Annotated in this window: 67 protein-coding genes and 2 pseudogenes; 28 read left to right on the top strand and 41 right to left on the bottom strand. The window is 70.8% G+C overall.

Annotated elements, in window-relative coordinates; genetic code table 11:
- Window positions 1-43: 43 nt before the first annotated feature.
- The 5 genes from ACFXAE_RS20620 to ACFXAE_RS20600 are packed head-to-tail and all read right to left on the bottom strand — an operon-like array spanning window position 44 to window position 7,455.
- Window positions 44-2,950, bottom strand: a complete 2,907-nt coding sequence (locus ACFXAE_RS20620; protein ID WP_384716644.1) for a hypothetical protein — start codon at window positions 2,948-2,950, stop codon at window positions 44-46.
- On the bottom strand, window positions 2,947-4,071 hold the full coding sequence (locus tag ACFXAE_RS20615; protein WP_384716641.1) for an AAA family ATPase: 1,125 nt from the start codon (window positions 4,069-4,071) through the stop codon (window positions 2,947-2,949). The genes ACFXAE_RS20620 and ACFXAE_RS20615 overlap by 4 nt, the downstream gene beginning before the upstream one ends.
- A gap of 50 nt (window positions 4,072-4,121) precedes the next feature.
- Window positions 4,122-5,546 carry a VWA domain-containing protein gene (locus ACFXAE_RS20610; RefSeq protein WP_384716638.1) on the bottom strand — a complete coding sequence of 475 codons (1,425 nt, stop codon included), beginning with the start codon at window positions 5,544-5,546 and terminating at the stop codon, window positions 4,122-4,124.
- The gene (locus tag ACFXAE_RS20605; protein WP_384716635.1) at window positions 5,543-6,937 is read right to left on the bottom strand and encodes a hypothetical protein; all 1,395 of its coding nucleotides are present in this window, start codon (window positions 6,935-6,937) and stop codon (window positions 5,543-5,545) included. The genes ACFXAE_RS20610 and ACFXAE_RS20605 overlap by 4 nt, the downstream gene beginning before the upstream one ends.
- Window positions 6,937-7,455: a hypothetical protein gene (locus ACFXAE_RS20600; protein ID WP_384716632.1), complete on the bottom strand. Its 519-nt coding sequence runs from the start codon at window positions 7,453-7,455 to the stop codon at window positions 6,937-6,939. The genes ACFXAE_RS20605 and ACFXAE_RS20600 overlap by 1 nt, the downstream gene beginning before the upstream one ends.
- Before the next feature lie 180 nt (window positions 7,456-7,635).
- Between ACFXAE_RS20600 and ACFXAE_RS20595 the strand changes: the two genes are divergently transcribed.
- The 3 genes from ACFXAE_RS20595 to ACFXAE_RS20585 all read left to right on the top strand — a co-directional run bounded on the left by ACFXAE_RS20595 (window position 7,636) and on the right by ACFXAE_RS20585 (window position 11,306).
- Window positions 7,636-9,294, top strand: coding sequence for an N-6 DNA methylase (locus ACFXAE_RS20595; protein ID WP_384716629.1), 1,659 nt, complete (start codon window positions 7,636-7,638; stop codon window positions 9,292-9,294).
- 109 nt (window positions 9,295-9,403) lie between these two features.
- On the top strand, window positions 9,404-9,802 hold the full coding sequence (locus ACFXAE_RS20590) for a hypothetical protein (protein WP_384716626.1): 399 nt from the start codon (window positions 9,404-9,406) through the stop codon (window positions 9,800-9,802).
- A gap of 454 nt (window positions 9,803-10,256) precedes the next feature.
- Window positions 10,257-11,306, top strand: coding sequence for an alpha/beta hydrolase (locus tag ACFXAE_RS20585; RefSeq protein ID WP_384716623.1), 1,050 nt, complete (start codon window positions 10,257-10,259; stop codon window positions 11,304-11,306).
- Window positions 11,307-11,420: 114 nt separating this feature from the next.
- On the opposite strand, the gene ACFXAE_RS20580 is transcribed toward ACFXAE_RS20585, so the two are convergent.
- A complete protein-coding gene (locus tag ACFXAE_RS20580) occupies window positions 11,421-11,843 on the bottom strand; it encodes a hypothetical protein (RefSeq protein WP_384716620.1) in 423 nt (140 codons plus the stop codon).
- Between the two features lie 289 nt (window positions 11,844-12,132).
- A complete protein-coding gene (locus ACFXAE_RS20575; protein WP_384716617.1) occupies window positions 12,133-12,867 on the bottom strand; it encodes a TioE family transcriptional regulator in 735 nt (244 codons plus the stop codon).
- A 58-nt stretch (window positions 12,868-12,925) separates the two neighbouring features.
- On the opposite strand from ACFXAE_RS20575, the gene ACFXAE_RS20570 reads away from it, so the two are divergent.
- The gene (locus ACFXAE_RS20570) at window positions 12,926-14,131 is read left to right on the top strand and encodes an erythromycin esterase family protein (RefSeq protein WP_384716614.1); all 1,206 of its coding nucleotides are present in this window, start codon (window positions 12,926-12,928) and stop codon (window positions 14,129-14,131) included.
- A gap of 197 nt (window positions 14,132-14,328) precedes the next feature.
- Here the strand turns inward: ACFXAE_RS20570 and ACFXAE_RS20565 are convergent, their stop codons facing one another.
- The 4 genes and pseudogenes from ACFXAE_RS20565 to ACFXAE_RS20550 form a co-directional block, all read right to left on the bottom strand.
- Window positions 14,329-14,916, bottom strand: a complete 588-nt coding sequence (locus ACFXAE_RS20565; protein ID WP_384716611.1) for a hypothetical protein — start codon at window positions 14,914-14,916, stop codon at window positions 14,329-14,331.
- Window positions 14,917-14,927: 11 nt separating this feature from the next.
- Complete coding sequence (locus tag ACFXAE_RS20560; RefSeq protein WP_384716608.1) at window positions 14,928-15,398, bottom strand: AHH domain-containing protein; 471 nt, start codon at window positions 15,396-15,398, stop codon at window positions 14,928-14,930.
- Window positions 15,382-16,266 (bottom strand): annotated as a pseudogene (locus tag ACFXAE_RS20555) (type IV secretion protein Rhs); the annotation flags it as partial. The gene ACFXAE_RS20560 and the pseudogene ACFXAE_RS20555, both read right to left, overlap by 17 nt.
- Window positions 16,267-16,281: 15 nt before the next feature.
- Window positions 16,282-17,115: a DUF6531 domain-containing protein gene (locus tag ACFXAE_RS20550; protein ID WP_384716605.1), complete on the bottom strand. Its 834-nt coding sequence runs from the start codon at window positions 17,113-17,115 to the stop codon at window positions 16,282-16,284.
- A 417-nt stretch (window positions 17,116-17,532) separates the two neighbouring features.
- Here ACFXAE_RS20550 and ACFXAE_RS20545 point away from each other — a divergent pair, with 417 nt between their 5' ends.
- The gene (locus tag ACFXAE_RS20545) at window positions 17,533-17,721 is read left to right on the top strand and encodes a DUF397 domain-containing protein (RefSeq protein WP_384716602.1); all 189 of its coding nucleotides are present in this window, start codon (window positions 17,533-17,535) and stop codon (window positions 17,719-17,721) included.
- Window positions 17,722-17,776: 55 nt separating this feature from the next.
- On the opposite strand, the gene ACFXAE_RS20540 is transcribed toward ACFXAE_RS20545, so the two are convergent.
- The 3 genes from ACFXAE_RS20540 to ACFXAE_RS20530 all read right to left on the bottom strand — a co-directional run bounded on the left by ACFXAE_RS20540 (window position 17,777) and on the right by ACFXAE_RS20530 (window position 23,546).
- Window positions 17,777-18,361, bottom strand: a complete 585-nt coding sequence (locus tag ACFXAE_RS20540; protein ID WP_384716599.1) for a hypothetical protein — start codon at window positions 18,359-18,361, stop codon at window positions 17,777-17,779.
- On the bottom strand, window positions 18,358-19,830 hold the full coding sequence (locus tag ACFXAE_RS20535; RefSeq protein ID WP_384716596.1) for a hypothetical protein: 1,473 nt from the start codon (window positions 19,828-19,830) through the stop codon (window positions 18,358-18,360). Before ACFXAE_RS20535 ends, ACFXAE_RS20540 begins: the two co-directional genes overlap by 4 nt.
- A gap of 938 nt (window positions 19,831-20,768) precedes the next feature.
- On the bottom strand, window positions 20,769-23,546 hold the full coding sequence (locus ACFXAE_RS20530; protein WP_384716593.1) for a glycosyl hydrolase: 2,778 nt from the start codon (window positions 23,544-23,546) through the stop codon (window positions 20,769-20,771).
- A gap of 288 nt (window positions 23,547-23,834) precedes the next feature.
- On the opposite strand from ACFXAE_RS20530, the gene ACFXAE_RS20525 reads away from it, so the two are divergent.
- The 5 genes from ACFXAE_RS20525 (at window position 23,835) to ACFXAE_RS20505 (ending at window position 31,685) form a co-directional block, all read left to right on the top strand.
- Window positions 23,835-24,326, top strand: a complete 492-nt coding sequence (locus tag ACFXAE_RS20525; protein WP_384716590.1) for a hypothetical protein — start codon at window positions 23,835-23,837, stop codon at window positions 24,324-24,326.
- Window positions 24,327-25,096: 770 nt separating this feature from the next.
- Window positions 25,097-26,008, top strand: a complete 912-nt coding sequence (locus tag ACFXAE_RS20520) for a hypothetical protein (RefSeq protein WP_384716587.1) — start codon at window positions 25,097-25,099, stop codon at window positions 26,006-26,008.
- A gap of 111 nt (window positions 26,009-26,119) precedes the next feature.
- Complete coding sequence (locus tag ACFXAE_RS20515) at window positions 26,120-26,569, top strand: peptidase inhibitor family I36 protein (protein ID WP_384716584.1); 450 nt, start codon at window positions 26,120-26,122, stop codon at window positions 26,567-26,569.
- A 164-nt stretch (window positions 26,570-26,733) separates the two neighbouring features.
- On the top strand, window positions 26,734-30,639 hold the full coding sequence (locus tag ACFXAE_RS20510; protein WP_384716581.1) for a helix-turn-helix domain-containing protein: 3,906 nt from the start codon (window positions 26,734-26,736) through the stop codon (window positions 30,637-30,639).
- Between the two features lie 158 nt (window positions 30,640-30,797).
- Window positions 30,798-31,685, top strand: coding sequence for an NlpC/P60 family protein (locus ACFXAE_RS20505; protein ID WP_384716578.1), 888 nt, complete (start codon window positions 30,798-30,800; stop codon window positions 31,683-31,685).
- A gap of 296 nt (window positions 31,686-31,981) precedes the next feature.
- Here the strand turns inward: ACFXAE_RS20505 and ACFXAE_RS20500 are convergent, their stop codons facing one another.
- From ACFXAE_RS20500 to ACFXAE_RS20475, 6 genes are all read right to left on the bottom strand, one after another.
- Window positions 31,982-33,292: a hypothetical protein gene (locus ACFXAE_RS20500; protein ID WP_384716575.1), complete on the bottom strand. Its 1,311-nt coding sequence runs from the start codon at window positions 33,290-33,292 to the stop codon at window positions 31,982-31,984.
- A gap of 74 nt (window positions 33,293-33,366) precedes the next feature.
- On the bottom strand, window positions 33,367-35,241 hold the full coding sequence (locus ACFXAE_RS20495; protein ID WP_384716572.1) for an ATP-dependent endonuclease: 1,875 nt from the start codon (window positions 35,239-35,241) through the stop codon (window positions 33,367-33,369).
- A gap of 299 nt (window positions 35,242-35,540) precedes the next feature.
- Window positions 35,541-37,700 carry a UvrD-helicase domain-containing protein gene (locus tag ACFXAE_RS20490; RefSeq protein WP_384716569.1) on the bottom strand — a complete coding sequence of 720 codons (2,160 nt, stop codon included), beginning with the start codon at window positions 37,698-37,700 and terminating at the stop codon, window positions 35,541-35,543.
- Window positions 37,701-37,773: 73 nt separating this feature from the next.
- Window positions 37,774-40,062 carry an AIPR family protein gene (locus ACFXAE_RS20485; RefSeq protein WP_384716566.1) on the bottom strand — a complete coding sequence of 763 codons (2,289 nt, stop codon included), beginning with the start codon at window positions 40,060-40,062 and terminating at the stop codon, window positions 37,774-37,776.
- Window positions 40,063-40,067: 5 nt separating this feature from the next.
- Window positions 40,068-41,660: a protein kinase gene (locus tag ACFXAE_RS20480; RefSeq protein WP_384716563.1), complete on the bottom strand. Its 1,593-nt coding sequence runs from the start codon at window positions 41,658-41,660 to the stop codon at window positions 40,068-40,070.
- 104 nt (window positions 41,661-41,764) lie between these two features.
- On the bottom strand, window positions 41,765-42,208 hold the full coding sequence (locus tag ACFXAE_RS20475) for an ATP-binding protein (RefSeq protein WP_384716560.1): 444 nt from the start codon (window positions 42,206-42,208) through the stop codon (window positions 41,765-41,767).
- A gap of 120 nt (window positions 42,209-42,328) precedes the next feature.
- Here ACFXAE_RS20475 and ACFXAE_RS20470 point away from each other — a divergent pair, with 120 nt between their 5' ends.
- Both ACFXAE_RS20470 and ACFXAE_RS20465 read left to right on the top strand, forming a co-directional pair.
- Window positions 42,329-43,183 carry a helix-turn-helix domain-containing protein gene (locus ACFXAE_RS20470; protein ID WP_384716557.1) on the top strand — a complete coding sequence of 285 codons (855 nt, stop codon included), beginning with the start codon at window positions 42,329-42,331 and terminating at the stop codon, window positions 43,181-43,183.
- Window positions 43,180-43,383, top strand: a complete 204-nt coding sequence (locus tag ACFXAE_RS20465; RefSeq protein WP_384716554.1) for a DUF397 domain-containing protein — start codon at window positions 43,180-43,182, stop codon at window positions 43,381-43,383. The genes ACFXAE_RS20470 and ACFXAE_RS20465 overlap by 4 nt, the downstream gene beginning before the upstream one ends.
- A 43-nt stretch (window positions 43,384-43,426) precedes the next feature.
- Here ACFXAE_RS20465 and ACFXAE_RS20460 read toward each other — a convergent pair whose 3' ends face one another.
- The 4 genes from ACFXAE_RS20460 to ACFXAE_RS20445 form a co-directional block, all read right to left on the bottom strand.
- Window positions 43,427-46,609 carry a type I restriction endonuclease subunit R gene (locus ACFXAE_RS20460; RefSeq protein WP_384716551.1) on the bottom strand — a complete coding sequence of 1,061 codons (3,183 nt, stop codon included), beginning with the start codon at window positions 46,607-46,609 and terminating at the stop codon, window positions 43,427-43,429.
- Entirely contained in the window at window positions 46,606-47,883 is a 1,278-nt protein-coding gene (locus ACFXAE_RS20455; protein WP_384716548.1) for a restriction endonuclease subunit S, read from the bottom strand. Before ACFXAE_RS20455 ends, ACFXAE_RS20460 begins: the two co-directional genes overlap by 4 nt.
- A complete protein-coding gene (locus ACFXAE_RS20450; RefSeq protein WP_384716545.1) occupies window positions 47,880-49,871 on the bottom strand; it encodes an N-6 DNA methylase in 1,992 nt (663 codons plus the stop codon). The genes ACFXAE_RS20455 and ACFXAE_RS20450 overlap by 4 nt, the downstream gene beginning before the upstream one ends.
- Window positions 49,872-49,978: 107 nt before the next feature.
- On the bottom strand, window positions 49,979-52,165 hold the full coding sequence (locus ACFXAE_RS20445) for an N-6 DNA methylase (RefSeq protein WP_384716542.1): 2,187 nt from the start codon (window positions 52,163-52,165) through the stop codon (window positions 49,979-49,981).
- Between the two features lie 150 nt (window positions 52,166-52,315).
- On the opposite strand from ACFXAE_RS20445, the gene ACFXAE_RS20440 reads away from it, so the two are divergent.
- The 5 genes from ACFXAE_RS20440 (at window position 52,316) to ACFXAE_RS20420 (ending at window position 58,825) form a co-directional block, all read left to right on the top strand.
- The gene (locus ACFXAE_RS20440) at window positions 52,316-53,539 is read left to right on the top strand and encodes a DNA sulfur modification protein DndB (protein WP_384716539.1); all 1,224 of its coding nucleotides are present in this window, start codon (window positions 52,316-52,318) and stop codon (window positions 53,537-53,539) included.
- A gap of 71 nt (window positions 53,540-53,610) precedes the next feature.
- Window positions 53,611-54,198 (top strand): hypothetical protein, encoded by a 588-nt coding sequence (locus ACFXAE_RS20435; protein WP_384716536.1) that lies wholly within the window; start codon window positions 53,611-53,613, stop codon window positions 54,196-54,198.
- Between the two features lie 130 nt (window positions 54,199-54,328).
- A complete protein-coding gene (locus ACFXAE_RS20430) occupies window positions 54,329-56,029 on the top strand; it encodes a hypothetical protein (RefSeq protein ID WP_384716653.1) in 1,701 nt (566 codons plus the stop codon).
- Between the two features lie 49 nt (window positions 56,030-56,078).
- Complete coding sequence (locus ACFXAE_RS20425) at window positions 56,079-56,726, top strand: hypothetical protein (protein WP_384716533.1); 648 nt, start codon at window positions 56,079-56,081, stop codon at window positions 56,724-56,726.
- Window positions 56,723-58,825: an Hsp70 family protein gene (locus ACFXAE_RS20420; protein WP_384716530.1), complete on the top strand. Its 2,103-nt coding sequence runs from the start codon at window positions 56,723-56,725 to the stop codon at window positions 58,823-58,825. The genes ACFXAE_RS20425 and ACFXAE_RS20420 overlap by 4 nt, the downstream gene beginning before the upstream one ends.
- 52 nt (window positions 58,826-58,877) lie before the next feature.
- On the opposite strand, the gene ACFXAE_RS20415 is transcribed toward ACFXAE_RS20420, so the two are convergent.
- Together ACFXAE_RS20415 and ACFXAE_RS20410 are read right to left on the bottom strand one after the other, a co-directional pair.
- Window positions 58,878-59,099, bottom strand: coding sequence for a hypothetical protein (locus ACFXAE_RS20415; RefSeq protein WP_384716527.1), 222 nt, complete (start codon window positions 59,097-59,099; stop codon window positions 58,878-58,880).
- Window positions 59,096-59,431 (bottom strand): hypothetical protein, encoded by a 336-nt coding sequence (locus tag ACFXAE_RS20410; protein WP_384716525.1) that lies wholly within the window; start codon window positions 59,429-59,431, stop codon window positions 59,096-59,098. The genes ACFXAE_RS20415 and ACFXAE_RS20410 overlap by 4 nt, the downstream gene beginning before the upstream one ends.
- 92 nt (window positions 59,432-59,523) lie before the next feature.
- Here ACFXAE_RS20410 and ACFXAE_RS20405 point away from each other — a divergent pair, with 92 nt between their 5' ends.
- On the top strand, window positions 59,524-59,964 hold the full coding sequence (locus tag ACFXAE_RS20405) for a hypothetical protein (protein WP_384716522.1): 441 nt from the start codon (window positions 59,524-59,526) through the stop codon (window positions 59,962-59,964).
- Here ACFXAE_RS20405 and ACFXAE_RS20400 read toward each other — a convergent pair.
- Together ACFXAE_RS20400 and ACFXAE_RS20395 are read right to left on the bottom strand one after the other, a co-directional pair.
- A complete protein-coding gene (locus ACFXAE_RS20400) occupies window positions 59,955-60,578 on the bottom strand; it encodes an HD domain-containing protein (RefSeq protein WP_384716519.1) in 624 nt (207 codons plus the stop codon). The two genes, ACFXAE_RS20405 and ACFXAE_RS20400, sit on opposite strands and share 10 nt — an antisense overlap.
- Window positions 60,579-60,606: 28 nt before the next feature.
- The gene (locus ACFXAE_RS20395; RefSeq protein ID WP_384716650.1) at window positions 60,607-63,474 is read right to left on the bottom strand and encodes an ABC transporter substrate-binding protein; all 2,868 of its coding nucleotides are present in this window, start codon (window positions 63,472-63,474) and stop codon (window positions 60,607-60,609) included.
- Between the two features lie 311 nt (window positions 63,475-63,785).
- Between ACFXAE_RS20395 and ACFXAE_RS20390 the strand changes: the two genes are divergently transcribed.
- Window positions 63,786-64,325 carry a hypothetical protein gene (locus ACFXAE_RS20390; protein WP_384716516.1) on the top strand — a complete coding sequence of 180 codons (540 nt, stop codon included), beginning with the start codon at window positions 63,786-63,788 and terminating at the stop codon, window positions 64,323-64,325.
- Window positions 64,326-64,581: 256 nt separating this feature from the next.
- Here ACFXAE_RS20390 and ACFXAE_RS20385 read toward each other — a convergent pair whose 3' ends face one another.
- Complete coding sequence (locus tag ACFXAE_RS20385) at window positions 64,582-65,346, bottom strand: CDP-alcohol phosphatidyltransferase family protein (RefSeq protein WP_384716513.1); 765 nt, start codon at window positions 65,344-65,346, stop codon at window positions 64,582-64,584.
- Between the two features lie 108 nt (window positions 65,347-65,454).
- Between ACFXAE_RS20385 and ACFXAE_RS20380 the strand changes: the two genes are divergently transcribed.
- The 5 genes and pseudogenes from ACFXAE_RS20380 to ACFXAE_RS20360 all read left to right on the top strand — a co-directional run.
- Window positions 65,455-66,432, top strand: coding sequence for a zinc-binding alcohol dehydrogenase (locus ACFXAE_RS20380; RefSeq protein WP_384716510.1), 978 nt, complete (start codon window positions 65,455-65,457; stop codon window positions 66,430-66,432).
- 132 nt (window positions 66,433-66,564) lie between these two features.
- Window positions 66,565-66,963: a 6-pyruvoyl tetrahydropterin synthase family protein gene (locus ACFXAE_RS20375; RefSeq protein ID WP_384716507.1), complete on the top strand. Its 399-nt coding sequence runs from the start codon at window positions 66,565-66,567 to the stop codon at window positions 66,961-66,963.
- A complete protein-coding gene (locus tag ACFXAE_RS20370) occupies window positions 66,960-68,177 on the top strand; it encodes a glycosyltransferase family 4 protein (RefSeq protein ID WP_384716504.1) in 1,218 nt (405 codons plus the stop codon). The genes ACFXAE_RS20375 and ACFXAE_RS20370 overlap by 4 nt, the downstream gene beginning before the upstream one ends.
- A complete protein-coding gene (locus tag ACFXAE_RS20365; protein WP_384716502.1) occupies window positions 68,174-69,202 on the top strand; it encodes a trans-aconitate methyltransferase in 1,029 nt (342 codons plus the stop codon). Before ACFXAE_RS20370 ends, ACFXAE_RS20365 begins: the two co-directional genes overlap by 4 nt.
- Window positions 69,199-70,092, top strand: a pseudogene (locus tag ACFXAE_RS20360) (lysylphosphatidylglycerol synthase transmembrane domain-containing protein); the annotation flags it as partial. The gene ACFXAE_RS20365 and the pseudogene ACFXAE_RS20360, both read left to right, overlap by 4 nt.
- 146 nt (window positions 70,093-70,238) lie before the next feature.
- Here ACFXAE_RS20360 and ACFXAE_RS20355 read toward each other — a convergent pair.
- Window positions 70,239-71,060 carry a creatininase family protein gene (locus tag ACFXAE_RS20355; RefSeq protein ID WP_384716499.1) on the bottom strand — a complete coding sequence of 274 codons (822 nt, stop codon included), beginning with the start codon at window positions 71,058-71,060 and terminating at the stop codon, window positions 70,239-70,241.
- 41 nt (window positions 71,061-71,101) lie between these two features.
- On the opposite strand from ACFXAE_RS20355, the gene ribA reads away from it, so the two are divergent.
- Window positions 71,102-71,761 (top strand): GTP cyclohydrolase II, encoded by a 660-nt coding sequence (gene ribA, locus ACFXAE_RS20350; RefSeq protein WP_384716496.1) that lies wholly within the window; start codon window positions 71,102-71,104, stop codon window positions 71,759-71,761.
- A gap of 6 nt (window positions 71,762-71,767) precedes the next feature.
- On the opposite strand, the gene ACFXAE_RS20345 is transcribed toward ribA, so the two are convergent.
- Window positions 71,768-72,997: a serine hydrolase domain-containing protein gene (locus ACFXAE_RS20345; protein WP_384716493.1), complete on the bottom strand. Its 1,230-nt coding sequence runs from the start codon at window positions 72,995-72,997 to the stop codon at window positions 71,768-71,770.
- Window positions 72,998-73,054: 57 nt separating this feature from the next.
- On the opposite strand from ACFXAE_RS20345, the gene ACFXAE_RS20340 reads away from it, so the two are divergent.
- The gene (locus tag ACFXAE_RS20340; protein ID WP_384716490.1) at window positions 73,055-73,501 is read left to right on the top strand and encodes a PPOX class F420-dependent oxidoreductase; all 447 of its coding nucleotides are present in this window, start codon (window positions 73,055-73,057) and stop codon (window positions 73,499-73,501) included.
- A gap of 30 nt (window positions 73,502-73,531) precedes the next feature.
- On the opposite strand, the gene ACFXAE_RS20335 is transcribed toward ACFXAE_RS20340, so the two are convergent.
- The 3 genes from ACFXAE_RS20335 to ACFXAE_RS20325 form a co-directional block, all read right to left on the bottom strand.
- A complete protein-coding gene (locus ACFXAE_RS20335; protein ID WP_384716487.1) occupies window positions 73,532-75,919 on the bottom strand; it encodes an ATP-binding cassette domain-containing protein in 2,388 nt (795 codons plus the stop codon).
- A gap of 140 nt (window positions 75,920-76,059) precedes the next feature.
- Window positions 76,060-77,418 (bottom strand): MFS transporter, encoded by a 1,359-nt coding sequence (locus tag ACFXAE_RS20330; protein WP_384716483.1) that lies wholly within the window; start codon window positions 77,416-77,418, stop codon window positions 76,060-76,062.
- A gap of 199 nt (window positions 77,419-77,617) precedes the next feature.
- Window positions 77,618-78,283, bottom strand: coding sequence for a TetR family transcriptional regulator (locus ACFXAE_RS20325; protein WP_384716480.1), 666 nt, complete (start codon window positions 78,281-78,283; stop codon window positions 77,618-77,620).
- A gap of 145 nt (window positions 78,284-78,428) precedes the next feature.
- On the opposite strand from ACFXAE_RS20325, the gene ACFXAE_RS20320 reads away from it, so the two are divergent.
- Window positions 78,429-79,316: a shikimate dehydrogenase gene (locus ACFXAE_RS20320; RefSeq protein ID WP_384716478.1), complete on the top strand. Its 888-nt coding sequence runs from the start codon at window positions 78,429-78,431 to the stop codon at window positions 79,314-79,316.
- 50 nt (window positions 79,317-79,366) lie between these two features.
- On the top strand, window positions 79,367-81,157 hold the full coding sequence (locus ACFXAE_RS20315) for a bifunctional sugar phosphate isomerase/epimerase/4-hydroxyphenylpyruvate dioxygenase family protein (protein WP_384716475.1): 1,791 nt from the start codon (window positions 79,367-79,369) through the stop codon (window positions 81,155-81,157).
- A 15-nt stretch (window positions 81,158-81,172) separates the two neighbouring features.
- Here ACFXAE_RS20315 and ACFXAE_RS20310 read toward each other — a convergent pair whose 3' ends face one another.
- The 7 genes from ACFXAE_RS20310 to ACFXAE_RS20280 form a co-directional block, all read right to left on the bottom strand.
- Window positions 81,173-81,757 carry a histidine phosphatase family protein gene (locus tag ACFXAE_RS20310; RefSeq protein WP_384716647.1) on the bottom strand — a complete coding sequence of 195 codons (585 nt, stop codon included), beginning with the start codon at window positions 81,755-81,757 and terminating at the stop codon, window positions 81,173-81,175.
- 5 nt (window positions 81,758-81,762) lie between these two features.
- Window positions 81,763-82,647: a phosphogluconate dehydrogenase (NAD(+)-dependent, decarboxylating) gene (gene gnd, locus ACFXAE_RS20305; RefSeq protein ID WP_384716472.1), complete on the bottom strand. Its 885-nt coding sequence runs from the start codon at window positions 82,645-82,647 to the stop codon at window positions 81,763-81,765.
- 6 nt (window positions 82,648-82,653) lie between these two features.
- Window positions 82,654-84,297: a glucose-6-phosphate isomerase gene (pgi, locus tag ACFXAE_RS20300; protein WP_384716469.1), complete on the bottom strand. Its 1,644-nt coding sequence runs from the start codon at window positions 84,295-84,297 to the stop codon at window positions 82,654-82,656.
- Window positions 84,290-85,225: a glucose-6-phosphate dehydrogenase assembly protein OpcA gene (gene opcA / locus ACFXAE_RS20295; RefSeq protein WP_384716466.1), complete on the bottom strand. Its 936-nt coding sequence runs from the start codon at window positions 85,223-85,225 to the stop codon at window positions 84,290-84,292. Before opcA ends, pgi begins: the two co-directional genes overlap by 8 nt.
- Window positions 85,222-86,865, bottom strand: coding sequence for a glucose-6-phosphate dehydrogenase (gene zwf / locus ACFXAE_RS20290; RefSeq protein ID WP_384716463.1), 1,644 nt, complete (start codon window positions 86,863-86,865; stop codon window positions 85,222-85,224). Before zwf ends, opcA begins: the two co-directional genes overlap by 4 nt.
- Complete coding sequence (locus ACFXAE_RS20285; RefSeq protein ID WP_384716460.1) at window positions 86,862-87,116, bottom strand: hypothetical protein; 255 nt, start codon at window positions 87,114-87,116, stop codon at window positions 86,862-86,864. Before ACFXAE_RS20285 ends, zwf begins: the two co-directional genes overlap by 4 nt.
- A gap of 377 nt (window positions 87,117-87,493) precedes the next feature.
- The gene (locus ACFXAE_RS20280; RefSeq protein WP_384716457.1) at window positions 87,494-88,903 is read right to left on the bottom strand and encodes a glycoside hydrolase family 16 protein; all 1,410 of its coding nucleotides are present in this window, start codon (window positions 88,901-88,903) and stop codon (window positions 87,494-87,496) included.
- Between the last annotated feature and the right edge of the window lie 367 nt (window positions 88,904-89,270).

The raw sequence follows: 89,270 nt of genomic DNA, 5'->3' as shown, positions 1-89,270 counted from the left end.
GTCCGCCCCCCCACCCACGGGGGCTCGGCCCGCTCCTCCGCGGTCACCTGCCGGCGAGCAAAGCCGCCAGGGCCGTGGCCGTCGCAGGGTGACGACTCACCGGCGCGGCACCCGACGGGCCGGGACGAGCCGTGACGTCGGCCCACACCTCGTCACAGCCCAGCAGTCCCGCCACCGCGTCGCACGTCGCCGGATGCGCGGCCAGCAGCGCCGCACCCGACGGAGCGGGGACGTCGGACCGCGCCCAGCCTTCGTCGCAACCGAGCAGCTCCGCCACCGCGTCGCACGCCACCGGGTGCGCCGTGAGCAGGGCCGCGCCACGGCGGACAGCGGCCGCGGGCTTCGCGGCGAACGGATCCGTCTCCGGCGTCCGCCACGGCGGCACCCACGCGTCCAGCTCCGCCAGCCGGCCCGGGAAGATCCGCCCGGCCTCGCGGACCATCAGCGGGGCGAGGTCCGCCGCGCCCGAGCGCAGGGTGGTGATCAGCAGCGGCAGCCACGGCAGCAGCACCGTGTCCGGCAGCCGTCCGAACGCGTTCGACACCGCCTCCACGACCACGTCCGCCAGCCCCGGCACGGGCTCCAGCGCGTGCACGAAACCGCTCAGGTAGCGCGGGTAGGAGGGCACCACCAGCGGGTTGTCCAGCAACTCGTCGCACCGGGACCGCAGTTCGGCCCGGGACAGGGTGCCGAGCTGCACCTGCGCCGCCCACAGCAGGGCCGTCTTCGCCGGGTCGTCCGGGTGCGACTGGGCGACCGCGAGCTCCAGCTGGGTCCGGTCGCAGCCCAGCGACAGGGCGAGGCTCTCCATGGAGAACAGGAAGCCGAGCATCGCCGCGACCTGCCCCACCGTCGCGTCCTCGTCCCGGAACGCCGTCGGCAGCAGCGTGCAGTAGTGGGCGTAACCGGTCTTGACGAACGACTCGACCCACGCCGGCAGCACCGGCTCGCTGGTGCGGTAGTACGCCAGCAGCGCACGCACCCGGCGCAGCACCTCCGGCGCCCCGTCGACGCTGCGCTCGGCGGCGAGCAGCTTCAACGCGTGCGTGCCGAGCTCGTCGGCGAGCCGTCGGCCACCCAGGTACAGGAGCGTGTCCTCGACGGCCGCCAGCACGGTCGCCGTGGTCGCCCGCGGCCCGTACGCGTCGCGCCGCAGCCGCTGCTCCAGGACCTGTTCCAGGCTGACGCCCTCGTAGCCCAGCTCGATCAGGGCCCGCTGGTGCGTCCCGAGCGCCAGGTCCCACGACTCCTGGATCGACCGCTCACCGAGCCGCCGCTCACCCATGATCGGCCGTGCCGCCCCCTGCGGCAGCAGGCGCCGCAGCATCCACAGCACGTCGGAGCAGGCCCGCAGCTCCGGCCGGGACGCCATGTCCAGCAGCGCCCGGCGCACCCCGCGCTGCTCGAGCCTCAGCTCCAGCGGTGCGAGCCGGTCGTACACGTCACGGGCGAGCGGCGGCAGCGATGCGTACCCGACCTGCCCGATCCGGTCGCCGCCCATCATGATCTCGACGAGGCGCCGCACGTCCCGCCGCCCCGGGACGCGGTCCTTCTCGATGCAGGTGACCGCCGCGTCCTGGAAGTCGTACGGCGTCGGCTTGGCCCGGTCCCGCATGCCGGCGAGCAGGATCGACGTCTCGAAGACGGCGATGGCGTCGGCGGTGGAGGCGAGATAGCCGTTGCGCCGGGCCGCCCGCACGATCTCCACCGACCAGCCGAGCAGCTCGGCCTCGTCGAGCCCGTCGAGCACGGGCGGCCTGCGCAGGAAGCCGGACAGCCTGTCCGCGGCGGCATCGGACGGCGGAGCGGGGACGACGGCCGCCTTTCTGCCCGCGGACTTCTTCCTCCCGGCCTGCCCCTCCAGTACGTACGGCTGCACACGGGCCCGCTTCAGGCTTTTCGCCCACTCCGTCGCGGCGATCGACACCGACCCGGCGGCGAGGCCGAACTGCGCCTCGATCGCCGCGTGGCTGGACGGGATCAGCCCGTACTGCCAGGTGGTGGAGGTCCGCGGGGAGATCGTGAACGTGTCCGAACCACCGTGCACGCCGAACTCCTCGACGCGGCTGGCCGCGTGGAACGCCCCGCACACGTACAGGCAGTCCTCCGGGTCCGTGCCGGTCGCCGCCAGGTGCTCCCGCATCCGGGTCCACATGTACCGCTCGCGGTCCTCGTCCACCCGGACGCGGGACCCGTCGCCGGGGGCGAGCCTCCGGAACAGGCTGCCGATGAGGAACATGACCTGACGGTAGGTGTCGTGGTCGGCGGCGCCGTCGCCGAGCGGGACCTCGACGTACTGGTGCCACCACTCCGACCAGTGCCGCACCTTGCCGTGGCGCAGCAGGTGCTCCTCCAGCTCGGCGAAGCGCGGCCGCAGGTCGCCGATCTCGACGCCGACGGCCTCGCCGTGCAGCGCGGCCTCGGCCTCCTTCGGAGGTTCGGCCCCCTCCTGCTCCTGCTCGCCCCTCCTGTCCCACTGGAAGACGTGGTCCGCCGACCGGTCGACCAGGACCAGTTCCACACCCGGGGTGTCCAGGGCGTACGCGATCGCCTGGTACTCGGCGGACGCCTCCGTGACCGGGGCCACCACCGACAACGGGGCCCAGTCGGCGGGGAAGCCGTCGACGTCGCCGGCGAACGCCTGCACCGCCACCGGCAGCCGGCAGTTGCGCAGCTCGGTCAGGAGCGGTGCCATGTCCTCGCACAGCTCCAGGTACACCACCTTGGGCTGCTTCTCGCGCAGCCGGCGGGCCATGGCGAGCGCCGAGGCGGGGGAGTGGTGACAGACGGGGAAGATCTCCAGCGGCTCGCGCACCGCCCGGTCGACGTCGTCGACCATGCCGAGCAGGATGCCCTCCAGGGCGTCGGGACCGCCCGCGAACGCGACGGCGGCATCCTGGAGTTGGCCGCGCAGCCCGGCGAAGGCGCCGCTCTCCCGGTGCCCGCTCATGACAGGGTGGCGATCGCGTCGCGGCCGCCCTCGAGGAACTCGGGCCAGGAGCCGCCCTCCTCCTTGCTGCGCGGCTCGACGACACCGTGCAGGTACTTGTTGAGGATGGCCAGGTCCTCGGGCTCGCGCCGGGTGAGCGAGCCGACCAGCGAGGAGGCGAGGGCGCGGGCGGTCAGGGTGCGCTCGCCGAAGAAGTTGCTGTGCAGGACGGCGTCCTCCAGAACGCCGATCTGCTCGGCCGTCGACAGCGCGGACTCCAGCTTCTCGTCGTCGCTGCCGGCCGCCGCGGCGGAGGCACGCAGGTCGGCGAAGCTCCGCAGCAGCACGTCCAGCAGGGTCGGCGGCACGTCCAGGTCGATCGAGTGCCGGCGCAGCAGCTCCTCGGTGCGGAAGCGGACGATCTCCGCCTCGCTCTTCCTGTTCGTCACCACCGGGATGCGGACGAAGTTGAAGCGGCGCTTCAGCGCGGAGGAGAGGTCGTTGACGCCCCGGTCGCGGCTGTTGGCCGTGGCGATGATCGAGAAGCCGGGCTTGGCGAAGACGATGTTGTCGTCGCCGCCCCCGCTCTCCAGCTCCGGGACGGAGATGTACTTCTCGGAGAGGATCGAGATCAGCGCGTCCTGCACATCGCTCGTGGAACGGGTCAGCTCCTCGAAGCGGCCGATCGAGCCGGCCTCCATCGCGGTCATGATCGGCGAGGGGATCATCGACTCCCGCGACTGGCCCTTGGCGATGACCATCGACACGTTCCACGAGTACTTGATGTGGTCCTCGGTGGTGCCGGCCGTGCCCTGCACCACCAGCGTGGAGTTGCGGGAGATCGCCGCCGACAGCAGCTCCGCCAGCCAGCTCTTGCCCGTGCCGGGGTCACCGATGAGCAGCAGACCGCGGTCGGAGGCGAGGGTGACGATCGACCGCTCCACGAAGCTGCGGTCGCCGAACCACTTCTGCGACACCTCCCGGTCCAGCCCGTCGGCACGCTCGGAGCCCAGGATGAACAGACGGACCATTTTCGGGGACAGCCGCCACGAGAACGGCTTGGGGCCGTCGTCGATCGACTCCAGCCAGTCGAGCTCCTCGGCGTACTTGATCTCGGCAGGGGCGCGCAGCAGGTCGGACATGAGGGGAAGGCCTTTCCGTACGGTGATCACGGCGAGGGTGTGTTCGGTGATCAGGTGAGGAACGTCTTGAGTTCGTGCACGAGCTTCTTGATGTGGCCGGAGATCACCGGCGTGCCGAGGTCCTTGAACTTCTCCCGGAACCACGGGTTGACGCTGCCGCGCCCGGAGCTGGTCACCGAACCCACCGGGATGAACTTCGCCCCCGAGCGGTGGATGGCGGCCATGCTCTCGAACAGCTCGTCGGTGCGCCATTCGTAGAAGTCGGAGATCCACACCACGACGGTGTTGCGCGGCTCGGCGATCTTCGGCTGGGCGAGCGCCATGGCGACGGTGCCGTCGGTGCCGCCGCCGAGCTTGGTGCGCAGCAGCGTCTCGAACGGGTCGTGCGCCCAGGGCGTGAGGTCCAGCGCCTGCGTGTCGTACGCGATCAGATGGACGTCCACCTTCGGCAGTCCGGCGAAGATGGAGGCCAGGATGGTGCAGTTGACCATCGAGTCGACCATGGAGCCCGACTGGTCCACGACCACGATCAAGCGCTGCGGTGTCGTCCTGCGGCTGGTGTGCCGGTAGTAGAGCCGGTCGACGTAGAGCCGCTCCTCCTCCGGGTCCCAGTTGGTGAGGTTCTTCCAGATGGTGCGGTCGAGATCGAGGTTGCGGTAGACGCGCTTGGGCGGGACGGACCGGTCGAGTTCACCGACCGTGGCCTTCTCCACCTGGGTGCGCAGCACTTCGGTGACCTCGTCGACGTAACGCCGGATCAGCGCCTTGGCGTTGGCGAGGGCGACACCGGAGAGGTTGTTCTTGTCGCGCAGCAACTGCTCGATCAGCGACATGCTCGGCGTCAGCCGCGAGGCCAGCGCGGGATCGGCCAGCACCTCCCGCAGATGCATGCGCTTGACGAGGCCGGCCTCGATGGAGCCGAGCTCCGGTCCGATCTCGGGGATCAGACGGCTGAGGTCGGGCGTGGGGCCGCCGAAGCCGGTGCCGGTCGGGCTGACGCCCTGCCCGGCTCCCGCGCGGTTGCCGCCGCCGCGTCCGCCGCGCAGCTCACCGGGCCGGCAGCCCAGCGCCCGCTCCAGCCGGCCCGCGTCGGACTGCCAGCGCGCCAGCTGTTCGGCGGTGACGGTGCCCGAGCCGGGGGCGAAGACGTTCAGCAGCACCTTCGACGCGAGCGCCGCGCGCCGCACCTCGGTGGCCCGGTCACGCGCACCGTCCTCGTCCGGCCCGGGCGTCATCAGCCCGTCGAACTCGGCGGCCAGTTCCGGGTGCCGCTGCACCACGGAGTCGACGGACGCCCCCGGGTCGAGCAGCGCGGACGGCAGGCCGATGTCCTCGACGACGGCGAGACTCGCCGACTCCAGGGACGCCTGCTCCTCGGGGTCGAAGAGCCGGGCCAGCAGCCGCCAGTACAGCACCTGCCGCCGGTTCTCGTCGGGATCGGGCGCCGGGGCGCCTCCAACGGTCTGCTCGCTCATTTCCGCAGCAGCTTTCCGGCGCGCTCGCGCAGCACGGTCACGGCATCGGTGGCGGCCTTCTCGGCGCGCACGCCGGCCTTGTCGGTCGTCCCCCCGGCCCAGGCCCCGGCGTGCACGGCGACGCTCTTCCTCCGCACCGTCTTCTCCACGGCGAGCGGCTGGAGCAGGAACTCCCCGGCGTCCCAGCGCAGCAGCCCGACACACGCACCGGACGAGGCGACCACCTCGGGGGTGAGCGGACCGGCGGCCGGCACCCGGTCGGTGTCGACGGCGAGACGCTGCCCGGCGACCCGGAACGCCACCCCGCCCTCGTCCTCCTCCACGGTGTACCCCTCCAGCAGGACGGGCACGGTGATCCGGGCCGGGTGCCGGTCGAGCGGAGCGGTCGCGAAGGCGGTAGCGGCGGGCAGCGCCACCCGCGCGGTGGCGAAGGCCTCGGCGGGCTCACCCGTACGGGCCCGGGCGTCGTCCCAGATCAGATCGCCCTCACCGGTGACGGGCATCGCGTCGAGCTCCATGGCACGCCCCTCGCCCACGGCGGCCAGCAGGGACAGGTGCGGCCGGAGCAGCTGCCACAGCCCCGCCCCGACGACGGTGTCGGGCTTCGGCGCGGACACCGAGGCCCGCACCAGCCGCGGTGTGCCGCCGTCCGCCGGCTCGAACACCGCGTGCACCTGCGCCTGTACGGCGGTGGCGTGCTCCTGCACGTCGACACCGAGGGGCAGCAGACGCCCGGTCGCCTCGCCGACCGCGGGGGCGGACGCCGCGCCGGGCAGGGTCAGCAGCACGGCTCGCGACCACAGGTCGGCCCACCGGCGTACGGGAACGTGCTCCAGGGACGCACCGGGACAGGAGGCGGCGAGTTCGGCGGCGAAGCCGTCGAGCAGCGTGGCCAGGCGGCGCAGCGCCGGGTCGGGCAGCATGGCGGACACGACGGGCGCGGCACCGGCGATCAGCTCGTGGTCGATACCGTGCCAGCCGGCCCGCGCGAGATCGCACAGCCAACTACGCGCGGCGACATGCAGGTTGACCGCGTGTTCCGCCCCGTCGGCCGCAGCCGTGCCGCTCTCCCCGTCCCGCGCCCGCCCGACGGCCTCCTCGACCCGCAGGACGAGCGCGTCGTGCACGGAGCCGAGCAGGGCGGTGCGAGCGGCCGCGAGCGCCACGAAGTGATCCTCGCCGGCGGCTCCGGCGGCCGTCTTCTCGGCGGCCTCGGCGACCCGTGCCGCCAGCGGCGACCCGGCGACGGCAGCCGCGAGGGCGGCCAGCCCGCTCGCCCGGGCAGGCTGCGGACGCAGCAGACCGGCGACCAGCGCCTCGTCGAAACCGTCCACGGCCGCGAGGGCCTCGTCGAGTCCGTCGACGGCGTCGTTCAGCAGATCGGCACGCATCAGGCCACCGCCCTCGTCGTCGGGAACCACTGCATCTCGGGCAACGGAGCTGTGGTCGGGGCGAGTTCGAGATACGCGAGGTGCCGGAGGAACCGGCTGAACACCTGCGCCGCCGCCGAACTGTCCCCCTGCGCGGGCCGCGTGCGGCCCATGGCACTGAAGACGGTGTGAGCATCCGGGGCCTCGCCGGAGACCTCGGCCTTCAGATACCGCGCCACGCGCTCGACGCCGTACTGCAGCACGGCCTCATCGACGAGGGCGCGTATGTGATTGCAGAAACCCCCGCGCGCCCCGCCGCAGGGCCGGTTGTTGTTGGTGCTGCACGCGAACGCGTACGTCCCCGCCTCGACGGACGACACGTACACCCGCCCGATGTCCGACCCGCTGGACACCACCCCCTGCAACCGCCCGTCGGCCAGTTCCACGAACGGCACCTTCGCGAGCTTGCGCGGACGCGCGGACGGCACCACCCGTGCCGTGCTCGACTTCTCCCGGACCGACAACGCACCATCTCCCATGCATGCGAAAAGGGGACGTCAACGCCAGAGCGGCGCAACGGGATCAAGCTATCGGCAGCCACTGACAACGCCCTCGGCACGGGACGGGCACGGAGGCGGCGGGCGGGGCGATCGCCGTTGACGTCGTCAACGGTCATCTTTCATTGAAACGTGGCCGGGGTGCTGTGTACCGTGTTCGGTATGCCACAGACCCCGGCCACGCCGGCGAACCCATTGGTCACCGGTTCCGAGATCGCCCGTATCGCGGGTGTCACCCGTGCCGCCGTGTCGAACTGGCGGAGGCGGTACGACGACTTCCCCGCGCCGGCCGGCGGCGGCGCCAACAGCCCGCTCTTCGACCTGGCCGAGGTCCAGGCCTGGCTGGACAAGCAGAGCAAGGGACAGGACGTCACCGACGAGGTCCAGCTGTGGCAGGTGCTGCGGGGCGCCTACGGCGACGACATCCTCGGCGGGCTCGCTGACATCGCGCACGCCCTCGCCGCCCCGGGGGAGGAGGCGCCGGCCGCGCTGCCCGACCGGGCGGTCCGGCTCGCCCGTCACATGGCCGGCAGCGGTTCCGCCGCGGACGTGGTGAGCGGCCTCGCCGAGCGCTTCACGGAGTCCGTGCGGCGAGCGGGTTCGGACCAGGTGACCTCGCCCCGAGTGGTCCGGGCCGTCCGGCACTTCGCGGGTGACGTGGCGGCCGACGCGGTGCTGTTCGATCCGGCCTGCGGAATCGGTACTCTCCTGCTCGCCGTCGGCGCCGGACAGGGCGCCAGGCGATGCGGTCAGGAAGCGGACGCCCGCAGCGCACGCCTGGCGCAGTCGCGGGCCGACCTGGCGGAAGTCCCCCGTACCGAGATCAAACGGGGCGACTCCCTGCGCGCGGACCGGTGGCCCGATCTCAAGGCCGACCTGGTCGTCTGCGATCCGCCGGTCAGCGACACCGACTGGGGGCGGGAGGACCTCCTCCTCGACCCCCGCTGGGAGCTGGGCACCCCCTCCCGCGCGGAGGGCGAACTCGCCTGGCTCCAGCACGCCTACGCGCACACCGCGCCCGGTGGCCGTCTCATCATGGTCATGCCCGCCTCGGTGGCCTACCGCAAGGCCGGCCGCCGCATCCGGGCCGAGCTCGTCCGCCGGGGCATCCTCACCCAGGTCACCGCGCTGGCCCCGGGTACGGCCGCCGCCCACTCCCTCCCCGTGCACCTGTGGCATCTGCGACGCCCGCGGACCCCGGACGACGCGGCCACCGCCGTACGCATGGTCGACCTCACGTCGAACGACCCGGACGATCCCCTGGAGCCACGGTCCCAGCAGGTCACCGAGGTCCCCCAGATCGATCTGCTCGACGACCTGGTCGACCTCACCCCGAGCCGTCACGTCGAGGAGTCGCACCGCGACTACGTGACGGAGTACGACACCTTGCGCCAGGAGCTGACCGAACAGGTGCGACGCCTCGCCGAACTGCTCCCCGCCCTGGTCGCCGGTGAGGGCACCGGGGCCCTGGACGGTCCCAGCGTCGGCGTCGCCGACCTGGTCAGGGCCGGTCTTGTCGAGTACGCGGACCCGGAACCGGTCTCGGTCAGCGACCAGCTCGACACGGACTTCCTCCAGGGCTTCCTGCACAGCGCCGCCAACAGCCGCCGCTCCACCACCGCCAGCGGCACCTTCCGGCTCGACAACAAGGGCGCCCGCATCCCGCAGATGGACATCACCGCGCAGCGCGGCTACGGGGTGGCGTTCCACGCGCTGAGGGAGTTCGAGGAGCGGGCGCGGAGGGTGGCGGAACTCAGCCGGCAGATCGCGGCACTGGCGCGGGACGGCCTCGGCAACGGGGCGCTGAAACCCGGCGCCTGACGCCTTCGTGTCGAAAATGTGTACGCGCACGCCCCGGGTGTCTGGCACGATGAGACGCTGCATCGAAGTGTCTTCACGCGGGCCGAGCGTCCTGACCTAAGGGGATTCCATGGCGGACTGGATCTACATCCTCGATCCGCGCAGGGACACGCTGGACGGAGAGCCGTCCGGCAAGGAGACGATGCTCCGACTGGCCCAGGAGGAACCGGAGTTGGAGCTCTGGCTCAGCCGCCGCAACCGCATGGAGCCGGGCGACCGCCTCTGGTTCTTCTTCGCGCGGCCCGAGTCGGCGGTCGCCGCGGTGGCCGAGGCCGACGACAGACCCCGTCCCGACGACGAGGACCCCGACATCCCCTACATAATCCCCGTGACCCTGGTGACCGAGGCGACGAAGGCGCTGTACCGCGACCCGGTGAGCCGCGAGGAACTGGGCCTGGGCCAGGTGCGGTCGGTACAGAAGGTGAAGCCGGAGGCCCTGCCGGTACTGCTGGCGCGGGCGGGGCTGTAGCGCCGACGACGCTTCCGGTCCTCTCGGCGGCCGGCGAGGTGGAGCCGGAGGCGACAGTGGTCCTCGGCTTCGACGAACACCTGCTGACCCCAGTGGGCGGTGAGGCGGTTCGAGACCTCGACAAGCCGACGGCGGTCCTCGAGCGTGCACGCCGGCCAACGAGCCCGGCCCTGGCCGGCGATCTCGTTGCCCAGCCCACTGAACAACACGGCCCGCCAACGCCGCTCCTCCTCATCGGTCGGCGGCGTGGACGCGCCCTCCTCGGGAAGCGGCCGGACGTTGCAGAGGTCTCGTATCACCGTCGGGCTCTCTCGGTCCGTTCCGCGCGAGCTTACCGACGCGCCGGTGTCGTGCATCGTCACGGCCGTCCAGGGGAAGGCCGGTTGCGACGGTCTTCCGAGTCCGCCCGGTTGAACCGTTCACGCAGCGACGAACCGCATCTCAGGGAGCCGCCTTGTCAGCGACCACGACCGCCGTCCTGCCCCGCCGGTCCAGAGCCCTGCTCATCCTCGCCACGGTGCTTGTCACCCTCGCACCGATCGCACCCGCGCTGGCCGCCGCCCCGCCGGCGCCCACCGCCGGCGGGGAGACAGCCGAGGATCCCCGTTCCCCGAACCCACGCGGTGCCGAGGTCGTCGCGGTCACCCGGGTCGCCGAGCGGCAGGTCGACCTCTCGGTGAAGTCGGCGGCCCTGGGCGGCCGTACGGTCGAGGTCCGTCTCCTCACCCCCGACGGCTGGAACCCCGGCGACCGGAGCCGGCACTGGCCGACCCTGTGGCTCCTGCACGGCTGCTGCGGCGACTACACCTCGTGGACCGCCATGACCGACGTCGCCGAGACCGACAGCCTGCGCGACGCGCTCGTCGTCATGCCGGAGGCCGGCTGGAACGGCTGGTACAGCGACTGGTGGAACCACGGCGAGGGAGGCGACCCGGCGTGGGAGACCTTCCACACGGTGGAACTGCGCCACCTCCTCGAACGCGACTGGGGCGCCGGCCGGAACCGCGTCGTCGCCGGACTGTCGATGGGCGGCCAGGGCGCGCTGCTCTACGCCGCCCGGCACCCCGGCATGTTCAGGGCGACCGCCGCGTACTCCGGCTCAGCCCACCCACTCCTCGACGACGAGTCGGTCGACCGCATCATGGGGTTCTTCGCCGGCCAGGGCGGCGACCCGCTGCGGGTCTGGGGCGACCCGGTCGCGCAACGCCGCGTCTGGCAGGCCCACGACCCGTTCCACCTGGCCGAGCGGCTCAAGTCGATCCCCGTGTACCTGTCCTGCGGCGACGGCACCACCGGCCCCCTGGACGCACCCGGAAACACCAGCGCCCTCGAGGCCGACTTCAACCGCCAGAACCACGCCCTGGCCGCCGAACTGGAGCGCGTGGGCGCCAAGCACCTGACCACCCACTTCTACGGCCCGGGCACCCACGCCTGGGCGTACTGGGAACGCGAACTGCACGCCTCACTGCCGATGCTGCTGGGCGCCCTCGGCTTGGCGGGATGACGCCCGGGTCCGGGTGACCGGCGGCCGTGGTCGGGGCTGTGTCCAGGAGGCCGGGGGCCACGGCCCCGGCCGGGCTCCCGGTGGCACCAGGCACATGGCGTCCGCTCGAAGCGGTCATGAAGTGCCCTTCTTGTCGGTACGGAGTCGGACGACGGTCAGGACCACGGCACAGGCCAGGCAGAACAGCGCCAGGACCGGGAGCACGACCAGCACCGGGTTCACCCAAGCCGGGACCAGGTCGTACCCCGCGTGACACTTGTCGTGCAGCGGGAACCACCGCGTGTACTCCTCGAAGTTCACCCTGCGGTACGCCCGGTCGTAGGTCTGGCCCGCCTTGTGGCATGCCTCCTCCGGGTCCAGCGACGCCCCGGCGAGGGAGCCGACGAGGTGGCTGACACCGGCTCCCAGCAGGAGGAGCACCGCGCTCCAGGTGAACCATGCGGGACTGCGCCGCCACGTGCCGGAGAGCAGCGGGCGGCCCCAGAACCACAGGCCGACCAGGAAGGGCAGGAGAATCGGGATGAGAACGAGGGCCATGGGGTGAACTCCGCGGGTTCTTCCTGACCTACCGGACCGCGGCCTGCTCGCGGTGGACAGCCAGGCTTTCCTTATTATTTGACGGCCAGGCAGGTTCTCCAGGCCGATGAGGGCGGACCGACGGTCGGAGAAGCCCTGACAGGGCTGGGCCGGCTTCTTCGTGTCGCCGGGAACGAGGACGGAGTCCGCCGGCAGGGCGACGCCCGCGCCCGTGATGAGCGCCGGCCGAGCCGCGTCGAACCACCCGCGCCCACGTGGTACGAGTCGGACACCGGGACACCGAGGGTCTTCACGCGCGTGCGCGCAGGTACGCCTCCAGCTCTGCCGCCCCGGTCAGCATCGCGCGCGAGCGGGCGGACAGCCGATCCTGCCAGTCGCGCAGTGCGCCCTCCAGGGGCCCCAGCCCGCCCGCCGTCCGCACCTGCTGGATCAGGGGTGCGATCTGCTCCAGCAGGTAGCCGCCGCGCCTGAGTTGGTGCGCCAGCCGGGCGTCGCGTACGTCGGACTCGTCGTAGACCCGGTACCCGGTCACCGGATCTCGGCGCGGTCGTACGAGCCCGGCGTCCTCCCACTTGCGCAGCGTCGCCGGCCGAATCCCGAGCTCCCCGGCCAGTGACCCGATGAACATACGGCCGGGCCGGGGCGGCGAGGCGTCGTGTGCGGCACCCGTACGGCGGGAGAGGTCACGCAGGGCCCTCTCGACGGCCTGGAGTGTGCGCCGGTCGTCGAGCAATTGGGCATGGCTCTCGTCGATCAGGCGGAACGCCTCGTCGGCGGCGCCCCGGTTCACCGCCTGCATGATCGCCGTCGCCGTCGGGTGACTGTGCCCGGGCACCAGGGCGAGGAACGCGCGCAGGGCTCGTGCGTGCAGCGGGGTGTAGGTGCGATAGCCGGTCGCCGTGCGGTCGGCGGCGGGGAGGATGCCGGCCTCCTCGTAGTTCCTGACGGCCTGCGTGGACAGACCGTGCCGCCGCGCCAGGTCGATCGGCCTGAGCTTCTCACCGCTTTGAAGGTTCCGACCCATCTTGCGGACGATATCGCGCCCAAGTCTCCACCGAAAGTTCAACGATACCGTTGAAGGCATGGCAACCGACATCACGGACATCACCCATGCCGTCGAGGCCTCAGCCGTCATGAAGCTGTTTCCGGCCCGCCCGCGGCTCCTCGCCCTGGGCGAGCCCACCCACGGCGAGGACACTCTGCTCGACCTGCGCAACGAGCTCTTTCGGCAACTCGTCGAGCAGGAGGGCTACCGGACGATCGCGATCGAGAGCGACTGCGTGCGGGGCCTGCTCGTGGACGCCTACGTCACGTCGGGCACGGGCACCCTCGACGAGGCCATGGAGCGCGGGTTCAGCCACGAGTGGGGAGCGTTCCCGGGCAACCGTGAACTCGTCCGCTGGATGCGGGCGCACAACGAGGACCGACCCGAGTCGGAGCGGCTCCGCTTCGCCGGTTTCGACGGCCCGCTGGAGATCACCGGCGCCGCGAGCCCCCGGCAGTCCCTCACCGCGCTCCACGCCCACCTCGCGGCCCACATCGACGCGGACCTGCTGCCCTGCACCGCGGAAACCCTCGACCGCCTGCTCGGCGCCGACGAGCCGTGGACGAATCCGGCCGTCATGACGGACCCGTCCCGGTCCGTGGGCCGCTCGGCCGAGGCCAAGGAACTGCGGCTGCTCGCCGACGACCTGGTGGTGCTGCTCGACACACAGGCACCCCACCTGATCACCGCGACCTCGCGGGACGACCGGGACCGGGCGCGTCTGTACGGCCGTACCGCCACCGGCCTGCTGCGCTACCACCACTGGACGGCCGACACCTCACCGGCCCGCATGACCCGGCTGCTGGCCACCCGGGACGGAATGATGGCCGGCAACCTCCTCGCCCTCGCCGACCGGGGACCGGTACTCGTCCATGCCCACAACAGCCACCTCCAGCGGGACAGGAGCACGATGCGCATGTGGGACCACCCGCTGCTGGAGTGGTGGAGCGCCGGCGCGCTCGTGAGCGCTCGGCTCGGCGAGCAGTACGCCTTCCTGGCCACGGCCCTCGGCACGATCCGGCACCAGGGGGTGGACACCCCGCCCCCGGACACCCTCGAAGGACTCCTGTACACCCTTCCGGAGGGCCGCTGCGTCGTCGACGCCCCCCGACTGGCCGCCGCCCTCGCCGACACGCGCCCCGCTCCCCGAGTGTCCCCGTACTTCGGCTACGCCCCGCTCGACCCGGCCCACCTGACCCGGACCGACGGTGTGGTGTACGTCAGGGATGTCCCGCGGGGCTAGGGTCTTCGTGACACGGGGCTCAGAGGGGGAGTGACGGACGTGCTGCTGGGTCCGGGCCTGTCCGCGGTCTGTGCCGTCGGCGCGCTCATCGCCGCGGCGGGGGCCGTCGCGATGGCGCTCCCGGGCCGGCCCCAGCCCTGGGCGGCGCGTCTGCTGCGCCGTACGGCGGCAACGGCCGCGTGGGCTCGCGTATCCGGTCAGACACCCCACGGGTCGGGGTGCGGCGCGGCCGCCGGATCCGGGGACCACAGGAGGCGGCCGATGACATCGTCGCCGACGACGTCCTTCAGGAGGTCCAGCATCCAGCCGTTCCAGCAGACGGCGACGGGAAACTCCGGCACCCGGAACGCCGGCAGGTCGACCGGATACGCCTCAGGGCGGAAGACCATCTTCTTCATCTCCCCGGTGGCCTTCTTCGGCTGCGACGACCGGCGTGTGTCCAGGCAGTCGACCAGGGATTCCACGACGTAGAGGACGTAGTCGTCCGCCGCTGTCCCGGCGACCCGGACCGGCACCAGACGTCCTGCCTTCTCCAGCTGGTCACCCAGCCGACCGGCGAGACGACGGCTGAACACCGGTGCCCCCGGACAGTCGGAGGCGAACTCCGCCTCACGCCCTTTCCGGTCACCGGTCCACTCCGCACCGAACTCGGTGGGCCGCTCGGCCCGCTCTCCCTGGAACTGCCAGCGTTTGAGACCGATCAGTGAGTCGTCCAGACGAAGCGTCCGGAGGTTTCCCTCGCCCGGTGTGATGCGGTAAGCAGCCAGTGGAGTGGAAGAAGCCATGGGAGCCATCCTTACGCCGTCCAGTATGCGGTGCTCGGCACCTGGTGGGTGACACCGGCCAACTCGGTCTCGATCTGCCGTCCGATGCTGCGCAGCTCGCGACGGAGCACCGTGCGGATGGCGCGGTCGCCGTAACCGAGGGCCACCCGGTCCGCGACCACATTGTGCAGGTGAGCGTCGAGACGCCCCAGGAACCGGTCGGTGTGTGTGAAGTTGTGGGGTCTCGGGTGACCGAGCGGAATACCGTTCGCCGCGTCGTTGATGTCGACCTTGTACTGTGCCGGCAGTGCCCGCATGCGAGGGCCACCCGAGCGCCTGAACCCTGAAGGAACGATGTGCGCCGCCGTTGCCCGAGACGTCGTAGCGGAGCGCGAGGACGGCGTCGGGGCCCGTCGCCCGAACCAGGCGACCGGCTTCGTCGTGTGCGTACACAGTCGTCCGCCCGTCCACGGACTTCTCGATCTGGTTGCCGGCCAGGTCATAGGAGAACCGGACGCTCTGGCCCAGAGCGTTGGTGCGTTCCAGGAGCTGGCCCGCCGCGTCGTACCGGTAAGTGACGGTGCGTCCCTCGAAGTCGGACTCCGAGACGAGGTTGCCGGCCGCGTCGAAGGCGTAGTCCCAGGTCGGTCCATGCGGGTTGGTGACCTGGACGAGACGCAGCTCGGTGTCGTAGCGGAAGGTGTACCGCGCGCCGTCCGGCCTGGTGCGGGCGGTCAGCAGGTCGAATCCGCCGTACTCGAAGCGTGTGACCCGTTCCGCAGCATCGGTGTGAGTGAGCCGGTTGCCCTCACCGTCGTACGTCCAGGCCTCGGTGGCGCCGTCCGGACCGGTCCTGGAGAGGAGGAATCCCTCGACGGTCCAGGTCTGCCGGGTGGTCCCGCCCAGCGGGTCGACGATCTCGGTGGTGCGGCCGAAGGCGTCGTACGCCAGGCAGGTCCGCGCGCCGAGCGGATCGGTCACGCGGACCGGCTGCCCTGCGGCGTTGTTCTCGAACCGGGTCACCCCGCCCAGCGCGTCGGTCACCGAGGCGATGGCTCCCGTCCCGTCACGGGTGAAACGGGTGACCCGCTCGCCGGGCTCCGTCAAGGCCGTGCAATTGCCCAGCTCGTCCCATTCCTGACGCCGGACGGTGCCGTCGTGGTCCGCCAGCTCCACCGGTAGGCCGAGCTCGTTGTACCGGGCGGTCGAGCGAGCTCCGTCCGGCAACCGAACCGCGGTGAGACGTCCGGCCTCGTCCCACTCCATACGCAGGGTCCGCCCCAAAGCGTCCGTGCGGGACAGAAGTTGATCGCGGCGGTTCCACTCGTGGTGGATCGTGTGGCCGAGTTGGTTCGTCTCCGTGACCAGTTGGTAGGCGTCGTTGAACTAGTACCGGATGGTGTTCCCCGACGAGTCGACGGCGGTCGTCAGATGCGACTGATCGTCGTACTCGAAGGTGCAGTCGAGAATGCCCTCCACGCCACGTGCGGCGACGCACCGTCCGGCATCGTCGTACGCATAGCGGTACCAGGCCCCGTTGCGGTCCTCCCAGCCGACGATGCGATGTCCGGCGTCGTAGGAGAGCTTCAGGGGCACGCCGGAGGAGTTGTAGATCTCGGTGAGGTCCCCATGGGCGTCGTAACCGTACCGGACCAGGGTGGGCCGCTCAGGATGGCTGGCCAGGACGAGTTCCGTGATCCTGCCCTCCTGGCACCTCACCGCGATGTGATGGCCACCGTGGTGAGCTACTTCGACGGGCAGTCCGTTCTCGTACGCGAGCGTGATCGTGTTGCCGTTGCGATCATTGATCACGGACAGCGGCAACTCCGCTTGTACGCCGGCGGGCAGCGGCCGGAGGGTGAGAGTACGACCGGTCTCCGGCTGACGCAGGGTGAAGGCGCCGCCCGGCATGCCGTCCCAGCTCAGCGGCCAGTGGGGCCCCTCCACGGGGAGGACGGTGACCTCCGGATCGGGAACCGGGTAGTGAAGGATCATGCCGTCCGCAGCAACGAACCGCACGCCGCCCGCATCGAGTAGGAGCCGCTGGTCGAGTGTGGTGATCCAACTGGGTCCGAGAAGTCTGCCGCCCCGCACGCCGGTGCGGTGGCAGCGTTCCAGGAGGAGAGGCAGAACACCGTCGAGGAAGACATCGATCTCTTCCATGACCATCTGACCGGTGGCCATGTCGACCGGGTCGCCGCAGGTGAAGAACTTCTTCATCTGCCGGCCCAGGGCACGGGTGCTCTTGCCGATGGTCCGCGAGCGCGTCCCCGCACATCGCGTACGACTTCTCCAGCTTCCGCAGGTTCTTGGGAACCCCGGAGAACTCCTCCTTGAACACCTCGGCCGACTTGCCCGCCCACTCCGCCAGCGTCCCCTCACCGGCCATCCCCTTCACCAGGCGCAGCGCCTCGGAGACGTCGTCGGCGAAGTCGTGCAGGACCTTGGCCAGGGTGCGCACCCGCTGCGGATCGCCGGGGACCGGGTCCTTGTCCAGGTCAAGGACATGCCAATCACTCGGCCGATGACCCACCATGCCGCGACCCCCGTCACCCGCACATCGTCAACACCCGTATGCGCGTGTGAACCTACAGGGCACGACAGTTCGATGAAAGATCGGCATGATCCTCTCAGCCCATGAGGGTCTCGGCGATCTGCCGGCTGGTCTGCGAGGCGATGGGCAGGGCACAGGGCGACGACCGCGTGGAGGCCGCCGTTACCGAGCAGGCCATCCACCTACGGGACTTCAAGGACGTCCAGCGCCCGCCCTTCACGGTGGGGCGTGAAGGATGGACGCGCTTCGTGGGGTTTGTCACCGAGGTGTGACCTGTGTCCAGGTGGCTGCCCTGTCGCGGACACCGCCGGGACGTGACTTGTCGGCTCAGTTGGCCAGTGCGACGCGCTCGACGTAGGCGACCTTCACGGACGCGATGTCGGACAGTTCGCGCTTGTCGTCGAACTCGCTGTACTCGTTGAACTCGCTCTTGTCGGCGTCGGTCTTGCCGGCGGCCAGGTGGGTCGACCCGATGTAGGTCTGGCCGACGAAGTCGCCGTCCTCGTCGAAGGCGTTGACGATGACGGAGTAGTTGGCGGGTTCGTCCCCCTCGTTGGTGATCTTGTAGACGAACTCGTAGGTCTCGTCGGTGTCCGAGTCGCAGTCGTTGTAGGTGTACTCGTCGGTGTCGTCGCAGTCTTCGTACGCGTCGCTGTCATCGGTGACGAGCTTGCCGCCCGAGACCTCGACGTGGTCGATGGGGTCCCCCTCGTCGGCCAGCGCCCACCAGGCGACGCCGCCACCGGCGAGGAGCAACGCGACGACGGCGGCGACTATCAGGGCGCGCTTGGCCGGACGGCGTCCTGTCGCGGCTGCTGGGACAGGCATGGGGTAGGCCTGGGTGACGGTGGGCGGCGCCGCCGGGGGCGGCGGGGGCGTGGTGTCCGGTCTCTCGGGCGTGCTCTCGGTCATGTGGCTGCTCCATCTCGGGACGTGGGGTTCTTGCCGGCGTGGTCCTCTGCCTCAACAATGCGGCTACCGGTCCCCGCCAGGAAGAGCACTGCGGCAAGGACCGATACGACGCAGGCGGCCCCGAAGACGTCGGACTTCTCGTCCTCGAACATGCCGGCCGCGGTCAGGGCGAGGAACACTCCGGAGGTCTGCCAGCCGGTTCCGTCGGGCATCGGGCCCGCGGTTCGCGTGCGTATGCGGGGCAGCCACAGGCGCAGCAGCTCGGCGGTGGCCGCGAGGGCGACGAGGCGGGAGGCGATCATCATGGAGGGGTGGGCCGTGTTGTCTCCCAGTTCGCCTACGCCGACGACGGTTGTCAGGCAGAAGTAGAGAATCGGGACCAGCCAGCCAGGGCTTGCCCGGACGCCCGGAATCGGGTGGGGGTCGGTCCGGTCAGTGGCCTTGGTGAAACCGACCCGGGCTGTCGCACTCCCCGGAGTGCGGGGAGACGGGATGCCGGGGAGGGGCGACGCCTGGGGAATCGGGCGGAGCGCACGGTTCTGCGCGCGGCGGACGCGACGGCCGGCATCGCCGTACGTGTCCACGTGGGCCGACAGTTGGCTCTGGAGGTCGAGCAGTTTCTCGGCCATCGCGTCGAATTCCGCCCTGCGCACGGCGGCGAGCCGCGCGGCCTCTCCCGTGGCGGCGGTGAGCAGGTCGAGGGCTTCGGTGCGCAGTCGGACGGCTTCCGCGCGTGCTGTTTCGGCTGTCTGCGGGGCCTTGGCCAACTCCGCGCGCAGGCGGACGCGTTCTGCCTCGATGATCTCGACGATGCGGTGCCGCTCGTCCGGGGGCAGCTTGTGCGGGGCGCGGGCCTCCGCGCGGGTGAGGGCGGCCCGACGCCACTCCAGCAAGGGGCGGCCACGGTGTTCACCGATGCCGTTGATGTGGACCTTGCCGCCCTTGGTGCGGTGGATGTAGAGGACGTCGCCGCCCTTGCCGTTCGGTGCCTTCTCCCAGCTGACTTTGTGGAAGTCGGCGGCGGTTCTGATGCCCTGTGCTGCCAGGCTGCGGATGAGGCCGTTGCCGATGCCGCTCACCTCGCTGGCGGTGAGGTAGGTGCTGCTGAGCGCGCGCTCGATGGAGTGACGGCGCAGGAGCGCCAGAGCTTGCGTCTCCTGACGCTCGCGTTCTCCGTCCAGCGCGTTGAGCTGGTGGGTCAGTGAGGCTTCCTGGCGTGCCTGTTCCTCATGGATCCGGTGCAGCGCCTTGTCGTGGGTGGCCTCGACGCGGTTGTGGCGCCTTGCCTCGTGGTTCAGGCGTCGTTGGTCGGCGACCTCGAAGGCGCGGCGCTTGGAGAGGAGGCGGCGGAGGGCGCCGATCGACTCGATGAGCCGGCGGCGCTCCGCGCGCACGTCCGAGGGAGAAGGCGCGGCGGACGGAAGGGCGGGGGCCGACCCGTCCCTCCGCGGGGCGGTGTTGTCGATCAACGAGGAACTCTTTCAGGCAGCGGACAGACACGGGCCATGGCCGACGGCGGCTGCTCGGTCGTACTCGACGAGGCACTTACGCCCTGTGCGCGGTGACCGGGGAGCCTGCGAAGCCGGTTCATCGTGACAGAGGGGAAGCGGCAGCAGGCGATATCGTACACGAGAAGCGACAAAGTCAATAAGCGTTTACTCGTTGACGTCGTCAACGCATTAAATTTAGCATGAAGCGAGAGTAGTTGCGGGATGAATGAATGGCGCGGTGGTCCGGGACCGACGGCGGCTCGTCCGGTCTGCGCGCGGCGCTCGGTGGGCTGCCGGCGCGGCTGCGGCGTGCGGTCGTGGACGGCGCCGTGCCCGAGCACGTCTCCACCGGGGGCGTACGGGTGCTCGCGCTGGGGGTGCCGAGCGGGAACGGCTGCGTCACGAGCCGGCCCGGCTGGGGCCGCCCGTGCGGGAATTGCACATGCACACAGAAGGCGACCCTCGGGGCGGTGAAAAGGTTGCACGAAATGGTGGGGACAATGCGTTCCCCCGGCCCCGACGCGGCGCCCCGCAGTCTGCTGCCGCGGAAGACCGTCGCCCTGGCCGCACTGGCGGTCCAGGTGCACGACTGGGCCGTGCGCGTCCACTCCGCCTACCTGCCGCGGCCTTGCTGCGAGCCCCGGAGGGTACGCCGTCGGTCGGCCGGTGAACGGCCTGTCGACGGCCCGTGGGCCTCGGAGTTCCCCGGCTGGGCGGGAGTCGCCGACCGGGCCGGCCGGGGTGGGCTCGGACTCGATGCGGCTGACACGACCGAGCCGTTTCCGGATCGCGCACCTGGCCGGCCCTCAGGACGATTCCCCGTAGCGGGTGGCCATCGCGGCGGCGCGGTCCCGCCGCCTCTGCCGCCCGTGCCGGTCGAACCGGCACGGGCGGCAGGCGGACCGGCCTTCGCCGGTTCAGCTGTAGGGGATCACCAGCACGGACTTGTCCGTGCCCGTCCGGAGCTTCGAGGTGCCGTTGCCGATGGCGCTCCACACCTCGAGGCGTACGGTGCCGGCCTTGAGGTCGCCCGGTGTGCCCGTGGCCGCCTTGAGGCCGCGTGCCTGCGTGTACTCCTCCCATCCGGTGACCGGGTCGGTCGCGAAGTAGTGGTACGTCTCGGTCCGGTCGAAGCTGCCGTCACCGGTGAGGTCGTAGCTGATCCGGGCCTGCTGGCCCAGCCCGACCGCGGTGCCCGCGTCCACCTGGAGCCGGAAGGCCGTCTGTGCGCCCGGGGTGAGCGTGCCGTTGACGCCGCGCACCTCGTAGACGAGGGGCTGGTGCGGGGTGCCGTCGTGGTTGGCGCCGCCGGCGGAGGCGATGGTGTCGCTGCCCTCCGTGCCGCCGGTCGCCGTGGTCAGGGCGCCACCGCTGCGCAGCTGGAAGGTGTTGCCGGTCGGCGGCTCCGGGTCCGGGTCGGGTTCTCCCGAACCGGTTCCGGTGCCGGTCGCGGTGGAACGGGCCGGCACGGAGAGGGTCTTGCCGTCGGAGAAGGTGACGGTGCGGGCCGTCGCTCCGTGGTTGTGGGCCGCGTAGGTCCGGGTCGTTCCCTTGGTGAAGACGGCGGAGGCGGGGATGTCACCGGTCACGGTGGCGTCCGGGGCGCCGAGGGTGTCGAGGGTGCTGATCCAGTGGTAGGTGTGCGCCTTGGACTCGCCCTCCTCCGGGGTGTAGCCGGCGTGGCCCGCGTCCCATTTCGCCTTGGCCGCGGCAGGATCGGCGAACGACTCGAACTCCCACAGCAGGTCGCGCCATTCAACGGCCGGACCGCCGTTCTCCCGCTCCATCTCGGCGATGTTGCGCCGGATGGCGGCCTTCTCGCCGCCGAGGTGGAGCGATCCGCCGGTCACGGGCAGGACGTTGATGCCGTGGATCTCCTCGGGGTTGGCGGTCCACCAGGTGGCGTAGGCGGCGCCGCTGCCCCACACCATGCCGGCCGTGTCGTGACCGAACGAGGACGGGAAGACCTGCTCGTCGGCGTCGAACCAGTACTGGGCGATCGACTCCGACTCGGTGGTCAGCAGGAACGTGCCGAGGTCGCGCAGCGAGGTGTCGCCGGTGGCGGAGCCCCACAGAATGAGGGCGGTGCTGAGGTTGGTGGACTCGGAGGAGGACTCCTGGTTGTTGCCGGCGGCGAAGCCCTGGTGCCCGGAGGCCCAGCCGTGGCCCGCGTAGACGTCGAAGCCGCGCAGGAAGGGGTAAGCGCTGTCGGTACGGCTGGGGTTGGCGGTGTCCCGTACGAGGGTCTTCACCATGCCGCCCCAGGCGGACTCGGCGGCCCACGCCTGGTCGTACTGGGCGACGATCGCCGCCGCGTAGACGTAGTAGCCGTAGTGGAAGTGGTGGTCGTTCAGTTCGGTGTCGCTGCCGTAGGAGGCGGGATAGCCGGTGAGGGTCTTCCAGTCCTTGTCGTAGCTGAACTCGTTCGCGCCTCCCGCCGTGAACCAGTCCTGGAGCCTGCCCTTCATCAGGCCGAGCATCCGGTCGCGGACGGCGGTCTCGCCGATCTGGTCGGCCACCGGGACGAGTTGGGCGAGGCGGCCGAGCGCCTTGCCGGTCCAGTAGGTGTCCGAGGCCCCGGAGAAGGGGTCGGAGGCGTTCACGACCTCGTTCAGGTAGCCGCGCAGCCGGGCGGTGTCCACACCGCTCGACTTGGGCAGCGCGGGCAGCACCGCCGACGCCTTCTGGCTCGTGGTGAAGGAGGCCGACTCACGGACCTTCATGGTGCCGCGCGGCGAGACGTAGGTGTAGGAGGTGAGGGGGTCCGTGGTGTGCAGCCACTGGTGGCGGTAGAGGGCCTGGAGCGTGCCGCGCTCGGTGCCCTCCTTCGCCTCGGTGGTGAGCGTGTAGGTGGCACCGACGGTGCCCCCGGTGTAGTTCCAGGTGACCTTGGAACCGGTGACGAAGCTGTAGGCGTACTTCTTGAACGTCGCCAGCGCGCCGGTGGACGGCAGCACGGCGACGGAGAAGTAGTCCTTCGAACCGAGACCCGCGGTGACGGTGGATCCGGCGACGTTCCAGTCGCTGCCGGTCGGCGCGAAGAGGGCGTAGTGGTGCCCGGCGACGGTGATGCCGAGGACGTTGCCCTGGTCGGCGAAGACGGCGGGCGTGCCGGCGGTGGTGATCTGGGCGTTGCCGCCGGAGCCCTTGGCGTAGACGAACGGGGAGCCGTGGCCGATGGTGGTGCGCAGGGTGCGGGCGCCGTCGGACCAGTAGGGGGTGACCGTCCAGTCCGACCAGTCGTCGGCCTTGGTGTCGGGCGAGTTGAGGCCGGTCAGGCCGATGGTGAGGTCGCGCTTGTGGGCGTACTCGTACTGGCGGCCGTCACCGACGATCGCGGGGGTCGTCGGGTAGCCGACGTCGAGCCCGCCGGCCGTGGCCTGGTAGGTGAGGGGGTGCCCGTACATGGGGGTCGAGTACGGGTTGTCGCCGTAGCGCTGGAAGGCGAGGGAGGACCACCAGTCGTTGGTGGGCACGGGCCGGTCCTTGGCGGCGGCGGTCACCTTGGGCGTGACCGGGGTTCCCGTGTTGGTGGTGGGGCCCGACGTACCGGCGGGCCGGGTGTCGGAGTAACTGCCGGATCCTACGGGGACGGTGGCGGCGGCCGCCGGTGTGGCGGCCGGGCCCAGGCCGACGACGGCGAGGGCTGAGGCCAGCAGCAGAACGGTTGCCGGTCTGGTGCGTGGGGATGGCATGCGTCACCTCAAGTCGTGACAGGAAGAGGTTCTGAGAGCGCTCTCAGATGGCCGGAACGTAAAGCCCATGTAATGCACGTGTCAATGCGTTGAACGCAGTGGGCAGTTGCCGAGCCTGAAATCCGTCATACCTTCGCCCGTGACGGTGCGAGCGTGCTGCTGACGGGGGTTGTCGTACGATCGGCGCAATTCCGGTACTTACCGGACCTGTTGTCCGGCCGCTGATCCCGTACGGGCGCGGCCGGCGCAGGACGACCGGGCCGGTCGCGAGGATCCGGGAGACGACCAGTGACACGAGGCGGGGACGAGCCGACGGAGCTCATGGAACGGCTGGCGCGTGAGCTGAACGTGTACGTGAGCGCCGGGCGGCTTCCGTGGCCCGCCCCCGCTCCGGACGGGCCACGGTCTCTCGTCGCCGCCGAGGTGCACGCCCTCGTGCGCCGGCTGCACGAGGAGCACTGGCACCGGTACGGCTCGGACCCGGTGCCCGTCGGGCAGGTCGAGGCGTCGCTCGTGCCGTGGGACGCCTCGGACGTCACCGCGCTGATGGGGGAACTCGCCTCGGTGAGTCTGCTGTGGCCGTCGCACGCGTACATGGACCGCGGGGAGGCCGATGCCGTCGCCCGGCGCGTGGTGGCCGCCCTCGGACCCCGGGCACGCTGGTGGTCCAACCGGGACGACGCCGGCGTGAGCGGCGTCACCGGGACCACCATGGACACCCTCGTCGCCGGCAGTGACGGTGACCGCTTCGTCGTGCTGATCCAGGTGGAGGACGACTGACGCGTCCGGGGGCACGCGGCGGAGAGGGACAGGAACCGGTCGCCCCGGACACGTCCGGCCGGCCGGTCCCGTTCCTCGCACCCGGGGCCTCCCACCGGGGCGGCGTCGGTATCCGGGACGTCGGGCATCGGACCGCGCGTCCGGTGCGGTGATTCCGCCGAGGGCCGGCATGCGCTCGGGCACGCCCACACGGTTCTGCCGGGGCCGTGCGGGCGGTCGGTGGCGCCCCGGCCGTCGGCGAGGGCGGCCACGAGGAGGAGGCCGCGGCCGGACTCGGACCCGAGCCCGGCGGTGATCAGGGAGAGCGTTTCGTCGACGTGGCTGTCGTACGGGTGACCCAGGAGTCCAGGCAGTGCGAGACGAACAGCCGGGCCGGTCGGGCGCCTCGCGGGGCGGAGGTGAAGGCCGTCGCGAGCTCGGAGTGTCCGTGGGGCGAGTGGGAGGGTGCGGTGTGCATGGGCTCGGCGTCGTGGCCGCGCCGGTGCGGCCGCCGGCGGCGACGCTTGTACGGCGGGGTGCCGTACGCCGGGACGGGATGCGAGGGAAGACGTGTCGAGTCGGGCGGCACCGTGACGCGGTGAGGGCGCCGCTCCTCGCCCGCACCGCTTCCGGCCGTCCCCACCACGTTGCCTCCCTCCCGGCGTTTCCCCTGGTCACGCCGTGTTTCCCGGTCGGCGGTCACGGCGGGCAACAGGAAACCCGTCGACCTCTGTCGGCAGCGGGGCAACTCTGGGTTCGTCAGCGAGCGGCAGCGAAGGGGGGTTGGGTTCATGAGACGTGCACTCGTGTTCCTGTGCGTGGTCGTGGCGGCTGCCACGACCGGATGCGCCGACGGCGCCGACGAACCGGCGCAACAGGATCGGCGTCCGCGTCCTCGGGCACTGACCTGGCAACAGGAGCTGCGCGTCGCCGACGCGCAGCAACGCCTGACCAGGCAGTGCATGAACCGCCAGGGCTTCACCTACCGCGAGGACCGTGGCCTGACGCTCCGGGAGAGCCGCCCGGTGCGCTACGTGCAGGACGACGTGGCCTGGGCCCGGACGTACGGGTACGGCGGCCGGATCGAAGCGAAGAGCCTGCGCGTCCGCGAACGCAACCCCAACGGGACCTACCGCCAGGGCCTCTCCCCGTCCCGGCGCACCGCCTTCGACACCGCGCTCGACGGCGGTGACGGCGCCCGCATGCTCACGGCATCGCTGCCGGGCGGCGGGGAGACGCGCAAGCGCGTCGGCGGCTGCACGGAGGAGGCCGAGCGCGCGCTCTACGGCGACCCGGCCGAGTGGTACCGCACCGGCAAGATCGCCACCGGTCTCAACGCCCTCTACGGCGAGGAGTTGATGAAGGACCGCCGTCTGACCGCGGCGGTGGGGGCCTGGTCCCGATGCATGAAGAGGGCGGGCCAACCCTACGAGAACCCCCAGGCGGCCCGCGAAGCCGTCCGGGTCAACACCGGCCGGCTGGGCGCGGCCCGCGCCGACGAGGCGTTCGCCGCCGAGCGGAGGACCGCCGTCGCCGACGCGGCCTGTGCCCGCGAGACCTCCCTGCGCGCCGTGGCCACGGCGCGGGAGACGTACTACCTGGACCGCCTGCGCGACCGGTTCGGCAAGGACATCGACACCTACCGGAACCTCGGTCAGCGGGCCTACGACCGGGCGGTGCGCATCGTTCCGGAGCGGGGCTGACCAGTCCCCGCTCCGGGGCGGACACCGCCCCCGGTGAGGGCACGCCGGGTCACCGGCCCGGTGCGCCGGCACCGACGCATCACATCATCAGAGAAAACGAGGGGAAACAGCATGCGCAAGTTCACCGTCACGGCCGCCCTCCTCGGGCTCACCGCCCTGGGCGTCGTCGTACCCGCCGCCACCTCGCAGGCGGCCGGGAACACCGTCGCCGGACCGGGCTGCGACAGCAAGTGGGGTCCGCGCAACGGCTACATGTACGCCTGGGAGAACCTGGACTGCTCGGGTGCCCAGCTGATCAGCACCGCGGGCAACAGCGACTGGTGGGTCGGCTCGCAGGACAGGGCGACGTCCGTCATGAACCGCGGCTTCACCGGCGGCCTCGACCACATCGCGTTCTACGAGAACTCCGGCTACGGCGGCGGCCACGCCTGCCTCGCGCCGGGCGAGCTCTACGCCGACAACCTGACCGACAACCGGTTCACCAACGGGGTCAACGCGAACGACACCATCTCCTCGCACCGCTGGGTGGCCCGCAGCGCCTGCGGGGCCTTCCTGACCTGACCCGACCTGTCCGTCCGTGTGACGGGGGGCGAACGTCCGGAACCGACCCATGGTTCCGGACGTTCGTGTTTTCGCCAGACCGGGTGAAAGGTTTGGCTTACCTCAGTACCCCGGCAGTAACCTGGGTGCCCGCCGTCTCACGGCCGCACCGCTTGGGGGACTCCGTGGGAGATCCGCAGCACGGGCATGAAGTTGACCACGGGAACGAGCGGGATCGGAACGCGCTGACCACGCACTCCTTCCCCGCGGAACTAAGACGACTCAGACAGGCGCGCGGCCTGTCGCTGACCGACCTGGCACGGCAGACGCATTACAGCAAGGGCTACCTCAGCAAGATCGAGACCGGCACGAAACGGGCGACCGCCGACGTCGCCCGTGTCTGTGACCGAGTGCTGCGCGCCGAGGGGCGGTTGCTCAGGCTCGTCCAGGAGGGACCGCCCGCCGGCGGCGGGAGCGACGCCGAGGCCGCCGCCTCCGGGCGGCAGTCCGACGGAGTGTGTCCGTACCGCGGCCTGTCGGCGTTCACCCCGCAGGACGCGGACTGGTTCTTCGGCCGGGAGCACGCGACGGCCGCACTGGTGGAACGCGTCTTCGAACGGGTGGGAAGCGGCCCGCTGATGCTCGTCGCCCCCTCGGGCGCGGGCAAGTCGTCCCTGCTCAACGCCGGACTGGTGCCCGCCCTGCGGCGCGGCGACCTCCCCATGCCGGGCGCCGACCGGTGGCCGGTGGTGACGTTCACCCCCACCTCACGGCCCCTGGACGAACTCCTGGAACGCACCGCGAAAGCGGTGGGCGGTGACCTCGCCGTCACCGTCGAGGAGGTGCGCGGGAATCCCGACGCGGTGCTGGACGCCGTACGCGCGATGGCGGACGACCCGCCGGCGCCGCCCGGGGGACGCCGGCCCCCGCCCTGTCGGCCGGTGCTGATCGTCGACCAGTTCGAGGAGCTCTTCACCCTCTGCGCGGACGAGGACGAGCGGCGCTCCTTCGTCCGGGTGCTCTGCGCGCTGGCGGCCCCCCGGCCGGAGGAGGACGGACACGGCTCCGCCGTCGTGGTGCTCGGCGTCCGGGCCGACTTCACCGGCGACTGCCTCGACCTCCCCGAACTGGCCCCGGTCCTCACCGACGGGCTGTTCGTGCTGCCGCCCATGTCCGTGGGGGAGTTACGGGAGTCCATCACCCGGCCGGCCGAACTCGCCGGACTGACGCTCCAGCCGGGCCTGGTGCCCCTCCTCCTGCGCGACGCGGGGCTGCGCGACGAGCAGGGCGGCCCACCGAGGGGCAGCGGGACGGACACCGGTTCCGGAGCCGACGTGACACCCTCCGGCGTGCTCCCCCTCGTCTCCCACGCCCTGCTGGCCACCTGGCAGCGGCGCGAGGGGTCCACGCTGACCGTCGCCGGGTACGAGCGGGCCGGCGGCATCCGGGGCGCGATCGCGCGGACCGCCGAGAACGTCTTCGCCCGGCTGTACCCGGCCGAGCAGAAGACGATCCGCCGCGTCCTGTCCCGGCTGGTGTACGTCGCGGACGGCGGCGGGGCGACCCGCCGCCGGATGAACACGGCCGCCCTGATGGAGCAGTTCGCCGCCGCGGACGGCGCGGCCGCCGCGCTCGACGCCTTCGTACGGGCCCGGCTCGTCACCACGGACAGCGACACGGTCGAGATCACCCACGAGGCCCTGCTGCACGCCTGGCCGCGGTTGCGGGACTGGATCCACGCCGACCGCGCCGGGCTGCTCCTCCACCAGCGACTCGCGCACGCCGCGGCCGAATGGGAGCGCGAGGGCCGCGATCCGTCCGCGCTGTACCGCGGCACCCGGCTGAGCACCGTGCGCTCCTGGGCCGACGAACTGGACGGCCGGCGCCTGCTCGGCCCCGTCGAGGAGGCGTTCCTCCGGGCGAGCCTGGCCGAGCAGGAAGGCCACGAGAGGCAGGCCGGGCGCCAGGTCCGGCTCCGGCAGTCGATGCTCGCCACGCTCGTCGTCCTGCTGGGGTTCGCCCTGACCGCAGGAGGCATCGCCCACCAGCAGCGCGAGAGCGCCCTCGGCCAGGAACGCGTCGCGCGTTCCCAGGCACTGGCCGTGCTGTCCGCGTCGCTCGCCGGAGGCCGTCCGGAGGCGTCGATGCTGCTGGCCGGGGAGGCCTACCGGGCCCACGTCACCGTCGAGGCGCGCGGTGCGCTGCTGAGCACGCAGTCCCAGCCCTTCTCCGGCCGGTTGGGCGGCCACCGGGGGCCGGTCAACGCGGTGGTCTTCACACCGGACAACCGGTCCCTGGCGACGGCCAGTTCCGACGGGACGGTGACCCTGCGACGGGTGTCGGACCGCCGCACGACCGCCACGTTCGCCGTGTCCGGGCCCGTCCGCTCGATCGCCTTCAGCCCCGACGGCCGTACCCTCGCGGCGACGTCGACGCGCGGACCGGTGACTCTCTGGGACATCGCCGGGCGCCGGAGGAAGGCCGTGCTCGACGACAGCACGGAGGGCGCCCGGGCGCTGTCCTTCGACCCCCGCGGGCACCGGCTCGCCGTCGCGACCGCGCAGGGACCGGTCCAGTTGTGGGACACCGCGCGCACGCCCCGCGTCACCGCCTCCCTCCACGGGCACGAGGGAGCGGTCAACGCCCTGGACCACGCCCGCGACGGCCGGACCCTGGTCTCCGCCGGGGCCGACCGGACCGTGCGGCTGTGGGACACCGACCGGGCCCGGCCCCTCGCCGTGCTCGAGGGGCACACCGACGAAGTGCTGGGCGCGGCGTTCTCCCCGGACGGCCGGAAGGTGGCCTCCGGAGGCGTCGACCGGACCGTACGGCTGTGGGACGTGCGCGCCGGCCGGCTCGGCACGACGCTGCCCGGGAGCAGCGACGACATCAACGCCGTCGCGTACACGCACGACGGCGCCACGGTCGTCGGCGCGGTCGGTGACGGGACGACCAGGCTGTGGGACGTCCGCAGCGGCCGGCAGACCGCCGTGCTCGCCGGCCACACCGACTACGTGATGGGGGTGGCCGCGGCCTCCGACGGCACCCTGCTCGCCACGGCCGGCTTCGACCGGTCCGTGGTCCTGTGGAACCTCGACGGCCCGGTGCTGACGGCCCGTCCGTTCACGCAGGTCTGGCAGGCCCGGTACAGCCCCGACGGGCGGCTGCTGGCCACCGCCGACGCCGACCACACGGTACGTCTGTGGGAGGTGAGCGGGCGCCGGCTCCTGGCGACGCTCCGGGGACACACCGAGGCGGTCTTCTCGGTGTCCTTCGCACCCGACGGGCGGACCCTGGCGTCGGCGGGCTCCGACGGCACGATCCGGCTGTGGGACGTGGCCGCACGGGGACCGCTGGCGACCCTGACCGGCCACACCGGGCAGGTCTACTCCCTCGCCTTCGCGCCCGACGGCCAGAGCCTCGCCTCGGCCGGCGCCGACCGCACGGTGCGCCTGTGGGACGTGACGAAGCGCGCGCCGCTGGCCACGCTGACCGGCCACCGGGACTACGCCAACGCCGTCGCCTTCAGCCCCGACGGCCGGGTCCTGGCCAGCGCCGCCGACGACCTGACCGTACGGCTCTGGGACATCCCCTCGCACCGCCCGCTCGGCACGCTGAAGGGCCACACCGGCGCGGTGCGCAGCGTGACCTTCACCCCGGACGGACGGACCCTGGCCAGCAGCGGCAACGACGGCACCGTACGGCTGTGGAACGTCCGCGAACGCCGCCCGGAGGCCGTCCTGACCGGTCACATCGGCTCCACCCGGGGCGTCGCCTTCGCACCCGACGGCCGCACGCTCGCCAGCAGCGGCAACGACCGTACGGTGCGCCTGTGGGACGTCGCCGGACGGCGTCCGTGGGCGACGCTGACGGGCCACACCGACGCGGTGTGGAGCGTGGCCTTCGCTCCCGGCGGGCGCACGGTGGCCAGCACGAGCACGGACGGCACCGTACGGCTGTGGGACCTGGATCCCGGGGCCCGGCTGGCGAAGATCTGCCGACTGCGCGCGAGCATCGGTGCCGATGCGCGCGCCAAGCTCCTGCCCGGCGTCCCCCTCTCCGACGGGGAGCCCTGCGACGGGCGGGGGTGACGGCGACTCACTTCACCTGCTCGGAGGGGGTTTCCCGGGTGTTTCCCGTTGCCCATCGGCGGGAGGCGACACCTGGTTTCTCGACAAGCGCGAGGCACGGCCAGCAGGCTCCTGTGCGACCACTTCTTTCGACAGCTACAGGAAACGGGGGTCCTGGCATGGTCCGCCGGACCAATCTCATCCGCACACTGATCGCGTTACTGGCCTTCCTCTTCTGGGCGCCGGTGTCCGCCGCCGCCGCGAACACCCAGGCGCCCGCACAGCGCACGGCCGCCGACGCGTGCGGCGTCCTCGCACCCGGAGCCTCCGCGGCGGCCGAACGCGCGATCGCCGCCGCCTGCGCCGAGGTCGCGGCCGGCACCTGGTACACGTGGGGCGGCGGGCACGGCGCCCAGCCGGGTCCCACGTACGGCCAGATCGACCCGACCGACCCGGACAGCGAGCACGACCCCGAACGGCTCGGCTTCGACTGCTCGGGCCTGGTCCGCCACGCGTACGCGCGTGCGGCGGGCTCCGACATCCTCAACGGCATCGCCAGCCAGCAGTACTACACGCACCGCGCCGCCGCCCGCTTCACCGCCGCCCAGGGCCTGGTCCCGCTGGTCCCGGGCGACCTGCTCGCCTGGGGCACCTCGCAGGACCTGCACCACATCGCCATCTACCTGGGCGCGGGCAAGATGGTCGAGGCCAAGGAGTCCGGCACCCGGCTCATGGTCAGCGACGTCCGCCTCAACGGCTACTTCGGCGCCGTCCGCGTCAACACCGGGCCGGTCACCGGTCACATCCACCAGACGTGGGGCACCGGCGTGTGGACCAAGGCCGCACCCTCCGTCAGCGCCGCCCGTGTCTACGCCTTCCCGTACTCCACCACCATCCGCGTCCAGTGCCAGAAGCACGCGGAAGAGGTCACCTCCGACGGCTACACCAACGACGTGTGGTCGTACCTGCCGGACTACAGGGCGTGGGTGACCAACATCTACATCAAGGGACCGGCGTGGCTCGAGGGCGTGGACGACTGCGGGACGACGGTGCCGCCGGCACCGTGACGCGCCGGCGCAGGGGGCCGTTCTGAAACGGTTGGGGTCCGGAACACGGACGTCACGAGTGCGACCGTTGCCTCCGCGAGGCAGCGGTCGCACTCGTGTCGGCAAGCGCATCTTCGCTCTGCACGGCAGCAAGCCGCACGCGCTGCCGGGGTGACGCACACGCCGGACGGCCCGCAGGTGGTCGGCGCCATGCGAGCCGGCCACCTGTCACGAACTCCTGGGCTGTGCGATCACAGCGGACTCGCACGGTCGAGAGCTTTTCCCTGTGGCTTCCCAACCGGTGACTGCGAGCGCGCCTACGCCGACGCGGGCAGCGCGGGGAACACGACCACCGAGCCGTCCTCGTCGCGGGCGATCTCGATCGCCACGTCCGTCGTGCGGCTGTCGACCACGGCGCCGTCGCCCAGTTGGTGAATCCGGTGGGCCGCGCGCATCAGGCGGTCGACTTCCGCGGTCGTGAAGACGGGCCGCAATCCGCTCGGGCGGGCCAGCTCCAGCATCGACAGGCGGGCCAGGACACCGGCGATGCCCGACTCCAGTTCGTCGAGGCGCTGCTGGTCGCGCTTGAGCGCGCGGGTGAAGTTCTCGAACAGGTTGCCGGGGTCGCTCTGGGCGTGCTCGACGGCCTGCAGGACGACGACCCGACGCTTCAACGCAATGGCCAGGGTGGCGAGTTCGAGATGGGCACGGAAGACGCCACCATGGTCGTCGATGCCGGGGAACGACTTGGTCAGCGTGCCGAGATCGACGGCCTGGCCCTCCAGCAACTTGTCGAGTGCGCTCTGCCACTTGGCAAGGCGGCGATCGACGGCTCCCAGCGCCGAGTTGATGGCGTGTACTGCCGAGTCCAGACCCAGCGAGACACCGGGCTTGCCCTGGTCGAGCAGAATGGCGGTGGCCTTGTCGATGGCGTCGCGGCAGCCGTCGAGTGCGCTCTGCTCTTGCTCGAGCTCCTGCTCCTGCAGTTGCTCCAGCAGTTCTGTGATGTGCTCGATCGCCTGCTGACGCTTGCCGTCGGCATGCGCGCTCACCCCCACCGCCACGGCCATGAGGACGAGTGGCGCCGCCACGGTGAGCATCGCACTGCCGCCGATCGCCACACCTGCCGTCGCCCCGGCTCCACCGACCGCGCCCGCTGATGCCGCTGGACCGACCGGCACGAACTTCGCGCCACCGACGATTTTCCCCGCCGAGTCCACCAACGGGCCGCGGAAGGCACAGACCGCTCCCTTCGCCGCCATCGGGCGAATGACGCCCTGACCGAACTGGGCGGCGACCTTCGCCGGAATCACCATGCGGTACAGGCCTTCGCCGATAGCCGGTGCCGACGCGGAGGAGCTCCGCGCTGACTGCGTGATGAGCTGCGACAGGTGCTGCGCCAGGGGACTCGCGGCATCGAGCGGGATGCCCCGGCCGCGGTCGAGCCGGTCGGGCAGCGGGTGCGCCTCGAGCGTGGCGATCGGTTCCTCGGCCAGGCCGGCCAGCACACTGCGCAGTTCGGCCAGGCGCTCAGCCGTCATCGGCCCGTCCCCGGTCAATGCGGGCACCCGGACATCACCGGTCGCCAGCATCCACACCGGAACGGTTCCCTTGCGGTCGTCAGTCATCGTCTCCCCTTTTTCTCCGGCGACAGCCTACGGTCGGCTTCCGACAGGAATGGCATGAACCTCGTGTATGCGCGTTAGGCCCTGGGCGTCGGCTGTCCTGCCATGGCCCTCACGTTCTCCAGCAGCGCGTGCAGCAGCTTCGGTTCGCCGTCGGCGGTGCGTGCGGCTTCGGCGTAGGTGGGTACGTGCTTGCCCGCGACGTAGCCGGCTTCCAGCTCGGTCAGCTCCCGGCAGCGGGCGCTCCAAGCGGGCCACTCGTCCCTGAGGCAGGTCTCGAGGTCGTCCTCGAAAACGGTGTACTCGGTCTCGGACGCGGTCGCGGGTCTGGGCACGACAGGTACTCCGAGGTAGCCGAGGATCCTCATGTTCTCGGCCTCATGCTGCGGATTGACGCCGCCCTGACCCTTTTTGGGCCCGGTGTCTGCGTCGAACACGAGGTAGCAGCGCACGCCGAAACCCGTCAGGATCGCGTGGCAGAGCATCATGTTGTTCTTGCCCTCGGTACTCAGCACACAGATGCCCTCCGCCCCGAGGTTGCGCCCCTGACGCTCGGCGAAGGCCAGCAGGACGGCTTCGTCCGTGACACCTTCCACGAGCACGGCCACATCGGAGAACAGGGCCTCGGCGAGGTCCTTCACATACCGCGTGGTCCCTCGGCGTGCAATGGACCGCTCGTCGACGTGTCCGTCGAGCGTTGTCCGCAACTGCTCCTCACCGAGGGTCCTCAGGCCTACGTCGGGGTGCTCGCCGCCCGTGACCCGGTACAGCCTGCGGACCTGCTGGTAGTGGGAAGGGTCGATGAACACCGGACTGTGCGTCGCGTACATCACCTGGGTCCGGTCCTCGGCCGTCGCGACCAGGCTGCGCAACACCTGTGCGAAGACCCGGGTCTGTGCCGGGTGCTGGAACAGCTCGGGCTCCTCGATCGCCAGGCACAGGGAGCGCGTCCCGCTCTCAGGCCGGCGGCATTCGGAGAGGTAGGTGAGTGCCGCGATGATCAGCGCGCGCTGGAATCCGTGACCCTGGCGGCGGACCGGTGTCAGAGCCGCCCCGTCGCGGATGCTGACCGCGAACGCGGTCCTGGCCCGCTTGGGTACCTGGGCGGTCGGGGTGACGACGACGTCCCGTCCGACGGTGAACCGGCCGACCTCCGCGGACAGGGCTCCGGACAGCCTCGCCAGCACCGGTGCGTAGATTTCCCTGTGCACCTTCTCGCGGGCGGCTTGGGCTTCCTCGTCGATGGCAGTGAAGTGGGCTTCCGCCTCCGAGCGGTCGACCGCGTGCTCGAGGATCCGCCCCACCACGGACGCCTTGTTGTCGTCGGTTTCCTCGTAGGCCCGCAGGTCGGCCGAGATGAAGACGAAGTCGATCAGCTTGCCGAGCAGCCCCTGGCCGGCGAAGCCGAAGAAGTGCGTGCCCTCCACCTCGGCCTCGGTGAGCCGGTCCCGGTTCCTCGCCTCCCAGGAGCGCATCTCCGCTTCGGCGGCGTCCCAACTGCGGACGGCGGGCAGACCGAGTGCCGGGTCCTGCTCGCGTAAGGCCTTGTACGCGGCCGTCTTCTCTCGGCTGCCGGCGCCCTCCCGGATCCGCTCGAAGGGTGGATAGGCCAGGGCCTTGCCCGTGATCCGGTCCTCTCCGTTCTCCCAGGTGCGCCAGATGCTCAGGGTTTCCAGTCCGTCGGGTGCGTAGTGACCGAGGGCGGCCCGGTCGGAAGCGGTGAGGCCGTTGAACTCGACCTCCACGCGGATCCGTTTGGTCTCCGCCGCCGAGTGGACGTCCTCCTCGCCGAGGGTCCCGCCCTTCTCTCCGTTGAAGAACCAGTCGAGGGCACGCAGGACGGTGGACTTGCCGACGCCTGTCGGGCCGATGAGCGAGGTGACGGAGTCGAAGGAGACGTCGAGGCTGCGCAGGCAGCAGAAGTTCTCGATGTGAACGCGCTTGATCTTCATGGTTTTCCTGAGGTGTGACGGTGCGGCACGCCCGGGACGGCGAGGCGTCGAACGGGCTGCGACGCCAGGGCACTCCGGATTCAGCCGGGCATGAGGGGCAGGTGCTTCCAGTGATGTCCCCCCAGGCGCCACCGGAAGCGTGAGCACTCAACCATGATGTTGAAAGCGCTGTCAATCGAATGGTGATTGATGTGTGAAGGTTCCAGCCCTGTCGTGGGTGCGAGCACGCGGACACCGCCGCAAAAAGAGAGCTCTCCCGAGTGAATGAGCGCTGGAGAGTGGTGCCGTGCCGAGGGGGATCAGACGGCGGTGACGCCCGCCTCGGTCAGGAAGGTGCTCGGTTCGCCCGACCAGGACACGGAGAGGCTGTCCCGCGCCCGTGTGCAGGCGACGAACAGCAGGCAGCGTTCGGACAGCATGTCCGCCTCGTGCTGCTTGGGGTCCACCTCGGGCGGCGTGACCGCCTTCGGGAACGGCAGCGCCTCGTCGTTGACACCGATGACCGCGACGCAGCGGAACTCCAGGCCCTTGAACGAGTGCATGGTGCCGACCCGTACCTTCGTCGTCTCACCGGTGGCCGCCTCGGCGGAACGCAGCGTCACCGCAGGGATCCCGGCCTCTTTCAGGTGCGCCACCGCCTTCGCGCACGTCTTGTTGAACCGGGCGCTCACCCCGATCTCCCCGGCGCCGACCCCCGCGTCCAGCCACGTCCGCACCTGGTCGACGAGCGCGTCCAGTTCGGCCTCCTCGGTCGTCGCGGCGTGCACGGCGGGCCCGTCGCCGTGCAGGGCGGAGCGGTAGCCGAGCAGGGTCTCGTTGCGGTCCTCGTCCTCCAGCTGGGTGATCGGGCGGCCGATCAGCAGAGCGGTGGACCAGCGCAGGATCTCCTGCGTACTGCGGTAGTTCTTGCGCAGCTTCACCGACCGCCCGGTCACCTTGATGCCGAGCGACTTCAGCGACACCTTCGAGTCGTAGATGCGCTGGTGCGGGTCGCCCGCGATGAACAGGTCGTCCGGGCGGGCCGGAACGGCGGCGCGCAGCAGCCGCCACTGCGCCGGATGCAGGTCCTGCGCCTCGTCCACCACCACGTGCCGGTACTGCGGTCCCTTCTCCTCCAGTAGCCGCGCCGCTTCCACGCACGTCTGCAGCCAGGTGCGGCAACCGTCCTCCGCCAGGCCGGCCGTGAACCGCTCCACCGTCTCCCACACCAGCGGCCGTTCGGACGCCGCCAGCCGACTGCCGCGGCCTCGCCGGTCCGCCGCCTCGTACTCGGCGAGGGTGGTGATGCCCTGGGCCAGGACGACGTGCCGGTACTCCTGGGCGAGGAACTGCGCGCTGCCGGTGAAGCCCGTCGCCTTGGCGGCCTTGCCCCACCGGCTCACCTCCTCGTTGCTCATCAGCGGACGCAGGGCCACCGCGCCCGGTGCCTCCGCGACGACACGGCCGGCGAAGCCGTCCACCGTCGAGATGTCCACGCGCTCGCGCAGCTCCGGGTCGTCCACCAGGGACTCCAGACCCGAACGAAGCGCGTTGACGAGTGCGTTGGTGTACGTCGTCAGCAGAATGCGGTCCCCGTCGCGCAGGTGTCCGAGCAGGTGCTTGACCCGGTGCAGCGCGACGACCGTCTTGCCGGTACCCGGTCCGCCCGTGACCTGAGCGGGCCCCGAGTACGACGCCCGGTACGCCACCTTCCGCTGGGAGGGGTGCAGGAAGACCCGCCAGGCCGCGAAGGGCTTCTCGAGGATGTCCCGCAGTTCCTCGGGGGCCGACACCAGCGCGATGCGGGCCCGGGTGTGCCGGATCGCCGTCTCGTAGTCCCGCGTGTCCACCGGCTGGGCGGACGCCTGGAGGGCGGGTGCCACGATGTCCCGCCAAACCTCCTCCACCGTGCAGCCCGCGGCGAGGTACTGCAGCACCTCCCGCTGGTCCTGTGGCAGCAGCGGCGCGAAGACGTCCAACTGCTCCTGGTCGACCAGCGACCGGGCCTGCCGCAGCGTCTCGGCGTCGATGCCGAGCGCGGTCAGGTCCCCGTCGGAGAACTTCGCGAACAGCCGTGGCTTCGGCGACGACTGAGCCACCCGCTCGTACGCGGGCGTGATCTCGTCCAGGGTCGCCGCGTCCCGGATCTCGACCGCCCGCGTGACCTCGTTGATGCTGGACTTCTGCTTCATCGCCCAGTCGATGGCCTTGTCGTGCGGCATGACCCGCAGCAGGACGAAGGTGTCCCCGGACGACGGCGCGAGCACCACACCGCGCCAGAACTGATCGATGCGGATCGTCCGGATCTGCTTGTCCTTCGCCTTCGTCAGGCTCTCCAGCTTCAGCCCCGGGTCCTTGAAGAGCTGGTCGAGGGTGAGCCGGCCGAACTTCTCCCAGGCGTCCAGGACCCCCTTCCTGACCGGCGGCTGGAGCTTGGGGAGTTCGGCGAAGAAACCGATGTCGAAAGCGAGGTGCGGCATAACTGGATTCTTTCCTAGACCCGAACCGGCATAGTCCGCTCGTTGAATGGTGCGCGCCTGCGCCGCTCCTGCGTCAATCACGGCCCCGTTCGTCCTCGGCTGACTCCTCGAGTTCATCCAGAGCCCGCCACGCCAGATCCGCGAGGGTCTCGCCTGTGGCGATCGCCCACCTGGCCGTGCCCTGGTTGGCCACGGGCCGCTTCTCCCACTCCGCGAGCTCCCACATACGGGTGATCAGACCGGAAGGCGAGTACTGCTTGCCATCGGCTGCCCAGAGGAGCGGCTTGGTTCGGTGGTTCACCCAGGTTGCCCGCACCCGCCGTTCGTCCTCGGCGAGCCAACCTCGCAGCGCTTCCTCCTCCAACGGGTACCCGGCCTTGAGCGTGAGCGGATCTCCATTGCCGAGGATCTGCTTGTCGACGAGCACGGACACCGCGTTGGGGCGACGGCGCTTGCGTTGTGCCTGGACTCGCCGGTACTTGTCCGGAGTCCTGGCCCCATCGCCGTTCGCAACGATGTCAAGGACATGCTCGGAAAGCTCGCGGCATCGCGCAACATCCGAACATACGGCACGGATCTGTGAACGTTCCTTGAACAGTTCGTCGATGGATGCGGCCACGATGGGCAACAACTGTTTGACGAGGGGCCCGGTTCTCCCGGTGGCCTCCTTGGACCATTCGAGTGCGGGATCCGGTTCGTCGATGGCTTCGGTGTCCAACAGCCGGAAGACGAGATGGGCGATCAAAAAGACACCGTGCTCGGTCAGGGCCGCGCCACGCCCTTCGTAGCGGCTGCGCAGCCCGTAGAGGGTGCGACGGACCTCGCGCAGGATTTGCACCGCATTCCATAGAAGGTAAGCGCCTGGTTGCGGCCGGAAAAGGACGTCGTAAATGCCTTGTGCGCCCCTCTCCCAGAGTACGTCGAGCGAGACCCCCATGCGGGCTGCGTACTGGCTGTCCTTGTGGGCGCAGGCGAGTGCGCATGCGGCCTCGACCACGGAGCAGCCGGTCTCTTCGGGTGGCTCCAGCTCGCTGCGGCGCACGCTGTAGTCCAGCCCGAGCTCGGCCCGCATTTCTTCCAGGATCGCCGCTTGGACCGGGTCAAGGGCAATGAAGTCACGTGCTCCCACGCTGTTCTGCCGGTTCGTCGATTTTGTCGTCTCTCTGGCGAATTCTTCGGCAGCACCTGTCACGATGATGCGCACACCGATTTGTGCCTGTGCTGCGGCCTCGTCGGAAGCGAGCGCCTCGGCCACGGATCGGACGGTCTGTGCGCCGTTCACCACGCTCGCGTTGTGCAGAGTGAGGGTGAGTGGGTAGTGCTGCGGTGCACGCCTGTTCTGCTGGGCCTTTTCGACCGAGTCACACAGCACGGTGATGCCGTTGTTGAAGTACCAGAAGTGGGATGGTTCCTCGGTGAGGGTCTCGATGAGGGCATTATTAATCGGGGTTCGGCCGAGCGGGTTGCGGATGTTCAGGTTGAACAGGTCGGAGCCGCTTGCGGCCCAGTCGGCGATCTCCTCGGCCATGACAACGCCCTGGTAGGACTCGTACGGGGAGCTGACTCCGAACCAAGGGAAAAGAGTCGCAGTGAGCTGGACCGGCCTTGGCGTGAGGTCCTCCCGGACCGAGGCCCACACCTCGGGTGCCAGGATGATTCGGTGGTCGAGGATCTCGCCGTAGCGGTTGAACTCCTTCTCGCCGTTGGCCAGGGCGTCTTGGAAGCCGACACCGGGATCGTCGGGCCGCATCAGCACGATGACCTGGGTCACGGGCACGGGCCCTTGATCCATGACGGTCTTGGCGTATTCGGCCAGCTGACGCCCTCGTGGGTTGAACGGGGCGAAGTCCTCGTCATCGATGAGGCGCAGGCCGGCGAAGAGCTCCAGTACCGCCTTTCGATCGGCTGCGGCTCTCCCTTCAGGGCTCCACTTTCCCTGCACCAGGTACACGTGCGGCTGGGGGCCGTCCACCACCGCGATGGCGTCGATGCCCTGGTCCGCGTGTCCGTCGATGACGCTCCGGGCCGCCTCCTGCGGGCTGAAGCCGGTGACCATGCGTACGGCCTGTGCAGTCAGCGCGCGCGACAGCAGTCGCGGCTCCTGCTCATGCGCAGGCATACCTTCGAGATCGCTGACGTCCAGCAGACTGCCGTACACCGTCTTCAGCGCTCCGCCAACCTGACGCACCTGTGTGGCCACGCTCGGCGTGGTCTCCCCGGCCTTCTTTGCCCTCATGCCTTCGATCCCCTCCCACTGGCGAAGTGCAGCATGAAGATGCGTTGCCGCCGCTACCGCCTGCTTGATCGTCCCATGATGGCGCGAACGCCAGGTGTTACGTGCGGTTTCAGCCGCGATGGCCAATCCGGTCAGGAGCCGGGACCATCCAGATCCAGGCGGATCACGGCCAGCGTCTCGGCGACCTCGGCGGTCAGCTCGTCGTCCGGGCCGAACACCACGCACAGGTCCGCGTGCAGCGGCTCCAGGACGTCGTACGCCTCCGCCGCCCGCTGCTGCGCCAGGAGCAGCATGCCGATGTCGCGGCGCAGCTCCACCGCGTTCTCGCTCACGTCGCCGTCGACGGCGCGTACGGCGTCGAGCACGCCGTTCAGCCCGGCCAGCGCCTCGGTCACCTGGCCGAGTTCGCCACGGCAGCGGGCCGCCTGGGCGCGGCTGTCCAGGGCCTCCTCGCTGCTCGGGCCGCTGACGCGCGTGTAGGCGTCGGCGAGTGATTCGAACTCGGGCAGGGCGGCCCGGTGGTCACCGGCGAGCTGACGACTCACCGCCCGGCGCATCCGCAGTCCGAGCACCGCCTTGCTGTCCGAGCCGAGCGCCCGCGCGGCCGGTTCGATCATCTCGCCCACCACCTCGGCGGCCTGCGCGTACCGCTCCTCCTCCATCAACGCGAGGTAGTGCGCGTGGACCTCGCGGACCTGCTCCCGCAGCGCCTCCCGCTCGACCGCGGGAACGGCGGGCGGCGCGCCCGGCGCTGCGGCGGGCCGTGCGCTCGGGGGAGCGGTACGCGAGCGGGGCGCGTAGGGGCGGCGGAAGATCCCGGTGGGGTCGGGTGCCCCGGCAGGCCCCGCTTCGCCCGGTGCGGGCTCCTCGCCGGGCGCCGGCAGGAACGGCCGCAGCCGCTCGTACACCTCCTGCACGTCCGCCGGCCGTGACTCGGGCGCCTTGCGGAGGAGGTGAAGGACGAGTTCCTCCAGGGCCCCCGGTATGTCGGCACGCACCTGCCGCAGCGGCGTCGGAGCCGCGTTGACGTGCTGCATCATCAGCTGCCACTCGCTGTCCCCGGTGAACAACGGCCGTCCGCAGAGCAGTTCGTGCAGTACGCAGCCGAGTGCGTACAGGTCGGTGCGCGGGGTGACGCGGGCGCCGCGCACCTGCTCCGGCGCCATGTACTGGTGCGTCCCGATCGGACTGCCGGTCGCGGTCAGCTTGGTGACGTCCGTCCGCAGGATCGCCGCGATGCCGAAGTCCAGCACCTTCACCGTGCCGTCCCGGGCGACGAGGATGTTGCCGGGCTTCAGGTCACGGTGGACGACGGGCACGTCGTGCGCGTACGACAACACGGTCGCCACCTGCGCCGCCACGGACACCGCCCAGCTGACGGGGAGGGGCGGCTGCTGGTCGGGGCGGACGTACGCGGTCAGCGGCACGCCGTCGACCAGCTCCATCACCAGGAACAGCTGCTCGTACGACTCGTCGAGGACCGCGTCGTACACCTGCGGGACGCCCGGGTGCTGGATCCGCGCGGTGACGCGTGCCTCACGCCGGAAGCGCTTCTCGAACTCCTCCGCCAGGTGCGGGGACGTCACCGCCTGCGGCCGGATCAGCTTCACGGCGACCGGGCGGTCCAGCACGGCGTCGTAACCGCGCCAGACGTCCCCCATGCCGCCGTGGTCGAACTGCTCCAGCAGTTCGTAGCGTTCCGCGATCCGTCGTACGTCCGGCACCTGGTTCCGCCCCCGCTCGCGTCGAGTGCCCGAAGAGATCTGATCAGTCTTCCGGGTGAGGGCGCGCGCGTCCAACCAGGGTGGGTGCCGGTTGTGCGATCAAGTCAGGTGGGGTAGGCGGTGCACTCCGCCCAGACGGTCTTGCCGGGCCCGCCCCCGGCGCGGGGCGAGCAGCCCCAGCGGTCGGCGAGCGCCTCGACGAGCAGCAGGCCGCGCCCGCCCTCGCTGTCCTGCGAGGGTGTGGCGGGGAGACGGGGGACGGTTTCGTCCCGGGTGTCGGTGACCTCGATCCGTACGGTGCGGGTGGCCGGGTCGGCGGTCAGCCGTACGTGGAAGTCCCGGCCCGCGACGTGCCCGTGCTGAACGGCGTTGGCGCACAGCTCCGCCGCCACGAGCGTGACGACGTCGTGCGCGTCGCTGTCGTACGGGACGCCCCAGGCGTCGAGGCAGTGCTCGCACATGCGCCGGGCGAGACGGGCGCCGCGCGGGGTGGAGCTGAAGCGCATCGAGAACTGGTGCACCGTAGGGGGTGATTGTGTGACGTTCATGCCCTTACGGTGACGCGCTGTGGCATAGCGTGACCAGTGGTGACGCGCCGTCGCCGGGCTTTCGTACGGGATCGGCGCGGGCGCTGTACGGCACGGTACGCGCGGAGAGGCGGCAGGGCGATGACCGAGGTGCGGGACGAGGAGACGGTACGGCAGCAGCGGCGGCCGGAGGACGAGCCGGGGACGGGTGTGGTGACGGCGTTCGGGCGGCAGTTGAAGCTGCTGCGGACGCGGGCGGGGCTGGAGCGGGCGGAGTTCGGGAAGCGGCTGGGGTACTCGGCGGACACGGTGGCCTCGTTTGAGCAGGGGAGGCGGATTCCGCAGCCTCAGTTCATTGAGAAGGCGGATGAGGTGTTGGGGGCGGGAGGGCTGCTCAATGCCTTGAAAGGGGAGATGGCTCGGGCCCAGTACCCCAAGTTTTTCCGGGACATGGCAAGGCTTGAGGCAGAGGCGGTGGAGCTCTGTGCGTACGACACCATCGTGGTGAACGGTCTCCTGCAGACCGAGGAGACCATGAGAGCCATCCTGGCCATGCGTCGCCCACTGCTGGATCAGGAGACCATCGAGCAACGAGTAGTCGCCCGTCTGGCGCGGCATGAGATCTTCAACCGCTGGCCTGCCCCTCTAATGAGCTTCGTCATGGAAGAGGCAGCGCTGCGCAGACCGCATGGAGGAAAGGCTGTACTACGGGGGCAGCTTGAGCATCTACTCCTTGTGGGGGACAAGCGGAACGTGGAGCTGCAAGTCATGCCCACGGATCGAGATGACAACGCCGGCATCGACGGGCCCTTCACTGTGATCAACCGCAAGGGCGGAGAGCAGTTCGTGTACGCGGAAGTACAGGGCAGCAGCAGTCTCGAGACCAAGCGAGACGAGACGAACCTAGCGGCGGCCCGGTATGGGATTATCCGTAGCCAGGCGCTCGCTCCACGGGAGAGCCGGGACTACATCGCGAAGCTGCTGGGAGAGCTATGACAGCCACTGAGAGCCGGACGTTGACGACCGAACTCGATTGGGTCAGGAGCAGTTACAGCGGTGCTGAAGGTGGCCAGTGTGTAGAGGTTGCCGCAGTGCCCGGAGTGATCTTTGTGCGGGACTCCAAGTGCCCAGCCGGTACCAGGCTGGCCTTCGGGCCGAGGGCGTGGGCAGGGTTCGTAGAGACGACTGCGGGATGAGCGAGTGGTGGAGCCCGGCGCGTGCTGGGCTCCACCCTCTGCCTCAGAAGTCGTCCAACCCTTCCTCCCGGCGGATCATCCGCCAGGCCGCGCGGCGAGCGCTGCGGTCGAGGTTGGACTTGAAGTCCCGGTCCGTACCGAAGTACCGCTTGCCGAGCGTGTCGATCGTGGAGACATGATCCATCATGTTCTCCTCGAACTTCTTGTCGAAGACGATCCCGAAGTTCTCCTCGTCGTTGACGACGGCGGCGGCCCGGACCTTCGGGTCCTTCTTCGTCGCGTTGAAGGCCGGGAGGACGTCCTCCTCGGTGAACTCCGTACCGAACTTGGAGTTGAACTTCTCGATCAGCTCGGACAGGAGTGACTTGTCCGCGTCCGTCGCACCGCCCACCCCGTCACCGAAGCCGTTGAGTTCGGCGGGACCCTCGGGATTGAGGGACACGTCGTGCTCGCCGGTCTTCTCGACGCGCAGGTGACTGAGGTCGACCTCGCCTATGTCGACTCCGCCGTCCGCGAGGCGGGGGAGGCGGTTGAGGAGGTGGCGCCCGTAGAGGTGCAGGCGCTCCAACTCGGCGTCGCGGTAGGGGACGATCTGCGCGAGGAATCCGTACTTGCGGACGTAGTCGTTGAGGTTGGCGCGGAATTCCTCGGCCGTCTCGACGTCGTCCTCCTCCTCGCTCTCCAGGAGGGCGGTGAAGCGGATGACGGCGGGGGAGAGGAGCCGGTACAGCTCGGCGTGCAGCTTCTCCCACTTGGACTGGACACCGCCCGCCTTCTTCTCCGCTTCCAGATACGCGGCGACGAACTCGTCCATGTCCTGCTCCGAGATGATCGGCGCGGACATGACGCGGCTCTGGGCCGTGTAGAGAAGGTTCGGGTCGGAGGGCAGGGTGTGCGCCTCCTCGAAGTACGGGCGGAAGGCGTCCTGGATGTCCTCGGCCTCGTTGACGAAGTCCAGGACGGCCAGGTCGGCCTGGGACTTGCGCTCGGCCGTGCGGTTGAGGCGGGAGAGGGTCTGCACGGCGGCGATGCCGGTCAGCGTCTTGTTGACGTACATGGTGGTGAGGAGCGGCTGGTCGAAGCCGGTCTGGTACTTCTCGGCGACGACCAGGATCCGGTACTCCTGCTGCCCCTTGCCGCCGGCCTTCGCGGCCTTGTCGTCGGCACGGGTGTAGCCGAAGGCCTTCGGCAGCGCGGCCTCGGAGATACCGCCGTTCTCCTTGACCTCGGTGGTCTCCTCACCGTCGATGGTGAGGGTGCCGGAGATCGCGACGAGGACGCCCAGGTCCGGGTACTTGGTGTCGTACTCGCGGTCGGCGATGTAACTGCGGATGGCGCGGGCCATCTGCACGGCGGAGTGACGGGAGGCCGTGACCACCATGGCCTTGGCGCGTCCGCCGAGCCGGCCGCGGGTGTGGGCGAGGAAGTGCTCGACGATCACCTGGGCGTGCTGCGACACCGTGTGCTCGTGCATGAGCGCGAACCGGGCGAGCATGCTGTTCGCCTTGGAGGGGTCGACCTCCTTCTCGTCGCGGTTGAGGTTCGCGAGCTTCCAGTAGGTGTTGTAGGTGACGTAGTTGCGCAACGGGTCGAGGATGAAGCCTTCCTCGATGGCCTGGCGCATGGAGTAGGTGTGGAAGGGACGGTAGACGGTCTTGCCGTTCTCCACGCCTTCCGTGCCGAAGAGTTCGAGGGTCTTGGACTTGGGCGTGGCGGTGAAGGCGAAGTAGGAGAGGTTGGCGGCACGGGAGCGTGCGACCGCCTTCGCCTTGAGCTGATTGTCTACGGTGACCGTGGTCGCGCCCTCGTCGTCGGAGTCGGCGTCCAGGCCGAGGTCGCGAAGGGCGGACTTCACGGCGGTGGCGGCGTCACCGGACTGCGAGGAGTGCGCCTCGTCGACGATGATCGCGAAGCGGGTGCCCTTGATCTCCGTGGGGTTGCGCTTGATGTAGTCGAGCAGCGCCGGGAACGAGTGCAGGGTGACCGTGACGATCTTCCCGGTGTCCCGGGAGAGGGCACGGGCGAGCTGCTCGCTCTTCGCGCCGTGCTTCTCGTCGACCTTGACGACCAGACCGTCGGTCTGGCTGAAGCCACCGACGGTCTCTCGGAGCTGGGCGTCCAGGTTCCGGCGGTCGGTGATGACGATGACCTTGTCGAAGACGGGTTCGCCCGGCTTGATACGGCCCTCGGCGAGGGCATCGGGGTTCAGGACGCTGGGATCGGTCCGGGCGTGCAGGTCGCTGAGCCGGTGGGCCAGCCAGCCGATGGTGTTCGACTTGCCGGAGCCGGCGGAGGCCATGACCAGGTAGTTCTGGCCGGCGCCGTGCACGGACGCGTGCGCGGTGAGCTTGCGGACCACGTCCCACTGGTGGAAACGGGGGAAGATCGTCGACTTGGTGGTGCCACCGCCGGGCGTCTTGTGCTTCTGCTGGTGCACGTAGCGCTGGAGGAGGTCGAGCCAGTTGTTCGGCTGCCAGACCTGTTCCCAGAGGTAGGAGGTGGCGTACGTGCCGTGGGCTGTGGGAGCGGGGTTGCCGGCCCCGCCGGGCTGGCCGGGGCCGTTCGAGCCGGTGTTGAAGGGCAGGAACTGGGTGTTCTTGCCGCGCAGTTGCGTGGTGACGAAGACCAGGTCCGGGTCGACGGCGAAGTTCGCGATGACCCGGCGCGTGAAGATCAACTCGGTCGGGTCCCGGTCGGTCCGGTACTGCTCCTTGGCCTGCTCGACTCCCTGCCCGGTGAGCGGGTTCTTCAACTCGGCCGTGACGACGGGGATGCCGTTGAGGAACAGGGTCAGGTCAAGCCGATGACCCCAGTCGGCTTGCTTGGTGGCATAGGGGAGTTCCCGGACGACGGTGAGGCGGTTGGCGCGGTAGCCGTCGAGTACAGAGTCGGCGGAGATGAGGTTGGGCTTGAAGTAGGCGACGCGGAGACGGACGCCCCGGTCCTTGACACCGTTCCGGAGGACGTGAAGCAGCCCGTCATCGGCGATGGCCCTATCGAGCCGCTGCGCGAAACCACGCTGGGCTTCGTTGGGATTGCCACCATAGACGGTGAGCAGTTCGTTCCACTCGTCGGGCTGGGTTGCCCCGATGAAGGTGAACAACTCGTTAGTGTCGAGCCCGAGGTCGGCCTGGTAGTCCTCGGGGTTCGCCTCCCGCCAACCGCGCTCGCAGAGGGCAGCAACGATGGCGGACCCGAAGGAAGACTCGTCGTGCACGGGGCTCATGCGGTTACTCCTGCGGTTACATTGCGGCCGCTGGCGGTGGTTACATCAAACTGGCCGGTTACGGCGGCGGTGATAAGGGCTTGGCGGCGCTCGCCGAGCAGTGCTTGGTGCCGTTCCACTCGGCTACGTAGGGCTTCGTGAGTAGCCAGGGCCTTGCCAGCCTCCTGCGCCAACTTTTGCTGGTCACTGGGATTCGGCGTCGGTACTGAGATCCGCTTTAGATCCCAGATATTGATGCCTTTAATCGTTGCACCAGTGATGCGCTGCTGGACTTGAGCCTTGACCGCTGGTGACTGGAGTACGAGCCTGAGCCAGTCGGCGTTAGTAATTTCTCCAATAGAGATCCGAGCAGCGTCTTGCGTTAGGTTGGCACCCGTCAACTCGTCCGGTACGACCGCGATCTCTCCCACACTGCCACGGATAGCGATAACGAGATCTCCGCCCTTGAGGCGGGAACGTGCGTATCCGGCTTCAATCTCATGAGTGGTCCGATTCAAGGTTTTGAGAGACAAACGGTTCGCCGCAACGTCGCCGCCCTTCACGATCGGAACTCCCTCCGCCACGTCTGGACCGGGCAGCACAATTCCGTACATAATCTGACGCAAAGGGTCAGTGAGATGCCTGAGCGGCACCCAAGACCAGCCGCCTGGCAAACTACTGTCAGTGCTGTGAGAGTCAGCATTGAGTAGGCTCGCGAGAATTGCGGATTCGCGCTCTCGGACGTCGTGATCGAATCGCTGAAGTTGCGAGGTTAGCCTGTCCATTCTCGCCGTCTCGGTGTCGAGGAATTCGGCGATGCGGCGCTGTTCCTGCAGCGGAGGTGACGGAATCTCCAACTCGGAGATGAGGCCCGCACTCAGATTCTGCAGGCCTGTGGTCGTGGAGCTCAGTTTCCGGATCTGCTGTTTTGCATCGGTGCAATTGAGGAAGTGCCAGGCGAAACGCGAATCGTACGCCGAGGTGAAGCGGAGGCGCTGCAAAAAATTTGAGAAAGAGAGTCCCGCTGCAGATTCCTCCACGTAACCCGCCTTCCCCAGATGCAAGTCGCTCCCACTGGAGCGCACCACAAGAATGTCTCCCTTGCGTAGGCGGGTACGGGTCCGCTCGCGTAGGTTCAAAGAGCGCAGGGCGGGTTCGCGCGCGTTGATCGAGCCGTCGAGCCCGATCTCCGTCGAACGGAGAACGGGAACGTCATGCGCGCCGTTGGCGTCGTCACCCCAGGTTCCGGAATCCGACGTAGTGAGACAGTACTTCAGCTTGACGGCTCGCCTCACTTTGTCACCTCCCCCAACAGTCCCTGAATCTCCGCCTCCAGCACCTTCAACTCCGTGTCGATCTCAGCCAATGGCCGCGGCGGCTTGTACACATAGAAGTGCCGCGTGAACGGAATCTCGTACCCGACCTTCGTCTTGCTGTGGTCGATCCACGCATCCGGCATATGCGGATAGACCTCCCGCTCCAGGTACTCCTCAACGTCCTCACCCAGCGGCACGTTCTCGTAGTCCCGAAGATCCCCATCCGGCTCAGGCTGCCCCTTGACGAGCTGCACCTCGCCCTCCGGATCCCGCACCCCGAGCACATCCCGCAGCGCCTTGTTGAACGGCGCCCCCGTGGGCCACGTCCCGCCGGCCTGCACCACCGCGTCCTTCAACGCGAGCCAAGCATCCTGCTTCGTGCCCCAGCTCGCCCCCACCAGCGACTTGCACGCATCCGCCAACGCCGGAGCCTGCGGCAGCTTCTGGATCGCCTTCGACGCCTCCAGCGCCGCCAGCGTCTCCTCCGTCACCTCGAACCGCAGCTTCAGCGGACGCTCCACGGTGATCCGCTGGTACCCGAAGTCCTTGTTGGCGAAGACCTTCACCTTCCCGTGCAACGGATGCTCCGCATCCCCCGCAACGGCCAGCGCCTCGCCGTACAGCTTGACGACCTCCGCGATGTGCTCCTTGCCCAGAGCCTTCCGCTTGTCGCCCAGCGACTTCCGCATCTTCTGCCACTGGTCGCGTGCGTCCAGCAGCACGACCTTGCCCTTGTGGTCCGGGCTCTTCCGGTTTGTCAGGATCCAGAAGTAGGTCGAGATGCCGGTGTTGTAGAAGAGCTGGTCCGGCAGGGCGACGATGCCCTCCAGCCAGTCGTTCTCCAGGATCCAGCGCCGGATCTCCGACTCACCCGACCCTGCCGCCCCCGTGAACAACGGCGAACCGTTGAAGACGATTGCGAGCCGCGACCCGCCCCCGCCGTTCACGTCCACCGGCTTCATCTTCGAGATCATGTGCTGGAGGAACAGCAGCGACCCGTCGTTGATCCGCGGCAGCCCCGCCCCGAACCGGCCGGCCTCGCCCAGCGCCTTGTGCTCGTGCTCGACCTCGTCCTTGACCTTCTTCCACTCCACGCCGAACGGCGGGTTGGCCAGCATGTAATCGAAGGTCTTGCGGGCGTGCCCGTCGTCGGAGAAGGAGTTGCCGAAGGCGATGTTCTCCGGGTTCTGGCCCTTGATCATGAGGTCGGACCGGCAGATCGCCCACGACTCGGGGTTGAGCTCCTGCCCGTACACCTCCACCGTGGCATCTTCGTTGAACTCGGTGATGAGGTCGTCCATCGCGGAGAGCATGCCGCCCGTGCCGCAGGCCGGGTCGAGGACGGTGCGCACCGTGCCGGGAAGCTGGAGCGCGTCACCGTCCGGCGCGACCAGCAGCCGCACCATCAGCTGGATGACCTCGCGGGGCGTGAAGTGCTCACCGGCCGTCTCGTTCGACTGTTCCGCGAACCGGCGGATCAGCTCCTCGAAGATGTAGCCCATGTTGTGGTTGGGCACGACCTCGGGACGCAGGTCCAGGTCCGTGAACTTGGCGATGACCTGGTAGAGCAGCCCGGCGCTGTCCAGCCGCTTGATCTGCTGGGCGAACTCGAAGCGGTCCAGCACGCCCCGCGCGTTGTCGGAGAACGCCCCCACGTACACCTGGAGGTTCTGCGCTGCGTTCTGCGGGTCCGCGGCGATCTTCTTCAGGGTCAGGCCCGACCGGTTGTAGAAGGAGTGACCCGAGGCTCGCCGCAGGAAGCGGTCCGGGTCGATCCCGCTCTCCTTGTGCTGCTCCGCGATCTCCGCGACCTTCTCACGCGTCGGCGCCAGCACGCACTCCAGTCGCCGCAGCACCGTGAACGGCAGGATGACCTTGCCGTAGTCGGACTGCTTGTAGTCCCCCCGCAGGAGGTCGGCGACGGACCACGCGTGGTTCGCCAACTCCGTGTGCTTACTGCTGTTCAACTGGATCCCCGGATTCCTTCCGAAATGTCCCAACCCCACCACCCCGGAGCCGACAGGCCGACCGGGACGGTCCGACAAGTGTGGTCTATGTATGGAGGTCTGCGTGTCTAATGGGACGAATCGCCACCCCTGCCGCGTACCTCCGCCGCCGTCTCTCCCGACGGCAGCAACTGCCCGCCCGTGAGCCCGCCCGCCAGCAACCGCGCCGTCTCCTCCGCCAGCGAGGTCGCCCTCCGCGCCTCCGCCCGGAGCTCGTGCACGTGCCGGAACGCCTCCCCGTAGCGCCGCTGCTCCTCCAGCGGCAGCAGCGGCACCCGCAGCCGGCCGGGGCTGACCGTCAGGACCGTGCTGCCCGTCGACGCGCCCGCGATGTTCTCCTCCGCGCCCAGGAACCCGGCGAGGAACCAGGCGTCCAGGCGTGCCGGGTCCGGCCGGAAGAGGTGGACGTGGGAGCCGGGCAGGGCGCCGGCGTCCTCCTCTCCCGCGACCCGGGCCATGGGACCCTCCGTGTTCGCGACCGCCCGTACGAGGACGTCCCCGACGGCGATCACGGGTGCCGTGTCGTCGTACAGCCCCGTCGGCTCTCCCGTAGGGCCTGACCCGGTCGTGATGTCCGAGCCGGTGAGCACCGCCCGGGTCTCGGGCCGCCCACCCCCACCGGCCTCGCCGCTTGCGGCCTGTGCCCGCGTGCGCACGCTGTCCGGAACCGTCCGCAGGAGCGTGAGCGCACCACCACGCGAGAGGTCGGACGCCGTCGCCGTCCGCCACTCGCGCGCCGTGGCGCCCGCCGCGCTCCATTCCTCACGGCCGGCCGTCCGCGCGAGGGCCTCCGCGGCCTCGGTGAGCTTCCGGCGCGTGGCGGCGACCTCCGCCGACAGCTCCGCCGGATCGGCTTCGGCCCGTGACGCCCGTACGAGTCGCGCCGGGGTCAGGTCCACCACGTCGTCCAGCAGGTCCACCACGCCGACCGCGTGCGCGACACCGGGCTCACCCCTGAACGCGTCCGGGTCCTCCGTGAACGCCCGCCACGCGTCCAGGGCGCGCGTCGTGACGCCCTCCCAGTCCACGGACGCGGACCGGCTCCCGCCCCGCGTCCGTGCGGTCACCGCGTCCGCCGCCGTGTCCACGAACAGCACCGACTTGCGCTCCGGACCACCCGGCTCCGGCCGTCGCAGTACCCACACCTGCAAACCGACGTGCAACGGCACCGACGCCCCCGCCGGCAGCGCGATCACCGCGCGCAGCGCCCCGCTGCGCACCAGCTCCGCGCGTACCCGCCGCCCCGACGCCCGCCCGGCCGTGGCCGGAGGAAGGAGCAGCACCGCGTGACCACCGGGCGCCAGATGGGCCAGCGCGTGCTGTACCCACGCCAGCTCCGACTCGGCGCGGGCCGGGACTCCGTACGCCCAGCGGGGGTCGTACGCCAGCTCGTCGTGACCCCAGTCCCGGACGCCGTACGGCGGATTGCACAGCACCGCGTCGGCGACCAGGTCGGGGAAGGCGTCCGCGCGGAGACTGTCGGCGGCGCGCACGGTGACCGTCGCCTCCGGGGCCGTCAGTATCAGGCTCACGGCGCTGCGCCGGGCCTGCACGGGAAGCGTGTCCTGGCCGTACAGCTCGCGCGCCCCTCGGTGGGCTGCCGCCGCCAGCAGGGTGCCGCTGCCGCAGGCCGGGTCCAGGACGCGGGCCGGGGAGCCGGGGATCAGGTCGGCGAGCAGGTCCGCGAGCGGCGGGGGAGTCACGTACGCGCCGGACGCGGCGCTGTCCTCCAGCTCCCGTTCCGCGAGCACGCCCAGCGCGGCCTGGCCGCCCTCGTCGCGCACACACGCGTACAACGCGCGCAGCGCCGCCGCGTCGCCCGCCTCGAAACGGACCGCGTCCGCGTCGGCGGCCGGCACGGCACCGGCCGCCGACGCCGCGTCCCGCTGCGCGCGGGTGACGAGCTCCGCGTCCGGCAGCCGCGTGGCGGCCGTCAGCGCCTCCGCCGAGCCGCCCGCCGCCGCGAGGACGAGGAGCAGCAGATCCTCCGACCTGCCGCCGCCCCCACCCCCGCTCTGCGCGCGCAGGCGCAGCATCGTGCGCAGCTCCTCCGACGGGGTCGCCGCCGAGGCGTGACCGCGCGAGGCGAGCCAGGCGCGCACGGACTCCAGGTCGTACAGGGGGCTGCTCTCCGTGCCGCCGGACGGCTCGGGGAAGTCCTCGTGCCGACGACGCCAGTTGCTGACCGTGGCGCGCGTGACCCCCGCGATGCGGGAGATCTCGGCGGCGGTCACCTGCGCGGATGACTGGGGCATGACGGGAGTCCTGGGCCTCTCGGTAGCGAACAGTCAACAACCTACAGCACCCGTCAAGCCCGTCAATCTGTTTGACGGTGCTTTCGTTTTCATGCTTACCTGGGTCTGCTTCCGACTGGAAGCCGTTCGACAGAACTCCGGGGGAGTCCCATGCGTCTGACCATGCCGACCGCCGTCGTCGAGGGCACCCAGCTCACCGTCATGCCGTTCCGCGCCGACGCCGTCGTCGGGACGATGTCCGTGCCGACGCTCGTCCAGCTCGTGCCCTCGCCCCGCGCGGAGGAGGACCCGCGCAGGCTGAAGGCCGCGTCCGGCCTGGTGCGTCGGCACGCCGAGCTGCGGGCCACCGTGCAGCGCACGCTGAAGTCCTCGCAGAAGGGCAAGAACGTCGGCCCGTACGCCGAGTACATCGCCGCCGGGCTGAAGGGCGAGCTCGGCGCGGCCTGGTCCACGCCGCCGGTCACCCTCTGGCACGCCGGACCGCTCGCTGCGCTCAGCGACGAACTCCTCCCCGGCAGCGGCCTGCGCACCCTCACCGTCGCGCCGGGCACGATGGTCGTCGCCATCGACGGCGAGACCCAGACCACCGCCTGGCACGACCTCTACGACGACCCCGAGAAGTACGGCCTGACGTATCCCGAACTCGCCCAGGTGCGCCTGCCGTTCGAGCTGTACGTCGACCTCGCCCCCGCCGACGCGCGGCAGATCTTCTATGACCGCAACGTGCAGGGCGTGGACGTGGCCAAGAACCTGGCCATGTCCATGGACCAGCGCGATTACGGCACCCGGCTCGCGCACCTGGTCGCCGACTCGGTGAAGGTCGACGTGGACGGACAGCGCGTGCCGTTCAGCCGGCTTGTCAACGCGAGCAAGCGGCAGCTCGGTCGCGGAGACCGTGAGGTCGTCACGCTGTCCGCGCTGCGCAACCTCGTCGTCACCAGCATCTACGGCAAGGGTGGCATCGCACGTTCGGGCGAGTCGGTACAGGAGGAGGAACTTCCCGCCGGTGCCGAGGCCGGGGAGGTCGAGACCCTCGTCGTGCCATTGCTGGCGCGACTGATCACCGACCGGTTTTCCGAGTTCGCCGGTCGCAGCGCACTCACCGTCCCCGCGGTGCTTGCAGGGACGGGGATCGCCGTCCATCACACCCTGCCCTGGAGCGATGCCGCCTCCCGGATCACCGCCGAGGAACTGGACCGGCTGCTTGACGGCATCCGCTGGGAAAAGGAGGCGGCGTACTGGGACGGTGTCGCCGCCAAGGCCAATGCGTCGGGTCGCCTCAACTTCGGCGGTGTCAAGGACTCCGGCGGCCGAGTCGCCGACGCCATCCTCTACCCGGCGACCGAGGCGGGCCGGAAGATCCGCGGCTTCTGAACCCCGGCGCACGCCCGGACGCCCCACAGCGCACCCACCACGCACCACGTACGCCGGAAACGGAGCACGCCATGACCTTCCACCAGCCTCCCCCGCTCCCCGACCACACTCCTCAGGGAGCCGGCCCCTTCGGCCTCGGCACACCCACCGGTCCCGGACAGCCCGCCCCCAGCCGCAGACGGTGGCTGACGTACGGGGCGGTCGCGCTGGTCTCCCTGTTCATCGGCGTCGGCATCGGCGCCGGCAGCGGCTCGGCGGACACCGTCGAGGAGACCGCCGACACCAAGGCCGCACCCCGCCCCACGGTCACCGTCACCGAGACCGCCGAGGCCGAAGCCCCCGAACCCGCTCCCACCGTCACCGAGACGGTGACCGAGACGGTCACCGCCAAACCGAAGAAGACCAAGAAGCCCGGACCGGCGGCCGGTTTCTCCGGCGACGGCGAGTACCTGGTCGGCGAGGACATCAAGGCCGGCACCTACAAGACCGCCGGTCCGGTGGACGAGTTCGACTGCTACTGGGAGCGTGCGAAGGACGCCAGCGGCGAGTTCGACTCCATCATCACCAACAACAACCTCAGCGGCCAGGGCCGGGTGACGCTCAAAAGCGGGGAGTACTTCAAGACCAACGGGTGCCAGGAGTGGAAGAGGGTCGGCTGAGGCAGTGCGGGGCGTGCTTCCGTCCGGCACCGCACTCCGGGCCCCGGCGGGCATGCTACCTGCGAATTCGCTGTTCAGGGGAGGGGTGGGTGAAGTTCTCGTGCACGGTTACAGTGTCGGCGTGTACGACATGACGGACCCGGTCGCCGCCCGCCGCGCGGCGATAGCCGCCGAGAAGGAGCGCCTGGCCAGAGCGCGCGAGCGCCGGTCGAGCCAGGGCCAGGCCGGCGCGAGCGGCTTCGCCCAGCGGAAGTGGCGCTGGCTCGGCGTCAACGGCGGCGAAGCCGTCGACGCGGTGCTGGCGGTACTGCGGGACATCGTGGAGGCGCCCGCGCTGACGGACGACCAGCGGGACACGCTGGACCGGGCCGTCGCCGGGACGCCGGACCGCGAGACCCTGCTCCCGGCGGTCCGGGCGGGACTCGCCGCCCTGGAGCCGCACAGTGTTCTCGGACACCTGCGAAGCCTGTGGGCCGCCGAGGTGCGCTGGCTCAACGAGCCGGGAACGGAGCGGTGTCGGATCCTGTGCTCGACCGCTCCCGGCCTCGAACTGGTCAGCACGAGGTCCCGCGCGGTCTCGGGCGGACCCGCCTTCTCCCTGTTCGCCACCGCGGCCACCCGGGGCGCGATCCCCGTGCCGAACACGGTCCTGGCTCACGTCCTCCCCTGGGCTCCGCTCTCCGTCCTCGACGACCTCGTGGACCACGGGGGTCTGCTGGCCGAGGACGAGCCCTGGCAGGCACGCGGCGAGGAGGAAGCGCTCTACCTGCGGGCCCGCCTCACCCCGAACTCGATCGGTCCGCAGGAGGCCGAGCGGCTCGGATGGCAGGCCATGCTGCGCCGCAGGGCGTTCCTGGCCGACGAGACGATCATGAGGCAGGAACCCGAGGACGTGTGGGACCTGCTGTACGACGTCGTCAGGGACGGTCAGCTGTCGTCCCTGGACGCTCTGGACGCGGCGCTGCCGCGCGCCCAGCAGATCCAGTTGCGCGACCTCAGGTCCGGGGCGCTCGTCGGCCAGTGGGACGGCGACACCGTCCGCGACCGAGGACTGTGGAAGCTGATGGCCGCGCTGTGGCGGCCGACCGCACCCGTCGACCCCCGACGCAGTGACTTCTACGCCCTGGTCGCGCTCAACCGGGCCTACGACCTGCTGAGGTCCGGCGACCTGGAAGGGGCGGGCCGTCAGGCCGAGTCCTTCGTGCGGGAGCGCAGGAACGCCCCTTCCCCGCCCGCCGACCTCATGGACGAGGCGTACACCGTCGCCGCGTACGTCGCCGCCGTCACCTCACCCGAGACCGACAACGACCGTGCCGCGAGGGAGCAACTGGCCCTCGCCGAGACGTACGCCGAGAAGGCCGCGGAGAACGGTGACCCTGTCGCCCAGCGCAATCTCACGCAAGTGCGCACCTGGAGGGCCACGACGAAGAACAAACGGGGGATGATGACGAACCCGTTCCTCGAACTCGGCCTGGACCACGGGGAGGAGGGCTGGGACCGGCACTGCCGTGACCTCTTCCGCGAGTACGAGCGAGAGGGGGACCAGGCGGCCCAGGCCCGGCTCAACCTGGCGGAAGGCCGGATCGACGAGGCCGCGCGTCACGAGGCGGGGTTCGACGTCTTCTTCCGGGTGCCCCTCGACCGGTACCGGTACGACCTGCCCGACACCGTGCCCAGGCGACTGGTGCCGCCGCTGGAGCCGATGGCACGCCGGACCGCCCTCACGAGCGGCGCGGACCTCGAGTCCATCCGCGCCCTGGCGGCCGTCGAACTGCTCGACGACTTCCGCAGCACACCACCGCATCTCGACCGGCACGGGTCCACCCGCTGACGGTCCATCCCGACAGAACGCACGACGGTGAGCGAGGCGCAACCAGTCCATGGCCGCGAAAAAGAAGACCACGGCACGCAATGGGGAGAAAATCCCCAAGAACGAGCGTGCTCATCGCCCCTGCCCGCACTGCGGGCAGATACAGCCGGGCAAGAACCACGCGGACGCGCCGCACAAGCCCGGCGGACTGAAGCGCCGTAGGGAGAAGCGGCAGGAATCGGCGGAGCAGCCCGTCGTCGCACAGGGACAGGCCGCGCCCGAAGCGCCGGAGCCCATCGACGCCAAGACGATCATCCAGGGAGTCGTCGAGCGGGTACCCGCCGCCCTGGCGGACGCGAACGCCGGCGAGGCCCCGCCGCCCACCGCTCTGAACGTGGCGGTGCGCAAGGCGGTCCTCGACGAGTTCCGCACCCGTACCCAGTTCGCGGGACGCCTCGCGGAGGTCGACGCTCTCGTATGGGCGCAGACGGCGCACGGTGGCGACCTGCTGGGCGGGGCGATGCGGGAACACCTGCGGGCACTGCGCATCCTCCGGGTGGCCGAACCCGAGGAGAGCGACCGGTTCGTCGTCACCGAGGGCGAAGGCGAGGCGTTCGAGGTGCTGCGCCCGGCATACGTCGACGAAGTGACCGGAAAGGTCATTCTGGCCGGACACCTCCGGCGGGTGCCCGGTCCTGCAGCGGGGGAGGAAGAATGACGACGGGCATCGACTTCGGCACCACCAACTCGGTGGCCGCCCAGTGGAACGGCGAGTACGTCGAGATCCTGGAACTCGGTGGCCAGGGACTCGACGCGGACTGGGAGCGTCCCGGCTTCGAGAAGCTCTACCCCTCGGTGGTGGGCACCAGTTCCCTCCGCACCGGAGCGCTGTTCGGCTGGGAGGCCAAACTGCGGTCCGAGCAGGCAGTCGAGGCGTGCAAGCGGCTACTGCGCGAAGAGCCCCTCGTGACGGTCGGCGGGCGGCGGTTCGCCGCCACCACCGCGGCCGCCGGGGTGTTCCGCTCCATGGCCACCGCCGCCGAGGAGGAAGCCGCGACGGAGATCGGCGAGGCCGTGATCACCGTGCCGGCCAACGCCACGGGAGCGGCCCGCTTCCGTACCCGGGAGGCGGCGCGGGCGGCGGGCATCGCCGTCAAGACACTGCTGAACGAACCGACGGCCGCCGCCATCGCCTACGCGCACACCATGGAGGAGGACGGGGAGTTCCTCGTCTTCGACTGGGGCGGCGGGACCATGGACGCCACCCTGCTCCTGCACGACGACGGTTTCTTCGACGAGAAGGCCAGCCGCGGTGTCAACAAGCTCGGCGGTCTGGAGATCGACGCCCGGCTGCGTCGCATGGTGCTCGACCGGGCACCCGCGCGCAGGAAGTGGTCCGAGTCCGAACAGCGGCAGTTCGCCCTGGACATCGAGCGCAGCAAGATCCTGCTGTCCTCCCAGGAGTCCGTGCGGATCACCACGCCGGACGGCGTCGCCGTGGAGGTCGGCCAGGACGAGTTCTCCACCGCGATCCAGGACCTCATCAGCCGGGCGCTCGACCCCGTCGAGAAGTGTCTCGACCAGGCCCGTATCGATCCGAGTGAACTCAAGGCCGTGTTGATGATCGGCGGCAGCAGCCAGATCCCCGCCGTGCGCGACGCCGTGGCCGAAGCGCTGGACTGTGAACTCGTCGGCGCAGATCTCTGTCACCCGATGACCGCGGTCGCCGAGGGCGCCGCGATCTGCGCGGCCGCCATGGACGGCGAACTGAAGAGCATCATCCGTGTCGTCAACACGCACGCTCTCGGCACGGTCACCAAGGACCAGTACGGAAAGCGTGAGTTCAGCGCGCTGATCGACCGCAACCAGCGCCTTCCCCAGCAGCGGAAGAAGTCCTACCAGCCGTCCAGGGACGGCGTGTCCAGACTGACCGTCGAGGTGTGGGAAGGCGACCCCGACCGGCCCGTCAACCACCCCGACAACGTCAAACTCACCGAACTCGTCCTCACCTACCCGCCGCAGCACTCCCGGGTGGCCGAGGACGGCGCGTTCGACCTGGAGTACACCTACAGCAAGGAAGGCCTGCTGGCGGTCAGGGCCACACTGCAGAAGACCGGGCAGCCTGTCCTCGACGGCGAGGTCCGGGTCTTCGGTGACAGCACCGTTCCGCCGGAGATCGAGAGGGAGCTCAACGACCTCCTCTCGCTGCGCACGACCGGCCGCGAGGCGCCCCGGCCGACGCATCCCCAGTCCGTGCCGACGGCCCCGGCGCAGGGTCGGCCGAGCGACACGGCAGCGGCGGGAACGGCGGTCCGGCCCACGCCCGCGTCGCTCGCCCAGTCGGTCAGGGACGCCAAGCAGCCGGCCGCAGCCCTGGTGGTGGACGGCTCGAACCTTGCGTGGAACGGCCGTCCGCCCCGCTCCGCGGGTGGAAGGCCGAGCTTCCAGGCGCTGCAGGCCGCGATCAAGTCGCTGCGGTTCAAGAACCCCGACCGGGACATCCACGTCGTCGTCGACGCGACCCTGCGGCACGACGTCTCCGCCGAGGAGCGTCCGGCGGTGGAGGAGGCGATCGCCGCCGGTACCGTGGTGCAACCGCCGGCGGGCACCGAGGGCCGGGGAGACGCCCTCGTCATCAGCATCGCCGAAGAGGTGGGCGGAGTGATCGTCTCCAACGACAACTTCGCGCCCTTCCAGAAGGCCAGTCCCTGGCTCCTGGACAACGGTCGGGTGCTGGGGGCCACCCAGTCCCAGGGTGTCTGGGTCTTCAACCCACGCAGGCCCAACGTCGTCGGCTCCGCGGGCCGTCGTCACTGACGACGCCCTGACCGGGATGACGGCAGGAACCGTGATGCGGGCCGGCTGCGACTCAGCCGGCCCGCACCGTGCTGTAGCGGACCGGCCGGTCCGCCACCTTCACCAGCAGACCCTCGCTCGCGAGATCACGGAGGATCTGCCGAGTGCGCTTCTCCTGTGGACCGTGCCCCGCGTCGCGCAGTGCGCGCAGACCGCGTTCGGTGTCCCAGTGGCCGCCGTACGTGCGTACGGCCTTCTCCAGGTCGGCGCGCCGGCTGGAGTCCGGCTCGGTCAACGCTCCGCCCCCTGCGCCTGCTCGCCGATGGTGGCGGCGTGCGCCTTCTTCGTGTGGTTGGTGATGCTCGCCGGTGCGCCGGCGTAATCGCACGCCGGGCACTTCCGCCAGACGCCCTCGGACACCGCACGCGCGCTCACCGAGTGGCCGGGGCCGTATCCGTGTCCGTGCAGCAACTGGGCGACGGAGGAACCGTATTCGGCAGCGAGCAGCGCCGCCTCCGCCACCTTGTCGTGGCCGGGAGCGAAGAACGATCCGGTGCCGACCTTCTTGGCGCAGCCGCACCAGCAGGTGCCGGTGGGGGTGAGGTTGGGGAGAGACTTCGTCGTCATGCGGTCACAGTAGATCAACGGACGTGACGGTTCGGGGTCTTTGCCGGGTTGCCGTGAAGGACACCGGCACGGGGCCTCGTAGCCTTCTGATCATGGCCGACGTCTACGAACTGCAGCTCACGCTCGACCTGCCGGGTTCGCTCCCGCCGCGGGACCTCGCCCTGCTCCGCTGGCACCTGGGGGAGGAGGGCGGCCGGCAGGACGACGGTTACGCGTACCCCCTCTGGGGGGACCGGGGGCCGGCGCTGCGGATCGGGGGCGCGCTGGTCGGGCAGCTGTGCTCCGACGGGCCGCAGTGGGCGCTGACCGTGCGGCAGGAGGCGCATCCCGACGAGTTCGACGACCTGCGCCGGATGGTGCTGTGGCTCGGCGCGCGCACGACGACCGTGGGCACCGTCGGATACCTCCGTTTCCACGAGTCCCACGTCCCCGATGTGCTGGTCGCGGAGGCGGGGGTCGTCCGCAGCGCCGTCCTGCGGGTGGAGAAGGTCCTGGAGTCGGCGACCGAGGTGATCCCCGACCCCTACGCGTGAACCGCGGCCGCCCCGGAGCCTCCCTCCGCGCCTCCCCCGTACGGCACCGGCCGGTCGAGGTCCGGGTCACCGAACTCCGCGCGCAGGGCCGCGAACGCGGTCACCTTCTCCTCGCCGAAGCGGCGGACGTGGGCGGCGTACGCGTCGGGGGAGAGGAACGCCGACGGCCGGGACTTGCTGTGGAACTTGTCCGCGTACATCACCAGCCGCTCCTCCCGCGTCACCGCGAGGTAGTCGACGGGAGGGATCGGAAGACCCTGGCGCAGGACGTCGTCCTTCGTGACCCCCACCCCGGTGTGGTGGGAGCAGAACCGGCACAGGGGCTCCGGGAGGCCCTCCTCCGCGAGGAGTTCGTGGCCGAGCAGTCCGTGGCGGACGTAGTTCGCGTGGTCCAGGCGGCCGTCGTCGCCGTAGAGGCGGTAGACGCCGATGTCGTGGAGGAGGCAGCCGGCACGGACCAGTTCGGCGTCGACGTCGAGGCGCGAGGCCGAGATGAGCCGCTCGGCGACGCTCCAGACGATCTCGCAGTGCGTGTGGACGAGCGTGAACGCCTCGGCGTTGGGCGCGTGCTTCTGGTGCAGCGCGCGGATCTCTTCGGGTCCCGGAATCCTCACCCGGGGAGCGTAACAACCGCCGGCCCGCTCACTCGATGGAGCACTCCCTCACATCGAGCGGCTCGGTGCTGCCGGCCGGTCTGCTGCACAGGACCTCCGCCTTCGAGACCCCCTCGCCGGTTCGGCGGACCCGGTTGAGGACGATGCTGTGGCCGTGCCGTTCCTCGTACAGGGGTGCGTCGGTGAAGTCGATCGTCCCGGTGGCCATTCCGTCGAGCCTGACGTTCCTGAGGTTGACCCAGGTCGCCGCGCGGCTCTGGCGTACGTCCCCGAGGCTGGCCGCCCAGTACAGGGCGCGCGTGGCGTCGTGGGAGAGGGCGGTCTGCCCGCTCGCGAAGTCGGCGGCGTCGTACGTGGCCCTCCCGTCCTCCAGCCAGGGGAGGTAGTTGGCGGCGTCCTCGTAGAAGGCGGTCCTGGACGCGGCCTCCTTCAGCTCGGCCAGGGCCGCGTGGTACAGCGTGATCCGCGGAGCCACGCCGTCGCGGCCGCCCGTGCCGGAGAACCGGGCCTTGCTCAGGTCGTCGCCCGTGAGGATCGAGATCTGCCGGTTCGCGCAGCCCGGTTCGGTGCTCAGCTGCGTCATCAGCGGTCCGATGTCCTCGACCCGCCCGGCGAAGTAGATCACCGAGGGAACGTCCTCGCCCCGGCAGATGCTCTCCGCGTGCAGCCGCAGCTCGGGCTTGCCGTTCGCCACCCGGTAGCGCCGCGCGGGAAGCAGCCGGAAGCCCTCCCGCTTCAGCATCTCCCCGCCGTACAGGGCCTGTTCGTCGGTGTAACGGTCCTGCGACTCCTTGGTGTCGCGGGCCAGGACCAGGGAGTGCGGGGCGCTGTCCCCGGTGCGCAGCTGGCGGGCTACGAGACCGAGTGCCTCGGCCTGGTGCTCGTCGGGGGCCGCGAGGCTGAGCCAGTTGGAGAACTCCTTCGGCAGGTAGGTCGCCGAGTTGGTGCCGGAGACGATGGGCAGTCCCACGGCGTGGAGCCGGCGCGTGACGTCGGGGCTGCTCTGCAGGTCGCGGCCGAAGCCGACGACGCCGACGACGGTCGGGTCGCGGTCGGCGTACTCGGCGATCGCGTCGGCGGTGACACGCTGGTGCCCCATGTCCGCGCCGCCGTTGGCGAGCAGCACCCGCAGTTTCACCGTGTAGTTCTCGTTGACGACGCGCTGCGCGAGGTACACGCCGGTCAGCTCCTCGGCGCCCTTGACCAGGGACGGGTCCACCGAGGAGGAGCTCAGCGGCCCCGCGTACACCACCGTGACGTAGTCGTCCGGGTGGTCGCGCAGAACCTCGGCGTTCTCGGCGCGCACCAGCCTCTCCAGCTCCTGCAGCCGCTTGCCCTCCCCGGTGGTTCCGCCGCTCAGGTGCGCGCCGAACCGGACGTCTCCGGTGGCTATGCCGACGCACTCCGTGCCGCCGCCGGGCGCGGGACGGCGCTCGGTGTCGCGGTCGGCGGTCAGCAGGCCCGCCGAGCAGTACGTCCGGTGCAGTTCGCGGGCGTGGACGACACCAGCGGTGACGACCAGGGCGAGGACGAGGAGCAGGCTGTGCACCGACCACACCACGCGGGCCACGGGCGGCCGGTGTCTCGCCCTGACGCACCGCCAGTCCGGCTGCCGCAGCTCCACCAGCTCGCCGGGAGGCAGCGGGATCCTGAGCACCCAGGGCAGGGCGTTCGTCCTGCTCGGCGACTGATCGGCCCGGAGGTTCCCGGCCCATTCGTCGTACCAGTGCCGCAACCGCTGCGGGAGACGCGAGGGCTGGGACGAGGGCTGGGACGGGGGCTGCCGCGGCCGGTCGAGCGGAGGACGCGCGTCGGTGTCCCGGTCGAGCAGTGCCGCGTCGCCCGCCGCCACACCCGCCACGATCAGCAGCGGGTCGAGCTCACTGCGCCGGCTGCGGACGTCGCTGACCGCCCTGATCAACTCTATGCCGCCGTTCTCCCGGCCTGCTCGGCGCAGGAACAGCACCGGCGGGCGCGTCCGTTTGAATCCCCGCAGATCCCAGCTGCCGCGCCGGTGGTTGTCGCGCAGGTCCTCGAAGAGCGCCAGCACGTACAGCTGGAGGGGGAACGGGCCGCCCTCGCGCATGGCCTCGGCCACGTCGTAGGCGCGGGCCGCTATGGCCCGCCAGGAGCGGACGGGCCGCAGCAGCCGCACGCTGGTCGACTGGCGGCGGGCGGCGGACTGGAGGAACGTCGTGGTCAGGAACCACCGGCTCTCCCTGCGCAGCCACAGGAAGAGGGGAGCGCGCCCCGGGACGTGGTTCAGACCGGCGAGGAGGACCATCAGTCCGATGCCCGCCAGGACGGCGATGTACCACTCGGGGCGGGTGAGCAGCGCGGTGAAGGCACCCAGGACGCCCATGGGCAGGAACTGCTGCACGTCGTTGAGCAGCATGAGCCGGTTCTCGCGCACGGGTCTGCGGGGACGCCAGCGCTGTCGGGCCAGGATGCGCAGCAGGTGTGTCTGGGCCCGTTCCCGCTGGGCGTTCCCGTCCGGGGTGCCGCCGGGGGCGGTCGGCCAGTGCTCGCGCATCTCCGGGTCGTCGGTGGCCTCCTGGAGGGCGCGCACCAGGTTGAGGCGGGGGAAGGAGTAGGGGCGGTAGGAGGCGGAACGGTCACCCCATTTCCCGGGGTCGCCGAGGTCGGCCAGGAGCCGCGCGGCCCGGGTGGTGGGATCGAGATCCCCCGGCTGCGGCTCGGTCGGGGCGACGGCCAGGCGGGTGCCGTGACGCTGCTGCCCCTCGCTCAGCTCGTCGACGAGTTCGGTGACCCGGCCGTCGTCGGCGGGGTCCTCGGTGTGCAGCACGATCACCGGCATCGGAGGATCACTGGTCCGGAAGTCCTGGATCAAGGACTCCAGCTGTCGCTGGACGTCGATCCCCGCCTCGGTCGACATGCCCGGGTGACCGCCCGGGCAGTCCTGAGGGAAGTTCTGGTCATGGCCGTGCATGGACACCCCCCGTGGTCGTAAGACACATGTGTCACAAGCGCCTTGTGAGGATAACTCCCACCCCTGACAACCGTCCTCGGCGCAACAACGGTCCGTCGGGGCGGTGATGCCGTGGCCGGTGGTGTCGCCGTCGGCGGACAGCGTCACACGATCGGGTGGTGCTGTGCGATGCGGGCACGTGCGGGGCGGGTGGTCCGTTCGATCCGGTGACGGGAACATCTCCCGTCCTGACACGACACGGACGACCGGAGCGCATCATGAGCCTGCACTTCCACCGCAACCCCGACGGCACGACGACCGGGCGGAACGAGGCCACCGGCTTCACCGTGACGCACGCCGAAGAGGAGGAGGTGAAGCGGCAGTTGTACGAGGACGCGGGGTGGGCGTACACGCCGCCACCGCCTCCGGTCCCGCCGGGGTTCCACCGGTTCGCCCTGGTGCACGACGAGTTCGAGCACACCGGGTTCGGGGACGAGCGGTACGCGGGGCCGAGGGCGCGTCCACCGGAGGGGTGTGTGCCGGTCGACCGGGGCTGCTTCGCACTGAAGTGCGAGCGGCCGGGGAGGACGCTGCTGGACGCGGTCGCCGGTACCGTCGCGGAGGTCCGCCGTGAGCACGGGCTGGTGATGAACAGCCTGGGTGTCGAGAAGCCGGATGAGTGGTACGGGGTCGACCGCAACGGCCATGCGGGGGTGATCGCCGCTCACCTGATGCTGACGGCGATCCACCGGGCCCGCGTGCTCGGCTACGGGCGCAAGGACCTGGTCCGGCTCCTCGACGCGGCGGGTCTCGAGTAGCGAGCAGGCGGCGGGGCAAGGGGACGGGAGCCCCGAGGCCATACAGTGGGCGGTGGGAAATCCGGCCCGGCGACTCGGCTGCCGGCACCTTGCCGGACGAGGGGTTGCCGCCCACGGTGCGAGGCAGCAGCCGCCGGCCTGCCCGGGCCACATGGCCGGCACGGAGGGCGGACCGGACCGCACTGCCATGGTTGCGCGACACCCGGTTGTGAAGCGCCCGCCCATGGAACGGCGGGCCCGCACTCCTGGCCGGCCGTCAGCTCGTGACCAGTTCCCGCCGCACCTCGGGCGCGGCGGGAGCCGTCTCTGTCCTGGACGTCCGCCACAGCCACAGCACATCCCGGCCGAACGACCACACCAGCAGTCCCAGTGCCAGTACCACCACACCGACGTTGACCGCGTGGGGCAGCAGTGCCGCGCCCGCCGTCAGCAACAGCACGCCCTGGAGCGCGGCCACCGTCTTGCGGGCCGTGCTCGGCGGGAGCGGGGCGGTCAGCCAGGGCCGGACACGTGCGGCGGCCACGAAGACGTACCGCATCCCGCCGATCAGCAGCACCCACGGGCCCATCGTCATCGACACGTACACGCTCAGCACGAGGATGAGGAACGCGTCCACCTCCATGTCGAAGCGGGCGCCCAGCGGCGTCGACGTACCGGTCCTGCGTGCCACCTTGCCGTCCACGCCGTCCAGGATCAGCGCCACGGCGGTCAGGCCGACGAAGAGGGAGACGGGCGGTGAGTCCTGGAACGAGTCGGCGACCAGCGCGGTCACCCCGCCCACCAGGGTGGCGCGGCCGAGCGTGACCCGGTTCGCCGGGCCGAAGGAGCGCAGCCGGGACCGGTGCAGGGCCCGGGAGAGCACCGCCCAGGTGGCGATCGCGAACGCGAGGCCGGTCAGCCAGCCCGCGGGACCCATGCCGATCGCCGTACCGATCAGGGCCAGCAACAGGATCTGTACGCCCGCCCCCACGGCGGTCTCCTGCTGTACGAGCCTCGCGTCGTAACTGTTGTTCAGGGCCACCGAGCATCCTCCGGCCGTATGACAGAGTCGATCAACGCCGCTACCTTGTGCGCGGCCTGTGCACCACTCGGTACGCGCGCGGCTTCCCGATCGTTCAGGAGGACTTCGATGAACCGCACCGCACGTGCGTTCTGGCTCGACTCGCCCGGACGAGGGGTGATCCGTGAGGTCGCCCTGCCCGCACCCGGCGCGGACGAGGTGCTGGTGCGTTCGCTCTGCTCCGGGATCAGCCGGGGCACGGAGACGCTCGTCTTCCGCGGCGGGGTGCCGGAGAGCCAGCACGCCGTCATGCGGGCGCCGTTCCAGGAGGGCGGCTTCCCGGCCCCCGTGAAGTACGGCTACCTCAACGTGGGCGTGGTGGAGGAGGGACCCGAGGCGCTCGCCGGACGGACCGTGTTCTGCCTGTACCCGCACCAGACGCGGTACGTCGTCGCGGCGGACGCCGTCACACCCGTGCCCGACGGAGTGCCCGCCGGGCGGGCCGTGCTCGCCGGCACCGTGGAGACCGCCGTCAACGCGTTGTGGGACGCCGCGCCGCTGGTCGGCGACCGGATCGCCGTCGTCGGCGGCGGGATGGTCGGCTGCTCGGTGGCCGCGCTGCTGGCCCGGTTCCCCGGCGTACGGGTGCAGCTCGTCGACGTCGACCCGGCGCGCGCGAAGACCGCGGCGGCGCTCGGCGTCGGTTTCGCGCTGCCCGGGGACGCGCTCGGCGAATGCGACCTGGTCGTGCACGCCAGCGCCACCGAGCAGGGACTGAGCCGGGCGCTCGAACTGCTCCGCGCCGAGGGAACCGTCGTCGAACTGAGCTGGTACGGCGACCGGAAGGTGAGCCTCCCGCTGGGCGAGGCCTTCCACTCCCGGCGACTGACCGTCCGCGGCAGCCAGGTCGGCACCGTCTCCCCGGCCCGCGCGCACCGCGGCTACGCCGACCGGCTCGCCCTCGCACTCGACCTGCTCGCCGACCCCGCCCTCGACGCCCTCGTCACCGGCGAGTCCGCCTTCGAGGACCTGCCCGACGTCATGCCCCGTCTCGCCTCCGGAGAGATCCCGGCCCTGTGCCACCGCGTGCGCTACGACACCCCGTAGCGGCACCGGCACGCCTGACCTGAGAAAAGACGTGGCGGACGCTGAACAGGGGAAGGCGGTCAGCCGTACTACACGGCATCCCCGTCGCAGATCGGCCGGGGAGCAGACGCGCCGCACCTGGAGGGTCGTCCGTTGTTCAGCATCACCGTCCGCGATCACATCATGATCGCCCACAGCTTCCACGGCGAGGTCTTCGGACCGGCCCAGCGCCTGCACGGGGCCACGTTCCTCGTGGACGCCACCTTCCGGCGCGAACAGTTGGACGAGGACAACATCGTCGTCGACATCGGCCTGGCCACGCAGGAACTCGGGGCCGTCGTCGGCGGGCTGAACTACCGCAATCTCGACAACGAGCCCGACTTCGCGGGGGTCAACACCTCCACGGAGTACCTGGCCAAGGTCATCGCCGACCGGCTCGCCGAACGCATCCACAAAGGGGCGCTGGGCGAGGGCGCCAAGGGCATCGCGGGCATCGCCGTCACCCTGCACGAGTCGCACATCGCCTGGGCGAGTTACGAGCGTGCCCTGTGACCGACACGACCCTGGACGTGCCCGGCACGGCCGTCGACCGGGCCCAGGCCGCCCGCCTGGACTACGTTCCGGTGCAGGCGGCCCTTCCGAGGAACGGCGGGATCATCCCCATGTCCCTGCGCTCCGTGCACTTCGTGATGCCGGGCGGCGTCGACGACCCGGCCGCGCCCAGCGGCGGCAACGCCTACGACCGGCGCGTCTGCCTGGACCTGCCCGGCTTCGGCTGGCAGGTGCACCGGCACGCCGTGGCCGGTGACTGGCCCCGGCCGGACGCCGCCGCCCGCGCGGAACTCGCCCGCACCCTGCGCGAGCTGCCGGACGGCGCCGTCGTCCTGCTCGACGGGCTGGTCGCCTGCGGGGTGCCCGAGATCCTCGTCCCCCAGGCGGAGGAGGGGCGGCTGCGCATGGCCGTCCTCGTGCATCTGCCGCTCGGCGACGAGACCGGGCTCGACGCGGCCGTCGCCGCCGAACTGGACGCCCGCGAGCGCACGGTGCTGCGGGCCGTGCCCGCGGTGATCGCCACCAGCGACTGGGCCGTACGACGTCTCGTCTCCCACCACGGCCTGGCCCCCGAGCGCGTCCATGTCGCCGCCCCCGGCGCGGACATCGCGCCCCTCGCGCCCGGTACCGACGGCGTCTCGCGGCTGTTGTGCGTGGCCGCCGTGACCCCGCGCAAGGGACAGCACCGTCTTGTGGAGGCCCTGGCGGCGGTGGCCGACCTGCCGTGGAGCTGCGCGCTCGTCGGGGGACTCGGACAGGACCCCGCATACGTCGCCCATCTGCGGAACCTCATCCGCGAACACGGCCTCGAGGACCGGCTGGAACTGACCGGCCCGCAGGCCGGCGCGGACCTCGACGCCAGCTATGCCGCCGCCGACCTCATGGTGCTCACCTCGTACGCCGAGACGTACGGCATGGCGGTCACCGAGGCACTGGCGCGCGGCATCCCGGTGCTGGCGACCGACGTCGGCGGGCTGCCCGAGGCGGTCGGCCGCGCACCCGACGGAGGAGTGCCCGGCATCCTCGTCCCGCCGGAGAACCCCGCCGCCCTCGCCGCCGAACTGCGCGGCTGGTTCGGCGAGGCGGACGTGCGGCGCCGGCTCAAGGCCGCCGCCCGCAGCCGGCGGGCCGCGCTCGGCGGCTGGGCGAGCACCGCACAGAGCCTGGCGGCGGTACTGCGCCGGCTTCCCACCGAACCGCGGAGGGCCGCATGACGAAACCGGCGACCACCACCCAGCACGGCGGGACGGTTCCGGCCCGGCCCGGCCCCAGGGACGTCGTACCTCGAGGGGGCACCGTGGAACCCGGCACCACCTCCGCCGGACCGTCCGTCATCCCCGGCGCCGGCCCCGCGCCCCGCCCCGGCGAACGGGCCACCCTGCGGCTGCGGGACACCGGCGGCGACGAACCGGCCCGCTACGCCCCCGAGTGGCTCCAGCTGCGCGAACCGGCCGACGCCGCCGCCCGCGCGTACGACCTGCTCGACCCGCTGCGCATCCGGCTCGCCGATCTGCCGCGCCGGGCCGACGGACTCGTCATCCACGACATCGGCTGCGGCACCGGTTCGATGGGCCGCTGGCTCGCCCCCCATCTCGACGGTGCCCAGCACTGGGTCCTGCACGACCGGGACCCCTACCTCCTGCACTTCGCCGCCGTCGCCTCCCCGCGCTCCGCCGCCGACGGCAGCCATGTCACCGTCGAGACCCGGCGCGGTGACATCGCCCGGCTCACCCCGGACGCGCTGGCCGGCGCCTCCCTGGTGACGGCGTCCGCGCTGCTCGACGTCCTCACCCGCGAGGAGGTCGCCGCCCTCGCCGCCGCCTGCACGGGAGCCGGCTGTCCGGCCCTGCTGACGCTGTCGGTGGCCGGACGGGTGGAGCTGACCGAGCCGCATCCGCTGGACCAGGAGATCACGGAGGCATTCAACGCCCATCAGCGCCGGGGCGGACTGCTCGGTCCGGACGCGGTCACGGTCGCCGCCGAGGTCTTCGCCGAACACGGCGCGACCGTACGGCTCGACCCGAGCCCCTGGCGGCTCGGCCCCGGGCAGGCCGAGCTGACCGAGCAGTGGCTGCGGGGCTGGGTCGGCGCGGCGGTGGAGGAGCGGCCGGAACTGGCGTCGCGTGCCGACGGATATCTGGCCGAGCGGCTGGAGGCTTGTGCGGCGGGGGAGTTGCGGGTCGTCGTCCATCACAGTGATCTGCTTGCTCTGTGCCGGCCGGTGGACGGGACCGCATGAGTGCGCGGTTCCGCGGTGTTCCGGCCCGGCTCAGCACCCCTGTCGTACGCACCCGGCTCGGCACGCTCGGCGGTGTCGTGATCCTCGCGGTTCTGCTGTGGCGCGTCGACACAGGGGTCCTGGTGGAGGGGCTGCGCCGTATCGACGGGCCGACGCTGCTCGCGGGACTCGGGATCGGGCTGGTGACCACCGTGTTCAGCGCGTGGCGCTGGGCGCTGGTCGCTCGGGGGATCGGGATCCGTCTGCCGCTGGGGGCCGCTGTCGCCGACTACTACCGTGCCCTGTTCCTCAACGCGGCGCTGCCCGGGGGCGTGTGGGGCGACGTCCACCGGGCCGTGCGGCACGGGCAGAGCGCCGGGGACATGGGGCGGGGGGTGCGGGCGGTGGTGCTGGAGCGGACCGCCGGGCAGCTCGCGCTGTTCGCCGTGGGGGCGGTGGTGCTGGTGAGCATGCCGTCGCCGGTGCTCGATGAAGTGCGGCAGGCCGCGCCGGTGGTGGGACTCGGTGCGCTGGGGGCCTGTGCGGTGGTGCTGGCGGTGCGGATGAACCGGGCGCCGGGGCGGCGGGCCGGGCGGGGGGTGCTGGCCGAGGCGCGTGAGGGGTTGTGCTCGCGTCGTAACGCGCCCGGTGTTCTTGTGTCGTCCGCGGTCGTACTGGCCGGGTACGTCGGGATGTTCGTTCTCGCCGCCCATGTCGCCGGGGCGGGCGCGTCGGTGGTTCAGCTGTTGCCGCTCGCCGTGCTGGCGTTGCTGGCCATGGGGCTGCCGTTGAACGTGGGCGGGTGGGGGCCCCGGGAGGGGGTCACCGCCTGGGCGTTCGGGGCGGCTGGGCTCGGGGCGGGGCGGGGGCTGACCGTCGCGGTCGTCTACGGGGTGCTCAGTCTGGTGGCCAGCCTGCCGGGTGTGGTGGTGCTGGTCGGCCGGTGGTACGCGGGGGTGCGGGGTGGCGGGCCCGGTGTTCTCGCCCCCGCCGCCCCTTCCCGTCCCATCCCCGGGGGCTACGCCCCCGGACCCCCTGTCGGCCTTCGGCCTCGTCCTCAGACGCCGGACGGGCTGGGATGTGTCCCTCGTTCCCGGACTTCCCCGGACGGGCCGGAAGGTGAGGTCAGCAGTGAGAAATACGCGGCGAACGAATCCGCCAGGCTTGCCAGGATTTCCCTGCCCTTTTCCGCCGTGCCCAGAGAAGGGCGGCCGATGACGCCCGAATCGGTGTAGGCGGACATGCCCGTGGTGAGGAGGTGGCGGCGGTCGTCCGCTGTGTGATCGGAGGTCTCATAACCGGGGCGGAGTGATTCGGGATGTGTGTGCAGAAGAATGGAGGTCTCGATTTCTCCCGCGTGCATGTCGGTGAGGAGGGACGTGGCGACGCCGGCCCGTACACGCGCCGTCTCCCAGTCCTCCGGGGCCGGGAACAGCGCCATTCGCTCGCCGCGGGCGGAGGATTCCTGGACGACGTTGCCCAGGACGTAGTTTCCGCCGTGCCCGTTGACCAGCACCAGGGTGTCCACGCCCGACCTGCGGAGCGAGTCGGCGATGTCCCGTATCACCGCGTGGAGCGTGACGGAGGAGAGGGAGACGGTTCCCGGCCAGGCCGCGTGCTCGTGGGAGCAGGAGATCGTCACCGGAGGGAGGAGGTGCACCGGGTGGGCGTCGGCGATCTCCCGCGCGATCGCACAGGCGACCAGCGTGTCGGTCGCCAACGGCAGGAACGGGCCGTGCTGCTCGAAACTCCCGACCGGAAGTACCGCGATCTGCCGTGAGACGCCGGCTCCCCGATTGCGTACATCCTCTGTAGTATCCGCCGGCAACAGACCGTGCACCGGGCCGTATGCCGCCGACCGCTTTTGTGAACCACCCATATCGTCACGGCCTTTCGTCTCTGCATAGGAACTCGAGAATCATGACAGAAAAAGTAGGCGTACTCGGCAAGAAGCCCTCACGACGGACCGGCGTGGAACGCGTCGTGAATGCGCCGCTGCCCACCGTGTACGGCACGTTCCAGGCGGTCGGCTATCTGGACCACGACCGCGGTGACGAGCAAGTCGCCCTGGTGTACGGCGACATCGGCACGGACGGTGTCCTCACCCGGTTGCACTCGGAGTGCCTGACCGGGGACGCCTTCGGGTCCCAGCACTGCGAGTGCGGCGACCAGCTGGCGTCGGCGCTGCGCGCGGTCGTCGCCGAAGGAGCGGGCGTGGTCGTCTACTTGAGGGGCCACGAGGGCCGCGGCATCGGGCTCCTCGGCAAACTGCGGGCGATGGCCCTGCAGGCGGAGGGCCTGGACACCGTCGAGGCGAACCTGGCGCTCGGGTTCCCGGTGGACGCCCGCGACTACGGTGCCGCCGCCGGGATCCTCCAGGACCTGGGCGTCCGTTCGGTGCGGCTGATGTCCAACAATCCGCGCAAGCGCGAGGCGTTGGTGCGGCACGGCATCCAGGTCGCCGAGCAGGTGCCGCTGCTGATACCGCCGTGCGAGAACAACATCACCTATCTGCGCACCAAGCGGGAACGCCTCGACCACCATCTGCCCCATCTGGACGCGGTGGCCCACCTGTCCTGACGCCCGTCAGCGCGTCACCGCCTCGTGCACCAGCCGTTTGAGGTCCCGGAAGACGGTGTGGGACGACCTGGGCCGCACCTGCGTGTGGAACTGCACGGTCAGGTCGCGGCCCGGGTCGACCCAGAACGTGGTCGTGGCCACCCCGCTCCAGCCGTAGCTGCCGGGAGCGGACGGGGCCTGCGTACGGGACGGGTCGATGACGACGGAGACGCCGAGGCCGAAGCCGACGCCCTCGTTGCCGGGCACGTCGTGCGCGGGGCGGCTGCCGAAGGCGCGCAGGTCGGCGCCGCCGGGGAGGTGGTTGCGGGTCATCAGGTCCACGGTCGCCGGGGAGAGCAGGCGTATGCCGTCGAGTTCGCCGCGGCGGCGCAGCAGCTCCATGAAACGGTGGAAGTCGTGGGCGGAGGCCACCATGCCGCCGCTGCCGGACAGGAACCGGGGCCGGCCCCGCAGCGGCAGTCCCGTGATCGGCTCGATGCCGCCGTCGTCGGACTCCCCGTACAGCTCCGCGAGCCGCTCCGCCTGCTCGTCGGTGACCTGGAACCCGGCGTCCGTCATGCCGAGCGGCCGGAAGATCCGTTCGGCGAGGAACACGTCGAGCGGCCGGCCCGACACCACCTCGACGATCCGCCCCAGCACGTTCGAGGCGACCGAGTAGTTCCACTGCGTGCCCGGATCGAACTGCAGCGGCAGACGCGCGTACACCTCGGTCGTCCCCGCGAGATCCGCGCCCGGCGCCACCGACGACTCCAGCCCGGCCGCGCGGTACAGCGCGTCGACGGGATGGGAGTGGTAGAAGGCGAACGTCAGACCGGCGGTGTGCGTCATCAGATGCCGTACGAGGAGGGGGCCGGCGGGAGGGCGGGTCCGTACCTGGTCACCCGATCCGCCCTCGTACACGCGCGGCCGCGCGAACGCCGGCAGATGGCGGCCGACCGGGTCGTCCAGCGACAGGCGGCCCTCCTCCACCAGCATCAGCGCGGCGACGGCCGTCACCGGCTTGGTCATGGAGTAGATCCGCCACAAGGTGTCGCTCTCCACGGGCAGCCCCGCCGCGATGTCCCGCGCCCCGTACGCCGTGAGGTGTGCGACGCGTCCGCCCCGGGCGACGGCCACCAGGAACCCGGGCAGCCTCCCCTCGTCGACCAGGCGGGCGAAGTGCCGGTCCAGGCGCTCCAGCGCCCCCGCGTCCAGTCCGGCCTCGGCGGGATCGGCCTCTTGCCGCAGCACTGTCATCGCTCTCCTCGCTCTCCTCGGAGGAACACCGGCCCGGTGCGGGCCGTTGAACGAGTCATGACCCAGGACGCCGAACAGAACGCACTGCTCGCCCTGCTCTCCGAGCGGCACGGCGGAGTGCTCGTCACACTGAAACGTGACGGACGGCCCCAGCTGTCGAACGTCATGCACGCCTACTACCCCGACGAGCGGGTCGTCCGCGTCTCGCTCACGGACGACCGGGCCAAGACCCGCAACCTGCGGCGCGACCCCCGCGCCTCCTACCACGTCACCACCGACGACCGGTGGGCCTACACGGTCGCCGAGGGCACCGCCGAGCTGTCACCCGTCGCCGGAAACCTGTACGACGAGACGGTCGAGGAACTGATCCGGCTGTACCGCGACGTCAACGGCGAGCACGCCGACTGGGACGACTACCGCGCCGCGATGGTCCGCGACCGGCGCCTGGTGCTGCGCCTGCGCGTGGAACGGGCGTACGGCATCCCGCGCGGCGCCGGGGCGTAGAAGAACACCCCGGCGCGTACGGCGAGTGCCTCAGGCGCCGACGTACGCCGCGAGATGCTCACCCGTGAGGCCGGCGCGGGCGGCGACCAGGTCGGCGGGGGTGCCCTCGAAGACGATCCGGCCGCCGTCGTGACCGGCGCCGGGGCCGAGGTCGACGATCCAGTCGGCGTGCGCCATGACCGCCTGGTGGTGCTCGATGACGATGACCGACTTGCCGGAGTCCACGAGCCGGTCGAGCAGGCCGAGCAGCTGCTCCACGTCGGCGAGGTGCAGACCGGTGGTCGGCTCGTCGAGGATGTACACACCGCCCTTGCCGGCCATGTGGACGGCCAGCTTCAGCCGCTGCCGCTCGCCGCCGGACAGCGTGGTGAGCGGCTGGCCGAGGGTGAGGTAGCCGAGCCCGACGTCCGCCATCCGCTCCACGATCCGGTGCGCGGCCGGAATCCGTGCCTCGCCCTCGCGGAAGAACTCCTCGGCCTCGGTCACCGACATCGCGAGCACCTCGCTGATGTCGCGGCCGCCGAAGCGGTACTCGAGGACCGACGCGTCGAACCGCTTGCCCCCGCAGTCCTCGCAGGTCGTGGCCACGCTCTGCATGATCGCCAGATCGGTGTAGATGACACCGGCGCCGTTGCAGGTGGGGCAGGCGCCCTCGGAGTTGGCGCTGAACAGCGCCGGCTTGACGCCGTTGGCCTTGGCGAACGCCTTGCGGATCGGGTCGAGCAGGCCCGTGTAGGTGGCCGGGTTGCTGCGGCGCGAGCCGCGGATCGGGGTCTGGTCCACCGTGACCACGCCCTCGGAGGCCGGGACGCAGCCGTGGACGAGGGAGCTCTTGCCGGAGCCGGCGACACCGGTGACGACACAGAGCACGCCGAGCGGTATGTCGACGTCGACGTCCTGGAGGTTGTTGGCGTTCGCGCCGCGGATCTCCAGTGCGCCGGTGGCCTCGCGGACCTTCTCCTTCAGCCTGGCCCGGTCGTCGAGGTGGCGGCCGGTGACGGTGTCGCTCGCCCGCAGACCGTCGACGGTGCCCTCGAAGCAGATGGTGCCGCCCGCCGTGCCGGCTCCGGGGCCGAGGTCCACGACGTGGTCGGCGATGGCGATCGTCTCCGGCTTGTGCTCCACCACCAGCACCGTGTTGCCCTTGTCCCGCAGCCGCAGCAGCAGGTTGTTCATCCGCTGGATGTCGTGCGGGTGCAGACCGATCGAGGGCTCGTCGAAGACGTAGGTGACGTCGGTGAGCGAGGAGCCGAGGTGGCGGATCATCTTGGTGCGCTGCGCCTCACCGCCGGAGAGCGTGCCCGAGGCCCGGTCGAGCGAGAGGTAGCCGAGGCCGATCTCCACGAACGAGTCGAGGGTGTGCCGGAGCTTGGCCAGCAGCGGCGTCACCGACGGCTCCTCCAGCCCGCGGACCCACGCGGCCAGGTCACGGATCTCCATGGCGCAGGCGTCGGCGATGCTGACCTCGCCGATCTTCGAGGAGCGGGCCGGTTCACTGAGCCGGGTGCCGTCGCACTCGGGGCACTCGGTGAACGTGACCGCCCGGTCCACGAAGGCCCGGATGTGCGGCTGCATCGACTCGCGGTCCTTGGACAGGACCGACTTCTGGATCTTCGGGATCAGCCCCTCGTAGGTGAGGTTGACCCCGTTGATCTTCACCTTGGTCGGCTCGCGGTACAGGAAGTCGTGCCGCTCCTTCTTGGTGTACTCACGGATCGGCTTGTCCCTGTCGAAGAAGCCCGACTCGGCGATGACCCGCACCACCCAGCCGTCGCCGGTGTAGCCGGGGATGGTGAAGGGGTCCTCGGCGAGCGACTTGGAGTCGTCGAACAGCTGCGTGAGGTCGATGTCGGAGACGGTGCCCCGGCCCTCGCAGTGCGTGCACATGCCGCCGGTACGGCTGAAGCTGACCTTCTCCGTCTTCGTCCGGTCGGAACCGCGGTCGACGGTGAAGCCGCCGGTCGCCGAGACCGAGGCGACGTTGAAGGAGTACGCGGCGGGCGGGCCGATGTGCGGCGCGGCGAGCCGGCTGAAGAGGATGCGCAGCATCGCGTTGGCGTCGGTGGCGGTGCCGACGGTGGAGCGGGGGTCGGAGCCCATCCGCTGCTGGTCGACGGTGATGGCGGTGGTCAGGCCGTCGAGCACGTCGACCTCGGGACGGGCCAGGTTCGGCATGAAGCCCTGCAGGAAGGCGCTGTACGTCTCGTTGATCAGCCGCTGCGACTCGGCGGCGATCGTGTCGAACACCAGGGAGCTCTTGCCCGAGCCGGAGACACCGGTGAACACCGTCAGCCGACGCTTGGGGATCTCGATGCTGACGTCCTTGAGGTTGTTCTCACGCGCCCCGTGCACGCGGATCAGATCGTGGCTGTCGGCGGCGTGCGGCTCGGCCGGCTGCTGCTCTGTCCTCGTGGTCATGCTTGTTGTTCCCCTCCGTCGGGCGGGGACCGCGTGCGCGGTCCCCGCCGGCGTCCCCATCGCGGCAAGGCTAGGCTAGGCGGCCCGTGACCACCTGCGCTTCTTGATTCCTGACCGTCCGGGAAAGCCTTCGGCACGAGTCAGGCCGTCACCTTCTCCGGCCGCTCCGCGCCCTCCTCGACGGCACCCTCGCCGAGCCGTTCGCTGGGAACGCGGTGGGTCTCGCGGGCCGTGATCGCCGCGATGACCGGGGGCACGCACAGAGCGGCCGTGAAGAGGGCCACCGCCGTCCAGTCGTCGCCGTCGGGCCCGGCGATCCGCGCGGCGAACGTGACCGCGAACCCGGCCACCGCGAAGCCGATCTGCGTGCCGATCGCCACGCCCGAGAGCCGGACCCTGGTCGGGAACATCTCGCCGTAGAAGGACGGCCACACACCGTTCGCGGCGCTGTAGACCACGCCGAACGCGACGATCCCGAGGAAGAGGGTGAGCGGGTAGTTACCGGTGGAGATCGCCCACAGGTAGAGGAACATCGTCACCGCGCTGCCGACGGCCCCGATCAGATAGACGGGACGGCGGCCCACCCGGTCGGAGAGCGCGGCCCACAGCGGGATCGCGGCCAGCGCGACGACGTTGGCCAGCGCGCCCACCCACAGCATCGACGAGCGGGACATGCCGACCGTGTCACCGGTGGCGTACGCCAGCGCCCACACCGTGAAGATCGTGCTGACCGAGGCGATCAGCGCGCCCGCGACCACCCGCAGGACGTCCGCCCAGTGCTCGCGCAGCAGCACCACCAGCGGCAGTTTCACGACCCCCTCGTCGGCGGTCTGCTGCTCGAACGCCGGCGTCTCGTCCAGCCTGCGGCGGATGACCCACCCGACGACGGCGACCGCGACGCTCAGCCAGAACGGCACCCGCCAGCCCCAGGACAGCAGCTGCTCCTCGGGCAGCGCGGCGATCGGGATGAAGACCAGGGTGGCCAGCAGCTGGCCGCCCTGCGTGCCGCTGAGGGTGAAGCTGGTGAAGAAGCCCCGCCGGTCCGGCGGCGCGTGTTCCAGCGTCATCGAGTTCGCGCTGGCCTGCTCCCCGGCCGCGGAGATGCCCTGGAGCACCCGGCACAGCACCAGCAGGACCGGAGCGAGGGTGCCGACCTGGGCGCGGGTGGGCAGACAGCCGATGAGGAAGGTCGACAGGCCCATCAGCATCAGCGTGAAGACCATGATCTTCTTGCGGCCGAGCCGGTCCCCGACGTGCCCGAGGAAGAGCGCGCCGATCGGCCGGGCCGCGTACGCGACCCCGAACGTGGCCAGCGACAGCAGGGTCGCGGTGGCCGGGTCGGAGTCGTCGAAGAAGACCTCGGGGAAGATCAGCGCGGCCGCGCTGCCGTAGATGAAGAAGTCGTAGTACTCCAGGGCGCTGCCGATCCAGGCGGCGGCCGCCGCCTTCTTCGGCTGTCCGGGCGGGGAGGCGTCGCGGGGCGGTGCGGGGACGGTCACGGCGTGCTCCTTCGGGGGACTCCACGACGGTACGCGGAGGACGAGCGGAGGGGAGTTGCCGAGGTGCTAATTAACCCACTGGGTAGTTAGTCGCGGCTGGGTAGGGATGCTGCGCCCGGCCGCCCGCACTGTCAAGGGGTCACGTCGTGCGGACCGCGGACCGCGGCCCCCGGGCTCCGGCCCGGCCCGGAGCCCGGGCTCAGTCCGCCGTGCGTTCCGCCGTCAGGTAGGCGATCACCATGTCGCCCAGCATCGCCCGGTAGTGCTCGCGCCGGCCCGGGTCCACCAGGTCGCGGCCGAACAGCGCGCCGAAGGTGTGCCGGTTGGACACCCGGAAGAAGCAGAAGGAACTGATCATGGCGTGCAGGTCCACGGCGTCGACATCGGCCGTGAACAGCCCCGACTCCTGCCCGGACGCCAGGATCCGGCGGATCACGTCCAGCGCGGGCGAGCCCATCCGCCCCAGCTTCTCGGAGGCCGCGATGTGCTCCGCGCCGTGGATGTTCTCGATGCTCACCAGGCGGATGAAGTCCGGGTGCCGCTCATGGTGGTCGAAGGTCAGCTCCGCCAGGCGCCGGATGGCCGCCACCGGGTCCAGATGGTCCACGTCCAGCTGCTGCTCGGCCTCGCGGATCACGCCGTACGCCCGCTCCAGCACGGCCGTGAACAGCTGTTCCTTGCCGCCGAAGTAGTAGTAGATCATCCGCTTGGTGGTGCGGGTACGGGCGGCGATCTCGTCGACGCGGGCCCCGTCGTAGCCGGCCCGGGCGAACTCCCGCGTCGCCACGTCGAGGATCTCGGCCCTGGTGCGGGCGGCGTCACGGATGCGCTCGCCGGGCCGTGCCGGTTCTTCGACGCTGGTCATCGGGTCCCTTCGGGCCGAGGGTGCAGTGCCGGTGATTCTAGAAGCAGCCCCTCGACCGGCCCGACGGGTCTTCCCGCGGGCCCGGGACGGCTGATATAGCTAACGTACTGGTTCGTACATTAGTGAGCCGCCTCTGGAGGTCCCGGTGCTCAAGGACTCGTATCTCGTCGGGCTGATCGGCTCCGGCATCAGCCCCTCGCTCAGCCCCGCGCTGCACGAGCGGGAAGCCGGCCGGCAGGGCCTGCGCTGTCTGTACCGGCTCCTCGACCTCGACACGATCGGTGTCCCGCCCGAGGCGGTGGGCGAGCTGCTGCGCGCCGCCCGGCTGCTCGGTTTCGACGGGCTCAACATCACCCACCCGTGCAAGCGGCTCGTCGTCGAGCACCTGGACGCCCTCGATCCGCGGGCCGAGGCGCTCGGCGCGGTCAACACCGTCGTGTTCGAGGGCGGACGCGCCGTCGGTCACAACACGGACGTCACCGGCTTCGCCGCCGCCTTCGCCCGCGGTCTGCCCGACGCCCCGCTGGAACGGGTCGTGCAGCTCGGCGCGGGCGGCGCCGGCGCGGCCGTCGCGCACGCCACGCTCACCCTCGGCGCCGAACGGGTCACCGTCGTGGACGCGCTGCCCGAACGGGCCACCGACCTCGCCGCCGCGCTGAACCGCAGCTTCGGGCCGGGCCGGGCCGCCGCCGCGTCCCTCGACCGGCTGCCGGAGCTGCTCGGCGCCGCCGACGGGCACGGCGGCCTCGTGCACGCCACCCCCACCGGCATGGCCGCCCACCCCGGCCTGCCCCTGCCGGCCGGGCTGCTGCACCCCGGGCTGTGGGTCGCCGAGGTCGTCTACCGCCCGCTGGAGACCGAACTGCTGCGCACCGCCCGCGCGGCGGGCTGCGCCACCCTCGACGGCGGCGGCATGGCCGCCTTCCAGGCCGCCGACGCGTTCCGCCTGTTCACCGGCCGGGAACCCGACAGCGCGCGGATGCTCGCGGACCTCACCGAGCTGACCGACGGCGCCGTCGGGGCGCCGAAATAGACCGAGAGACCGAGAGACCGAGAAGCCCCACGGAAGCAAGAGGTACCGACGTGCGTACGTCCATCGCCACCGTCTCCCTCAGCGGCTCCCTCACCGAGAAGCTCACGGCCGCGGCCCGGGCCGGCTTCGACGGCGTGGAGATCTTCGAGAACGACCTGCTCGCCGCGCCGCTCACCCCCGAGGAGATCCGCGCCCGCTGCGCCGACCTCGGCCTGAGCGTCGACCTCTACCAGCCGCTGCGGGACATCGAGGCCGTGCCCGCGGACCTTTTCGCCCGCAACCTGCGCCGCGCCCGGCACAAGTTCGAGCTGATGCGCCGGCTGGGCGCCGACACGGTCCTCGTCTGCTCCAGCGTCGACCCGTCCGCCGTCGACGACGACGCCCTCGCCGCCCGGCAGCTGAGCGAACTGGCCGACCTGGCCGACGACTTCGGCATCCGGGTGGCGTACGAGGCGCTGGCCTGGGGGCGGCACGTCAGCACGTACGACCACGCCTGGCGCGTCGTCGAGGCGGCCGGCCATCCCGCACTCGGGACCTGTCTGGACAGCTTCCACATCCTCTCGCGCGGCAGCGACCCCGAGGGCATCGAGGACATCCCCGGCGAGAAGATCTTCTTCCTCCAGCTCGCCGACGCCCCGCTGCCCGCGATGGACGTGCTGCAGTGGAGCCGCCACCACCGCTGCTTCCCCGGCCAGGGCGGCTTCGACGTCGCCGGACTGGTCCGGCACGTGCTGCGCACCGGCTACGCCGGGCCGCTCTCCCTGGAGGTCTTCAACGACGTCGTCCGGCAGGCCGAGGCCGGCCCGACCGCCGTGGACGCCCGCCGCTCCCTGCTGATGCTCCAGGAGGAGGTGGGCGCGGCGGAACCGCCCGCTCCCGTCGTCCCCACCGGGTTCGCCTTCGCCGAACTCGTCACGCCCGACGCGGACCCCCTCGCGGGTCTGCTCGACGCGCTGGGCTTCGCCCGCACCGCCCGGCACCGCGGCAAGACCGTCGACCTGTGGCAGCAGGGCGAGGCCCGGATCCTCGTCAACACCGGGGCGGCCGGGCGCCGTGACGGCGCCCGGCTCGCGGCCGTCGGCCTCGAGTCACCCGACCCCGCGGGTGCCGCCCGCCGCGCCGAGGCCCTGCTGGCGCCCGTACTGCCGCGCCGACGCGCCCCCGAGGACGCCCCGCTCGACGCGGTGGCCGCGCCCGACGGCACGGAACTGTTCTTCTGCGGCACGCGGCCGGGACCGGGCGGCGGCTGGCGGTCCGACTTCACGGACATGGAACACGCCCCCGCCGCCACGGACGTACGGCACATCGACCACCTCGCCCTCACCCAGCCCTGGCACCACTTCGACGAGGCGGCCCTCTTCCACCGCGGCGTCCTCGGGCTGCTCGCCGACGAGAGCGTGGACGTCGCCGACCCCTACGGTCTGCTGCGCAGCCGCGCGGTCGGCAACGCCGACGGCAGTGTCCGCATCATCCTCGGTGTCGGTGCCGCGCCCACGGACGACACCGCGCACGCCCAGCACATCGCGCTCGCCACCGACGACGTGGTCGCCGCGGCCCGCCGCTTCCGCGACGCCGGCGGCCGGCTGCTGCCGATTCCGGCGAACTACTACGACGACCTCGCCGCCCGCCACGAGTTCGCCGACGGCGAGCTGGAGACCTATCGCGACCTGGGCGTCCTCTACGACCGCGACGAGCGCGGCACCCTGCGCCACTGCTACACCCTCACCGTCGGCCGCGTCTTCTTCGAACTCGTCCAGCGCGACGGCGGTCACCGCGGCTACGGCGCCCGCAACGCCCCGGTCCGTCTGGCCGCCCAGCACGCGGCACAGAACACCCTCTAGGCCACCGCCGTACCGTCACGGCCGGGTGTTCCACTCCGCGACGACCGGGCGGCCGTGTTCCGACGACAGACGGCTCAGGGTGCCCGTCTCCAGACGGAACAGCCGGCCGGCGGACGGCGGCAGGCCCAGTCGGCGGGCCGTCAGGACGCGGAGCAGATGGCCGTGCGCCACCAGCATCACGTCCCCCTCCTCCAGCGCCCCGGCCACCCGGGACAACACCCGGTCCGTACGCTCGCCGACCTGCTCCGGGGCCTCGCCGGGGAACTCCCGGCCGGGCGGCACCCCGTCGGTCCACAGGTCCCAGCCGGGCCGGGTGCGGCGGATCTCGGCGGTCGTGATGCCCTCGTAGGCGCCGTAGTCCCACTCCCGCAGGTCCGGGTCCTCCGTGGCCCCGGCCAGGCCCGCCAGCTCGGCGGTGCGCCGGGCGCGGACCAGCGGGCTGGTGAGGACCAGCCCGAAGGTGCGCCCCGCCAGGAGCCGGGAGAGGGACTTGGCCTGGGTCTCACCGGCCGGCGTCAGCGGCAGATCGGTCCGCCCGGTGTGCCGGCCCGCTCTGCTCCACTCCGTCTCGCCGTGCCGCGCCAGCAGCAGATCCCCCACCGGCGTCACGCCTTCTCCGCCGACTCGACGGCATGACCGCCGAACTGCTTGCGCAGCGCCGCGATCATCTTCATCTGCGGCGAGTCCTCCTGGCGCGAGGCGAACCGCGCGAACAGCGAGGCGGTGATCGCCGGCAGCGGGACCGCGTTGTCGATGGCGGCCTCCACGGTCCAGCGTCCCTCGCCCGAGTCCTCGGCGTACCCGCGCAGCCGCTCCAGATGCTGGTCCTCGTCGAGGGCGTGCACCGCCAGGTCGAGCAGCCAGGAGCGGATGACGGTGCCCTCCTGCCAGGAGCGGAACACCTCACGGACGTTGTCCACCGAGTCGACCTTCTCCAGGAGCTCCCAGCCCTCGGCGTAGGCCTGCATCATCGCGTACTCGATGCCGTTGTGGACCATCTTCGCGAAGTGCCCGGCGCCGACCTTGCCCGCGTGGACATAGCCGTACGGGCCGTCCGGCTTGAGCGCGTCGAAGATCGGCTTCAGCCGCTCCACGTGCTCCTCGTCACCGCCGACCATCAGCGCGTAGCCGTTCTTCAGGCCCCACACGCCGCCCGAGACGCCCGCGTCGACGAAGCCGATGCCCCGGGCGCCCAGCTCCTCGGCGTGCTTCTCGTCGTCCGTCCAGCGGGAGTTGCCACCGTCGACGACCGTGTCACCGGGCTCGAGCAGGCTCCCCAGCTGGTCGACGACGCGCTGGGTGACGTCGCCCGCCGGCACCATGACCCACACCGCGCGCGGACCGTCGAGCCGGTCGACGAGGTCGGACAGGCTGTCGACGTCGGAGAGTTCGGGGTTGGTGTCGTACCCGATGACGGTGTGGCCGGCGTTGCGGATGCGCTCGCGCATGTTGCCGCCCATCTTGCCGAGCCCAACAAGACCGATCTGCATGTCAGTTCACTTCCTGCGTTCGCGGTAGGCGGCCACCAGCGCGGCCGTGGACGGGTCGAGGCCGGGGACGTCCGCGCCTTCGGTGAGGGCGGGCTCGACGCGCCTGGCGAGGACCTTGCCGAGTTCGACGCCCCACTGGTCGAAGGAGTCGATGTCCCAGATCGCTCCCTGGACGAAGACCTTGTGCTCGTACAGCGCGATCAGCTGGCCGAGCACCGAGGGGGTCAGTTCGGTGGCCAGGATCGTGGTGGTGGGACGGTTGCCCCGGAAGGTGCGGTGCGGCACCTGCTCCTCGGGCACGCCCTCCGCCCGTACCTCCTCGGCGGTCCTGCCGAACGCGAGGGCCTGGCCCTGCGCGAACAGGTTGGCCATCAACAGGTCGTGCTGGGCCTTGAGTTCGTCGCTCAGCTCGGCGACCGGACGGGCGAACCCGATCAGGTCGGCCGGGATGAGCTTCGTCCCCTGGTGGATCAACTGGTAGTAGGCGTGCTGCCCGTTGGTGCCGGGCGTGCCCCACACCACCGGTCCCGTCTGCCAGACGACGGGGCGGCCCCGGCGGTCCACCGACTTGCCGTTGGACTCCATGTCCAGCTGCTGGAGGTAGGCGGTGAACTTCGACAGGTAGTGCGAGTACGGCAGCACCGCGTGCGACCCGGCGTCGAGGAAGTTGTTGTACCAGACGCCCAGCAGGCCCATCAGCAGCGGGGCGTTGGCCTCGGCGGGGGCGTTGGCGAAGTGCTCGTCGACGATCCGGAACCCGTCGAGCATCTCCCGGAAGCGGTCCGGGCCGATGGCGATCATCAAGGACAGGCCGATGGCGGAGTCGTAGGAGTAGCGTCCGCCGACCCAGTCCCAGAACTCGAACATGTTCGCCGTGTCGATGCCGAAGTCCGTGACCTTCTCGGCGTTGGTCGACAGGGCGACGAAGTGCTGGGCGACCGCCTTCTCGTCACCGAGGGCGTTCAGCAGCCACGTCCGCGCGGAGGTCGCGTTGGTGATCGTCTCGATGGTGGTGAACGTCTTGGACGCCACGATGAAGAGCGTCTCCGCCGGGTCCAGGTCCCGGGTCGCCTCGTGCAGGTCGGCGCCGTCCACGTTGGACACGAACCGGAAGGTCAGCGAGCGGTCGGCGAAGGGGCGCAGCGCCTCGTACGCCATCGCCGGGCCGAGGTCGGAGCCGCCGATGCCGATGTTGACGACGGTGCGGATGCGCTTGCCGGTGTGGCCCGTCCACGCGCCGGAGCGGACGCGGCCCGCGAAGTCGGCCATCCTGTCGAGCACGGCGTGCACGGCCGGGACGACATTCTCGCCGTCGACCTCGATCACCGCCTCCCGCGGGGCCCGGAGCGCGGTGTGCAGCACCGCCCGGTCCTCGGTGACGTTGATCCGCTCGCCGCGGAACATGGCGTCCCGCAGGCCGAACACGTCGGTGGCCTCGGCCAGTTCGCGCAGCAGGGCGAGCGTCTCGTCGTTGACCAGGTGTTTGGAGTAGTCGATGCGCAGGTCGCCCACGCGCACGACGTACCGCTGCGCGCGGGACGGGTCGTCGGCGAACAGCTCGCGCAGGTCCGGCCGCGGCAGCGCGTCCGCGCGGTGGTTCTCCAGGGCGGCCCACTCGGGGCGCCGGGCCGGCTCGGGGACGTCAGACATGGGCGGGGATCTCCTCGGTGGCCTCGCCGCGCAGGGCGACGGCGTACATCTCGTCCGCGTCGAGGCGCCTGAGCTCCTCGGCGATGAGTTCGGAGGTGGGACGGACCTTCAGTGCCAGCCGGCGCGCGGGCTGCCCCGGCAGGGTCAGTGTGGCCAGCGGGCCCTCGGGACGGTCGATGACGACCTCGCCGTCCGCGGTGCCCAGCCGGACCGCCGTGACCACGGGCCCCGCGGTCACCACCCGGTCGACGGTCACCCGCAGCCGTGCCTCCAGCCAGCGCGCCAGCAGCTCGGCGGCCGGGTTGTCGGCCTCGGCCTCCACGGTCGCCGAGGTCACCGTCGCCCGCGCCTGGTCCAGCGCCGCCGCCAGCATGGAGCGCCACAGCGTCAGCCTGGTCCAGGCGAGGTCGGTGTCGCCGGGGGCGTAGGTGCGCCTGTGGGCCTCGAGCACCGCCATGGGGTTCTCGACCGCGTACAGGTCGGTGATCCTGCGCTGGCCCAGCGCGCCCAGCGGGTCCTTCGCCGGGTTCTCGGGCGCGTCCGCCGGCCACCACACCACCACCGGCGCGTCCGGCAGCAGCAGCGGCAGCACCACCGAGTCGGCGTGCTCGGACACCTCGCCGTACGTCCGCAGCACCACCGTCTCGCCGGTGCCCGCCTCCGAGCCGACCCGGACCTCGGCGTCCAGCCGGGAGTGAGTGCGCTCGCGCGGGTTGCGGGTGTGCCGTTTGATCACCACCAGGGTGCGCGAGGGGTGCTCGTGCGAGGCCTCCTCGGCCGCCCTGATCGAGTCGTAGGCGTTCTCCTCGTCCGTGACGATCACCATCGTCAGGACCATGCCCACGGCCGGTGTGCCGATGGCGCGGCGGCCCTGCACCAGCGCCTTGTTGACCTTGCTTGCCGTGGTGTCGGTCAGGTCGATCTTCATGGCCTGCGCCAGCTCCGTCCGTCTCGTGCGAGCATCTCGTCGGCTTCCGCGGGTCCCCAGCTGCCCGAGGTGTACCGCGCCGGCCGGCCGTGCGCCGCCCAGTACTCCTCGATCGGGTCGAGGATCCTCCAGGACTCTTCCACTTCCTGGTGACGGGGGAACAGGTTGGCGTCCCCCAGCAGGACGTCCAGGATGAGCCGTTCGTACGCCTCCGGGCTGGACTCGGTGAACGACTCGCCGTACGCGAAGTCCATGGTCACGTCCCTCAGCTCCATCGAGGTACCCGGCACCTTGGAGCCGAACCGGACCGTCATGCCCTCGTCCGGCTGGACCCGGATGACGACCGCGTTCTGCCCCAGCTCCTCGGTGGCGGTGGAGTCGAAGGGGGAGTGCGGCGCCCGCTGGAACACCACCGCGATCTCGGTGACCCGGCGGCCGAGCCGCTTGCCGGTGCGCAGGTAGAAGGGAACGCCCGCCCAGCGCCGGTTGTCCACCCCGAGCTTGATCGCGGCGTAGGTGTCGGTCCCGGAGGAGGGGTCGATGCCCTCCTCCTCCAGATAGCCGCGCACCTTGGCGCCGCCCTGCCAGGCACCCTCGTACTGTCCGCGCACCGTGTGCCGGCCCAGGTCGTCCGGGAGCCGCACGGCCCGGAACACCTTCAGCTTCTCGGTCAGCAGCGAGGCGGCGTCGAAGGAGGCCGGTTCCTCCATCGCGGTGAGCGCCATCAGTTGCAGGAGGTGGTTCTGGATGACGTCACGGGCGGCGCCAATGCCGTCGTAGTACCCCGCACGGCCGCCGATGCCGATGTCCTCCGCCATGGTGATCTGCACATGGTCCACGAAGGACCGGTTCCAGATCGGCTCGAACATCTGGTTGGCGAAGCGCAGCGCCAGGATGTTCTGGACGGTCTCCTTGCCGAGGTAGTGGTCGATCCGGAAGACCTGCTCCGGCTCGAACACCTCGTGCACGATCGTGTTGAGCTCCTGGGCCGACCCCAGGTCGTGCCCGAACGGCTTCTCGATCACCGCGCGCCGCCAGGACCCCTCGGGGGCGTCGGCCAGCCCGTGCTTCTTCAGCTGCTGGACGACCTTCGGGAAGAACCTCGGCGGTACGGAGAGGTAGAAGGCGTAGTTGCCGCTGGTGCCCCGGGAGGCGTCCAGCTCGTCGACGGCCTTGCGCAGCTGGTCGAACGCGTGGTCGTCGTCGAAGTCGCCCGGGACGAACCGCATGCCCTCGGCGAGCTGCTGCCAGACCTCCTCGCGGAACGGGGTGCGCGCGTGCTCCTTGACGGCGTCGTGCACGACCTCGGCGAAGTCCTGGTCCTCCCAGTCCCGGCGGGCGAACCCGAGGAGCGAGAAGCCCGGCGGCAGCAGACCCCGGTTGGCCAGGTCGTACACGGCCGGCATCAGCTTCTTGCGGGACAGGTCGCCGGTCACCCCGAAGATGACAAGACCGGAGGGGCCCGCCACCCGGGGCAGACGCCGGTCCCGGGGGTCGCGCAGCGGGTTGGCCCAGTCGGCCGGGGGCGCGGGGAGAGCCGCGAGGGTCTCTTCCTGTTCCTCCTGTTCCTCCTGTTCCTCCTGTTCCTCGGGCCGCTCCGTTGCGGCGTCCGTCGTCGGTTCGGTCGTCTCGTCGGTCATTCCGCGTCAACTCCCTTGCTGTCGAGCGACTTCGTCACCGCGCCGAGCGGCCCCCGCCGGGCGTCCCCGAGCGTCGTGACACCCGCGTTCTCCCGCCGCCGCACCACCTCGTCGTAGGGCGGGGCCATGGGGACGGAGCCGGCTGCGACCAGCTCCTGCACGTCCAGGGCGTCGTCCTTGTCCGCCGGGTCCTTCACTGCGGCGGACGCTCGGCGCTCATCGGAGAAGGCCCTCGCGGTTGCTTCACTCACAGTCCTCATCTTCTTTCTCGCGGTCACGGCAACCGCGCGAGGCGGCCGGTGATTCCCCGGCGGCCACGCTGCCGGGGGGTGACGCCGTACGGGGCGGGTGGCACGCCGCATCACTTCAAGAAGTCCTCGGTTCAAGCACCCTCGATGCCGTCACACGTTCACGTTTAAAAGTATGACCTTTCCGGCGGCCGCTCCGCTCCCGGTCGGCGGCGCGCCCTCGGTGTCGGCAGCCCACCACTCCTCGCGCGGTGCCGAGTACCGTGGAACCGCGCTGACCATGCGGTCTGTGACCGGACACGCGAAAGAGGGCTCACGCGTGCACGCGTGAGCCCTCTTTCGCGGCCGGGAAGGCCGGTGTGGGGGGTGGGACGGTGGGATCAGTGGCCGAAGGTGAACCAGTTGACGTTCACGAAGTCCGACGGCTGGCCGCTGGTGAAGGTCAGATAGACGTCGTGGGTGCCCGTCACGGCGCTGATGTTCGCCGGGATCGTCCGCCAGGACTGCCAGCCGCCCGTGTTGCCCACGGCGAAGCTGCCGATGGGAGCGTTGCTCCGGCTGTCCAGGCGCACCTCGACCAGCCCGCTGACACTGGAACCGGCACCGCTCGCCACCCGAGCGGAGAACTGCCGGGCCGGGTTCGAGCCGAAGGCGACGCCCTTGAACTGCAGCCAGTCACCGCCTGCCAGCGCGCCCACGTTCTGGCCGCCGCCGGAGTCCGAGGTGTTCTCCGTCATCGTGCCGCCCTGGCCGTCGTAGGACTCGGCCTGGATGGTGCCGTAGGCGTCGCGGTTGCCGGGGGTGCCGGGGTCGCCGGAGTCTCCGCCACCGGAGGTCAGCACCTGCACGTAGTCGACGAGCATCGAGTGCCCGGGCCGGGTGCCCGCGTCCGGGCCGCCGCCGAAGGCGTCGGGGAAGCCGCCGCCCATCGCCACGTTCAGGATGATGAAGTAGCCGTGGTCGGTCGCGTTCGTCCAGGTCGTCGCGTCGACCTGGTTCTCCCGCACGGTGTGGAAGGTGGTGCCGTCGAGGGAGAAGCGGATCTCCTCCACGCTCGTCGAGCGGTCCCACTCCATCCGGTACGTGTGGAAGCCGGCCTGACAGGTCGTGCCCTGGCAGGTGGTCGAACCGCCGATGCCGCTGGTCTCGTTGCACGGGCCGCCCGGTGAGGTGCCGCAGTGCATCGTGGCGAACACGGTGTTGTTGCCCTGCGTGTTCTCCATGATGTCCAGCTCGCCGACGGCGGGCCAGTTCCAGTAGTTGCCCCGGTAGGGGGAGCCCAGCATCCAGAACGCCGGCCAGTAGCCCTTGGCGGCGGCGCCGGTGACGTTCGGCACCTGGATGCGGCCCTCGACGCGGAGCTTGCCGCCGGCCGGGGGCTGGAAGTCGGTGCGGTTGGTCTCGACGCGGCCCGAGGTCCAGTTGCCGGAGGCGTCGCGGCGCGGGGTGATGCGCAGGTTGCCGTTGCCGTCGAGCGAGACGTTGTCCGCGTGGGACGTCATCGTCTCGATCTCGCCGGTGCCCCAGTTGGCGGGGCCGCCCGGGTAGCCCTTGCCGGTCGCGTACTGCCAGTTGGAGGTGTTGACACCGCTGCCCGCGGGACCGTTGAAGTCGTCGGCGAAGACCTGGGTCCAGCCCGACGGCGGGGGCGGCACGGACGCGCTCGCGGACGTACCGGCCGCGGTGGCGGCGCCCGCCGCGAGAGCGAGCGTACTGACGACGGCGAGGAGTGCCCGCCGCAGCGGACGGGGTCTGCGGAGCGGGCGGGGGATGCCGGAGGTGTCACTCATGTGGGGATGCCCTCTCGGGTTCGGATGCCTGTGGCGGGAGGTGCGTTCGAGAGCCCGGAACCTCGCTTGAGAGCGCTCTCAAAGTGACGCCAATGTGCTCTGCGACGCTTGCGCCGTCAAGAGGTGTAACCGACAAAGTCCCTGCGGGGGCGGATGGTTCACGTCTCGAATTGACGCGAATGGGTGCAAGGAGCGCCGTGAACGTCGGACGGGCACGACGCCGGGAAGTTCCCGGGCGCCGCGCCCACCGCTCCGTTCGACCATGCGTGGGCGGAGGAGGCGGGTGCCGGGTCGGTCGCGTGGCGGCTGCGGGCCCGGCGTGGCTGATCCCGCCGCTCCTCCTCGCGCCCTCGCGCCCCCCGCGGGG

It is taken from the genome of Streptomyces sp. NPDC059454, from assembly GCF_042749965.1.
Taxonomy (GTDB): domain Bacteria; phylum Actinomycetota; class Actinomycetes; order Streptomycetales; family Streptomycetaceae; genus Streptomyces.
This window is presented reverse-complemented; position numbering and strand designations above follow the sequence as displayed.

Coding starts and splice junctions, on each gene's coding strand:
- ACFXAE_RS20495 (WP_384716572.1), bottom strand. CDS start 35,241: ATGAAGATCAAGCGCGTTCACATCGAGAACTTCTGCTGCCTGCGCAGC.
- ACFXAE_RS20405 (WP_384716522.1), top strand. CDS start 59,524: ATGGCCGACGTCTACGAACTGCAGCTCACGCTCGACCTGCCGGGTTCG.
- ACFXAE_RS20345 (WP_384716493.1), bottom strand. CDS start 72,997: ATGACAGTGCTGCGGCAAGAGGCCGATCCCGCCGAGGCCGGACTGGAC.
- ACFXAE_RS20340 (WP_384716490.1), top strand. CDS start 73,055: ATGACCCAGGACGCCGAACAGAACGCACTGCTCGCCCTGCTCTCCGAG.
- ACFXAE_RS20355 (WP_384716499.1), bottom strand. CDS start 71,060: ATGGGTGGTTCACAAAAGCGGTCGGCGGCATACGGCCCGGTGCACGGT.
- ACFXAE_RS20505 (WP_384716578.1), top strand. CDS start 30,798: ATGGTCCGCCGGACCAATCTCATCCGCACACTGATCGCGTTACTGGCC.
- ACFXAE_RS20475 (WP_384716560.1), bottom strand. CDS start 42,208: ATGAACGTCACACAATCACCCCCTACGGTGCACCAGTTCTCGATGCGC.
- ACFXAE_RS20280 (WP_384716457.1), bottom strand. CDS start 88,903: ATGAGTGACACCTCCGGCATCCCCCGCCCGCTCCGCAGACCCCGTCCG.
- ACFXAE_RS20335 (WP_384716487.1), bottom strand. CDS start 75,919: ATGACCACGAGGACAGAGCAGCAGCCGGCCGAGCCGCACGCCGCCGAC.
- ACFXAE_RS20560 (WP_384716608.1), bottom strand. CDS start 15,398: ATGACCTGGCCGGCAACCAGATCGAGAAGTCCGTGGACGGGCGGACGA.
- ACFXAE_RS20380 (WP_384716510.1), top strand. CDS start 65,455: ATGAACCGCACCGCACGTGCGTTCTGGCTCGACTCGCCCGGACGAGGG.
- ribA (WP_384716496.1), top strand. CDS start 71,102: ATGACAGAAAAAGTAGGCGTACTCGGCAAGAAGCCCTCACGACGGACC.
- opcA (WP_384716466.1), bottom strand. CDS start 85,225: ATGAAGATCGACCTGACCGACACCACGGCAAGCAAGGTCAACAAGGCG.
- ACFXAE_RS20470 (WP_384716557.1), top strand. CDS start 42,329: ATGACCGAGGTGCGGGACGAGGAGACGGTACGGCAGCAGCGGCGGCCG.
- ACFXAE_RS20420 (WP_384716530.1), top strand. CDS start 56,723: ATGACGACGGGCATCGACTTCGGCACCACCAACTCGGTGGCCGCCCAG.
- ACFXAE_RS20580 (WP_384716620.1), bottom strand. CDS start 11,843: ATGGCCCTCGTTCTCATCCCGATTCTCCTGCCCTTCCTGGTCGGCCTG.
- ACFXAE_RS20395 (WP_384716650.1), bottom strand. CDS start 63,474: ATGTCGACCGAGGCGGGGATCGACGTCCAGCGACAGCTGGAGTCCTTG.
- ACFXAE_RS20575 (WP_384716617.1), bottom strand. CDS start 12,867: ATGGGTCGGAACCTTCAAAGCGGTGAGAAGCTCAGGCCGATCGACCTG.
- ACFXAE_RS20390 (WP_384716516.1), top strand. CDS start 63,786: ATGAGCCTGCACTTCCACCGCAACCCCGACGGCACGACGACCGGGCGG.
- ACFXAE_RS20490 (WP_384716569.1), bottom strand. CDS start 37,700: ATGCCGCACCTCGCTTTCGACATCGGTTTCTTCGCCGAACTCCCCAAG.
- ACFXAE_RS20600 (WP_384716632.1), bottom strand. CDS start 7,455: ATGGGAGATGGTGCGTTGTCGGTCCGGGAGAAGTCGAGCACGGCACGG.
- ACFXAE_RS20430 (WP_384716653.1), top strand. CDS start 54,329: ATGACGGACCCGGTCGCCGCCCGCCGCGCGGCGATAGCCGCCGAGAAG.
- ACFXAE_RS20565 (WP_384716611.1), bottom strand. CDS start 14,916: ATGGCTTCTTCCACTCCACTGGCTGCTTACCGCATCACACCGGGCGAG.
- ACFXAE_RS20365 (WP_384716502.1), top strand. CDS start 68,174: ATGACGAAACCGGCGACCACCACCCAGCACGGCGGGACGGTTCCGGCC.
- gnd (WP_384716472.1), bottom strand. CDS start 82,647: ATGCAGATCGGTCTTGTTGGGCTCGGCAAGATGGGCGGCAACATGCGC.
- ACFXAE_RS20520 (WP_384716587.1), top strand. CDS start 25,097: ATGAGACGTGCACTCGTGTTCCTGTGCGTGGTCGTGGCGGCTGCCACG.
- ACFXAE_RS20410 (WP_384716525.1), bottom strand. CDS start 59,431: ATGACGACGAAGTCTCTCCCCAACCTCACCCCCACCGGCACCTGCTGG.
- ACFXAE_RS20440 (WP_384716539.1), top strand. CDS start 52,316: ATGCGTCTGACCATGCCGACCGCCGTCGTCGAGGGCACCCAGCTCACC.
- ACFXAE_RS20595 (WP_384716629.1), top strand. CDS start 7,636: ATGCCACAGACCCCGGCCACGCCGGCGAACCCATTGGTCACCGGTTCC.
- pgi (WP_384716469.1), bottom strand. CDS start 84,297: ATGTCTGACGTCCCCGAGCCGGCCCGGCGCCCCGAGTGGGCCGCCCTG.
- ACFXAE_RS20610 (WP_384716638.1), bottom strand. CDS start 5,546: ATGAGCGAGCAGACCGTTGGAGGCGCCCCGGCGCCCGATCCCGACGAG.
- ACFXAE_RS20620 (WP_384716644.1), bottom strand. CDS start 2,950: ATGAGCGGGCACCGGGAGAGCGGCGCCTTCGCCGGGCTGCGCGGCCAA.
- ACFXAE_RS20530 (WP_384716593.1), bottom strand. CDS start 23,546: ATGCCATCCCCACGCACCAGACCGGCAACCGTTCTGCTGCTGGCCTCA.
- ACFXAE_RS20515 (WP_384716584.1), top strand. CDS start 26,120: ATGCGCAAGTTCACCGTCACGGCCGCCCTCCTCGGGCTCACCGCCCTG.
- ACFXAE_RS20460 (WP_384716551.1), bottom strand. CDS start 46,609: ATGAGCCCCGTGCACGACGAGTCTTCCTTCGGGTCCGCCATCGTTGCT.
- ACFXAE_RS20590 (WP_384716626.1), top strand. CDS start 9,404: ATGGCGGACTGGATCTACATCCTCGATCCGCGCAGGGACACGCTGGAC.
- ACFXAE_RS20605 (WP_384716635.1), bottom strand. CDS start 6,937: ATGCGTGCCGATCTGCTGAACGACGCCGTCGACGGACTCGACGAGGCC.
- ACFXAE_RS20570 (WP_384716614.1), top strand. CDS start 12,926: ATGGCAACCGACATCACGGACATCACCCATGCCGTCGAGGCCTCAGCC.
- ACFXAE_RS20500 (WP_384716575.1), bottom strand. CDS start 33,292: ATGACTGACGACCGCAAGGGAACCGTTCCGGTGTGGATGCTGGCGACC.
- ACFXAE_RS20425 (WP_384716533.1), top strand. CDS start 56,079: ATGGCCGCGAAAAAGAAGACCACGGCACGCAATGGGGAGAAAATCCCC.
- ACFXAE_RS20540 (WP_384716599.1), bottom strand. CDS start 18,361: ATGACCGAGAGCACGCCCGAGAGACCGGACACCACGCCCCCGCCGCCC.
- ACFXAE_RS20435 (WP_384716536.1), top strand. CDS start 53,611: ATGACCTTCCACCAGCCTCCCCCGCTCCCCGACCACACTCCTCAGGGA.
- ACFXAE_RS20615 (WP_384716641.1), bottom strand. CDS start 4,071: ATGTCCGACCTGCTGCGCGCCCCTGCCGAGATCAAGTACGCCGAGGAG.
- ACFXAE_RS20325 (WP_384716480.1), bottom strand. CDS start 78,283: ATGACCAGCGTCGAAGAACCGGCACGGCCCGGCGAGCGCATCCGTGAC.
- zwf (WP_384716463.1), bottom strand. CDS start 86,865: ATGACCGACGAGACGACCGAACCGACGACGGACGCCGCAACGGAGCGG.
- ACFXAE_RS20550 (WP_384716605.1), bottom strand. CDS start 17,115: ATGAAGAAGTTCTTCACCTGCGGCGACCCGGTCGACATGGCCACCGGT.
- ACFXAE_RS20545 (WP_384716602.1), top strand. CDS start 17,533: ATGAGGGTCTCGGCGATCTGCCGGCTGGTCTGCGAGGCGATGGGCAGG.
- ACFXAE_RS20465 (WP_384716554.1), top strand. CDS start 43,180: ATGACAGCCACTGAGAGCCGGACGTTGACGACCGAACTCGATTGGGTC.
- ACFXAE_RS20445 (WP_384716542.1), bottom strand. CDS start 52,165: ATGCCCCAGTCATCCGCGCAGGTGACCGCCGCCGAGATCTCCCGCATC.